Source organism: Bacillus sp. FSL M7-0558 (genome assembly GCF_038003245.1).
Classification (GTDB): domain Bacteria; phylum Bacillota; class Bacilli; order Bacillales; family Bacillaceae; genus Bacillus; species Bacillus pumilus.
This window is the reverse complement of the sequence record NZ_JBBOOU010000001.1, coordinates 2416831-2532173: the sequence shown is the minus strand read 5'-3', so window position 1 is coordinate 2532173 and position 115343 is coordinate 2416831. Positions and strand designations below refer to the sequence as shown.

Sequence of the window (115343 nt, the reverse complement as noted above, 5' to 3'; positions counted from 1 at the left end):
GGACGTCAAAAGCGTATCCGTTAAGGTAAACGGCAAGGCTGAGCTTGTGAACGAAAAAGGAGCAGAGCTGACAAAGCCGGTTTCAAGACCAGAACAAGTGAATACAGGTAGTTTTTAACGGCACACATTGATATAATGGAGAAAAAGAGGCATGCATATTCGCTGCCTCTTTTTTATTCCAAGCGATTAGAACGAGCCGAGGTTGTCAAAGTTAGTAGGAGAACCCCGCTGGCATCCGCGCGGAATGTATTTTGTAACGGAGGTAAATCATGAGATTAGATGAAAGACACTATGACGAATTAAGAAAAATTGAAATAGAGGCAGGCTACATTACGCATCCAGAAGGCTCTGTCTTAATCTCAGCGGGCAATACGAAGGTGATTTGTAACGCATCCATCGAAGACCGCGTACCTCCTTTTTTAAGAGGGCAAGGAAAAGGCTGGATTACAGCAGAATATAGCATGCTTCCAAGAGCAACCGCTCAAAGAACCATTAGAGAATCATCTAAAGGAAAAGTGACAGGACGTACAATGGAAATTCAGCGATTAATTGGACGAGCACTCCGTGCAGTCGTTGATTTAGAAAAACTTGGCGAACGCACGATTTGGATTGACTGTGATGTCATTCAAGCAGACGGGGGCACACGCACAGCATCTATTACCGGTGCTTTTGTCGCCATGACGCTTGCGATTCAAAAGCTTCGAGCAGAAGGTGTCATCAAACAAAACCCGATCACTGATTATTTAGCGGCGATATCCGTCGGAATTGATTCTCAGCAAGGTCTTCTGTTAGATTTAAATTATGAAGAAGATTCTTCAGCTGAAGTAGATATGAATGTCATCATGACAGGCGCTGGACGCTTTGTTGAACTTCAAGGCACAGGCGAAGAAGCGACATTCTCAAGAGAACAGCTAAACGGACTGCTTGATTTAGCCGAAAAGGGCATCAAAGAATTAATCGAAAAGCAAAAAGCAGTGACAGGAGAAGTCATCGTAAAGAGAAGGGTTTGATCAGGATGAAAACAGCCATCATTGCAACGCACAATGCGGGTAAAGCGAAAGAATTCAAAGCCATTCTTGAGCCAAAAGGATTCACGGTCAAAACACTAGCAGACATCGGCTTTACTGAAGAGATTGAAGAAACAGGACAAACCTTCGAAGAAAATGCCATTATCAAAGCCGAGGCGATTCAAGCCAAAGCAGGTGAAATGGTCATTGCAGACGATTCCGGTTTGTCGATTGACTATCTTGGCGGAAAACCTGGCGTATATTCAGCGAGATACGCTGGTGAACATAAAAACGATGCTGAGAATGTAGAAAAAGTGCTGAGCGAGCTTCAAGGCATTGAAAAAGAAGACCGTACAGCTAGATTCAGATGTGCCCTTGCTGTCAGCATACCGGGTAAAGAAACAAAGACGGTAGAAGGATCAGTAGAAGGTTTCATCGCAGAGGAACCAATCGGCGAAAACGGCTTCGGATACGACCCAATTTTCATCGTCAAAGACAAAGATCAGACGATGGCCGAGTTATCACCAGAGGAGAAAAACAAGATTAGCCATCGAGCGGTCGCGCTTCAAAAGCTTTCATCACTGCTAGACGCAAATGAATAAGGGGGAATGAAGCCATGAAGATACTCATCATTAGTGACAGTCATGGACTCACAGACGAACTTCAAACCATTGCCAAACGGCATGCGGCTGAAGTCGACATGATGATTCACTGCGGAGATTCAGAACTCGAAACGAACCACCCAGCTCTCGAAGGATACAAGGTCGTCAAAGGAAATTGTGACTTTATGGGCGATTTTGAAGAAGAGCTCCTGCTTTCACTTGATGGAGGCGGAAAACTATTTCTCACTCACGGACATCTGCATGGCATCAAACAATCCTTGCTTCAAGTCTACTACCGTGCAGAAGAGCTAGGCGCAGACATCATCTGCTTTGGCCACTCGCACATCCCAGGCAGTGAGCTGCTAAGAGGAAAACTGCTCATTAACCCAGGCAGCGTGCACCTGCCAAGAGTGCGTAAAGAGCGCAGCTACGCTATACTGACACTAGATGGAAGCGAAGCGAACGTACAGTTTTTCACAGACGAAGGTCAAGCCATACAAGACCTCGAAAACACTGTCACATTGGAAGGTATTTCATAAGGGTGCAGCATTTGCCCCTTATGAAAAAACTTTCGAAAAACCGTTGACTTTAAAGAACAATAGTAATATAATAAATCTTGTCGGTGAGGTACTCACCAAAAAAACACTACATAACAACATGTCCCAGTAGCTCAGCTGGATAGAGCAACGCCCTTCTAAGGCGTCGGTCGGGAGTTCGAATCTCTCCTGGGACGTACTAATGTAAAAGCTTGAAATCCTTGATATGAAAGGATTTCAGGCTTTTTTGTTTCTTGGAATATAAGTTCGTTTATCGCTTCAAATTAGGGTTTTGGGAGCGGGTTGGGGGCGAATTTGTTTTTAAGTATTTCCGTCCTATTTTTGTATCAAAGAAGCTATCAAGATGGGTGGCTGATTTCTGATTAGCTTCTTCAATGACTATGAACGTAAATGGCTCAAAATCAAAAATGTATAAATTGAAAATGGGCTTATATGTAGGGTTGCTACTAAATATATTGAGGTAAAGCAAAAACAAACGAAAAGCCCTTCCAATTTGGAGGGGCCTTCCTTTGTTAATTATCACTGTCCAATTCCCATAATTTTTGACCGTCTGCTAAATATACTGCATTTGGTGTATCTTTATAAAGTGAAATTTCAATTAAGGAACTTTTTTCTTGCTTTAACCAATCGTATATATCACAGTCGTTATTAGCGGGGGGCGATAAGATGTTATTAACTTGAAATGCGACTGCGTCATACTCTGTATAATTGACATCATCATCTTCCAATCCGTTATCTGTTTCATAAAGTGTGTCAGATTCCCCAATAACTTTTAAACCGTTTTTCCATTCTAAAATCAAATCGTTATTTTTATATTTTCGTAATGCTGAAATTAATGGATCATATCCCATTCGAATCCTCCTTAATTTATGGTTTTAAAGGCTCTGATGGTACTATATGAGCGCCGTTTTTGCTGTAGTGTATTAAGCCTCTAAGTCTCCACATACTTACCGGTATCTTTATCATAGTATTTTCCAATCACTTGGCCAAAGTCTACTCTTTCTTTGTGCTCACCTATTTTTGTACCTTTCCCAGCGAACTTATCTAGCAATTCTTGTGCTGTTTTATTATCTCCATTGAAAATGCTTTTATTTGGACGGCCATTCGCAACTTCTTGCTTATAGTTAGGTGCATCAGGAATATGTTTCTCTTGAGCTCCTGGTTTTACCTTTGCAGGGAAACCATTTACTTCACGATACGGACCTTTTGGTACGGAGTGTTTGCCGAAGGAAGGTGTTTTAACAATCTTCTTGGCTACTTTCTCTCCTTTCATTATTTTAAATACGTATTTTCCAACTTTAGCGATTTTAGCTCATGGTATCATGTACAAGCTTGATACTAGACGGTCCATGTCAGCGACTTTGTCACCTGTTACAGGGTCTCTCCCTGTGATGACTCGAATGGCATCATTTATTCCTGTAAATTCAACCGCTGTATTTAAGATGTTTGAGGTTTGTTTCAAGTCGGAAATCTTTGTGATGCTTTCAATATTCACTTTGTTTTGATCCGATATTCGTAACCGATACAGCATTCCATCTCGAATAACTTCAACTGTTTTGGCATTTGCGAAGTCAATCTTTTCATTTGTATTATATACTTTTCTATTTACGATCACGGCGTTTTGATTGATTTTATTAGATGGTTTCTTCTTCACAACCGTATCCACATTCGATCGCTCTTTTTCATTCAGCTTCTTGAGCATGATCATCATTGGGTTTTCTTTAGGGTTGTCTATTTTTTCATTCAATCCGTTGATGGTGCTCTTGATTTTTTCTTCTGTTCCATCTTTGAAAATAGAGCCCTTTTGATAACTGGTCATCTCAATTTTCGGGCCAGTGAACATCGTACTTAAAGTGTCTATGTATTGCTTCATTGTGTGAAGGGAACTTTTTGTTTCATTTAGTGCACTTGTTTGTTCTCTGTCAAAAACATGAAGTAGTCCAATGGTTTTGGACGTCTCAAGCCATGCTTTTTGATAGCTTTGTTGGAAAGTAGATTCGTTTACATGAGGCAAATGCACAATATGGTTTACTCTGCAAATGGCTTGATTCACATCTGATACGATATCAGAAATGGCCCGTTCGGCTTTTTTTAACCCTTGGTCAAGCTCGTGTTCAATGAATGATTGAGAGATAAAACCATTCGGGTTTGATTCAAAAGCATGAAGTGCCTGTTTTGTCTTTTTTAGCGCACCACTGTATTCTTCAATGATGATCTGAAAGAATTGCAAAAAGGGAATGTGACACTCCAAATAAAAAGCTTTTATCGCTTGTCCAGCTTCTCCCTTTAATGCGTCATCCAAGGAGATGATTTGATTGATTTGTTTTTCTAGGGACTTAACATTATGTGATTGCTGCTTCAACTTGTTCAGCGTTTGGTCAATTCCATTCTTCAACTCAAAGACCTCAAGGGTTTTCATACCATTCTCCTTTAATTTCTCTACTCATTTACTTCCCTCTTTTTAATTCTAGTTGTTTTGCTTTAATGTAGAACTTTGAGAGTGTTCACATAAAGAAAGGGAGCTGCATAGACGACAGCTTCCTAGATGAAGAGTTCAACTATTCTTTTTTCTGTAGTCTTTCACTAAGCTTGAAACCACTAAACCCATAACACTAAAAGCCACAATATAAAATAAAACATTTGTTACAGGTGTATCAATTTTCCCTAAGACCATCACAAGGGCGATAATAGCGCCGGGTAAAGTAATTAATAACATTTTGGATGGTTTGCTTTGCTGTGTCACTGAATGACCTCCTGATTGATCCATTATCTAGATATTTTAGTTAATTTTAGCATATAGAGATTATATCAACAATATAAGGGAGGGAAGCAACCCTCTTATAGAGCGAAACAAAGGAAACCCACTTCTGCTTGTGGTCGAAATCAATCTAGACTTGCGTATATCTGATTTTGTGGAAATTATTTCAATAGAACCTTTTGTGTAATAAAATGTATATGATATACAAAGGGGTGATATGGCGGTGAAGCATTTTTTAACGGCAATCGTAGTGGCTATCATTGTGGGGATCATTGTTTATGCTGCAGATGATCGTTTAAGTATGTTTCCGTTGATGCTGATTTTAGCGGTTACGATCTATATCGTAAGCAGGATTAGCGAAACATTTATTAAGAGATATTCAAAATAAAATAGTTAATAACACAGCCCCTCCATTGGAAGGGCGTTTTTTAATGAACCTTCCATTTATTTTTAACTAATGAAAAAGACATCGCAAAGGGATAAATGTTCAAAAGAGGAGAATATTCATTTTCCAACTAAAAAAATTAAAGTGTATAGTAGAAGGAGAACCCTTTCATAGAACTGTTTGGAGAAAAGTTATGAGGATACAAGAAGCTGGTTAGTCACGCGCTTTCAGGAGAAAGTTGATTTAGCGATCTTTTCTACTCGTTTTGGTGATGGCGTATACCCAACCTTTTGGGGGATGGACGAGAATGGAGATGAAACTTGTCTCGTTACAGATTTTTTATTGACGGAATAAATGGGGAAAAAGCACATAATCCCAAACGCCCTAGAAAAACAATGAAAGGAATGGTCACTTGTACAACATCAATCCAACAAACCTACTATATGAAAATGGAGAGAAATCAAGCAGCTCAGAAGGTGATCAATTATTCGCCAAACAGTTAGGCCATATCGAGATCACTAGCGGTCATATCGTTGCATGTGATCCTTTTGTTTCTGAAGGAGACCAATCGTTTACGAGGAAGGTTGCTCTAGGAAAATATCCTATTCTACTTATAGTTAAGCGGTTGCAAAGCGGTGACGAACGCGTTGCCTATGCAATGATCAAGTTCACAAACGAGCAAGCAACAGAATGGGAGCTTGCCACAAGAGCAGGGCAAGAACTCAATCAATTGAAAGAAGACGAGTTCTTCGGCTACGGTGTAAATACGGGAATGGGTTGTTTCATGGATGCGGAAGCAGCACGATATTTACAAGCTTATGAGGATAAACGGTATAAAGAGGACAATGATTTCTATCTTTATGAAGAATTTGCAGAAGCGCTTGAGCAAAACTACAAGCACACATGGGACTGGCTCGTCGCCCGTTTTCATGACAAAGTGGACATTGCCATGTTTACAACAGGCTTCGGCGACGGGATGTATCCAAGCTTTTGGGGGCTAGATCAAAACGGAGAGCCCGCTTGCCTTGTGACGGATTTTTTAATAATGGACTGAGAAGAAACCCATGAATCATGGGTTTTTTTGATGGAGATATAGAAAAATATGAGTAACGCCTGCAATTAATTAACATAAATATGAAATAATTCTAATGCGGAAGTCTAATTTTAGAAATTTATAGGCGCATTGGGGAGACGGTAAGTAAATAAATATATATAAGTAACAAAAACATGGAAAAAATAAATAACTATCCGATATTTGTTATGTAAACAAATTGAAGGAGTGTGTTTATCTTGAAAAAATGGTTTTTTATTTTCATTTTATTAATTTCTGCATTAATTTATCCATTACAATCAATAAAAGCAGAAAAGGCAGATATTCTTGAATGGGAAAAACGAGCAGAATTGCCAGCTGCAAGAGTAGGAGCTGTAAGCGAAGTATATGATGGGAAAATCTATGTAATAGGTGGAATAGGTTCAGGTAAAGCCAATTCTAATACTACTTATGTATATGATCCGAAGTTAGATAAATGGTCAGAAAAAGCTAGTATGAAAACAGGCCGTATGGGTGCTGCTAGTGTTATTGTAGGGGATCATATATATGTAATGGGTGGGAGAACAGATCAAGGGTTTTCAAATAGCGTAGAAGTTTATAACATCAAAATGGATAAATGGGAAGAGGCAGAAGACCTCCCATTTGAATTGAAAATATCTGCTTTCGATTTATACGCAGGTGCTATAGATAATAAAATCTATGTTTTGGGTTATAATAAACCGTTAAAGCACGAGAATTACAGCAGTAACACGTATAGTTACGATATAAAAACAAAAGAATGGACAAAGAAGAAAAAATTTGAAAAAGACGCTCCTGCTGGAAATGCTGTAGTTATAAAAAATAAACTCTATGTTTTATCTGGACAAGCAACGTTTGAATATGATCCATCAATAGATCAGTGGACAAGTGTAGGGTCTGGGGGAATTGGGCGTTATTATAGTGCATTCAATTTTGAAGATTATATTATAAGAACAGGTGGAGTTTCTAAAGTTACACTCTATGATAAGCAAACTAAGACATCAAGAACTGTCCCTAATTCTTCTGCTCCTTATCGTATGGGGCATGTATCCGCCATTATTGATGATACACTTTATGTAATTGGAGGTATTCCACAGAGTAATGATGCTCCTAACTACGCTAGGGACGATTTCAAATCTAATTTATCTATTTCATTAAAAAGTCTTAAAAACAGTGACACTACAGCTCCTCCAGGTGACAAAGACCCGGATCCAGCAACACCACCAAAAGACGGTGCAACCGATGAAGACGGAGATGCTCTCCTCATCATCACTATGGTCAATGGTTTGCAAAAAGAGTATGACCTCTCCATGAAAGAGGTCAACGCCTTCCTATCCTGGTACAAAAAGCGTGATGCCGGGGAAGGACCAGGGTTTTATGAGATTGACGAGCATGACAACAATAAAGGTCCCTTTGAAAGTAAAAAGGATTATGTGGTGTTCAAAAATATTCTCATGTTCGAAGTCAATAAATATAAGAAGTAATTAAAATCAAAGCCAGCTAGGTAAACTAGGTGGCTTTTGTGTTTATTCGACAGCTTTCAGCAATTTTAAGGCAAATTTAAGCTCGGATTTTATTTCAAATGTATTAAATCTTTGTTACAATGAGACAGCTTTGCTCAAAAGAGACGTTCCAAGGTTCGACATCTTTTTCATGATTTCTTAAAATTTTTATGTTTTGATATGAAACTCTTTTAATGATTCATGCGTCTCTATAAGTGTCAAAAGAAAAGAGGTTATCAATATGCTATTCAAAAAGCTATCAGAAAATAAGTCTGTAAAATGGATAGGATATACGAGCTTTTACTTACTTATTTTGCTATTATTGTTCTTTATTTACGGATTCCACACAGCTAATACGGGATCATTCATTTACAACGATTTTTAATTGGAGATTAAACTATGAAACTATTACACACGATTCAAGAATACCAACAAACGAAACCAACACAGCCAGCATTTGTTTCTCAACATGCTTCGATCACATATGATGAGCTTTGGCATCTATCAGACCAAATGGCTGGTGCGATCGATGCAGTCGCTACAGATAGTGCACCTGTCATTGTATACGGTCATATGGAGCCAGAGATGCTCATTTCTTTCTTAGGCAGTGTGAAATCAGGTAGACCATACATTCCGGTCGACATCTCAATCCCTGCCGAGCGTATCGTCTCAATTATTGAAAGCTCAAAAGCCAGTCTGTTGATTTGTGCAAATGAGCTGAATGTACTAGATGTAGAAGAACACATTGAAGTGAAAAGTGCGGCATCTCTTTTAGCTCTTGAAAAAGAAGCACCACCATCCTCGCAGTGGGTTCAACAGGATGATGTTTTTTACATCATTTATACGTCTGGCAGTACCGGAAAACCGAAAGGCGTTCAGGTAACAGCCAATAATTTAGAAAGCTTTACAGAGTGGATGTGCCGTGACTTCCCAATTGGCGAGGGACGCATGTTCTTAAATCAAGCACCATTTTCTTTTGACTTATCAGTGATGGATTTGTATCCAGCGCTTCAATCAGGCGGCACGCTTTACTGTTTAGTAAAAGATCTAGTGAATAAGCCGAAGGATATGTTTGCAGCACTTGGTCAATCTGACGTTGAAGTGTGGACATCAACACCTTCCTTTGTGCAAATGTGCTTAATGGACCCTTCCTTTACAGGGGAGCTTTTACCAGAGTTGAAAGTTTTCTTGTTCTGCGGAGAGGCACTTCCTGTAACTGTAGCAAGTGCACTCCTTGAGCGTTTTCCAAAAGCGCAGGTCTTTAATACGTATGGTCCGACTGAAGCAACTGTTGCGATCACATCGATTGAAGTCACGCAGGCCATTCTTGATCAGCACGATTCTTTACCAGTCGGCTATGCCAAACCGGATACAGATATCGTCATTTTAGATGAAGAAGGCAATGCACTTCCTGATGGTGAAAAAGGGGAAATTATCATCGTGGGGCCAAGCGTCACGAGAGGCTACTTAGGTGAACAAGCCTTAACAGATAAAGTGTTCTTTGAATACGAAGGGCGCCCTGCTTACCGTACAGGTGACGCAGGTGTGACGCAGGATGGTTTGATTACATGCCACGGCCGTCTGGACTATCAAATTAAGCTGCATGGATACCGAATGGAGCTTGAAGAAATTGAATATCATGTGAGCGAGACAACGTATGTCAATGCTTGTGTGATTGTGCCGTTCCAGCCAAACGGTCATGTGGAGTATTTGATTGCAGCCATTGTCCCAGCAGCGCATTCATTTGAAAAAGAATATCAGCTGACAAGTGCGATTAAGAAAGAAATGGCGGATTCACTGCCAGCGTACATGATTCCAAGAAAGTTTGTCTATCTTGAGCAGCTATACATGACGCCAAACGGGAAGGTTGACCGTAAAAGAATCGCGAAAGAGGTTCTTCTATGATTCCGTTTAGTTCATTCTTTTTCTTCATTCTAATTGGTGTTCTTCTTTTGCCGACGATCATTCTTGGTCTTCGCGGCAAAAGAATGCAGGGCTACAACATGTTTGCAACGGTTGTGGCACTCGCCCTTATTTTCTCTAAGGATGCACATGGCGCGCTGCTACTCTTCTTGTTTACAGTGTGGCAAGTCTTGATCATCCGCCTGTACCTTTCGTACCGGTTGAAAGCGAATCAAGCGTCTGTTTTCTATATGGCAGTGGTGGCATCGATTTTGCCGCTTGTGCTATCAAAGGTTTTACCGTTCTTTTTAACTCATCAGCCGCATCAACCGCCGCCAATGAACTGGCTGAGCTTTTTAGGGATCTCGTACTTAACATTTAAAGGTGTTCAGTTAATTATCGAGACAAGAGACGGCTTGATTAAGAAGAAAATGCCGATTCATCGTTTGGTCTATTTCATTGTCTTTTTCCCGACGATTTCATCAGGTCCGATTGATCGTTACCGCCGGTTTGAAAAGGATATGGATACGCCGCCTGAAAAGGAAGCGTACAGTGATCTTCTATACGCCGGTATTCATAAAATTTTTATCGGCTTCTTATACAAGTTCATTATTGGTTATCTGATTCACACGTATATTCTCATGAATATTCATCACATTAGCAGCAGTCACTTTGTTCAACAGTTAACATATATGTATGCGTACAGTATGTATTTGTTCTTTGACTTTGCTGGTTATACAGCATTTGCTGTTGGTGTGAGTTATATGATGGGCATTAAATCACCAGAAAACTTTAACAAACCGTTTATCAGCCGGAACATTAAAGACTTCTGGAATCGCTGGCACATGTCCCTGTCCTTCTGGTTCAGAGACTACGTGTTTATGAGATTTGTGTTCTTTATGACAAAAAAGAAGTGGATCAAGAACCGTATGGCTGTATCAAATATTGGGTACTTTGTCCTCTTTCTATTGATGGGTGCTTGGCATGGTCTAGCCCTTCAATATATTATTTACGGACTATATCACGCAGTTGTGATGTCCGGTTACAATTTATTCGAGAAATGGAATAAAAAACACAAGTGGTGGCCGGATAATAAGGTCACAATGGTTGTGTCGATCATTATTACATTCCATGTGATTTGTTTCGGATTTTATATTTTTTCAGGAAAACCATTTCATCATTAATGATTAAGGGAGTAGAAAATTATGGAATTTAAAAATCAAGTATACGGTATTATTGCAGAGGTTTGTCAGGATGACGTTGTGAAAGAAAATCCAGAGATTGCAATTTTTGACGAAGGTCTTCTAGATTCATTTGGTACAGTAGAACTGCTTATGGCAATCGAAAGTCAACTTGGAATTACTGTTCCGATTACAGAGTTCGATCGTGATGTGTGGGATACACCGAATCACATTGCTGAGCAGCTGGCAGAGATGAAGTAATGAAAAAGCGTTTTTTTGGGCCGCTTATTTTAGCGGCTGTTCTATTCATTGGTGTTCTTCTTGTACCAAATGCATGGCTCTCACATCTGATCCCAAAAGACAAATTACAAAAGTCAGCCACAGAATTAGATCCGGGGATGTTCCAAGGGCTTTATTTACAAGACGAAATGCTAAAAGATCCAACTTATTTGCCGATCTATGGATCTTCTGAACTATCACGTTTTGATCCATATCACCCTTCGAATTTCTTTCATGAGAATCCTCAAGGGTTTACACCTTACCTTATTGGAAAAGGTGGATCGCAATCATTAATTCATGCGATGAACTTTGCAGCGCATATGGATGAATTAAAAGGGAAGAAGCTTGTATTTATCGTGTCCCCGCAGTGGTTTGTAAAATGGGGATCTGACGAAAATCACTTTGCACCGAACTATTCAGCGCTTCAAGCACTGAATCTCGCTTATAATAAAGAAATTGATCCAGCTGTGAAAAAAGAACTGATCAAGAGAATCATGACGTTTAAAGCAGTAAAGAACGACATGGTCATCACAGAGCTTTTTAAAGCAGAGCTTTCTGGGAACAAATTCGCTTATGGCGCGATTTCTCCTATTGCAAAAATGTATTATGGCATGCTTCAAAAGAAAGACATGTACTATACAATTGGATCGGGACATGAACGTAAGCTTCAACCGTCTCCATCAGTCAAAGGAAAAACATGGACTGAGCTTGAAAAAGAAGCAAGTGTCTTAGGTGCGGAAAAAGCAGGGAACAACCCGTTTTATATTAATCAAAAACTGTTTGACCGCAAGCTGAAACCGATCATGAAAAAGATGAAAGATTCCCGTGTAGGTCATTCTTATGCGGAATCACCAGAATACAAAGATTTTCAAATCATGCTGGATATTTTAAAACAGGCAGGGGCAAAGCCTTTGTTTGTGACGATTCCTGTTAACGGAAAATGGTATGATTATACCGGTTTTCCGAAAGAGGGACGTACAGAGTATTATGAGAAAATCAATCGTCAAATACGCGATAACGGGTATGAAGTCGCAGATTTGACTAAGCATGAGTACGATCCTTATTTCTTTAAAGATACGATTCATGTGTCTTATAAAGGATGGGTGTACATCGATAAGGCAATCGAAAAGTTTTACAAAGAGCAGTAGAATGCAGCAGCTTTCTGCTGCTTTTTGTTTGTCGAATTGGCGAATATCTTGTATAACGAAGGGAAAAGGTCTATGCTGTAAATGGAGGCGATATGATGAATCGTTCTGAGAAAAAAGAACTATTGAAGCGTTCAAAGAAGCATTTTAATGATCATGCCTTTTGGGAAAAGTTAAAAAAGACGGCACAAAAAGCCGGTGTCTCTCTTGTCTATGCTGTGCTATTACTTTACTATACATTGCAAAAACCTGAAGTACCTGTCAAAGCAAAAACCCTTATTATTGGGGCACTCGGATACTTTATCCTTCCAATTGACCTCATTCCCGATACATTGATTGGTGTAGGCTATACAGATGATTTAGGAGCGATCACATTTGCTCTGATTCAAGTAGCGGTCTACATTGATGATGATGTGAAAGGAAAAGCGCAGGACAGGCTGTCAAAATGGTTCGGTGAAAAAACCGATACGTCTCTGATTGATCAAAAGCTTGAAGATGGCGGGATGCCGTCTACACGCTGAAAAGAAGACAAAGGGCTAAAATCAAGATCATTTTAGCCCTTTGTCAACAATATGAAGCCTCCACAGTTGGAGGCTTTTTTTCATTATCCTAAAAATTTCACGCAAACTGGATGAGGGACTGAGATGTCTGATTGTAAGACAGTGAGTCGTCCTGTTTCTTTGTCGCGTTTGTATAACACTAGGTTGCTAGACTCTTGGTTTGAACCGACGAGGAATTCTTCAGTTGGATCAAGCACAAAGTCTCTAGGCCAGTTTCCTTCAGAAGAAGCAATCTCGACAAGACTTAATTGGCCGTCAGCGTCTGCTTTAAAAATCGCAATGCTGTCATGTCCGCGATTTCCTGCATAAACAAATTGGCCGTCTGAAGAGACGTGAATGGCACTGCCTTGATTGTTCTCTGTAAAGTCGCTTGGAATGGTTGCGATCGTTTGAATCTCTTCGAAATGACCATCTTCAAAGTAACGAAGCACAATCACCTCTGAGCTTAGCTCTGTCATCACATATGCCACAGGTTTCGTTGGATGGAATGTAATATGGCGAGGCCCTGTGCCTGGTTTTGTTTCAAATGTATGAGCAAGCTCGAGTTTGCCGTTTTCTTTCTTATACGTATAAATGCCATCTGTCCCAAGGTCAACAGCCACTGCAAATTGTTCATCTGGTGTCAGACCCATAAAGTGAGTGTGCGGTTTTTCCTGACGATCTTCGTTAGGGCCAGTTCCTTCATGCTGCGCCTGTGACAGCGTGCGAATCACTGAGCCATTTTCAGCATCGATTTCATACATCTCTGCTGTTCCTTTATGATAGTTTGCTGTAAAAGCTGTTTTTGTTTGACTGTCCACGCTGACGTGACAAGGAGAAGCGCCTTCGGCAAGTTCTTGGTTGATGAAACGAAGTGTGCCGGTTTCAGCATCGATTTGATAAGCAGCCACGCCGCCCTGTGATCCTTCTTTCACAACAGCATACACAAATTTTTGAGAATCTGAGACGGTTAAATATGTAGGATTTTCAAGTTCAGCAGCCACTTCTACTTGTTCGATCTGCTGCTTGTCCGTATTTAATGTAAAAGTATAAATGCCTTTACTGTCTCCCTTTGTATACGTTCCGATATAACCTCTGATGTTAGCCATGTATTGCCCTCCTTCTATAAGATGCTCTCATTCTATCATAAATTCATAGGAAAACGCTTTAGAAAGGCATACCGAAAGAAAATCAAAAGCGCTGGAATCTACCAGTCTTCATTCAAAACAATGTGAAAAAATATGACAAACGTTTTCTCAAATGAAAAGCGTTCAGGTAAAGTAAATCAATTGAAGAAAAAATACAAAAAATTTTAAGTTTTTTTCATTCCTTGTCTAGCAAAGGTGTAAGCGTATACATTTAATTTTGATTAGTCTAAATTGTCTAATAATTTTAAAAATGCTGTTGACACTGTATGGAAAGCGGCGTAAGATGGGTTCAACAAAAGCTAAACAAACACGCAGAGCAAGCGTGAGGCGCTTTAATATAAAGTGTCTGAAAATTCAACTACTTTTTGTTTGAAAGAGAGGGTGCTCACTGAAAATGGAAGACCAAAAGGAACAGTGGATCTTTTTAAACGATGAACTCGTGAAAAAAGAGGATGCGAAAATTTCAGTTTATGATCATGGCTTCTTATACGGTGACGGTGTGTTCGAAGGGATACGCGTGTATAACGGAAATATCTTTCGAATGAAAGAACATTTAGACCGCCTGTATGATTCCGCCAGATCGATTATGCTGAACATTCCATATTCACTTGAGGAACTCACGGAAAAAATGATTCATACAGTTGAAAGGAACGGACTGAAGGATGCCTATATCCGTCTTGTTGTCTCAAGAGGAGCTGGTGATCTTGGTTTAGATCCAAACAACTGCGGGAGAGCCAACACAGTGATCATTGTAGAGCCGCTGGCCATCTTTCCAAAGCACCTATATGAAACAGGTATTGATATTGTGACGGTACCGACGAGGCGAAATCGTCCAGATGTACTGAGTCCAAAAGTGAAATCATTAAATTATTTGAATAACATCCTTGTCCGAATCGAAGCCCATATGGCCGGTGTGAGTGAAGCACTGATGCTGAACGATCAAGGGTACGTGGCAGAAGGTTCTGCAGACAATGTGTTTATTTATAAAAAAGGTAAGCTCTATACACCGCCAGGTTATATCGGCGCTCTTGAAGGCATCACAAGAAATGCCATCATGGAGATTGCAGAAGACTTAGGCTATGAAGTGAAAGAAGAACCATTCACAAGGCACGATGTGTATACAGCAGAAGAAGTTTTTCTAACTGGAACCGCAGCCGAAGTGATTGCCGTTGTAAAGGTTGACGGCCGTACAATCGGTGAAGGGAAACCTGGGGTTCACACAAACAAACTTCTTGAACAATTCCGCAAGCGAGTCGTTGAAGAAGGAGAAAAAGTCGTTTTTACAGATGAAAACATTCACGCAAGCTAAATAGATATCGATAAACGTTGAAGAGGACTAGTAGTTTTAGAGTCAGTATCTACAGAGAGCCGGTGGTAGCTGGAAACCGGTGTTACTTTCTAAAGTGAACTCACCTCTGAGTGTCTGCTTGAAATGATAGTAGGGCAGACCGAGTGACATTGCTCACTCGTTACCAAAATGGATGAAAGATGTCCATGAGACGGCAGCAAATGTTGCCGTGAACAAGGGTGGTACCGCGAAAAACAAAGCTTTTTCGCCCCTTTGACCTAGTGAAAAGTAGTGTCATTGTGGGGTGAGAAGGCTTTTTTATATGGTTAAAATCTCGATCTTGAATAGAAAAGGGTGAAAAAACTTGACTGAAGCAAGACAAAGAGGAGGAAATCAAATGGGGACAAATGTACAAGTGGAGACGGAAACATCTAAAGCACCACAAATGATGAACGGTGCACTCATGCTAATTGAGGCACTCAAAAGAGAAAAAGTAGAAGTCATTTTCGGATATCCAGGCGGAGCGGTTTTACCGATCTACGATAAAATTTATGATTCTGGTTTATTTCATGTCCTGCCAAGGCATGAGCAGGGAGCGATTCATGCGGCAGAAGGATACGCTAGAGTATCTGGTAAACCGGGTGTTGTCATTGCTACATCAGGACCAGGAGCGACAAACCTAGTCACAGGAATTGCAGATGCGATGATTGATTCACTTCCTCTTGTCGTCTTCACAGGACAGGTGGCAACCTCAGTTATTGGTTCAGACGCTTTCCAGGAAGCAGACGTGCTCGGCATCACAATGCCTATCACAAAGCACAGCTATCAGGTGAGAAATCCAGAGGAATTACCGGGTGTCATTAAAGAAGCATTCCACATCGCAACGACAGGGAGACCTGGCCCAGTCTTGATTGATATTCCAAAAGATGTGGCAGGCATTGAAGGAACGTTTGAATACGATCAGCCAATCGATTTACCTGGTTATCAGCCAAAAGTAGAGCCAAACTATTTGCAAATTCGCAAATTAGTAGAAGCTGTCAGTAGAGCGAAGAAACCGGTCATTCTAGCAGGAGCTGGCGTTCTTCATGGCAAAGCATCTGAAGAGTTAAGGCAGTATGTAGAGCAGCAGCAAATTCCAGTCGCTCATACACTGCTAGGACTTGGCGGCTTCCCGGCAAAGCATCCTCTTTTCCTAGGGATGGCTGGTATGCATGGCACATATGCAGCGAACATGGCTCTTCATCAATGTGATTTGCTCATTTCAATTGGTGCGAGATTCGATGACAGGGTAACTGGCAATCTCAATCACTTTGCGAAACATGCGAAGGTCGCTCATATTGACATCGACCCAGCGGAAATCGGCAAGAACATTCATACCCATATCCCGGTTGTTGGAGACAGTAAGCTAGTCCTTGAAGAGCTGATTAAGCAAGACGGGAAGCAAGGAGATGCTGACGAATGGAAAAACCAATTAGATCAGTGGAAGGAAGAATATCCACTCTGGTACGTCGAAAACGAAGCTGAAGGCTTTAAGCCTCAAAAGCTGATTGAATACATTCATCAATTTACAAAAGGTGAAGCCATTGTCGCAACTGATGTGGGACAGCATCAAATGTGGGCAGCACAGTTCTATCCATTTGAAAATGCAGATAAGTGGGTAACATCTGGAGGCCTTGGCACAATGGGCTTCGGATTACCAGCAGCCATCGGCGCTCAGCTAGCTGATCAAGAGGCAACCGTTGTAGCGATTTTAGGAGACGGAGGTTTCCAAATGACCTTGCAAGAACTTGCCGTTATCCGTGAGCTGAACCTTCCAGTGAAAGTGATTGTTCTAAATAATCACAGCCTTGGAATGGTAAGACAATGGCAAGAAATTTTCTACGAAGAACGCTACTCATATTCTAAATTTTCAGAGCAGCCAGACTTCGTTAAATTATCTGAAGCTTATGGCATTAAAGGAATCAGAATCTCAACAGACGAAGAGGCGAAAGAAAAGCTTGAAGAAGCGCTAACCTCTAGAGAGCCTGTTTTCATCGATGTCAATGTAGCGAGAGATGAAAAAGTATTCCCGATGGTAGCACCGGGGAAAGGACTTCATGAGATGGTGGGGGTGAAACCTTGAAAAGAATTATTGTGTTGACTGTATTAAATCGATCAGGTGTACTGAACCGAATCACTGGCCTTTTTACTAAACGACATTACAACATTGAAAGCATTACGGTCGGCCATTCTGAGATTCAAGATGTATCACGCATCACGTTCGTCGTCCATGTAGACCAAGAGAAAGACATCGAACAGCTAACAAAACAGCTGAACAAACAAATTGATGTTCTCAAAGTAACAGACATTACAAACCAATCAATCGTCCAGCGAGAGCTGGCTTTGATAAAAGTCGTTTCTGCACCAGCATCTAGAATGGAGATCACAGGGGTCATTGAACCATTTAGAGCTTCTATTGTAGATGTGAGCAGAGAGAGTGTCGTCATTCAGGTGACAGGTGAGTCTTCAAAAATTGAAGCACTCATTGAATTACTTAAGCCATACGGCATTAAAGAAGTCGCCAGAACTGGCACCACGGCCTTTGCGAGAGATAATCAGCAAAAGCCGCAACAAAATAAAACAATTTCAATTGTCTAAACAAAAGGAGAGAGTCAAATGGTAAAAGTATATTATAACGGTGATATTCAAGAAAACGTATTAAATGGTCAAAAGGTTGCCATCATTGGATATGGATCACAAGGTCATGCACATGCATTGAACTTAAAAGAAAGCGGCGTAGATGTCATCGTCGGCGTGAGAAAAGGCGGATCTTATACAAAAGCACAAGAAGACGGCCATCAAGTATTCACAGTAAAAGAAGCGGCAGCACAAGCAGACATCGTCATGGTACTACTTCCAGATGAGCAGCAAAAGAAAGTATATGACGAAGAAATCAAAGATCAATTAGAAGCAGGCAACTCACTTGTATTCGCACACGGATTCAACGTTCATTTCCATCAAATCGTTCCTCCAAGTGACGTAGATGTGTATCTTGTGGCTCCAAAAGGTCCAGGACATCTTGTGAGAAGAACATATGAGCAAGGCGCTGGTGTACCTGCACTATTTGCCATCTATCAAGATGTATCTGGTCAAGCGAAAGATAAAGCACTTGCTTATGCAAAAGCAATTGGTGGAGCAAGAGCGGGCGTTCTTGAAACAACATTTAAAGAAGAAACGGAAACGGATCTATTCGGTGAGCAAGCAGTCCTTTGCGGGGGTCTTACTTCACTAGTGAAAGCAGGATTTGAAACATTAACAGAAGCAGGTTATCAGCCAGAGCTTGCATACTTCGAGTGTCTACATGAACTGAAACTGATCGTTGACCTTATGTACGAAGAAGGATTAGAAGGCATGAGATATTCAATCTCTGATACAGCACAATGGGGTGACTTCGTATCAGGACCACGCGTTGTGGATGCAAACGTAAAAGAATCGATGAAAGCCGTCTTGACTGATATCCAAAACGGAACATTTGCAAAAGAATGGATTGTTGAAAACCAAGTGAATCGTCCACGTTTCAATGCGATCAATGCTAATGAAAATGAGCACCAAATTGAAATCGTTGGAAGAAAGCTTCGTGAAATGATGCCTTTCGTCAAACAAGGAAAGAAAAAGGAAGCGGTGAGCGTCGGTGCGGAAAATTAATTTTTTTGACACAACACTTCGAGATGGAGAGCAATCACCAGGAGTGAACTTAAATGCACAAGAAAAGCTAATCATTGCAAAGCAGCTTGAGCGCCTTGGGGTTAATATCATTGAAGCGGGTTTTCCCGCTTCATCCCGAGGGGATTTCTTAGGCGTACAAGAAATTGCTAGAACGATCAAAAACTGTTCAGTTGCTGGTCTTGCGAGATGTGTAAAAGGTGATATTGATGCTGCATGGGAAGCGTTAAAAGATGGAGTGGAACCAAGAATTCATATCTTTATCGCTACTTCTGATATTCACTTGGAGCATAAACTAAAGAAAACACGTGAAGAGGTCGTAGAACAGGCTGTCTCCATGGTGAAATACGCGAAGGAACGTTTTCCAGTTGTCCAGTGGTCAGCAGAAGATGCATGTCGTACAGATCTTGCTTTCTTAGCAGAAATTGTAGAGAAGGTCATTGACGCTGGAGCGAGTGTCATTAACTTGCCAGATACAGTTGGATACTTAGCGCCAAAAGAGTATGGCAATATCTTTAAATATATGAAGGAACATGTTCCAAATATCGACCGTGTCAACTTGTCTGCTCACTGTCATGATGATCTAGGGATGGCTGTAGCAAACTCACTTGCAGCCATTGAAAATGGAGCAAATCAAATTGAAACGGCTGTTAACGGAATTGGAGAACGTGCAGGAAATGCTGCTCTAGAAGAAATTGCAGTCGCTCTTCATATTCGAAAAGACTTCTACCAGGTCGAATCAACGATTCAATTGAATGAAATTAAGCGTACAAGTGATGTAGTGAGCAAATACTCAGGCATGATTGTACCGCGCAATAAAGCTGTCGTTGGTAACAACGCTTTTGCACATGAATCAGGTATTCACCAAGACGGTTTCCTCAAAGAAAAAACAACCTATGAAATCATTTCTCCAGAGCTTGTCGGTGTGACAACAGACGTACTTGTCCTTGGGAAACACTCCGGAAGACACGCGTTTAAAGACCGCATGAAAACGTTAGGTTTTAAACTAACAGAAGAAGAAATCAATAAGTTCTTCGAAACCTTCAAGAATTTGACGGAGAAGAAAAAAGAAATCACAGATGATGATTTGATTTCTATTATATTGGAAGAAAAAGTAGCAGACCGAAAAATTGGCTACGAATTTGAAAGTCTTCAAGTGCATTATGGAACAGAACAGATGCCGACAGCAACGGTCTCTCTGAAAAATCAAGAAACGCAAGAAGTTATTCAAGAAGCAGCTACAGGTGCAGGCAGTGTAGAAGCTGTGTACAACACACTGGAGCGCTGTATGGAGGAAAGAATTCATTTGCTAGACTACCGTATTCAATCAAATGGAAAAGGCAGAGATGCACTAGCGGAAGTATATGTGAATGTTTCAATAGAAGGAAAAGAAACAGCTGGACGCGGTGTAGCGCAAGATGTGCTGGAAGCATCGGCGAAAGCCTACGTCAATGCAGTAAACAGGCATTTAATCTTTAAATCAAATCTCATTGAAATTGAGAAACATCACGCGATCTCATAGGAAAGGAGGTAGGTCCTCATGAAAAAGAAAATTGCACTTTTGCCCGGCGATGGAATCGGACCGGAAGTTGTGACATCAGCGGTCGCTGTCCTCAAAGAGACAGCGGCTCAATTTAGGCACGAATTCGAATTCGAAACGGCGCTCATTGGTGGTATCGCAATAGATGAAAAAAACAATCCGCTCCCAAAAGAAACGGTTGATGTCTGCAAGAGCGCGGATGCGATTTTATTAGGAGCAGTCGGCGGACCAAAATGGGATCAAAACCCACCAGAGCTTCGTCCGGAAAAAGGCTTGCTCGCCATTCGTAAACAATTGGACTTATTTGCTAATATTCGTCCTGTCAAAGTGTTCGATAGCTTAAGCGAGGCGTCACCGTTAAAACAGGATCACATTAACGGAGTCGATTTTGTCATCGTTCGTGAATTAACAGGTGGTCTCTATTTTGGTGAACCAAGCGAGCGCTATACAGATGAAGAAGGAAAAGAAGCTGCGGTTGATACGCTTCTTTATACAAAGGAAGAGATTGTCCGTGTACTAAAAGAAGCATTCGACATGGCGTTAACGAGACGGAAAAAAGTAACGTCTGTGGATAAAGCGAATGTTCTGGCTTCTAGTAAACTATGGCGGGATGCGGTAGAAGAAGTGGCTTCTCAATATCCAGACGTTGAATTTGAGCACATGCTCGTTGATAATGCCGCCATGCAGCTGATTTATAAGCCTGCACAATTTGATGTCATTGTGACAGAGAATATGTTTGGTGACATCTTAAGTGACGAGGCTTCAATGATTACTGGATCACTCGGTATGCTGCCATCTGCTAGTCTATCAAGCACCGGCCTTCATTTATATGAGCCGATTCATGGATCAGCACCCGATATTGCGGGGCAAAACGTCGCAAACCCTCTGGCAACTATTTTGTCGGCAGCAAGCTTGCTTAGAACATCCTTTGCATTAGAAGATGAAGCGGCTGCCATAGAAGAAGCTGTGGAGGCTGTTCTTGCCTCTGGCAAAAGAACAAAGGATTTATCTGCAAAAGAGGGAACGTATCAAACAACTGAAGACATCACTCATGCAGTTGTAGACGCACTCAAGCAGCGCGCGAAAACAATTGTATAAATAGAATCTTGTGGAATTAGGTAGAGGGAGGAAAAGGGTTATGCCTCGAACAATCATCGAAAAAATATGGGATCAGCACGTTGTCAAAAGCGGCGAGGGGAAACCAGACCTTTTATATATTGATCTGCACTTGGTGCATGAAGTGACATCGCCTCAAGCGTTTGAAGGATTAAGACAAAAAGGGCGCAAGGTGAGAAGACCTCAAAATACGTTTGCGACGATGGATCACAACATCCCGACTGTGAATCGATTTGTGATCAAAGATGAGGTTGCTAAAAAACAAGTGAGTGCTCTAGAGCGCAACTGTGCTGAATTTGGTGTCCGTCTAGCTGACCTTCACAGTGTAGACCAAGGAATCGTCCATGTCGTTGGACCAGAGCTTGGTTTGACACTTCCGGGAAAAACAATCGTTTGCGGAGATAGTCATACATCCACTCATGGCGCATTTGGCGCACTTGCTTTTGGCATCGGTACAAGTGAGGTTGAACATGTACTATCCACACAAACACTTTGGCAGCAGCGTCCGAAAACATTAGAAATTAGAGTAGACGGAAAGCTGCAAAAAGGGGTAACGGCCAAAGATGTCATTTTAGCAGTCATTGGTGCGCATGGCGTGAAGTTCGGCTCAGGTTATGTCATTGAATACACTGGGGAAGTATTCAGAAACATGACGATGGATGAACGTATGACCGTTTGTAATATGTCGATTGAAGCAGGCGCAAGAGCAGGGTTGATTGCACCTGATGAAGTCACCTTTGAATATTGCCGTGGCCGCAAATATGCACCGCAGGGAGAAGACTTCGAAGCAGCGATTAAAGAATGGGAAGAACTTAAAACAGACCCGGGTGCAACCTATGATAAAACGATTGTTTTAGATGGGAATGAGATTTCACCAATGGTCACATGGGGAATTAACCCAGGAATGGTACTGCCTGTAGATGCATCCATCCCAGGACCTGAAGATTTTGCGCAAGAGGATGACCAAAAAGAAGCGATTCGTGCGTACGAATACATGGGGGTTCATCCGCATCAGCGTATTGAAGATATTACGATTGAGCATGTGTTTATTGGCTCATGTACGAACTCAAGAATGACTGATTTACGCCAAGCAGCTTCTATGATAGAAGGACAAAAGGTAGCTGATCATGTCAGAGCGATTGTCGTGCCTGGCTCTCAAAGCGTCAAATTGCAAGCAGAAGAAGAAGGTCTTCATGAAATCTTCCTTGAAGCAGGATTTGAATGGAGAGAATCTGGCTGCAGTATGTGTCTAAGCATGAATAACGATGTGGTACCAGAAGGCGAACGCTGCGCATCCACATCAAACCGTAACTTTGAGGGTCGTCAAGGAAAAGGTGCGAGAACGCATCTTGTCAGCCCGGCAATGGCCGCAATGGCTGCAATACATGGCCGATTTGTCGATGTCAGGAAGTTTAATCAAGAGAAAACAGTCGTGTAAGGAGTTGTCATAGATGGAGCCTTTAGTCACACACAAAGGAAAAGCCGCTGTGCTTAACCGTATCAACGTAGATACAGATCAAATTATTCCGAAGCAATTTTTGAAAAGAATTGAACGAACAGGATATGGCCGGTTTGCCTTTTTCGACTGGCGGTATTTAGCCGATGGCAGCCCAAATCCTGATTTCGAACTGAATCAGCCGATTTATGAAGGTTCATCCATTTTGATCGCAGGAGAAAACTTTGGCTGCGGATCATCAAGGGAACATGCTCCTTGGGCACTTGATGATTATGGTTTCAAAATTGTCATCGCACCATCATTCGCAGATATTTTTCACCAAAACTGTTTTAAAAATGGGATGCTTCCGATTCGTCTTGATTATGATGTGTGGAAAACATTCGCTGCGTCATATGAGAACAAAGGGTATGAGATGACGGTTGATCTTGAAAAACAGCAAATAGAAGATCACGAAGGGAATATCACTCCTTTTGATGTGGATTCTCACTGGAGAGAAATGCTCCTGAATGGCTATGATGAGATCTCATTAACTTTACTACTAGAAGATGACATTCAAGCATTTGAAGATAAGCGCAGCAGCTGGCTGCGTGCGTAAACAACAAGAAGCCGTCCGCCCGAGGTGTGACGGCTTCTTTTTTGCATGAAAACCTCTCGTTACTTGTGTTTACTAACCTTCGTTGGTAAACTGATAAAAAATATGCGCCCGAAAGGAACGTAAGCATGAAACATGACAAGAAGAAAGATAATGTCATTTTGTTTCCTGGTCTGAAAGAAAGACTGATTGAAAAAGGAATGGCAGCATTAAAAGATAAACAGTATCAAGAGGCACTTCACTTGTTTTCAGAAGCAAAATCTTATGATGACGATGAAGAATCCGATATTCATCTCGGTATGGCGATTTGTTTTCTGGAGCTGGGCGAGCTGCAGGATGCAAAGCGTGTGTGTGAAAAGATGCTGCATGAAGGATATGGTCATTACTTCACCGTGCTTCAAGTGTATATGACAATCTTAATTCAGCTGAAAGAATATGAAGAAGTGAAGCAGACAATTGAAGCAGTACTTGAGGAAAACCACCTTCCAGCAGAAAGCGCGGAGCATTTTTACAAGCTGCTCGAATTTAGTAGAAAAATGATCGAATCGCCTGAACAGATTTTAGATGAAGATGAAGAGGACGGCAGTGAAATCAATATAGATGATCTGCTCGAGCGTCCAGAGGAGCAGGTGCAGTTCATCCATTCGCTGAAAGACCGAAACATCACGCCGCACATGGGTCTATTAAATACGATCCTACAAAAGCCTGATGGAAACCCTTTGGTCAAATCATTGATTCTGCAGCTTCTGTCAGATCATGATGTGGCAAAGCCGGTTCATGTGACGAAGTTCGGTGATTCTTTAACGCTTGTTCCTTCTGAGGCTGTTAAACCAGAGCAAATGCCGCTGCTTCAGCAAGTCCTTCGAAAGCTCGATGACACACTCGGCAACGAGAACCCAACCCTTTACCAAGGCGTGGAAGAGTTATGGCGCCGGCACTTATTTGTACTATATCCATTTCTTCCTAAATACACAGATCCGAATCTTTGGGCAGCAGCACTTCATAAAGTCGGCTATGAAATGCATGGGATCGAGATTGACCTCGAAGAATTGCATCTATTGTATGAATTTGATGAACGAGAGCTGAGAGAAGCTTGCACAATGCTGAAAGATATTGAAGAAATTTCTTATTTGTAATTTGTCGATTTAGTTGAAAGACGGACTTGTTATGTTATAATATAATGGTTGTATTTGTGCATATATCGTGCAGTTGTCGATTCCAATGGTTGAAAGACGATATGTATAATCAAGTCAAATGTTGTATACATAATACCGCTTCTTTAGCGGCGTGCGTGGTTTTTAATTGGACGAAGTCTTTATGATGCTTTAGAATGTAACAACGCACAATCTGAATAGATTTTTGGAGGGAAACACACATGTCAGTAAAATGGGAAAAACAAGAAGGTAACGAAGGCATCTTAACGGTAGAAGTTGATGCTGAAACATTTAACAAAGCACTTGATGATGCGTTTAAGAAAGTTGTTAAGCAAGTATCGATCCCTGGATTCCGTAAAGGGAAAGTACCACGTGGTCTTTTCGAACAGCGTTTTGGTGTAGAATCTCTTTATCAAGATGCATTAGATATTCTTCTTCCAGTTGAGTATCCAAAAGCAATCGACGAAGCTGGTATCGAGCCAGTTGACCGCCCTGAAATCGATGTTGAGAAAATCGAAAAAGGCGAAAGCTTAATCTTCACTGCAAAAGTAACAGTGAAGCCTGAAGTGAAACTTGGTGACTACAAAGGTCTTAACGTAGAAAAAGACGACGCTACTGTCACTGATGAAGATGTACAAGAAGAGTTAAAAGGCATGCAAAACCGTCAAGCTGAGCTTGTTGTCAAAGAAGAAGGCGCAATCGAAAACGGCGATACAGTTGTTCTTGATTTCGAAGGATTCGTTGATGGAGAAGCATTCGAAGGCGGAAAAGCTGAGAACTACTCTCTTGAAGTAGGTTCTAATTCATTCATCCCTGGTTTTGAAGAGCAGTTAGTTGGTCTTGAAACTGGAGCTGAAAAAGACGTAGAAGTCACTTTCCCAGAAGAATACCATGCTGAAGACCTTGCAGGTAAACCAGCTGTATTCAAAGTGAAAATTCACGAAATCAAAGCAAAAGAACTTCCAGCACTTGACGATGAGTTCGCGAAAGATGTTGATGAAGAAGTAGAAACTCTTGCTGAACTAACTGAAAAAACAAAGAAACGTCTTGAAGAAGCGAAAGAAAACGAAGCAGAAGGTAAACTTCGTGAAGAGCTAGTTGAGAAAGCTTCTGAAAATGCGGAAGTTGACATCCCACAAGCGATGGTTGACACAGAGCTAGACCGTATGATGAAAGAATTCGAACAACGCCTTCAAATGCAAGGAATGAACCTTGAGCTTTACTTCCAATTCTCAGGACAAGATGAAAATGCGCTGAAAGAGCAAATGAAAGAAGATGCTGCTAAACGCGTAAAATCTAACCTAACACTTGAAGCAATTGCTGCTGCAGAAAACGTACAAGTGTCTGATGAAGAAGTAGAAGAAGAGCTTTCAAAAATGGCTGAAGCATACAACATGCCAATTGAAAATATTAAACAAGCGATCGGATCTACTGACGCAATGAAAGAAGATCTAAAAGTTCGTAAAGCAATTGATTTTCTTGTAGAAAACCGTTAATATGGTGCATAATAATAAAACAGGGCGCGAGTGACTCGTGCCTTGTTTTGTACAATTTTTGACTTATCATCGCTTCTTTTGGAAACGATAGTGTAAGTCGCATCTTTCTGTTATACATATCTCGATGTGCAGTGTTAGAAACACATCATTACCGTCTTTTAGGAAAGTATGGTAAAATGCATACATACTGGACCCAGAAAGGTAGCTGACTGTTAGCTACAGGCAAGTGAAGAAGAATAAGGGGTGAAAGAATGTTTAAATTCAACGAGGAAAAAGGTCAATTAAAATGCTCGTTTTGCGGAAAAACGCAAGATCAAGTGCGTAAACTGGTCGCAGGACCTGGCGTATATATATGTGATGAATGTATCGAGCTTTGCACGGAAATAGTTGAAGAAGAGCTCGGCACTGAGGAAGAAGTTGAATTCAAGGATGTTCCGAAGCCTCATGAAATTCGGGAGATTCTTGATGAATATGTCATCGGCCAAGAAAATGCGAAGAAATCCTTAGCTGTAGCGGTTTATAATCACTACAAACGGATCAATTCCAACAGCAAGATTGATGATGTTGAGCTTTCGAAAAGTAATATCTCTATGATTGGGCCAACAGGAAGCGGTAAAACATTACTTGCTCAAACGCTTGCTCGTATTTTAAATGTGCCATTTGCGATTGCAGATGCAACATCTTTAACTGAAGCAGGTTATGTTGGTGAAGACGTAGAGAATATTTTACTAAAGCTGATCCAAGCAGCCGATTATGATGTAGAAAAAGCAGAAAAAGGTATTATCTACATCGATGAAATCGATAAAGTAGCAAGAAAATCAGAAAACCCTTCTATCACTCGTGATGTATCTGGGGAAGGTGTTCAGCAAGCACTATTGAAAATTCTTGAAGGAACTGTCGCTAGTGTACCGCCTCAAGGTGGACGTAAGCATCCTCATCAAGAATTCATTCAAATCGATACAACAAATATCCTCTTTATTTGTGGTGGAGCCTTTGACGGCATTGAGCAAATCATCAAACGCCGCTTAGGTCAAAAAGTCATTGGATTCGGTGCGGAAAATAAAATCGAAGATCTTGAAAAAGAAGTTCTTTTATCAAAAGTACTCCCAGAAGACTTGCTTCGCTTCGGTTTAATCCCAGAATTCATCGGCCGCTTGCCGGTTATTGCAAGCCTAGAGCCGTTAGATGAAAAAGCACTTGTAGAGATCTTGACGAAGCCTAAAAATGCACTCGTTAAGCAGTATACAAAAATGCTTGAGCTTGATGATGTAGAGCTAGAATTTGAAGAAGATGCTCTTAGCGAAATTGCGAAAAAAGCAATTGAGCGTAAAACAGGAGCTCGTGGTCTACGTTCAATCATTGAAGGCATCATGCTTGATGTGATGTTTGACCTTCCATCACGTGATGATATTGAAAAATGTGTCATCACTGGTGCAACAGTTGCTGATGGCGTGTCGCCGCGTCTTGTGTTAAAGGACGGCACAGTCGTTAATAAAGATACGAAAACATCTGCATAAGAGTAGTCTCACTCCTGAATCCTTTTGATTCAGGAGTTTTTTATTTATCGTGGAAGTTGTGTTTATTCCGTCCAGCTCTAGGAAATACTAGCAGACAGAAACCAATACATACGATAGATGAAGGAGGGAGCACCGATTGAGCTGGACAGGAATCGTTTTATTCATACAACTGTTCTTTGGTATCGTCATCGGGCTGTACTTTTGGAACTTACTGCGAAATCAGCGCACACAAAAGGTGACGATAGACAAAGAGTCAAAGAAAGAAATGGAGGCACTCAGAAAGATGCGGTCAATCAAGCTGAGTGAACCTTTATCAGAGAGAGTCCGGCCAAAGGGGTTTCAGGATATTGTAGGGCAGGAAGACGGCATTCGTGCACTAAAAGCGGCACTATGCGGGCCGAACCCACAGCATGTCATCGTCTACGGACCACCGGGAGTCGGTAAAACAGCCGCTGCCCGTCTTGTGATGGAAGAAGCGAAGCGTCACGCTGATTCTCCTTTTAAAAAAGATGCGGTCTTTGTAGAGCTCGATGCCACAACCGCGAGATTCGATGAACGAGGCATTGCAGATCCGCTTATTGGTTCCGTGCATGACCCAATTTACCAAGGGGCTGGAGCAATGGGGCAAGCAGGCATTCCGCAGCCAAAACAAGGAGCCGTCACACATGCTCATGGCGGGGTTCTGTTTATCGATGAAATTGGCGAACTGCATCCGATCCAAATGAACAAAATGCTCAAAGTGCTGGAAGATCGGAAAGTCTTTTTAGACAGTGCCTACTACAGTGAAGAAAATACCCAAATCCCGAATCACATTCATGATATTTTCCAAAATGGACTTCCGGCCGATTTTCGATTGATAGGTGCCACGACAAGAACACCTGACGAAATTCCACCAGCGATCCGGTCAAGATGTCTCGAAATTTTCTTTAAAGACCTTGACCAGCATGAACTGAAAATCGTCGCTGCCAAGGCTGTGCAAAAAATTCAAAAGGAATTAAGTGATGAAGGGCTGAACCTGTTAACCTCCTATGTGAAAAATGGACGTGAAGCCGTCAACATGGTGCAGATTGCCGCTGGCATGGCGGTCACGGAAAATCGAAAAGACATCACGATCGAAGATGTAGAATGGGTTATTCATTCGAGCCAGCTGACACCAAGATATGAACAAAAAGTACCGGAAAAGCCAAAAGTGGGGGTAGTCAATGGACTGGCTGTTTATGGACCAAACAGCGGTGCCCTGCTTGAGATTGAAGTGAACATCTGTAAGGCGCTTGAAAAAGGCAGTATCAATATTACAGGGATTGCAGAAGAAGAAAGCATTGGCAATCAATCGAAATCCATTAGACGAAAAAGTATGGCCAAAGGGTCAGTTGAAAATGTATTAACGGTACTTCGAAATTTAGGCATTCGGACAAATGAATATGACATCCATATTAATTTTCCAGGCGGTGCCCCTATTGATGGGCCGTCTGCTGGGATTGCCATGGCGACCGCAATCTTCTCAGCCATACATCAAATCCCGATTGATCATCTGACAGCCATGACGGGTGAAATCGGATTGCAAGGTCAGGTGAAGCCGATCGGTGGTGTGATACCGAAGATAAAGGCAGCGAAGCAGGCTGGTGCCACAACCGTCATTATTCCTTATGACAACCAGCAGTCGATCTTAAAAGAGATTGAAGGGGTCACCATTGTGCCTGTGAAGCACTTCCAAGAAGTGCTGGATCAGTGTTTGGTTAACCCGCCAGACGAGAAGAAAGATGGACTAGAAGAAGAAATGAAAAGAAAATCTGTTTAATCCCCATCACATATGGGGATTTTTTAGTGAAATAGATCTTTTTTTCTTTTTCAAGATAAAAAGAAAGGGTATACTACGGTAAGATCAACATTTCTCAAGTCTTTTACATTGTACAAGACTGAAACAGGTATATTATAATGATTCATACTAGTGACGGAGGTGTCAATCAACATGGCAGATGAAATCAAAAAGAATGTTCCGCTCCTTCCATTGCGAGGTTTGCTTGTTTATCCAACAATGGTCTTGCATTTGGACGTTGGACGCGAAAAGTCTGTTCAAGCATTAGAACAGGCGATGATGAACGATCATATGATTTTTCTAGCTACACAGCGGGAAATTTCAATAGATGAACCAGGTGAAGAGGAAATTTTCAAAGTCGGCACCTACACAAAAATTAAACAAATGCTGAAGCTGCCAAATGGAACGATTCGTGTACTCGTTGAAGGCCTAAATCGAGCGCAGATCGAATCATATGTCGAGCTGGAGGACTATACGTCCGTCGACATTAAAGAATTGACAGAAGAAGAATTAAAGGACGCAGAAGCAGAAGCCCTCATGCGTACATTGTTAGATCACTTTGATCAATACATAAAAATTTCAAAAAAAATCTCAGCTGAAACATATGCAACAGTGACGGACATTGAAGAACCGGGGAGAATGGCAGATATCGTTGCTTCTCACCTGCCGCTTAAATTAAAGGACAAACAAGAAGTACTGGAAACAGTAGATGTCAAAAAACGGCTGAATCGGGTCATCAGCTTAATTCACAATGAAAAAGAAGTGCTCGAGATTGAAAAGAAAATCGGGCAGCGCGTGAAACGTTCAATGGAACGAACGCAAAAAGAATATTATTTACGTGAACAAATGAAAGCCATTCAAAAAGAGCTTGGAGACAAAGAAGGGAAAACGGGCGAAGTCAGTTCTTTAATGTCTAAAATCGAAGAGTCGAGCATGCCGGATTCTGTTCGTGAAACGGCGCTAAAAGAATTGAATCGTTATGAAAAAATTCCTTCAAGCTCTGCTGAGAGCTCTGTGATTCGAAATTATATTGATTGGCTGATCGGCCTCCCGTGGGGCATCTATACAGAAGATCGTCTCGATTTAAAGCTTGCAAGTGAAATTTTAGATGATGAGCATCACGGGCTGGAAAAGGTCAAAGAACGGGTGCTTGAATATCTTGCTGTACAGAAGCTGACCAATTCATTAAAAGGACCGATTCTTTGCTTAGCAGGACCTCCTGGCGTAGGGAAAACGTCACTTGCCAAATCGATTGCCAAATCACTTGACCGAAAGTTTATCCGTATCTCCCTTGGCGGTGTGCGTGATGAGTCTGAGATTCGTGGACATAGAAGAACGTATGTAGGTGCGATGCCAGGCCGTATCATTCGCGGAATGAGCAAGGCAGGAACGATGAATCCGGTCTTCCTTTTAGATGAAATTGATAAAATGTCCTCTGATTTTAGAGGCGATCCATCTTCTGCGATGCTCGAAGTCTTAGATCCAGAGCAAAATCATAACTTCAGCGATCACTATATTGAAGAAACATTTGATTTGTCTCAGGTGCTATTTATTGCCACTGCCAACAATTTAGCAACCATTCCAGGTCCACTTCGTGATAGAATGGAGATTATCACGATTGCAGGGTATACAGAGGTTGAAAAAGCAGAAATTGTGAAAGATCACCTTCTGCCGAAGCAGCTAAAGGAGCACGGATTAAAGAAAGGGAACTTGCAGCTCCGTGAAGCAGCGATTTATGATACGATTCGCTATTACACAAGAGAAGCGGGTGTTCGTGGATTAGAGCGTCAGCTTGCGGCGATATGCCGTAAAGCGGCAAGAGCGATTGTGGCTGAAGACCGCAAACGCATCACGGTGACAGAAAAGAACTTATCTGAATTTCTCGGAAAAAGACTTTACCGTTATGGTCAGGCTGAAACGACAGACCAAGTGGGAGTTGTCACAGGACTTGCGTATACCACTGTTGGCGGAGACACCTTGTCAATTGAGGTATCACTTTCTCCGGGTAAAGGCAAGCTGTTGTTAACAGGTAAGCTTGGTGATGTCATGAGAGAATCTGCACAGGCGGCATTCAGTTATATTCGTTCGAAAGCAGATGAACTGAACATTGATCCTAATTTTAATGAAAAGCATGATATTCATATCCATGTTCCAGAGGGTGCGGTTCCAAAGGACGGGCCATCAGCTGGTATCACCATTGCGACGGCTCTTGTATCAGCCCTCACAGGACGACCTGTGTCAAAAGAGGTTGGTATGACAGGAGAGATCACGTTAAGAGGAAGAGTGCTTCCAATTGGCGGACTAAAAGAAAAAGCATTAGGCGCACATCGTGCAGGACTGAAAACCATTATTCTTCCAAAGGACAATGAGAAGGATATTGATGATATTCCTGAAAGTGTGAGAGAAGGACTAACCTTTATTCCGGTCTCGCATTTAGATGAGGTGCTTGAGAAAGCGTTGGTAGGAGAGGGAAGATGAAAGTAACAAAATCAGATATCGTCATTAGTGCGGTAAAACCAGAGCAGTACCCGAGCGGGGGACTGCCTGAAATCGCTCTTGCTGGACGATCAAATGTTGGGAAGTCCTCGTTCATCAACTCATTGATTAATCGTAAAAATTTAGCACGTACGTCTTCTAAACCAGGTAAGACTCAAACGCTTAATTTCTACATTATTAATGATATGCTCCATTTTGTGGACGTTCCAGGTTACGGCTTTGCTAAAGTATCAAAGACAGAGCGTGAAGCCTGGGGTAGAATGATCGAAACGTATATTACAATGCGTGAAGAATTAAAAGCAGTTGTCCAAATTGTGGACCTGCGTCATAAGCCATCAGTAGATGATGTGAACATGTATGAATTCCTGAAATATTACGGCGTTCCTGTGATCGTCATCGCAACAAAGGCGGACAAAATTCCAAAAGGCAAATGGGAAAAACATGCGAAAGTTGTCAAACAGACACTCGACATTGCCCCATCAGATGAACTAGTCCTATTCTCTTCTGAAACAAAAAAGGGAAAAGACGAAGCCTGGAATGCCATCCTTGCGAAGATTAATAACTAAAAAAAGGCATCTGTCATGAGCAGATGCCTTTTTATTGTATAAGTTATTTCCTTTTTAAAAATAATAAGAGGAGACTGACAGCAATCAGTACATAAGGCCAGTACAATTCAAAACCGGAAGTAGGGATCGAAAGGGAACTTAGCTGCTTTGTAATTTGCTGAAAGAAATAAAGGAACAGACCTAGTGCAATAAGAACAACACTTTCAATACGATATTCTTTTTTCTGAGATGATTTCACAAAAAGAGCAAGTCCAACGATGAATACGATCATCGTAAATGTGTCTGGCCAGTAGTCCAATTTCGGCTGAAGAATAAAGTGTAGCGAAAGGCCCGTCATCAGCATACCGATAAACACATGAGCGCGTTCTTGCTCCTTCTTTCCTTGATATAAGAAAGCAAGGCCAAAAAGCAGTACGAGTGTATACCATTTCTCTTGATCCTTCCAAATGTCAAATTGACCTCCTGAGAGAATGGCATATAGCGCTACAGCCAGCAAAGTGAGCGGTAGCAAAATGGATTTCTTCTTCAAAGATGTCACCTTCTTTTAAGCAGATCATTTGTCCGCACGCGCCAAATCTGGTAAATTGCTTGAAGTGATGATATGGCATAATGGGTGTCGAACATTTTTCTACTATATCACAACATTTTTGAAATCTGTTCACAATTTTCATCCAGTTAAAAATGAATATATGTTATAATCACTATAAATAATAAATTCTATATTGTAATTATTATAAATTAGACAGGGCGTTGGGGGTGCAAGCTGAAGTTATGCATATTCTTGTTGTGGGTTTAGATTATAAAACAGCCCCTGTTGAGATACGGGAACAGCTGAGCTTTGAACCGAGCGAGCTCGGAACAGCGATGTCCAAGCTTAAAGAAGAAAAAAGCATTCTAGAGAATATCGTCATCTCAACATGTAATCGAACAGAGATCTACGCAGTGGTAGATCAGCTTCATACTGGACGGTTTTATATAAAAAGATTTTTAGCTGATTGGTTCGGTTTAGAAAAGGAAGATGTCTCGCCGTATTTGAAGTTCTATGAAAATGATGGAGCGGTCGAGCATTTATTCCGTGTGGCCTGTGGACTTGATTCCATGGTGATTGGCGAAACACAAATACTTGGTCAAGTGCGCTCTAGCTTTAAAGTAGCTCAAGAGGAGAAGACCATTGGTACCGTTTTCAATTATTTATTCAAACAGGCGGTCACCGTTGCAAAACGGTCTCATGCGGAAACAGACATTGCGTCTAATGCCGTGTCTGTCAGCTATGCTGCTGTCGAGCTTGCGAAAAAAATCTTTGGACGTCTTTCTGATAAACATGTCCTGATTCTTGGTGCGGGTAAAATGGGCGAACTAGCGGCTCAAAACCTTCAAGGTCAAGGGATTGGTCAAGTAACGGTTATCAATCGAACGTATGAGAAAGCAAAAGAATTGGCGGGCCGTTTTTCAGGAGAGCCTAAAAGCTTAAACCAATTGGAAAAAACATTATCCGAAGCGGACATTTTAATTAGTTCCACTGGTGCGAAACAATTTGTCATTACAAAAGAAATGGTCGAAAGTGCGAATAAAAAGCGGAAAGGCAGACCTCTATTTATGGTGGATATTGCTGTGCCCCGTGATTTAGATCCAGCCATTTCTGAAGTAGAAGGTGCTTTTTTGTATGACATTGATGATCTTGAGGGCATCGTGGCAGCTAACTTAAAAGAGCGTCGTGCGGTGGCTGAGCAGGTTGAGCTTCTCATTGAAGCAGAAATTGTGGAATTTAAGCAATGGCTGAATACGCTTGGTGTGGTTCCTGTCATTTCTGCACTTAGAGAAAAGGCGCTGACGATTCAAGCGGATACGATGCAGAGTATTGAGCGAAAGCTTCCGAATCTCACACATCGTGAAATGAAGCTATTAAATAAACATACGAAAAGCATTATCAATCAAATGCTGAAAGATCCTATCTTAAAGGCAAAAGAAATTGCCGCGGAGCCGAATGCAGAGGAAAAACTTTTACTCTTCAAAGAAATCTTTGATTTACAGGTTGAAGATGAAGAGCAAAGGGCGGAGCCGATGCAGGTGGAGCAAGGGTCATTTCAGCTGTTTAAACCAAATATGGCACAAGGCCTTGCTACAGTTGCCAGTGAGTGATTAAGCGATGATGGAATCCATTGTAGCGAGACTAGGCGAAGCGACGACCTTGATCTATGCACTAAGTGTCTTGTTCTATTTCATAGATTTTCTTCAACACAACCGGAAGGCTGGAAAAATGGCTTTCTGGTTGCTTTCTATTGTCTGGCTGCTGCAAACAGTCTACATGTTCTATATTATGATGGAAACAGACCGATTCCCTGTGTTGAATGTAGCAGAGGGGTTATATTTTTATACGTGGGTGCTTGTGACACTTTCACTTGTTCTCACAAAAGTACTGCGTGTTGAATTTATCGTCTTTTTTACAAATGTCATCGGTTTTTCCTTGATGGCGATTCACACCTTTACACCATCGGATCTCCACTCAGCAGAACTAACGGGGAAGCTGACGAGTGAATTGCTAGTGATCCATATTACGATGGCGATTTTATCATACGGTGCCTTTTCACTTTCATTTGCTTTCTCTCTTCTCTATCTCTTTCAATATCGTTTGCTGAAAAAGAAAAAATGGGGAAAATGGCTTCTAAGAATTGAAGATTTATCGAAGCTTGATCATATGGCATACGTATTAAACATTATTGGCGTGCCGATGCTCTTACTTAGTTTGATTCTTGGCATCATTTGGGCATATATTTCGTATGATACGTTGTACTGGACAGATACAAAGGTGCTTGGTTCGTTTATTATGCTGTTTTTATATGGTGTTTACTTATATATCAGATTGGTGAGAAATATGCAGGGCAAAGTCGTGGCACTGTGGAATGTCGGTTCATTCCTTGTGCTGATGATCAATTATTTTCTGCTTGGTAGCTTATCAACCTTTCATTGGTTTCAATAAATAATGATGAGTCTTAAGGGCATTGTCGGGAGGAAGACGAATTGCGTACAATTAAAGTAGGTTCTAGAAGAAGTAAGCTTGCAATTACACAAACAAAATGGGTCATTCAAAAGCTGTCTGAACTAAACCCTTCTTATTCTTTTGAAATAAAAGAGATTGTGACAAAGGGTGATCAAATTTTAGATGTGACCTTATCAAAGGTTGGCGGAAAAGGACTGTTTGTCAAAGAAATTGAACAGGCGATGCTGAATCACGACATCGATATGGCAGTTCACAGTATGAAGGATATGCCGGCTGCTCTTCCTGAAGGATTAGTCATTGGCTGTATTCCTGAGCGTGAAGATGTAAGGGACGCTCTTATATCGAAGGATCATCTGCGTCTTCATGAGCTGCCGAAAAGTGCTATTGTGGGAACGAGCAGCTTACGGCGAAGTGCCCAGCTTCTTCAGGAAAGACCAGATCTGAACATTAAATGGATTCGAGGAAACATTGATACACGATTGGAAAAGCTGAAAAATGAAGAATATGATGCCATTATTCTAGCGGCTGCCGGTCTGTCCAGAATGGGCTGGAGCAAAGAGGTCGTGTCTGAATTTTTATCTCCTGAGACTTGTCTGCCCGCAGTTGGCCAAGGCGCTTTGTCAATTGAGTGCCGCGGAGATGATGAAGAGCTATTGCAGCTCCTCACTCAATTTACGAATGAATACACAAAGAAAACGGTTCTCGCTGAACGAGCCTTCCTCAAACAAATGGATGGCAGCTGTCAGGTACCGATCGCTGGCTATGCAACGATAAATGAGCGCGATGAAATTGAACTGACGGGTCTTGTGGCATCTGCTGACGGACACACGATTATTCGAGAAACTGTATCAGGCTATGACCCTGAGGCAATTGGAACAGCATGTGCGAAGCAGATGGCTGATAAGGGAGCAAAGGATTTAATCGACAAGGTGAAAAAGGATCTGTCCTCCCAATGACCATAGGCCAATCGCTTCACGGACAGACGGTGCTTGTCACTCGAAATGAACGTCAAGCGGGTGTGTTTCAGCAGAAGATTGAAGAGCTGAACGGCCATGCTGTTTTAACCTCTCTTATTCGGTTTGAGCCTACGCTCACAAATGAAAAAGCGCAGGCCTTTTTAAAGGACTTAGAAAATAGCCAATGGCTTGTTTTCACGAGTGTAAATGGGGCGTCTTTTTTTCTGAGCTACATAGAAGACCATCATTTACATAAGAGTTTATCCCATTTGAAAGTGGCTGCGGTAGGTGAGAAAACCTCTGCCTATCTTGAGCAGCACGGCTTGAAGGTGGATGTCGTACCAGAACGATTCATAGCGGAAGAGCTCGCAGATGCGCTGCTTGACCATGTGCGTCCGGGAGAGCGTGTGTTTGTAGCAAAAGGACACCTGTCTCGAGATGTCGTGAAGAAAACGCTTGTTCCACTTGGCATAGAAGTAAAGGAATGGATTTTATATGAAACGGTCAAGGATGAGGAAGGAATTGCCGCTCTCAAAACGGCAATGACGAAGCAATCATTTGATTTTATTACATTTACGAGTTCATCCACTGTCCATTCATTTATGCATGCCATGGAGGCAGATGCAGCGAAGCTAGCTGCTTCTGACACCTGTTTTGTGACGATCGGTCCTCTGACAAAAGAGGCGCTGCTTCAATACGGGATTTCTTCTGAAACCCCAGATACTTATACGATAGACGGAATGCTTGAATTGATGTGCCGTTTATCTGAAAGGAAGTTGAACCAATGATGAAATTTAACAGACACCGCAGACTGCGGACAAGTGCAGGAATGAGAGAATTAGTCAGAGAAACCTTTTTAAGACCATCTGATTTCATTTATCCGATCTTTTTTGTAGAGGGAGAAAATGTCCGAAAAGAAGTCCCTTCAATGCCGGGTGTTTATCACATTTCAGTGGACCTTGTAAAAGAAGAAGTCCAAGAGCTTGTCGATCTAGGCATCAAATCAATTATTGTATTTGGTGTTCCAGATCATAAAGACCATGTGGGCAGTGAGGCGTATCACGATCATGGCATTGTTCAAAGAGCAACGCTTGAGATCAAAAAGCATTTCCCAGAGCTTGTGGTCATTGCAGACACTTGCTTATGCCAATATACAGATCACGGACACTGCGGAATCGTTGAAGATGGAGAAATTTTAAATGATGAATCTCTTCAGCTATTAGCGAAAACTGCTGTTAGCCAAGCGCGCGCAGGTGCAGATATCATTGCTCCTTCTAATATGATGGATGGATTTGTTATTGCCATTCGTGAGGCGCTTGATGAAGCTGGCTTTATTCATGTACCTGTCATGTCATATGCTGTGAAATATGCAAGTGCGTTTTACGGTCCGTTTCGTGACGCGGCGCATAGCACACCGCAGTTTGGAGATCGTAAAACATACCAAATGGACCCTGCAAACCGTTTAGAGGCACTAAGAGAAGCGCAATCTGACGTAGAAGAGGGAGCTGACTTCCTCATTGTGAAACCATCTCTTTCTTATTTAGACATTATGCGTGATGTGAAAAATGAATTTACACTCCCTATTGTTGCTTACAATGTGAGCGGAGAATATGCAATGGTCAAAGCCGCTGCTCAAAATGGGTGGATTTCTGAAAAAGAGCTTGTTCTTGAAATGCTGACAAGCATGAAACGTGCAGGAGCAGAACTCATCATTACGTATCATGCAAAAGATGCAGCAAAATGGCTCTCAGAATAAAGAACGGATAGACAGGAGGACGTTGAAATGGGACGTAGCTATGAAAAATCAAAGCAAGCATTTGAAGAAGCGCAGCATTTAATGCCTGGTGGTGTCAACAGCCCTGTACGTGCATTTAAATCAGTGAACACAGATCCGATTTTTATGGAACGAGGCAAAGGCGCCAAAATCTATGATATTGATGGAAATGAATACATCGATTATGTCTTATCGTGGGGACCGCTTATTTTAGGTCATACGAATGACCGTGTGGTTGAAAGCATTCAGCGAGTGGCAGAAAAGGGGACAAGCTTTGGTGCTTCGACATTAGTTGAAAATGAATTAGCTAAGCTTGTATCAGAGCGGGTTCCTTCTATCGAAGTCATTCGTATGGTCAGCTCTGGTACAGAGGCAACCATGAGTGCACTTCGTCTGGCTCGAGGCTTTACAGGCAGAAATAAAATTGTGAAATTTGAAGGCTGCTATCATGGCCACGGTGATTCTTTGCTCATTAAAGCAGGTTCAGGTGTCGCAACGCTAGGGCTTCCAGATAGCCCAGGGGTACCTGAAGGAACTGCAAGCAACACGATCACAGTGCCCTACAATGATTTAGAAAGCATTCAAGTTGCCTTTCAGGAATTTGGAGACGATATTGCAGGTGTCATTGTCGAGCCGGTTGCAGGAAATATGGGGGTTGTCCCTCCGCAAGACGGTTTCTTACAAGGGCTGAGAGACATCACAGAGCAATACGGAGCTTTACTCATTTTTGATGAGGTCATGACCGGCTTTCGTGTGGATTATCACTGCGCGCAAGGCTACTTTGGCATCACACCTGATCTGACGTGTCTTGGTAAAGTGATCGGAGGCGGTCTTCCGGTCGGCGCTTATGGCGGAAGAGCGGATATTATGAGACAAATTGCGCCAAGCGGTCCAATTTATCAAGCAGGAACGTTATCTGGTAACCCACTTGCGATGACAGCAGGCTTAGAAACCTTAAAACAGCTGACACCTGAGTCTTATGAAGAGTTTAGACGAAAAGGAGACCGGCTGGAAGAAGGCATTTCAAATGCGGCGAAAGCACATGGAATTCCATTAACGTTTAACCGTGCGGGTTCGATGATTGGATTCTTCTTTACAAATGAAGAAGTGGTTAATTATGACAAAGCCAAAACAGCTGATCTCGCTTTATTTGCTGAATTTTACAAGGAAATGGCCGACCACGGCATCTTCCTTCCCCCTTCTCAATTCGAAGGACTATTCCTGTCAACAGCTCACACAGATGAAGACATCGAATATACGATTGAGACAGTGGAAAAAGTATTTCAAAAACTACGTCGATAAACGAAAGCCGATATGGAGACATATCGGCTTTTTTGTGTTGCTGAAAACCAATCATATTTTCACTGCCCCTCACATACATCTGTATTGACATCTAATTTTATTTTGAAGGATTAGATGAAAGGAGGACACCGACTTGTCTCAAAACAATCGATTACAGTTTTCAGTAGAAGAATCCATCTATTTCAAAAGCGGACAGGAAGTCAGTGAGCTGCTGTCTATTTCTCTCGATCCTGACATTCTCGTTCAAGAAGTGAATGATTATGTTTCGATTAGAGGTTCACTCGAGCTAACAGGAGAATACAACATAAATCAAGAGGAGCTATTGGGTGAATTGAGTTCCTATGCATCATACAGAGAAGCTGATGAGGTGAAGGTCAGAGAAGACGGGACGGCGGAGCTTCTGCATCAATTCCCAGTCGATATCACGATTCCTAAAAACAAAATCAGTCATTTAAATGATGTGTTTGTGTTTATTGATGCGTTTGATTACCAGCTGACAGAAAATCGTTTGCTCACCATTCAAGCTGATCTGGCGATTGAGGGTCTATTAGACGAGGAAATGCCCCAAGCGCCTGTAGAGGATCCGTATGAATTTGTTCATCGTTCTGAAGAAGAATATGGCGACGTGACCTACGATTATCAGCTGCAGCCAGAAGATGAAGAGCAAGAAGAGCTACAAAACTATGAACGTGAGATTGATGAGGATCAGGCTGTATTACAGCATGACACGCGCGCCGAAGAAGAAAAGCAGGAAGAAGAAATTGAGATAGAGCTGGTGAGTAGGGAAGAAGAAACCGAAGAACTGGAAGAATCGGAGAGCCAAGAAGAAGTGGCGCTTGGTTATCGCTCCTTACCAGAAGCTCAGGTGCAAGAACCACCATTTTTTGAACCGCCTAAGCTCTTAGAAGAAGAGAAACGGGAGGATACATTCTTTGAGGTGGAAGTGAGAAAAGATCCCGAAGCAGCTGAAGAGCTGGAAGAAACGGTTCAGCCGTATCCAGTATTTGAATCACCGGCTTATCACGTGGAAGAGGAGCAAGAGGCGCAGGATGACACGTACCAGCTCGGACGGTTATATGAACGAGAAGCGCCAAAAGTATATGAGTCAGCTCAAGAAGAAGAGGCGTTTGAAGAAGATGTGAGAGAAACGTCTGGCAGTGAAAACTCTCTTTATTTAACAAAGCTGTTTGCTAAGCAGGAGGAGGAAGATTTTTCTCGCATGAAAATATGTATAGTTCAGCAAGAAGATACGGTCGATCGTATTTGTGAGCGATATCAGTTGAATGTGCAGCAGCTTCTTCGCACAAACTCATTATCGGTGGATGCGGAGCTTGAAGAAGGGCAGATTCTTTATATTCCTGAATATCAAAAAAGCAATGCCTAACAAGAGATGACCGATCGAGAAAATGTGGTGAGTGAACGTGGATGAGATCCAATCTGTCCTATACGAATACGGGCTTGAGGCGGAATACGTTGAACCTGTCAGTCCTGCTGTCGTCAAAGTATATACAAAGCAGGGCGTATTTGCCTTAAAGCGAGTAAAAGCCAACAGGCATATGCAGTTTACAGAGCAAATGCTTGAACTAGAATCAAAGGGCTATCGCTCTTTTGTGCCGATTTATCGGACGAAGAGCGGTTCTTTTTTCTCAAGTCATCGTGAAAGCCAGTACGCATACTATCTCATGCCTTGGCTGACGAATGAAAAGAGAGAAGAGCAGGACGATAAACATGAATATTTATTTCAAGAGATTGCAAGACTTCATAAGCGGACTGAAGTGATGATGGATATCACAGAGCAAGAGATCGAAGCGCACTACACACAAATCAAGACCAAATGGGAAACAGAGAAAGACATGTATGAACGATTCATAGAGCGGGCAGAGCAAACTTGGTATATGTCGCCATTTGAACTGGCTGCTGCGATGTATTTTTCAGAGGCGATGTCTGCCAGCGAATTTGCCCTTGAACGACTAGAAGATTGGCATGAAGAAATGAAAGATAAAGAAACAACTCGTGTTGTGTTAAATCATGGGCAGCTGTCGATTCATCACTTTTTGTATAATGATGTGGGTACAGGACATTTCACCAATTTTGAGCGGTCTAAAAAAGCCGCCCCCATTTATGACCTTCTGACCTTTTACTATCGGACATTCAAAACCTATCCCACGTCTTGTCCTGAATGCACTTCCTTGTTTTATACGTACCAAAAAGGAAATCCTCTTCGGGAGGAAGAGCTTCATTTGTTTCTTAGTTACCTTGCTTATCCGCAAGGTCTGTTTGATACAGTTAAAACCTATGAAGCAGGCGGGCAGGATGAGATGGAAAGCTGTCAACAGCTGTTAAGAGCGTATTGGCAGATGAAAAATTCAGAGCCGACCGTCATGAAGATTCACGAGATTGAGCAGGCTAGACGGCTTGAAGAAGAACAAAGTGCCTCGTCATCAGCGGAATGACGAGGTTATTTTGTGTGTACATAAGCGCGAGTCTTTAAAACCAATCAAGGTGAAAGGCGCAGGCGAGAAAAATGAGAATACCTAGGATGAGGACGTCAAATGTTGTGGGGAAAATGATCGTACGAAACCCTTGAAATATCGCAATCGGGAGAACGACTTGGGAGGCCACTGCCCGAATTTGTCTCAGCCAGGGGGGAAGTGTGTAAGGATTGATCTTTTTCAAAGCAAACGCCCTCCTTCTTCATTTTGTTATTATCATATGAGCAAAGAGGAAAAGGGTGCTTGCCCAATTTGTATAAAGAAGAAGAAAAGCGGAAAAGATGATTGACGAAAACAAAAGGCATTTAGTAATATAAATAAAAGATGAGTATGTGCTGATGAACGTGATATATCGTAAGCGTGGATCAGGAAGAGTACAAGCAAGACCCTAAAGAGAGGGAGACCATGAGCTGAAAGGTTTCCTAGGATGCACTTGTTTGGAAGGTCGCCTGTGAGCTTAATTTCTTGAATGAACAAGTAGAGAAATTCGGGAGAACCCCGTTATCCTTTAGAGTGTATGGGACACGTCTATGTGTTCCATGAAAAAAGGTGGTACCGCGAAAAAGCTTTTTCGTCCTTTTATAAGGATGAAAAGGCTTTTTTATGTTTCATCAGCCGAAAAAATGTGGAGGTTACATAAATGGAAACAAATAATCAAGAAATGCCAACAAAGTACGACCCAAATGCGATTGAAAAAGACCGCTATACGTACTGGCTTGAAGGAAAATTCTTTGAAGCACAAAATGACAAAACGAAAGATCCATATACAGTCGTCATTCCTCCACCAAACGTGACAGGAAAACTGCACCTTGGGCATGCGTGGGATTCTACACTTCAAGACATCGTGACACGTATGAAGCGGATGCAGGGCTATGACGTTCTATGGCTTCCAGGAATGGATCATGCCGGTATTGCGACCCAAGCAAAGGTTGAGGCAAAGCTTCGCGAAGAAGGCGTAAGCCGTTATGACCTTGGCCGGGAGAAATTTGTGGAAGAAACGTGGAAATGGAAAGAAGAATATGCGGACTTTATTCGCAGTCAGTGGGCGAAAATGGGGCTTGGTCTTGATTACTCACGTGAACGTTTTACATTAGATGAAGGTCTGAATAAAGCGGTACGCCAAGTGTTTGTTCAATTGTATGAAAAAGGGCTGATCTATCGCGGAGAGTACATCATTAACTGGGATCCAGCGACGAAAACGGCACTTTCTGATATTGAAGTCATTTATAAAGATGTTCAAGGCGCGTTTTATCACTTAAGATACCCACTTTCAGATGGCACGGGTTCAATTGAAATTGCGACGACAAGACCTGAAACAATGCTCGGAGATACAGCCGTTGCCGTGCATCCTGATGACGAACGTTATCAGCATTTAATTGGAAAAACAGTGGTCTTGCCAATTACAGGACGCGAGATTCCAATCGTTGCTGATGACTATGTCGATATAGAGTTTGGCTCAGGAGCTGTGAAAATTACACCTGCTCATGACCCGAATGACTTTGAGCTTGGAAACCGCCATGACCTAGAGCGTATTCTTGTCATGAATGAAGATGGCACAATGAATGCAAATGCACTGCAATACAAAGGAATGGACCGCTTTGAATGCCGTAAACAGCTTGTAAAAGACTTGCAAGAAGAGGGTATTTTGTTCAAAATTGAGGACCATATGCATTCAGTTGGTCATAGTGAGAGAAGCGGAGCTGTCGTTGAACCTTATTTATCTACTCAATGGTTTGTAAAAATGCAGCCGTTGGCAGACGAAGCCATTAACCTTCAAAATGGGGACGACCAAGTTCAATTTGTTCCAGACCGCTTTGAAAAGACGTATTTACACTGGATGGAAAATATCCGTGACTGGTGTATTTCTCGTCAGCTATGGTGGGGACACCGCATTCCAGCTTGGTATCATAAAGAAACGAAAGAAGTATACGTTGGACTGGAAGCACCAGAAGATATAGAAAACTGGGAACAGGATAACGATGTGCTTGATACATGGTTTAGTTCAGCGCTTTGGCCTTTCTCGACAATGGGCTGGCCGGATGCAGATAGTGAAGACTTCAAGCGCTACTATCCAACAAACCTGCTTGTTACAGGCTATGACATCATTTTCTTCTGGGTCTCTCGCATGATCTTCCAAGGTCTTGAATTCACAGGAGAAAAACCGTTCAAAGACGTTCTGATTCATGGGCTGATCCGTGACGAACAAGGACGTAAAATGAGTAAGTCGCTAGGTAACGGAATTGATCCAATGGAGGTCATCGACAAGTACGGTGCAGATTCATTAAGATATTTCTTAGCAACTGGAAGCTCACCAGGTCAGGATCTTCGCTTTAGCTTTGAAAAGGTTGAATCCACTTGGAACTTTGCGAACAAAATTTGGAACGCATCACGTTTTGCTTTAATGAACATGGATGGCTTAACGTATGATGAGCTTGATTTGACTGGAGAAAAATCAGTCGCTGACCAATGGATTTTAACCCGCTTAAATGAAACGATTGAAAGTGTCACACAGCTAGCTGACAAGTATGAATTCGGTGAAGTGGGCAGACATTTATACAACTTCATTTGGGATGATTTCTGTGATTGGTACATTGAGATGGCGAAGCTTCCGCTTTATGGAGAAGATGAAGCAGCGAAGAAAACGACTCGTTCGATCCTTGCGTACGTATTAGATCAGACGATGAGACTTCTTCATCCGTTCATGCCATTCTTAACAGAAGAAATCTGGCAGCATCTTCCGCACGAAGGTGAATCGATTACTGTAGCGGCTTGGCCTGAGGTGAAGCCAGAGCTTTCAAACGAACAAGCGTCTGCTGATATGAAGCTGCTTGTGGAACTCATCCGTTCTGTTCGTAACATCCGCAGTGAAGTGAATACGCCAATGAGCAAACAGGTGGAGCTTTACATTAAAGCTTCTACATCTGATGTGCAGGAACGCTTAGAGAAAAACCGTTCATATATTGAGCGTTTTACGAACCCAAGTGTACTTGAAATTGGCACAGATGTCCCAGCTAGTGATAAAGCGATGACGGCTGTTATTTCTGGAGCAGAGCTCATTCTGCCGCTTGAAGGCTTAATCAACTTAGATGAGGAAATCGCTCGTCTGCAAAAAGAGCTTGATAAGTTGACAAAAGAAGTAGAGCGCGTCCAGAAAAAGCTTGGCAACGAAGGCTTTATGAAAAAAGCGCCTGAAAGTGTCGTAGAAGAAGAGCGTGCGAAAGAACGTGACTATGTCGCAAAACGCGAAGCTGTTCAAAAGCGTATTGAAGAGCTGAAAGCATAAGGTTGAAAAGACGGCTCCTAACAAAATGGAGTCGTCTTTTTTGAAAATTTCGGATGAAATGAGAGATGACATTGTTTACAACCTATCATGAAGCCATTGAGTGGATTCACAGTAGACTGGCCTTTGGTGTAAAACCGGGTCTTGAAAGAATGAAGTGGCTGATGAACAAACTAAGCCATCCGGAACAACGCATAAAAGCGGTACATGTTGCAGGTACAAATGGAAAAGGTTCAACGATTGCGTTTACTCGTTCCGTTTTACAGGCAGCAGGCTATTCAGTCGGCACCTTCACCTCCCCGTTTATTTTAACGTTCAATGAACGAATCAGCGTGAACGGAGCACCTATACAGGATGAAGAATGGCTGAGTTTGGTGAATAAAATCAAGCCTTTTGTTGATGAGTTAGATCAAACAGAGCTTGGCGCAGCAACAGAGTTTGAAATCATTACCGCATGTACATTTGCTTATTTTGCCGATGTGCAGCAAGTAGACTTTGTCCTATTAGAGACAGGGCTTGGCGGAAGACTTGATTCAACAAATGTTGCCGTACCTATCTTAACAGCGATTACATCGATTGGTCATGATCATATGGCGATTCTAGGTGATACACTTGAACAAATTGCATCTGAAAAAGCGGGCATTATCAAAGAGGGTATTCCGATGATCACCGCAGTTCATCAACCGGAAGCACTTGCGGTCATTCAAAATATCGCAAAAGAAAAGAAGACGGAATGCATTTCATTACAGGATACTTGTACCTTCAGTCATCAGCAGCCAACAGAAACAGGAGAACGATTTACGTTAAGCACATCAAAAAGGCAGTATCCGCAGCTTGAAACAGGGTTAATCGGAACGCATCAACAGCAAAATGCTTCCCTTGCTGTTCTACTCATTGAATGGCTGGAGCAAGAAGGCTATATTAGCGTGACAGAAGAGCAGGTATATGAAGGTATTCGGCATGCAGTTTGGGCTGGAAGATTTGAAAAAGTCAAAGGCCATCCACCAGTTTATTTAGACGGCGCTCATAATGAAGAAGGGATCGACCGTTTAATTGAAACGGTACAAGCTCATTTTTCTAGTAAACAAGTGCATGTCTGTTTTAGTGCTTTAAAAGATAAGCCGTACAAGCAAATGATTCAAAAACTTGAAGCCATTAGTTCCTCTATCCATTTTGTTTCATTTGATTTTCCAAGAGCTGAATCAGCGGAAAAGCTTTATGCATGCAGTCAGTTAGAGGCAACATCGTATGACGATGACCCTCGTACAGTGCTTGAGTTCATTCAGAAAAAAAGTGATGATCCTTCAGCGGTGATCCTTGTGACAGGCTCTCTTTATTTTATTTCAGATATACGAAATCGTATGATTGGGTAACGAAAAGACGCAAATGGCTTTGATGCCTCCTGCGTCTTTTTCTTTTTATATGTAGAAGAGGGGAAAAATCATATTTTCACTAGATGCTTTGGTGGATAGGGTCATGGTAAAATCCGGTCTATCTTATTACCGGAAGGAGCACCACGTATGATTGAGATTTTTCTGTTTCTTGCAGGCATCACGATGGGATCGTTCTTACATCTCGCTGGCGAAAGGCTGCCAGTGAAGCGGTCTATTCTCTTCCCTCGCTCTCACTGCACAGCCTGTAAACAGCCGCTATCCCTGCATGAGATGATCCCGCTCGTTTCTTATGCTGTATGGAAGGGGTCTTGTAAACATTGCGGCATTCGGCTGTCTTGGCTTTATCCAACGATTGAAATGCTGTCAGGCGGTCTTTTTTTGCTCATTTATAGGATCGCTGGTTTTTCGTTTGAAAGTCTTTTCCTTGTGATTCTTTGTAGTTTATTCGTGATTGCTGTCGTGAGTGATTTTCTCTATATGAGGGTGCCGAACGAGCTGTTTCTCTTCTTTTTCCCTCTTTTCGTCATATACCGCACGTTGGAACCGCTTCTTATCTGGTGGGAAGGGGCGGCTTCTCTGATTTTTTGCATTCTTTTGTTTTCTAGTTTAGATTATTTTAAGCCGAATAGTCTGGGCGGAGCTGATATGAAGCTGTTCAGTGTGCTTGCGTTTTGCTTTGGCTTCAAGCCGTTCCTTCTCATGCTTTTTCTCTCATGTATCGCTGGAATGGTTTATGCAAAGGTCTTTTCCTTTCGAGTAAACGAGCCATTCCCTTTTGTTCCTTCGATCGCTATTTCTTTTTTGCTGTATCTCTGTGGTGCTCCTGTCTTGTTTCTATTTGGATAGTCGAAGGGGTGAAAAAATTGGCGAACACTTTTTTGTCCTGCCGACAAAAGTCTTGTTCTTTTTTTTTACTGCTATGGTAAAGTGTGAAACAGAAAGAAGGACGGGTTAAATTCGCACTGATTCATTGGACAGAAAGGTCTTTCTTACAAACATGTCAGAAAGCGGGGAATGACAGTGAAAAAAAGGCAGGCAAAAAAACAAGGGCTAAAGGTCAATATTAATGGCAAGGAAGAAATGGTGCATGAAGATGATCATCAGCCGCCAAAACAGCAAGAGGATCAAGTGACGTTTTCGAATTGGGAGGAAAAGAGACATTCGGAACAGGAGACAGCGGCTTCTCAGGAAGATTCGTCTAAACCGAAAGAAGAGGATTTCCAGTGGGATGATGCTGCTGATCATATTTATCATTCTGATCCAAAAGTCGTCACACCTTATCAAAAGAAAAAAAGCTCCTTTGATCAGAAGTTCGGTAAAAATCGTGGTCCCTTCAAGAGAGTGATGACAACGATTGTGTTTGCGGTCGTTCTTGGGACAGGCCTTGGGGTGTTTGCGCTTAGTTTAAGTCAAGATGGTACATCAAATCCTTCAGGTGGAGATATCAGTGTCTCGGCATCTGGTTCTGCAAATCAATCATCGATGAAAGCTGGCGGGGATGCGCCGAATGCAGGTACTACAGATGAATCAAAAGAGAACAAAGATGAAAAAAGTGCCTCTGGCAGTTTATCAACCTTTGTTGTACAGGCTGGGAAATTCTCTTCTGAAAAAGGAGCAGATGACTTAGTTGGCAGTTTAAAAGATGCAGGATATGCTGGGAAAAAGGTTTCCATGGATGATGGATATTATGTCATTGCCGGTCTTGCGACAGAGCAGGGGATGACAAGCGCTGTAGGGAAGAAATTGATTGATCAGCACTTTGAGGCGTGGGGAGGAAAGGAGCTCTCATTTCAAGTGCCGGATGAGCTGACTAGTTTAATAGAAAAGGCATCTGTATTATCATCCAAAGTGATTGCAGGCGATGAAGTGGATCAAAAGGAAGTCACGCAGCTAATTTCTGAGCTTGAAAGTGCCAAAACAGAGGATGCACCGGCTAAAAGCAGTTTGCTAAAAGCTGTGCAGCTCTTAAATGACCCAACTGCTGAAAATGGATGGAAATCTCAGCAGGCATTGCTTGATCAATTAAATACGTAAAATCATTTTTTAAGAAACGAAACTAGTCAAAAAATGACTAGTTTTTTTCTTTTGCATCCAACATAATGATGAAGGTACATGAAAAATGAATTTTCGTAAATTGTCGGTAAGATGTACATTTGCTAGGATGAATGGGTATCTTACTTCTTAGGCTAAACCCTGAAAGGATGAACAAACATGAACCAATTGATTCTCGCATCGCAATCACCTAGAAGAAAAGAATTGCTTGATCTAGCAGGGTTTTCTTATGACATTCAAGCAAGTCATTTAAAAGAAGAAATAAATCGAAACCTTTCCCCTGCTGAGAACGTCCAATGGTTGGCAGAACAAAAAGCAAATGATATTCAAAGATTAAATCCCAAAGCTGTGGTCATTGGTGCAGATACAATTGTTGCAATTGACGGCAAATGTCTTGGGAAACCAAAAGATAAGAAAGAAGCGGCTTTTATGCTTCAATTATTATCAGGAAAGACACATCAAGTCTTGACGGGTGTCACGGTTCAGTCAGAGAATAGAAAAGAAACATTTTATGAACAGACAGAAGTGACATTTTGGACGCTTACTCAAAATGAAATAGACCGCTATATCGATACGGGCGAACCCCTTGATAAAGCGGGAAGCTATGGCATTCAAGGGAAAGGCGCACTGTTTGTTCAAAAAATAGATGGTGATTATTTTTCCGTTGTCGGTCTACCTATTGCGAAAACAGTCAGAGTGCTTGAAACCTTTGGAATCACCCCTTTTTGAAGACAGGAAGGAATTCTAAAAGGAGTGGTCATCCTGAACGATTTCCCTATGCTGCTAAAGCATCTCCCTCATGATGAAAAACCGAGAGAACGATTTATCAAATACGGGCCCAGCAGTTTGTCAAATCATGAACTTGTTGCGATCCTTCTAAGAACAGGCACGAAAAAAGAATCAGTTCTCCAAATTTCCGCAAGACTTCTGCAAACATTTGGCGGTCTTCGCTCTGTAAAAGAAGCCTCAATTGAAGAAATGTCGAAGATTAGAGGAGTTGGAAAGGCGAAGGCGATTTCTCTTTTAGCTGCTTTAGAACTCGGCACTAGATTACACCATCAAACGACGGATAACCGCTATGTGATCCGCACACCAGAAGACGGAGCGAACTTTGTGATGGAAGATATGAGATTTTTGACACAGGAAAATTTCGTTTGTCTTTATCTCAATACAAAAAATCAAGTTCTTCATAAACATACCGTGTTTATTGGAAGCCTGAATTCATCGATCGTTCACCCGCGTGAAATTTTCAAAGAAGCCTTTAAACGATCGGCCGCTTCATTTATATGTGTGCATAACCATCCATCTGGAGATCCGACGCCCAGCAGGGAAGATATTGAAGTTACACAGCGACTTTTTGAATGTGGAAAGCTGATTGGAATACAGCTGCTTGATCATCTGGTCATAGGTGATCAAAAATTTGTGAGTTTGAAGGAAAAAGGGTATTTGTAACACTTTTTTTTTCAATGTTTTACGATATAATAGAGTTTATGAGTTTTTCCCTAAAGGGAATTTTGGTTTAAGAAAGGAAGATACATACATATGTTTGGAATTGGTACAAAAGACCTTGGAATAGATCTTGGAACAGCGAACACGCTTGTTTTTATTAAAGGAAAAGGCATTGTTGTAAGAGAACCTTCGGTCGTAGCTTTGGAAACTGATACGAAGTCTATAGTGGCGGTTGGAAATGACGCGAGAAACATGATTGGCCGTACACCTGGTAATATTGTGGCACTTCGCCCAATGAAAGACGGAGTCATTGCAGATTACGAGACGACAGCAACAATGATGAAATATTACATTAATCAAGCATTAAAAGGCAAAGGGCTTTTTGCTCGTAAACCTTACGTGATGGTATGTGTACCATCTGGTATTACAGCTGTAGAAGAGCGTGCAGTTATTGATGCAACAAGACAAGCTGGTGCACGTGACGCATACCCGATTGAAGAGCCATTTGCTGCGGCGATCGGTGCTAACCTGCCTGTATGGGAGCCAACAGGAAGTATGGTTGTTGACATTGGCGGCGGTACAACAGAGGTAGCCATTATTTCTCTTGGCGGTATTGTGACATCACAATCAATCCGCGTGGCAGGAGATGAAATGGATGATGCGATCAGCAGCTACATCCGTAAAACGTATAACCTGATGATCGGTGATCGTACGTCAGAAGCTATTAAAATGGAAATTGGTTCTGCGCAGCCTGATGTGCATGATGAAATGGATATTCGGGGCCGTGACCTTTTAACTGGTCTGCCAAAAACAATCTCGATTACAGCAGATGAGATTGCAAAAGCGCTTCGTGATACAGTGGAAACAATTGTTGATGCGGTGAAAATGACACTTGAAAAAACTCCGCCTGAGCTGGCAGCAGATATTATGGACCGTGGAATCGTCTTAACTGGCGGCGGTGCATTGCTTCGTAATCTTGACAAAGTTATTAGTGATGAAACGAAGATGCCAGTTATTATTGCTGAAGATCCGCTTGACTGTGTGGCGATCGGGACAGGAAAAGCACTAGAGCATATTCATTTGTTCAAAGGAAAATCAAAAGATAATCGATAATCGGGCGTAAATAAAGAGGTGTAAGACATGCCGCAGTTTTTTATGAATAAAAGATTAATGTTGCTCCTTGTCTGTGTCATCGTACTGGTGGCCATGATTGGTTTTTCAGTGAAAAGCGGCAGAGGTGCTTCATGGCCGGAAAAATTAGTGGGGGATACGACAGGCTTTTTTCAAGGTGTCTTTCATAAACCATCACAATTTATTGCCGGTATTTATGGGAATGTACAAGATTTAAAGAACACATACGATGAAAACGAACGTCTTCGAAAAAAACTTGATGGACAAACCCAATATGAGGCGAAACTACAAGAACTAGAAGATGAAAACAAAAAGCTACGCAAGCAGCTCGGTTATGTGAACTCTATTCGTGATTATACGCCAATTCTATCAACGGTTATCGCGAGAAACCCGTCCCTTTGGGATAGCTTTATCATGATTGATAAAGGGAAAAAACAAGGCGTTGACAAAGATATGGCGGTCACAAATGAGAGTGGTGCGTTAATTGGGAAAATTGAAAGTGATAAGCTCAACAATTTTACTTCGACTGTAAGGTTGCTAAGCTCTACTGACCAAAATAATAGAATTTCAACGAAAATTTTTGCGAAAAAGGGCAAAGAAGAACTCAACGGAATTATTAACGGCTATGACAGTAAGAAAAAAATGCTGACAATGAATATTCTGAAATCTGATGCAGATGGAGATGTCAAAAAAGGAGATCTTGTTGAAACATCTGGAGCAGGGGGCGTATTCCCTCAAGGCTTGACGATTGGTAAGGTGAGTGAAATCGAGCCAGATCATTACGGCCTGACAAAAATCATTTATGTAGAACCAGCGGCTGAACTTAACAATTTAGACCGTGTGATTGTGGTGAATCGCAGCTCAAGTACGGCAGATGCATCTGAATTGACGAAGGAGGAAGGCTCGTGAGACGTGTCCTTCTTGCTTTCGTCATGTTGTTTATCTTCGTATTTGACAGTATTTTTGTCGATCTAGTGAAGCTCCCATTTGTTTCAGACAATCAAATTTTAGCTCCTCATTTCATCTTACTCGCACTTGTATTTATGACGGCGTTTGTGAATCAAAAATATGGTGTGATTTTCGGTTTTATCTTTGGACTTTTATATGATATTTCGTATACAGGCATACTTGGTGTTCATATGTTTGGCTTTGGAGCGCTCTGCTATTTGCTAGCGAAAGCCTTTAAAGTTTTGCAAACGAATATGTTAGTGGTCGTCTTTCTGTCGATTATTGCTGTTTCCGTGATGGAGTTTTATGTGTACGGCGTTCAAGCGACAATTCAACCAGGGATTATGCCGTTTAATACGTATGTCATCGAACGCTTTATTCCAACAATTCTTTTAAATACTGCTGCGTCTCTCATACTTGTTGTGCCGCTTAGGCTCTTTTTCATCAACATGAAACAAGGACTGATCGACGAATAAAAGCAGGAGTTTGTCCAAATACGGCGAAATGAGTATGTTGTTGAGGTGAGCATCTTGAAAACTCAAAAACAGCAATATGTGACAATAAAAGGTACAAAAAACGGATTAACATTACAGTTAAATGATGACTGTTCGTTTGATGACCTTCTTTCTGGCTTGCGAGAGGTTCTTTTACTTGAGCAATATACAGATGGAAGAGAAGGTCATAAGGTTAATGTGCATATTAAGCTTGGTTTTCGGTATTTAACAGAGGATCAGGAAATGCGTTTGACTGAAGCAGTCTCTGAAAATGAACATCTCGTCATTCACTCTATTGAAAGTGACGTCATGTCAACTGAAGAGGCGAGACGATTAAAAGCAGAGGCTGACATTACCTCTGTAGCGAAAATTGTGCGCTCTGGACAGGTGCTGTATGTCGAAGGAGATCTTTTATTAATAGGAGATGTCAATCCTGGCGGAACGATTCGTGCAGGGGGAAATATTTTTGTGCTCGGTGCTTTAAAAGGCGTGGCACATGCTGGATGTAATGGGAATAAACAAGCTGTCATTGCGGCATCTCGTATGATTCCAACACAGCTTCGCATCGCACAAGTGTTTAACCGTGCACCAGATCAAAAAGAAGATGGAAATGAAATGGAATGTGCTTATTTAGATATAGATGGCAACATGATCATTGAACGCCTGCAGCAATTGGCTCATATAAGACCTAATCTGACAAGGCTTGAGGGAGGAATGTGAAATTGGGCGAGGCTATTGTGATTACCTCAGGAAAAGGCGGCGTTGGCAAAACAACAACATCTGCAAACTTAGGCACAGCACTAGCAATTCAAGGGAAAAAGGTGTGTCTAGTTGATACCGATATTGGCCTTCGGAATTTAGATGTCGTGATGGGGCTTGAGAACCGCATTATTTATGATCTAGTCGATGTAGTAGAAGGAAGATGTAAAATTCACCAAGCGCTTGTAAAAGATAAGCGTTTCGAGGATCTTTTGTATCTTTTACCCGCTGCTCAAACAAGCGATAAAACGGCTGTAGAACCAGAGCAGATCAAAGAATTAATTCAATCATTGAAACAAGACTTTGATTATGTCGTCATTGATTGCCCTGCTGGAATTGAGCAAGGCTTTAAAAATGCTGTATCTGGTGCAGATAAGGCAATTGTCGTGACGACGCCTGAGATCTCAGCTGTAAGAGATGCCGACCGTATCATCGGCTTGTTAGAACAAGAAGATATCGAACCACCTCGTTTGATTGTCAACCGTATTCGTACACACATGGCGAAAAGTGGCGATTCAATGGATGTGGATGAAGTTGTCCATCACTTATCGATTGATCTTCTTGGCATTGTCGCTGATGATGATGACGTGATTAAGGCTTCAAACAATGGTGAACCGATTGTCATGGATGCTAAAAATAAAGTCTCGATTGCGTATCGTAATATCGCCCGCCGCGTACTAGGCGAATCTGTTCCGCTTCAATCATTTGAAGATGAAAACAAAGGAATGTTTGCTAAGCTGAAAGCATTTTTTGGTGTAAGAGCTTAATAAGCATTCAGGTAAGATGAGACCGATTCGATCAGAATCGGTCTTTTTGTTGCATATCAGATGAGGTCACCACATAAAATGTACAAACTGTTTGTATGTAAAGGGTGATCTCATGAAAAGAGTGGACGAGTACCGAAAGAAAATCGCGCAGCGCCGCAAAACGAAGCAGTTAGCTGCTCCATCTAAGAAGACGACTTTTAAGAAAAAAGAGGATATCCCTCCATGGGTCATGCTGACAGAGGAAGAAAAGCATTCAGGGTCGTCTTCCTTTGAATCGTCGTCTCATCAGCCGAAGAAATATCAGCATCCGCTATTTAATCCCAATGCCTTTGTGCTGAAATGTTTATTATCTGCGTCTCTTGTGTTATTTGCAGCCATTTCATTTAAAGGTCAGGCAGGGCCGTTTCAGCAGCTGAAGCCAATCATTACGCAGACCTTTGAGCAAGATTTTCAATTTGCTGCTGCCAATCGCTGGTTTGAGAAAACAGTTGGAAACCCCCTTGCCTTTTTAACAGACAAAAAGGAAGACCAAAAAGATGTACAAGCGAACCAAGAACTGGCCGTACCTGCTTCTGGAAAAGTACAGGAATCCTTTACGCAAAACGGAGCAGGTGTCAAAATCGAAACAGCGGCTGAAGCGATTGACAGTATGAAGGAAGGCTATGTAGTAGAAGTGAAAAAGAAAAGTGACACAGGGCTGACAGTGGTCGTGCAGCATGCGGATAACAGCTATAGCTGGTACGGTCAATTAAAGGAAGCCAATGTGGCCTTATACGATTTTGTCGACAAGGGTGAGAAAATTGGCCAGATCTCACTTGATGATCAAGGAAAGGGCACATATTACTTTGCCATTAAGCAAAATGAACAGTTTATCGATCCTATTCAGGTGATGACCTTTGAATAGATGGCTGGTCATGCTGACGAAAATTCACATTCATCCGCTGCTGTGGATTGTGATGGCGTTTGCGATCCTCTCTGGTCAAATCAAGCCGCTGCTTTGTCTGCTCATTATCGTCTTTGTCCATGAGCTTGGACATGCAGCGGCTGCTTGCTATTATCATTGGCGCATTCGGCGGATTTTTCTACTCCCGTTTGGCGGAGCGGTAGAAGTAGAAGAGCATGGGAACCGCCCGCTAAAGGAAGAGCTGGCGGTCATTTTATGCGGGCCACTCCAGCATGTACCGCTCCAGCTAATGGCGTGGTTTTTCATGGAAGCTTCTCTTATTTCACACGACATTTTTACGATGTTCACTTTTTATAATATGGCGATTTTCCTTGTGAATCTTTTGCCGATTTGGCCGCTAGATGGCGGGAAATTATTCTTTTTGCTCTTATCAGCATATTACCCTTTCCAACGTGCACATGCCCTTGCCATAAAAGGCTCCCTTGTTTTTTTTAGTCTGTTGACAGGCGGATTACTTTTGTTTGCGCCGCTTCAATTCAACGGCTGGGTGCTGCTCACCTTTTTAGCCTATTCACTCGTGATGGAGTACCGGCAGCGGCATTATGTCAGGGTTCGTTTTTTACTAGAACGTTATTACGGTAAAAAAGAGCAAAAGGTAGAAAAGCTGATTCCGCTGAGAGCGAGCGCTGAGGAAAAAGTATATGAAGTCATGGCGCGATTCCAAAGAGGCTGTAAGCATCCGATTATTATTGAAAGAGATGGCGTGAAAATGAGCCAGCTTGACGAAAATGAACTGCTTCATGCGTATTTTTCAGATCGAAGAACCACCTCCTCAATGGAAGAGCTTCTTTTGCCGTACTAGTGATGAAAATACATTGACATTCTGCGTCTAATTTGATATATTTTTTAATGTTATGGATATGTAGCACCCGTGCTACAACCGCGCGAAGCAGGTGTAAAGAGCCTAAGGCCCCCTGTATTCGGCGAGTCTGAGTTTATTAGGAGGTGCAGAGATGTACGCAATTATCGAAACTGGTGGTAAACAAGTAAAAGTTGAAGAAGGTCAAACTGTTTATGTTGAAAAACTAGCTGCTGAAGCAGGTGAAACAGTAACTTTTGAAAACGTATTGTTTGTCGGCGGAGACACTGTCAAAGTGGGTAACCCTTCAGTTGCTGGAGCAACAGTAACGGCTAAAGTTGAAAAACAAGGTCGCGGTAAGAAAATTACTGTGTTCAAGTACAAACCGAAGAAAAACAACCACAAGAAACAAGGTCATCGTCAACCTTACACTAAAGTTGTTATCGAAAAAATCAACGCTTAAGGCGTGTGAGTGATATGATCAAAGCAACCATTACTCGGTCGGCAGCAGATGAAAGCATTACGTCTTTTCAGATGACTGGACATGCCGAGTTTGCTGAAAAAGGTCAGGATCTCGTTTGTGCAGGAGTATCTGCTGTTGTTTTCGGTTCAGTCAATTCAATTATTGCACTGACAGGATTGGACCCTCTGCTTGATATTGGCGAGGAAGGCGGCTATTTCTCTTTTGAATTGCCGGCTGATACAGATCCAGTATCCTTTGAAAAAGCCCAGCTGCTTTTAGAAAGCATGGTCGTTTCCTTAGAAACAATCGAACGAGATTATCACGATTATGTGAGAATATCTACAAAAAAATAGGAGGTGAACTTCATGCTTAGATTAGATCTTCAATTTTTCGCATCTAAAAAAGGGGTAGGTTCTACAAAGAACGGACGTGACTCTGAGTCTAAACGTTTAGGCGCTAAACGTGCTGATGGTCAATTCGTAACTGGTGGTTCTATCCTTTATCGTCAACGTGGAACGAAAATCTATCCAGGTGAAAACGTTGGACGCGGAGGCGACGACACTCTTTTCGCTAAAATCGACGGAACAGTTAAATTCGAACGTTTCGGTCGTGACCGTAAAAAAGTGAGCGTATATCCTGCGGCACAATAATTGCTAAAAACTCCGGTCATTGACTGGAGTTTTTTTCACTTTTTACAAGTAGTATCGAAGATGAAAAAGAGATGCACTCCATCAATATCAAAGAACGTTTGCTGACTTTGCCTCATTTTCTCCTATAGATTAGAAAAAACAACCTTTCCTCACATAACTAGTGTTTTTCTATGCTGTCTTCTCTGTTATAATTCAGGGAGACATATTGATGATAAGACTCCTAAAAGAGAGACCAAACGATTGGGAGTGCGATAATGGAAGAGATATCAAGTAAACAAAACGAAAAATTAACTCACGTTGCATTAACAAATGAATTGATCTATCTGCTCAGTCGTTCAAGACATGACTGGATGAATAAATTGCAGCTGATCAAGGGCAACTTGACATTAGAAAAATATGACCGTGTGTTTGAAATTATAGAAGAAATGGTCATTGAAGCACAGCATGAATCCAAACTCTCAAATTTAAAAATTCCCCAATTGGCCTATTACTTTCTAACATTTAATTGGGAGTCGCATTTTATCACCTTAGAATACGAAGTGCTTGGTGAAACCCGAGACTTATCAGCATATGAATCGCAGCTGCTAACGGTATCACAGGAGTTGTTTTCGATATTCGATCAATCAGTTTGCCAGAAAACTGAAAATCATTTAACGGTCACGTTCCAAACAGATCATGAAGAGAATGATGTGATCTTATATTTTGATTTCAAAGGAAAATTAACAAGTTTGGATGCGTTAAATGCGTTTCATGACGCAAACTATCCATGTATGAGTGTAGTTCAATTTCATGTGACAAGTCATGAGTCCATGATCGAGCTTTGTTTGAGGCAAGAATGAGATATGTGATGCAGAGAAACGGAGGAAGTTATGTTTGTAGATCAGGTTAAAGTGTATGTTAAAGGCGGTGACGGCGGAAACGGTATGGTGGCGTTTCGTCGTGAAAAATATGTGCCAAAAGGCGGACCGGCTGGCGGCGATGGTGGAAATGGTGCAGATGTTGTATTTGAAGTAGACGAAGGACTCAGAACATTGATGGACTTTCGTTATAAGCGCCATTTTAAGGCGGATCGCGGCGAGCACGGAATGAGTAAAAACCAGCACGGCCGAAATGCGGAAGAAATGGTTGTCAAAGTTCCGCCCGGTACGGTTGTGACGGATGCAGAGACAGAACAAGTACTCGCAGACTTAACAGAGCATGGACAGCGGGCAGTCATTGCAAAAGGCGGACGAGGCGGACGTGGAAATTCACGTTTCGCAACACCGGCAAACCCTGCACCACAGCTTTCTGAAAATGGCGAACCAGGTAAAGAGCGTGACGTCATCTTAGAATTAAAAGTACTTGCAGATGTTGGACTTGTTGGTTTCCCAAGTGTCGGGAAGTCGACACTGCTTTCAATTGTCTCTTCTGCGAAACCGAAAATTGCAGATTATCATTTCACAACGCTTGTGCCGAACCTAGGAGTTGTCGAAACAGATGATAACCGAAGCTTCGTCATGGCGGATCTGCCAGGACTGATCGAAGGCGCGCACGAAGGTGTTGGCTTAGGTCATCAATTTTTACGCCACATTGAGCGGACACGCGTCATTGTCCATGTCATTGATATGTCAGCACTTGAAGGACGTGATCCGTACGAAGATTATGTGACGATTAATGAAGAGCTTGAGCAATACAATATGAGATTGACTGAGCGTCCACAAATCATTGTAGCGAACAAAATGGACATGCCAGATGCTGCTGACAATCTAGCGGCATTTAAAGAAAAATTAACGGATGACTATAAAGTGTTCCCAATTAGTGCGATCACAAGAGAAGGGCTTCGTGAGCTTTTATTTGAAATCGCCAATCAGCTTGAAACAACACCGGAATTCCCGCTTTATAATGAAGAGGAACTGTCTGATAACCGCGTAATGTACAGGTTTGATGAGGGAGATGCACCATTTGAGATCACAAGAGATCCTGACGGTACATTTGTCATAACGGGTAAAGCACTTGAGCGACTGTTTAAGATGACAGATTTCTCAAGAGATGAGTCCGTGAAACGATTCTCTAGACAATTGCGCGGAATGGGTGTCGATGATGCCTTGCGTGAGCGTGGTGCACAAGACGGCGACATCATTCGTCTGCTTGAATTTGAATTTGAATTTATTGATTGATCAAAAGGAGGGTCCAGTCCATGGGCTCTCCCGTTTTTAAAAGGGGAGAAAACAGGTGAAAGAAGAAACGTTCTATTTAGTAAGAGAGGATGTCCTTCCAGATGCGATGCGAAAAACGCTTGAAGTCAAAAAGCTTCTCGATCGCAAAAAAGCGGATTCAGTTGCCGATGCTGTACAACATGCGGATTTAAGCCGCAGTGCTTTTTATAAATACAGAGATGCTGTTTTTCCATTTTATACGATGGTGAAAGAGCAGATCATCACATTGTTTTTCCACCTTGAGGATCGGTCTGGGGCTCTGTCAAGACTGCTGCAAATTGTGGCTGACTCTGGCTGTAATGTGTTATCCATTCACCAAACGATTCCGCTGCAAGGAAGAGCGAATGTCACCCTATCCATTAGCACGGCTGGTATGGCAGATGATATCAATACAGTCATGAATCAATTAAGAAAACTTGAATTTGTCGAAAAAGTTGAAATTCTAGGTTCTGGGGCGTAAAAGGAGAGATCATAGCAGATGAAGCAATTAACTGTAGGTTATTTTGGACCAGAGGCAACATTTACTCATTTGGCCGTATGCTCTTGCTTTCCAGCAGATGCAATGCAGCGTGCCTATGCAACGATTCCGCAATGTATGGATGCTGTGTCAAAAGGCGAAGTCGATTTGGCGGTCGTTCCACTTGAAAATGCACTCGAAGGATCTGTGAACTTAACGATTGATTATTTAATTCATGAAGAAGCGCTGTCCATTGTTGGTGAAATGACAGCACCGATTCGGCAGCATTTGCTTGTCCACCCATCAAGAGCGGAAAGCTGGGAGACATTAGATGTGATCCAATCACATCCGCACGCGATTGCCCAGTGTCATCAATTTCTGAAAAAGCAGTACCCAGATATTCCGCATCGTCCAGTTGAATCAACAGGTTATGCAGCGAAATATATCAGTGAGCATCCGGATGAGGCTGCTGGGGCCATTGCGAATGAAATTGCCGCACAAACGTATGGTTTAACAATTGCAAAAAAAGACATTCATGATTATCCGCACAATCATACACGCTTTGTTATTTTACATAAAGATCCTAAAGCATCGTTCCCAATGAATGCAGGGTTCTCATCGAAGCCAAAAACGACCATTGTCGTCAGTCTGCCAAAGGATGACCAATCAGGTGCATTGCACCGCGTGTTATCTGCCTTTTCTTGGCGAAATCTCAACTTGTCAAAAATTGAATCTCGTCCAACAAAAACTGGTCTTGGACACTATTTATTTATTATAGATATAGAAAAAGAAATGGATGATGTCCTTGTCCCTGGTGCGATTCAGGAATTAGAAGCAATTGGCTGTGAAGTCAAATTGCTCGGCAGCTACCAAACATATGAACTAACGAATGAAAAATAGTGTCCCTTATAGGACACTATTTTTTTAGTCTTTAATTAAAAAGCCAGCATCATCGAGCGCTTGGATGGCTTGGTCAAGATGCTTTTGACTGTAAGAAGTGAGTGTATGTAAATGCACACCGTCTGTTAGTTCTGACAAGTAGGAGGCGCCCGTGTTAGAAATATGATGAACGAAATCAGCTACTTGCTTGCGAGTGCTGACGCGAATCGAGGCCGTTAGTTCACCGTAAACAGGGTGCTCTATAATCACATCTTTTACCGTCACCCCAAAATCTACAATTAAGGTCAGTTCCTCTTCTGTACGAACAGGATCATGCTTGCAGGCGATGATTTGTTCAATTTCTCTTTCTGGCGCATGCTGAGATGCCATATACACATAGCCTTGACTTGTGGCAATAATGGGTTCGTTTTTTGCTTTCAATAGTGAGATATCTTGTACAATGACTTGTCGAGAGACAGCCGCCTTTTTAGCCAAAAAGCTCCCGGTGAGCGGTGAATCTGTTTCTTTCAGCCACTCTAAAATGGCGTTTCTTCTCTCTTCGCCAATGAGTTTCCTCTCTTGCTCCACGTCTTATGCTCCTTTCTTCTCCTTTTGCAATTGTTCAAATGTATGCAAAAGCTGATCGATGTCCTCTTTTGACGACTTCGATCCAAATGATAGTCGAATGAATTGAAGAGCATCACGGTCTGATACGTGCAATGCCTTCACAGCCGGGGAAGGATGATGATAACCAGAAGCACATGCGCTTCCAGTCGATATACAAATCCCATGCCGGTTACATGCTAACATTACATATTGTCCTTCAAACCCTTCAAAAAAACAACCAATAATATGAGGCAGCATAAGGCGATTGCCATTGTTCTGAAGTGTACGAACAGGAAGCTGTCTCATTTTCAGCTGCTGAAGAAAATAATCACGAAGCTGCTCATTTTGCCGTTTTTGCTCATCTAGCTTAAGCATTAATTGTTCGCTCGCAGCAGCAAAAGCACCGATGCATGGAACGTTCACTGTTCCAGGGCGGAAGCCATTTTCCTGAACTGCACCTGAATATAAAGGCTTCCAAGGAACGTGAGCGCCCATATAGACAGCACCAGCGCCCTTAGGTGCATACACTTTATGGCTAGAGATGGATACGGCATCAACCCCAAGCTCCTTGATGGACACACGAACCTTTCCGAATGTTTGCACGGCATCTGTATGAAAAAGAATGTGCCTTTCTTTTAAAATGGTTGCTAATTCAGCGAGCGGCTGGATAATCCCTGTTTCTGAATTAGCATGCTGGATAGATACTAATCCTGTTTCAGGCAATAATGCATCTTTGAGAATGTCCTGAGTGATGATCCCATCTTGATTCGGTTCAATGATCGTAACCTTCGCGCCAAGACGCTCTAAGCTCTTAACCGCATGATGAACAGAAGGATGCTCTACAGAAGTTGTGATGACATGCTGCCTGTCTGCTGGCAGACCATTTGCCATCGATTGAATCGCAAGAAGATTGGATTCCGTTCCGCCGCTTGTAAAGTAGATGCCCTCTGGTTCGCCCTCAAGAATGGCAGCGATTGATTGTCTGCTGTAAGTCAGTATGTCATTTGCTCTTCCGCCTGCATCATGTAGACTGCTTGCATTCCCGTAGCAATCTTTACTTAGCTGATGAAAAACATGCAGTGCCTCCTCCGAAACAGGTGTAGTAGCTGCGTAATCTAAATAAACCAATCCATCCATCTCCTATGAGAAAATTTTTTCTTGTATTTATTGTAGTGTTGTGTAATGATATGTGTCAAGACAGGTGTAAATGACAGGAGGGGCGATGGTGTCATCAATCAAAAAAATCATTGTGGTGGGATCAGGCATTGCAGCGCTTTCCTTTGCAAAAACCATTTCAGCAAGCTGCGAAGTCATCATGATGACAAAAAAACAATTTTCCTCTAGTAATTCCATGCTTGCACAAGGAGGAATCGCTGCTGCCTTTTCAGCACAGGATTCTGTTCATCAGCATGTACAAGACACATTAGCCGCCGGCTGTGATCACAATGATGAAAGGGCGGTACAAGAGATCGTACGTCTTGGAAAGCATATGGTGGAGCAGCTCGTAGAAGAAGGCTGTCCATTTGATCAAACGGAGACGGGCGTGCCGCAATTAGGTAAAGAGGGGGCGCATACGACTCATCGCATTTTGCATGCAGGAGGAGACCAAACAGGTAAAACCCTCGTGCAGTATTTAAAAAATCAGCTTGGCTCACATATTCATTTATATGAAAATTCCCATGTCGTTGATCTGCTCGTTCACGAAGGAACCTGCATAGGAGTGGTCTGGAAAGATGAGAAAGATCGCGTACATACCATGACCGCAGATGCCGTTGTTTTATCCACGGGCGGCTGCGGCTCCCTATATGAAACAAACACAAATGACCCTTCTGTAACAGGAGACGGACTGATGATGGCTTATCGAGCCGGAGCACAATTAGCTGATCTCGAATTTGTTCAATTCCATCCCACCCTCTTGACGATCGCTGGAAAAGCAGTCGGTCTCGTTTCAGAGGCAGTCCGAGGAGAGGGAGCCTATTTAGAAGATGAAACACGCAGGAGGATCATGAAAGGCATTCACCCACAAGCTGATTTAGCGCCTAGAGATATTGTCGCTAGAGCTATTTTTCATGAACAGCAATTAGGTCATGATCTGTATCTCAATATCAGCGAAATTCCACATTTCTCAGTTCGTTTTCCAGCCATTGCTGCAATGTGTGAGCGTGCAGGTGTCGATATAGCAAGCGGCAGGCTCCCAGTTTCCCCTGGTATGCATTTTTTAATGGGCGGAATCTGCGTGAATGAATATGGAGAAACGACGGTTCCATCTCTTTTTGCTATCGGAGAAGCGGCCTGTACAGGCTTACACGGAGCGAACCGATTGGCGAGTAATTCTCTCTTGGAAGGTCTCGTTTTAGGAAACAAAGCGGCACGGAGAATTGAACAAGTACCTAAACAGAAAAAAACAATCCCCTCTTTCTCAATTCAAGAAATATGGTCCGTGCCAGAGATTTCAGAGAATCAGTTGAGACAATGGATGACGACATATGCCGCAATTGTAAGAGACGAAAAAGGGCTAAAGACCTTACTGCAAACATTACAGCAAGTCCCTTATCAGCAAATGAATGTGAAGGATATCACAAGTGAACAGATCGAATTAAGCAATCAATGGGCATTAGCGATTTGCCTTGTGAAGTCTGCATTACTTCGTACAGAAAGTAGAGGTGGTCATTATCGATTGGATTATCCAAATCGGAATGATGCATTATGGCGGGGCGTGCAAATTGTCCATGAAAAAGGCCACATTCACATGATGAAAAATGAAAGGATCGGTGTCAAATGGAACGTTTACAGTTAAAACAAATGCTGACTCATTTTTTCACAGAAGATATTGGTTTTGGAGATGTATCAGCTGATGGCATTTTTGGAGAAAAGAAAGGAACAGCCTATATCATCGCAAAACAATCGGGTGTATTGGCAGGTTCTCAAGTCATTGACATAGGGTACCGCCTGCTGAATGAACAGATTCAGACTGAGTTGTTCTTTGAAGAAGGTGATTGGATTCATTCAGGGGCAGTGCTGGCGAAAATAAAGGGACCAGTCAGCGACTTATTAAAAGGAGAACGGGTCATTTTAAATGTCTTGCAGCGCATGACAGGTATCGCCACTTTAACACATGAAGCAGTGCAGCGATTAGCGGACCCGTCGATTACGATTTGTGATACGAGAAAAACGACGCCCGGCTTGCGTATGTTAGAGAAATACGCTGTGAAGACAGGTGGGGGAAAGAATCATCGCTTCGGCTTATCAGATGGGGTGATGATTAAAGATAATCATATTGCCGCATGCGGATCTATTCGTGAAGCAGTAGAGAAGGCAAGAGCATATGCCGGTCATATGGTGAAAATTGAAGTGGAAATTGAATCAGAAACGCAGCTAAAGGAAGCCATTGATGCAAAAGCCGATGTCATCATGTTTGACAACTGCTCTCCAGACGAAGTCAAACGTTTTAAACAAATGACGCCTGAGACAATTTTGACAGAGGCTTCAGGAGGCATCACGCTAGAGACATTGCCAAGTTACAGAGGGACAGGTGTCGACCTTATTTCACTTGGTTTTCTGACACATTCTGCTCCAGCATTTGATTTTAGTATGAATATGGAATTCAGTCATAAAGGGGGAACAACTCATGTCACTGCTTGATGTACTTGCGAATCAACATGCAGCCATGATGCCAGAAGAATATAAACACCGATCAGTTGATGATATGAAGCAGCGTGTGTTAGACATTAAACGAGCCTTTGGATCAAAGCTTTTTATACCAGGGCATCATTATCAAAAGGATGAAGTCATCCAATTCGCAGATGCAACAGGGGATTCATTGCAGCTCGCACAAATAGCCGCGGACAACAAGGAAGCGGAGTACATTGTGTTCTGCGGTGTTCACTTCATGGCTGAAACGGCAGATATGCTGTCAAACAAGAATCAAAAGGTTCTATTGCCAGATATGAGAGCAGGCTGTTCAATGGCAGATATGGCAAACATGAAACAAACGGATAGAGCATGGGAGCAGCTCACTAATCTGTTTGGGGAGACAATTCTTCCACTTACGTATGTCAACTCAACAGCTGATATTAAAGCATTTGTCGGAAAGCATGGCGGGGCCACTGTGACATCATCAAACGCTAAAAAAGTGCTGGAGTGGGCGCTCACACAAAAAGAGCGCATTCTGTTTCTCCCTGATCAGCATTTAGGGCGTAATACGGCCTTTGATTTAGGCATTTCACTTGAAGAAATGGCTGTCTGGGATCAAATAGAAGAAAGGCTCATCACCGATCAGCCTCTTTCCCGCATCAAGATGATTTTATGGAAAGGCCATTGCTCTGTCCATGAGAAATTTACGGTGCGGAATATTGAAGAAACAAGAAAAAGAGACCGTGACATTCAAATTCTTGTCCATCCAGAGTGCACGCATGAAGTCGTCACGGCGTCTGATCTTGCCGGTTCAACGAAATTTATTATTGATACGATCAAGGAAGCAGCAGCAGGAAGCAAGTGGGCGATTGGAACAGAGATGAATTTGGTCAAGCGAATCATAGATCAGCATCCAGATAAACAAATCGAATCCCTCAATCCGGATATGTGTCCATGTTTGACGATGAATCGGATCGATCTCCCTCATTTGTTATGGTCACTAGAAAGCATAGAGAAAGGTGATCCGGTCGGTTTGATTCAAGTCAATGAAGACACGACAAAAGACGCTTTACTTGCACTGAATAAAATGCTCGCCATTAAATAATGAATCAGCCCCTCCTATCAGAAAACAAGTTTTTATCATATCGGCTTGTAAATAGGCATAAATTTATGGTGAAACATATTGTACTTCTGACATAACCGTTACGTTCACGTTTTGCATAGGAGGGGAAAACGTTGAAAATTCATATTGTGCAAAAAGGAGACTCCCTTTGGAAAATTTCAAAGAAATACGGAGTCGACTTTCAAGAATTGAAAAAACTAAATTCACAGCTCAGTAACCCAGATTTGATCATGCCGGGTATGAAGATCAAGATTCCATCTAGTGGTGTTCCTGTAAAAACAGATCATCAGAAAGCAAAAGAAATGCCAAAGCCGAAAGAACATCCGTATGTGAAAGAAAAGCCAAAAGATGTCGTGCAAGTGCAAGATACGAAGCCGAAAGAAAAGCCAAACGAACCTGTACCTTATGTACCGCCAGTGCCAAAGATCGAGCAGCCAGCTTTTCCACAAGTCGATGTGAACTATTATCAGACCAATCTCTACCAGCCATTCACGCCTCCTCCCAAAAAAGAACATCATGAGAAAAAAGATCACGTTCATGAAAAGAAAGATCATGTTCATGACAAAAAGGATCATAAAGATCATGTTCATTATGAGAATAAGGAGCATAAAGACAACAAGGACCATTTCCATCATGAAAATAAAGGTCATTTAAAAGATGAAGTGGCAAAGGGGTATGATCCGTTTATTCATATTCCGCATCAAAAGGAGGAGGGAAAAGATATGGAGCACAGCAATTACCCAAACCTTCCTAATTTCCCGCAAATGCCGAATGTAGGAGGCGCAGCGGTAGGGGGAATGGCTGAGAATAAGGAACATCATCACCATCACCAGCATCATGACGCATATGATCCTTATTATGGTCATGGTCATTACATGCCGGCAATGTATCCATATCCGCAGCAAATGGTGCCAGCATCGCCAATTTTACCAGGGTCAGGTCTTTGCTATCCTGTCCAGCCATATTATCACCATCACATGATGCCATATCCATACCCAGCGCAGCCGTATTATCCTGCGTATCAAGCGCCAGCTTATTACGGAGAACATTATGAACATCATGCAAACGATGGTCATCACTGGCACCACCATATGCATCCAAATGCCAATGCCAACGCCAATGTCAATGCGAACGTGAATCAAGGCTTTTATCCAAATGTTTCAAATGAAGCTTATGGCAAGGAAGACTGCGGATGTGATGATGGCATGAAGCAGCATCAGCCGTGGCCAGGACATTACCCGAATCCTGTACCTTATGGCCAAATGGGGGCTTATCCAGCTCAGCCTTATATGCAGCCATATCCAGGTCAATCTGTTTTTGCAAGACCAGAGGAAGACGAAGAAGAGTAATAACAGAAGGAGCGATCTCAATCGTTCCTTTCAGCGTGTAGACAAACCCTCGCATTCTTTGTCAGGGCTGTGCTCCGGTGCTCACGAATGTCAAATTCGCTCCGCTCCTGTGCTCACCCTTCCTAGACTGCAAAGGTTTTCTATCACGCTGAAAAGAAGAAAAAGGGCTAAAATATAGATCATTTTAGCAAACTGGAGGGAACGATCTCAATCGTTCCTTTTTTTGTTTATAACTGACAGCTTGATTTTTCCCAAAACTGTACATGCTAAAACAGAGCCTGTTTCGCGCTCATGAGATTGAATTTGTACAGGGGGTTTTTCGTTTGAGACAAAAATGGCAAAAAACGATCGCATTAGTGCTTCTTCCTATTGGGTTAACGGCATGTGGTACAAATGACAATGCAGGTGTAGATACACGTCATAATCAATCAGGTCAGCCAGTCGGATATCATTCGAATAACCGTGCGGATGACAATAACCAAGATCATCAAGGGCCAGTTTCTGAACTCATGGAGGGAATGAACGGTGGGAATACAACGAATGTTGATTATCGCACCCGCCCTCAAGCAGATGATCGAACGCCTCTCGCAGGTGGTGATGGACGCTACAGTCATGGAGATATGAACTATCATAACCAAATGTCGTTCTCTGGCTACGATAAACAAGAGAATGTGCAGCGTTCAAGAAAAATTGCCAATCGCGTCAATAAAATGAACCACGTTGCAGACTCACAGGTGATGGTAACAGATGAAAATGTGTATATTGCCATTAAATCAGATGGACGTCTGACGTCAGAGGGCGTATCACAAGTGGAAGAAGCAGCGACTCGTTATGCGGATGGAAGAGCTGTCCAAGTCATTAAAGACGAGGGAGCTTTCACACGCTTTAGAGATATGAGAAGAACACAATTTGAAACAGGTCAAACAGGCATGACTCGATAAGTAAAAAAGGCTAAAGTTCCTCAAGAACTTTAGCCTTTTCTTAAAAATAAACCTTAATGCCTATATAGAATTCGTAAAAGAAATAACAGCCAAATCCAAGTAATAAAATACCAGCAATAATGGATGTCCATTTGATCATCGTTCGATTCATCACTTTTCTTGTTAAGGATACAAGGGTGAGAAGACTGATGTCATGAAGGAGAATCCCTGCCAAAATACCGCCTGATGCCAGCATAAATTCAGATGAATCTGTTTTTGTATATGCATCTGCCAGTACAGCTCCGAATACAGAAACCCAGAACACAAGGTTTCCAGGAGACACCGCGACAAGCAAGCCGTTTCTGTACGTCTTTGCGAAAGATTTATTGACTTTTTCGCCAGCTAAATGGATGTCTTGATCCGCATGTTTAATGGAATCGTATGCGAGCATCATTAAGAAGATAGCTCCGATCAGCCAGAGCGGGATTTGGACAAATGGCAGTGATAAAAACTGAGCAAATCCAGCATACAAAGCCAAGATTAGTAAGAGATCAATGGTCATGCCGCCTGCTCCTACAGTTAAACCATGAAAGAAGCCGTTTTTTAATCCTTGTTTTGTCATTTCAACCGTGATCGCTCCAACTGGTAGAGCAATTGAGAATCCTATGACGATAAATGTGAGAAATGTTTGCAATCGACTAGAACTTCCTTTAAAAAAATCTGTATAAAAATTCTCCGTTTAGATTAATTATACATAATAGGAGAAAAGGATCAATGATTATTTCAGATTTTATCTAAATGTTTGAGGAGGATGATGTATATAAAGGTGTATATCAAGCTGGCTTTATCTCTTTTGTAGTGAAAAGGAACTATTTTCCTAAAACTTCTTTTTTTCATGGCATCTCTATGCTACACTGTTGTGGAAATGAATAAATGTGACTAGGGGTGCCCGCGGCTGGGCTGAGAGAGAAGTGTATGCTTCTTAACCCTTTGGACCTGATCTGGCTCGTACCAGCGTGGGGAAGTTGAAGATGATACATGTGTCTTATAAATGAGATTCATGTTTATTTCTAACGACGAAACCAGGTTCTGTTCATAGAGCCTGGTTTTTTTGCTGGTGCTGATTCCATCCTGTCCGGTGACAAGAAGAGAAGGAGAGAACAGCAAATGAAAGAAAAGAAAAATACCCTAACAACTCAATCGTTATTATCAAGCTTTGATGGCAGCCGAAAGGTGTATGAGAAAGGGTCAAGACCTGACATTTTAGTGCCAAAAAGAGAGATTGCCCTCTCACAAACGGTGACGCAGGCAGGAAACATTCAAAATGAACCGATTCGTGTGTACGATACGAGTGGACCTTACACCGATGAGCGTGCCCATATCGATGTTACAAAGGGGCTTCATCGTCTGAGAGCGGCATGGATCGAAGAAAGAGGGGATACAGAAAGCTATGAAGGACGTCATGTAAAACCTGAAGATAACGGATATCGCTCCAAAGAGAAATCGTCACATCAGCATGTTCTTACTGATTTTCATCATGAGCCGCTTCGCGCAAAACAAGGTACCTGTGTGACGCAAATGCATTATGCAAAAAAAGGTATTGTGACGCCTGAAATGGAGTTCATCGCGTTAAGAGAAGGGTTAAGTCCTGAGTTCGTGAGAGAGGAAGTAGCCAGCGGAAGAGCCGTCATTCCAGCGAATATTAACCATCCTGAAAGTGAACCGATGATTATCGGAAGGCATTTTCATGTCAAAATCAATGCGAACATTGGCAATTCAGCTGTGACATCATCCATTGATGAAGAAGTTGAAAAAATGACTTGGGCAATCAGATGGGGTGCAGACACTATGATGGATCTGTCTACAGGAAAGGACATTCATACAACGAGAGAATGGATCATACGCAATTGCCCAGTCCCAGTAGGCACCGTTCCCATTTATCAGGCGCTTGAAAAAGTGAATGGCGTGGCAGAAGATTTGACGTGGGACGTGTACAGAGACACGTTAATTGAACAAGCAGAGCAAGGAGTAGACTACTTCACGATACATGCGGGCGTGCGGTTAAGGTATATTCCGCTGACAGTCGATCGGGTAACCGGAATTGTTTCAAGAGGCGGTGCCATTATGGCAAGATGGTGTCTTGCTCATCATCAAGAGAATTTCCTTTATACCCACTTCGAAGATATTTGTGAGATTATGAAAACGTATGATATTGCCTTTTCACTTGGAGATGGGCTTAGACCAGGATCAATAGCTGATGCCAATGATGAAGCGCAGTTTGCAGAGCTGGAAACGTTAGGTGAATTGACAGAGATCGCTTGGAAACATGATGTTCAGGTGATGATTGAAGGACCTGGGCATGTTCCAATGGATAAAATCAAAGAGAATGTAGACAAACAAATGGAGATTTGCAAAGAGGCACCATTTTATACATTAGGACCTCTTACAACAGATATTGCACCGGGATATGATCATATTACATCTGCCATCGGCGCAGCTATGATCGGCTGGTATGGAACAGCGATGCTATGCTATGTAACGCCAAAAGAGCATTTAGGGCTGCCGAACAAAGAAGATGTAAGAGAAGGTGTGATCGCCTATAAAATTGCTGCACATGCTGCTGATCTAGCAAAAGGACATCCTGCTGCTCAAAAGCGCGATGATGCTTTATCGAAAGCAAGGTTTGAATTTAGATGGCGGGACCAATTCAACCTGTCACTTGATCCAGAAAGAGCGATGGCGTTCCATGATGAAACATTGCCTGCCGAAGGCGCTAAGACTGCCCATTTTTGCTCAATGTGCGGACCGAAGTTTTGCAGCATGAAAATTTCCCATGATATTCGCAATCAATCAGAAGAAGTAAAAAAAGAGATGGAGAAGAAGGCGAAGGAGTTTATCAGCCAAGGAAGTCAAATATATTCATCCTAAAAAAGAACCTCGCACGCATGTTGTGCGGGGTTTTATCAGATCGCGGATAAGGCTTTTCTTAAGAGGTGGAAAAATGCCTTTAATGCAACCCCTATCATGTCCAGACTCGGAATGAGGGCATCTGTTAAATGAAACACGACTGTTTGTCTTTCAGGAGATGTTCGTTTCTTTTTCCGTTTCATAAAGAAAACCTCCTTTTTAAAATACTATACTTCTTTGCAAAGAAGAGGGATAGAGATATTGTTTGAATTTAAACAAAATTTAAACTTCTTGTGTTTGAAAGGAAAGAAGGAGGGGAAACGAGTTGAGTAGAGAATGAATGAAAAGAGCCGATCTATTTGGCCAGCTAACAAGAGAGAGTGGAAGGTGATCTTATGATGAAAGTATTTAAGGTAACATTTCATATGAACAATGGGGAAGTGCTTGATTTCGAGCTAAAACGTCCAGCTACCTATGATGTGTATAAGAAAATTGAAGAAGCCAATCATTGGTTTAAGCTGAATAATGAAATCATTAACTTATTAAATGTGAATAGCATCCATGTTGAAACAGATTGACACAGAAAAGCCGCTCAGTGAGAGCGGCTTTCATTATGCAGAGAAATCATTCCGATTATTAAGCTGACCGCGAGACAGCCAGTTCTTTTTATACAAATAAGCAATCACTTCAAGCCAAAGACGCGGTGCTTTTTTCGGGAAGAAAGGTTTTTGATAATAAGCGTAAGCGGCTTTTAAGTCATCCCATTGGTGGCATGCTTTTGTTTGTGTGAAACGGGCAACGTCGATGACCCTGACCTGTCCTTCCTTCGTTAAGATCAGATTCCTTAGGTGGATATCAGAAGGGTTCAATCCTTTCTCGCGTGCTTCTTCTAGCGCATCATCGACTTGTTCAATCATTTGTTTTTTAATAGGAATCCCCTTTGTGAGGCATTCATAGAATGTATATCCTTTAATATATTCCATTAAAATATACTGATCCCCAGATTCATAAATCTCAGGGTAGTAAGACGAACCAGAAAGTTTTTCATAAATGGCGGCTTCCTTGCGGGCAATATGCTGATAAGAAGGGAAAAAGACTTTTAACGCCATTTTCTTGCCGTTTTTTTTGTATGAAAAGACATAGGCACTTCTTCCTTTGCCGCACAGCTCAAGCTCTGCCGGTTTAAAGGCAAGCTTATGAAGACGTTTATCCTCATGATACTGAATCGATTCGGCTAATCTTTTGACTTCTGACATTGACTTCACCTTCTTTGGTTTCAGTTTATGCGGCTGAAAAACGAATGATGAAAAAACCGAGCATTCGATAAAGCAATGGATTGTATAAAACATACCATTTACGAATGAAGGATACAACGAAAGACTCTTCCCATATATTCATGTCATCGATTTGGTTAATGTTTAGAAAAATGGGTCAAACTACATATGTCATGCATCGATCTCATGTTTTAAAGAGGTGTAAATAGTGAAAGTGAAGATGAAATGTTTCGTTACAGGACTTATCATGACAAGTGTGCTTTTTTTCGCTACGGATATGGAAGGAAAAGAACACTTGCAAATGCAGTCAAACTCGATCACCGTACAGCTTGAAAAAGTTTATCTAGACGGAGATGTGAGTATTGAAAGACACCGGGCATCATTAGAAGACAAAGACACATTCTGGTCGCAGTATAAAGGCTGGACGCTAGTAGAGCAGAAAGAGGATTTTGCGCTTTTTAGAAAGCAAATTGATGATATCTCTCCATTAAGTAAAGCAAATGGATATATCGGATTATCAGAGGACGGTGTGATTTCTACGTTTCATGGAAGGCCTGACGGCTGGGCGGAGCCCATTCATCTCTTTTTTCAAATTGATACGTCCCGTTTAGAAAGTCATGTGGAGGAGCAGCTTGAGCAAGGCATTCCTTTTCGAACAAAGGATGAATTTGAGCATGTGCTTGAAGTCATGAAGCCTTACCGAAATGAAATATCGTTTTAAAGCGTATAACAGCTTGCTGGTGTGAAGGCCGCAAGCTGTTTTTCGTAGTGTCATCGTAAAAATGCATTGAGCGAACGTATGTTAACTTTTATTGCGGTTTTCTTCTCGATTTATGTTACAATGAAGAACAGTCAAAGAGGTGAAAACGGTGATAGAGTTTGTAAAAGGGACCATTGATTATGTGTGCCCGCAATATGTTGTCATAGAAAACGGCGGAGTGGGATATCAAGTCTATAGCCCAAACCCGTTTATCTATCAAATCAATAAACAAGAAACGATTTATACGTATCATTACATAAAGGAAGACGCTTTTTCGTTATATGGATTTCAAACACGAGAAGAAAAAGCGCTGTTCACAAAACTGTTAAATGTCACAGGGATTGGGCCGAAGGGGGCTCTAGCGATTCTTGCTTCAGGAGATCCTGGCGCTGTCATTTCAGCGATAGAACGTGAAGATGAAGCGTTCCTGATTAAATTCCCTGGTGTTGGCAAAAAGACAGCTCGCCAAATCATTCTCGACCTAAAAGGAAAGCTAGCTGATGTTGTGCCTGAAATGATTGGCAATCTATTTAATCACGAGGACCATATTCAGGTCGAAACGCAGCAAACGGCATTAGACGAAGCGCTTGAAGCCTTAAGTGTTCTCGGATACGGTGATCGCGAAATTAAAAAGGTTCTTCCATTGTTAAAAGAAGAAAAGAATCTCACAACCGATCAATATGTGAAAAAAGCTTTACAAAAAATGTTGAAATAGGGTGATGTCTCATGGATGAACGGCTCGTCTCAACTGAAGCAGACAACCATGAATCAGCCATTGAGCAAAGTCTGCGGCCACAGACACTTAGCCAATATATCGGTCAGCAAAAAGTAAAGGATAACCTCAGCGTGTTTATTGAAGCTGCCCGTATGAGGCAGGAAACGCTCGATCACGTCCTTTTATACGGACCGCCCGGACTCGGGAAAACAACGCTTGCGTCGATTATTGCCAATGAAATGAATGTTCAGCTGCGGACGACATCTGGACCAGCGATTGAACGTCCTGGTGATTTGGCGGCGATTTTAACGTCTCTTGAGCCAGGTGATGTGCTGTTTATAGATGAAATTCATCGCTTACAGCGCTCAATTGAGGAAGTGCTTTATCCGGCGATGGAGGATTTTTGTTTAGATATCGTCATTGGCAAAGGAGATACAGCGCGCTCTGTACGGCTTGATTTACCGCCATTTACACTTGTAGGTGCTACGACCCGCGTCGGGCTTTTAACAGCGCCGCTTCGTGACAGGTTTGGGGTACATGCAAGATTGGAATACTATGAGCAAAGAGATTTGGCTCACATTGTTTCAAGAACAGCCGAGCTGTTCGAGATTGGGATCGATCTTCGCTCAGCCGAAGAGATCGCAAGACGTTCCCGCGGTACGCCGAGGGTTGCCAATCGTCTGCTCAGAAGAGTAAGAGATTTTGCGCAGGTGCTTGGGAATCACGCGATTACCGAGGACATTGCGGAAGATGCCCTTGAGCGCCTTCAAGTCGATAAGCTTGGTCTTGATCATATCGATCACAAGCTGCTTTTAAGTATGATCGAAAAATTTAGAGGCGGACCTGTTGGGCTTGATACGATCTCAGCGACAATTGGAGAAGAATCACATACGATTGAAGATGTGTACGAACCGTATTTACTGCAAATTGGTTTCCTGCAAAGAACACCAAGAGGACGGGTCGTCACAAGAGAAGCGTATGAACATTTTCAAATGGAGGTTCCGATTCGTGACTGAATTCCCTAAAATATTGATGATTTTAGGTGGTGTCCTTTTTGCCGCAGGATTAGTATTTCAATTGGTTGGTAAGCTGCCAGGTGATATTTTTGTGAAAAAAGGAAATGTGACGTTCTTTTTCCCTGTAATCACATGCATTGTCATTAGCATCGTGCTCACGATATTACTGAATATCTTTGGACGGATGAAATAACGTTAACTAGTTAACTACAGAATAGGTGAAGGAAATGAAGTTAGAACTATTTGATTTTGATTTACCAGAAAGATTGATTGCACAAGTACCGCTTGAAAAACGAGACGCATCAAGACTGATGGTCTTAAATAAACAAACGGGTGCAATCAAACACGATACATTCTCACAAATCACCGATTATTTTCAAACGGGTGATTGTCTCGTTTTAAATAATACGCGCGTTCTGCCGGCACGTTTGTTTGGAATGAAAGAGGATACAGGTGCAAAAGTTGAACTTCTTCTCTTAAAACAAGAGGAAGGCGACAAATGGGAGACACTTGTAAAGCCAGCCAAACGGGTGAAAAAAGGAACAGTGATCACATTTGGTGATGGAAGGCTTCAAGCGGTATGTACAGAAGAATTAGATCATGGCGGCAGAAAAGTTGAGTTTCAGTATACCGGCATTTTTTATGAAGTACTTGAATCCCTTGGTGAAATGCCGCTGCCTCCTTATATTAAAGAGCAGCTTGACGATCGTGAACGCTATCAAACGGTGTATTCGAAAGAGGTCGGCTCCGCTGCTGCTCCAACTGCTGGTCTTCACTTTACAAACGAGCTGCTGGATGCGCTGAAAGAAAAGGGTGTGCACATCGCATTCATTACACTGCACGTGGGGCTTGGTACTTTTCGTCCGGTCAGTGCAGATCGTATTGAAGAACACGAAATGCACGCGGAATTTTACGAAATGAATGAAGAAACAGCGGCAGAGCTTAATCGCGTTCGCAAAGAAGGCGGGCGGATTATTTCAGTGGGGACAACGTCAACGAGAACGCTAGAAACCATTGCAAGTGCGCATGACGGTGAATTCAAAGCGTCAAGCGGCTGGACGTCAATCTTTATTTACCCCGGCTACACATTCAAGGCAATTGATGGCATGATCACGAATTTCCATCTGCCAAAATCCTCGTTAATCATGCTTGTCAGCGCATTAGCTGGACGAGAGCATGTCCTAAAAGCGTACAATGAGGCTGTAAAAGAGGAATACCGATTCTTCAGCTTTGGCGATGCCATGCTGATTCAATAACATCATACAACAAAGACAGGAGGGCTCATTTTTGTCGCAATTACCGATACGTTATGAGTTCATTAAATCATGCAAACAAACAGGTGCACGACTAGGACGTGTTCATACACCGCACGGCTCCTTTGACACACCTGTATTTATGCCGGTAGGTACACTGGCTACAGTCAAAACGATGGCGCCTGAAGAACTAAAGGCAATGGAAGCAGGCATCATCTTAAGCAATACGTACCACCTATGGCTCCGTCCGGGTCATGACATTGTGAAAGAAGCAGGCGGCCTGCATAAATTTATGAACTGGGATCGAGCGATTTTGACCGACTCAGGCGGATTCCAAGTCTTCTCTTTGAGTGAATTTAGAAAAATTGAAGAAGAAGGCGTCCACTTCCGTAATCACTTAAATGGAGATAAGTTGTTCCTTTCTCCTGAGAAGGCCATGGACATTCAAAATGCGCTTGGCTCTGATATTATGATGGCATTTGATGAATGCCCGCCATATCCAGCAGAATACGATTACATGAAACGTTCTGTAGAGCGGACAAGCAGATGGGCAGAACGCTGTCTAGAAGCACATCAGCGTCCAGAGGATCAAGGGCTGTTTGGAATCATCCAAGGCGGAGAATACGAAGAGCTTCGTAAACAAAGTGCAAAAGATCTCGTGTCACTTGATTTCCCAGGCTACGCCATCGGAGGCTTATCTGTTGGGGAACCAAAAGATGTGATGAACCGTGTACTCGAGTTCACAACGCCATTGTTACCAGCAGACAAGCCAAGGTACTTAATGGGTGTCGGCTCACCAGATTCCTTAATTGACGGCGCCATTCGCGGTGTAGATATGTTTGACTGCGTGCTGCCAACACGAATTGCTAGAAACGGTACGTTGATGACAAGCGAAGGACGTCTAGTTGTGAAAAATGCAAAATATGAGCGTGATTTCAGACCAATCGATGAAAATTGTGACTGCTACACATGTAAAAACTACACACGCGCTTATATTAGACATTTGATCAAAACAAATGAAACGTTCGGAATTCGATTAACAACTTATCATAATCTTCATTTTCTGTTAAAATTAATGGAGCAAGTGAGAGAAGCTATCCGTGAGGATCGTTTAGGTGATTTTAAAGAAGAGTTTTTTGAGCGTTACGGCTTTAACGAACCGAATGCGAAAAACTTTTAACGCATAAACGAAAAGGCTTTACAATGCTTTAGAAAGGGGTGAAATAGAATGGATGGTGGTATGGGTTCAATCATTATGATTGTTGTCATGTTTGCTGTGCTTTACTTCTTATTAATCCGTCCACAGCAAAAGCAACAAAAAGCTGTGCGTCAGATGCAGCAATCTTTATCAAAAGGCGATAAAATCGTCACAATCGGTGGTTTACACGGTGAAATCGACTACATTGATGAATCAAAAGTGGTCATCAAAACAAGCGAAAACAACCGTTTAACTTTCGATCGTCGTGCTATTAGAGAATTAGCTGACAAAGGCTAATCCTCCGATACATAGCCATAAAAAAAAGAGCGATATAGATCCGCTCTTTTTTTATTTGCCTCGAAGATTGACGCCAATCATTCCACCGAGCATACAAATCCCTAGAAATGCCCCATGATAGATGAACTGCTCTGGTGAAAAGGTTTCTCCAAACCCTAAATATTGAAACAAAAATACAGTGAGGGAAAAGATCAGCGAAGTAATCGCACCAATGAACCAGCCGCGCTCCTTTGCCTTTCCTCCAGAAATGATCCCCCCTAATAAAAGTGCCACAAAGGACAAAATCATAATCATCCATTTAAACGATGATTCCTGCATACTTGTGAAGGTAAGCATGAGCGATACAAGTAAGCTTGTGACAATCATGACGATAAAAATGGCCATTAAGCCGGATAAAATCCCTTTTCCGATTTGTTTCGTTTCCTGCATGTGATTCGTCTCCTCTCCAATTGACCGAAGCTTGTCTTTTACTAAAATGTATTCACATAGAAGAAAAAATAGACATGTTTCTCACGATAAAAACAGAGGCTTTCTTTTCTACATAAATAAAGGGTTTTGACACAAGCTATGGTGGAGAAGGAGGGTTTACATCACATGCAGGACATCTTGATTATCTCCATGAGAACAATCATTTTATATTTTCTTATTTGGTTTATTTTTCGGTTAATGGGCAAGAGAGAAATTGGCGAATTGAGTATTTTAGATCTTGTCATTTTTATGATGATCGCAGAAATTGCGGTTCTCGCTATAGAAGAAGTCGAGGATCACATGTTACATACGGTATGGCCGATCCTGCTGTTAACCTTCATTCAAATCACACTTGCCTATCTCTCATTGAAATTCCAAGGTGTCCGGCGCTTTCTTGACGGCAAACCGGTCCTGCTCATCATTAATGGGAAAATTGACGAGGGTGCGATGAGAAAACAGCGATACAATTTTGATGACCTGCTCATTCAATTAAGAGAAAACAACATCGATAGCATTCAGGATGTGTCTTACGCCATTTTAGAGCCATCCGGAAAGCTTGCGGTTGTCGAAAAAGAAAACAAGCACACACACGGAGCGCTTGAGCTGCCACTTATTGCTGATGGCGTTGTACAGCACGATCATTTGAAGCAAATTAATCAAAATGAACAGTGGCTGAAAGATGAGCTTGCCAAAAGAGGCTATCATGAAATTGATCAGATTTCCTACTGCAGCTTTAATCAAAAGACATTTTATATTGATTTGAAAGATGAAGTGATCAAGAAGAAATGAGCTAAAGCAGTTTCCCTATAAACGGGATACGGCGAAGCTCTTCACGCTTCACTAGCCCTAGACAGATTAATAGAATGACATACATTACGCACGTAACAAAGATCAGCATCACAAGCTCAATCGGGGCAGAAAAGAGCCCGTTTACTTGAGATTTCAGCCAAAGGCTCACGGCCCCAGTGCCGATGATCACAAGAACGCATATCCCATATTCCTTCATTGGTAAATGAATAGGCAGTACTTTACCAACAGTTGCCGCATGAAGCAGCGTGACAAGGACGATGCCGATTAATATTGCAAGTGCTGCCCCCATAATGCCAAAGCCCGGCTGTGAAGCAAGAACAAAGATCATTCCTGTTTTCACAACAGCACCTATCAGACTATTCGTCATCGCCGCACCAGCTAAATTGAGTGCTTGCAAGACGGCTTGAAGCGGCCCTTGAAAATAATATAGAAGAAAAAATGGTGCCATGAATTTTACATAAATAGCCGCATGCGATGAACCATACATAAAGAGCGTTAAATCTTCTGCGTAAACGAAAAGAATAATACAGGAAATACCTCCGCTGAGTAGACAAAGACGCATCGCCTGCTTCAGCCTGTATTCGACCGTTTTGCGTCTGTTCTGCTCCATTCCTTCACTGATTGCTGGGACCAGTGCAGTGGAGAGAGAATACGTAATAAAGCTAGGCAGTGTCAAAAGGGTCAGCGCAAGACCAGTCAATTCCCCGTATTGTCTTGTCGCCTCGACGGCCGCATATCCAGCAATGGCAAGACTTTGCGCGACAACTATCGGCTCTAAAAACCATGAAATATTCCCGATAAAACGGCTGCCTGTTGTTGGCAGGGCAATACTCATCAGCTGCTTAAACGTGTCCTTACCGTCATGAATCGCCTTAAAAAATCGTTTTCGAATACGAATGGTCTTTTTATAACGAAAGGCAATCAGTAAATAAGCAAGTGAAATCATCTCTCCAATAACAGATGAAATCATCGCACCTGCTGCCGCATATTCAATCCCATAAGGAAGGAAAGCCGTTGTACATACTGCCACTAGAGAAATTCTTGCAACCTGTTCCAGTACTTGAGATATGGCAAGCGGGCTCATTTGCTGTCTGCCTTGAAAATACCCTCTTAGCACACTGGAAATGGCGATGACTGGGACAACGGGCGTAATGGCAAGCAGTGGATAGACCGTTCTAGGATCTGTCAGCATATTTTCTGCCATGATGGGTGCAAACCATAAAAAGAGCGGCGTGAATATCAGGCTGAGAGTCCCTGTTATCGCAAGAGACATGACAAGAATTCGTTTTGTTTTCTGTTTGTCACCCCGGGCTTCTGCTTCTGCGACAAGCTTGCTAATAGCGACAGGCAGTCCGAATTGTGTCAGCGTCACAGCGAGAAAAAAAGTAGGAGCAGCCATCATATAAAGCCCGACTCCTTCTTCGCCAATGAACCTTGCAATGACAATTCGATTGACAAAACCCAATATTCTCGTGATAAAACCTGCTAAAATTAAAATAATCGTGCCCTTTAAAAACGTTTGCTTCGTCAAATCAAAGATCACCTGCCTTCTCAAACGACATAGAATCATATACAATAAGATATGCGTGTATATCGTCCAAGCATGACAAGTCTCTCGATAAAAACTGAAAAGGGGGAGCGTCCCATTGACACAACATCCGGCTGCAATTTACAAAGACCATTTAAAGCCTTTTCTGTTCAGTAAGCTTGAAGAATTCATCGTTTTGGGCTATAAAGATGTAGATTTAGAGGAATTATGGTCATACTTAGAGAATAAGAAGTGGAAGAAAAAACAAGAGTATCCGATTCATGAAATGGTTGCAGATATTTTATCTGTGAAAATTGGCGAATTTATGAACTATGCAACCGTTCAGTCGTTTAAAACGTCTGCTTTTTTGGACAGTGAAGATGGCAAGAATATGCTAGATGAACTGTTGAAATAAGCCATCTTAATGGATTCAGGTGTTTAAGGAGGAAATACATAATGAAAAAAGGGCGCATTCTTGCGTTTTTCTTAGTGGTTCTGTTAATCGGAACTGGCGTAGGCTTACTAACAAAGCCTGTTGCGAAAGATATGACGCTAGGGCTGGATTTACAGGGTGGATTTGAGGTCCTGTATGATGTACATCCAGTGAAAAAAGAGGATAAAATCACAAATAGTGTCCTCGTCAGTACAGTGGAGGCTTTAAACCGAAGAGCCAATGTGCTAGGTGTAAGTGAGCCGAACATCTCGATTGAAGGCAACAATCGTATCCGTGTGCAGCTTGCGGGAGTAAAAGATCAAAACAGAGCTAGGGAGATTCTTTCCACTGAAGCACAGCTATCCTTCAGAGATACGAATGATAAAGAACTTCTTAACGGGGCTGACCTGGTCGAAAACAGTGCAAAACAAACATTCAGTCAAACGAATGAGCCAATTGTGACGGTTAAACTAAAGGATGCGAAAAAATTTGGTGACGTCACAAGAAAAGTAGCGGCGATGGCGCCGAATAACCAGCTTGTCATTTGGCTTGATTACCACAAAGGAGATTCCTTCAAAAAAGAAGTCTCAAAATCAAACCATAAGTATGTCTCTGCGCCGAATGTGAATCAAGAAATTAACAGCAGTGACGTGCAAATTGAAGGGAAATTTACTGTCCAAGAGGCAAAGGACCTTGCAAGTATTTTAAATGCCGGGGCATTGCCAGTGAAATTAACAGAAAAATATTCAACATCTGTGAGTGCACAGTTTGGTGAACAAGCACTGGACGAAACAGTGTTCGCAGGAATTGTAGGAATCGCATTTATCTTCTTATTCATGCTGCTTTATTACCGATTACCTGGTCTTATCGCTGTCATCACACTTTCAGCTTATATTTACATTACGCTTCAAGTGTTTGATTGGATGGGTGCAGTCATGACGCTGCCTGGAATTGCGGCATTGATTCTAGGGGTAGGGATGGCTGTTGATGCCAACATTATTACTTATGAGCGGATCAAAGAAGAGCTCAAGCTCGGCAAATCAGTCCGTTCTGCTTTCAGATCAGGGAACCGCCGATCATTTGCAACCATCTTTGATGCAAACTTAACAAGTATTATTGCCGGCGGCGTGCTGTTCTTCTTCGGGACAAGCTCGGTAAAAGGATTTGCAACGATGCTCATCCTATCGATTTTAACTAGCTTTATCACAGCTGTCTTCCTATCAAGATTCCTTCTTGGTCTTCTTGTTGAAAGCCGCTATCTTGACCGGAGAAAAGGCTGGTTTGGTGTTCGTCAAAAAGACATTATGAACATTCATGAAACAACAGAAACCACCGAGCCAAAAACACCGTTTGATAAGTGGGATTTCGTCAGCAAACGTAAAGGATTTATGATTTTCTCAGCTACTATCACCATTGCGGGAATCATCGTTCTTTCCATCTTCAAGCTGAATGCGGGAATTGACTTTACAAGTGGAACTAGAATTGATATCCAAAGTGATCACAAGCTGTCAACTGAACAAGTCGAGCAAGACTTTAAAAAGCTGGACCTTGAGACAGACAGTGTCGTGTTATCGGGTCAAAAAGAAAATCAGGCAGCAGCGAGATTTGTCGGTGTGCCGAACAAAGAAAAGATTGCTGAAGTGAAAGATTACTTCAAAGATAAATACGGAACGGAGCCGAACGTAAGTACAGTGTCTCCGACTGTTGGGAAAGAACTTGCCCGAAATGCATTATATGCTGTCATCATTGCTTCAATCGGGATCATTTTATATGTCTCCGTTCGATTTGAATATAAAATGGCCATTGCAGCGATTATTTCACTGCTGTATGACGCGTTCTTTATCGTGGCCTTCTTTAGTATTACGCGTTTAGAGGTGGATGTCACCTTCATTGCGGCGATCCTCACAGTCATCGGATATTCGATCAACGACACGATCGTCACCTTTGACAGGGTTCGTGAACAAATGAAGAAGCGCAAACCAAAAACCATTGAAGATCTATCGTACATTGTGAACTTAAGTTTACAGCAAACCTTTACGCGATCTGTCAACACGGTATTAACCGTACTTGTCGTTGTAATCGCACTGCTTATCTTTGGATCAGCGTCAATTACGAACTTCTCCATCGCCTTACTTGTCGGTCTGTTAACAGGGGTGTACTCATCTCTATATATCGCAGCGCAAATTTGGCTCATGTGGAAGGGCCGTGAGATGAAAAAACCGGCGAAGATTGATACTGAGCAAGATATTTAATTGAGTGAGACTGCCTGAATGGCAGTCTTTTTTCTTTAGTTTTTCCGAAAATAAGACGATTCGAAAAAACATTTCTGGTATCATTGATCTTGAAATGGTCTTTTGCTATAATGACATACGTTTAGACAAGTATAGAAAGCAAGTGTCCGTTTGAGGCATTTGGCTTTGGAGGGGCTGTTATGAAGGTTCGGGAAACTGAACTGCCAGGTACCGGTCACAAAGCCGAAATGATCACAAGAAATAATGAGAAGCTTGCCATCATTACACACGATGACGGCAGGAGAGAAATGTATCATTTTCAAGAGGACGATCACGAAGAATCTATTTCTGATATCTTGCTAAACGATGAAGAAGCAAGACAAATTGCAGCAATCTTAGGCGGCATGGTATATAAGCCGAAAGCGCTTGAAACTGTAGAAGTAGCCATTGATAAACTGATGATTGAATGGTTTAAGATTGAAAAGAATGCACCAGCTGTTCAGCAAACAATCGGTGACCTGAGTGTCCGCCAATATGATCAAGTAACAGTCATCGCTATCGTGAGAAAATCATATGAGAAAATGTTAAATCCAAAACCTGAAACGGTCATTGAAGAAGGGGATACCCTTGTTATTTCTGGAGAAAGACAAGAAATAAAGAATCTCATTTTAAAAAAACTCAGCAGCTAATTCATGCCCATGCTGTTAGATTTTGAATTCCGCGCTTTTCTTTCTGTGTTTAAAAAGGACTATGAAAAGGGAAGAATAAAAGAAAAAGCTTGGGGGATATGTAGATGAACAAACAACAATGGACCATCATACTCGCATTTATTTTCGTGTTAATTGTCTCAGTATTTGCCGTAATCAATGTGCGGCCGGTGCAAGTTGACTACTTATTTGGATCGGCTGAATGGCCGCTGATCCTTGTCATTATTGGTTCTGTGCTCATGGGCGGACTCATTGTGGCTTTTGCAGGGATTTTCCAAATTATGAAACTAAAACGTGAACTAAAGGCATTAAAAGCTGAGCGTGCAGCCGCACCTGCACCTGCTGTTTCGAATAAAAAGATCGACAAAGACGTTCAAAAGAAACCGAATGTGACGCCTTTAAAAGAACAGCCAGCATCATTTAACCGGAAGGAAAAATAATCTTCCAGCACAATTTCATAAAATAAAAATTGAAACCCCTCAGGCCACTCTAGTATAATAGTGTGGTTGAGGGGTGAATTTATGTTATTATCCAAAATGCGCTGGGAATATGAACATCCAAGCGAAGAAAAAGTGAAATCACTCTCTGAAAATCTGAATATTTCAGCGCTGACTGCATCGCTTCTTGTAAAAAGAGGACTTGAAGAAGTAGAAGAAGCGAGGTCTTTTTTATTTGATCAAAAAGCCGAATTTCATGATCCATTTCTATTAAAAGGAATGAAAGAGGCAGTAGAGCGCATCAACAAAGCGATCGAAGAGCAGGAATCGATTGTGATCTTCGGAGACTATGATGCGGATGGTGTGACAAGTACGTCTGTGCTTTTACATACATTAAAAGAGTTGTCTGCGAAAGTAGACTTTTATATTCCAGATCGATTTAAAGAAGGCTATGGGCCTAATGAACAGGCTTTCCGATATATCAAAGAGCAAGGCGCATCGCTTGTCATCACCGTCGATACAGGTATTGCAGCTGTAAATGAAGCACGTATTGCAAAAGAAATAGGGTTAGACCTGATCATTACAGATCACCATGAACCAAGTGAGGAGCTGCCTGAGGCACTTGCGATTGTTCATCCTAAGCAGCCAGGCTGTGAGTATCCCTTTAAAGAACTTGCCGGTGTAGGCGTAGCATTTAAAGTGGCGCATGCACTTCTTGGAAAGCTGCCAACTCAGCTGTTAGATCTTGCGGCAATTGGGACAATAGCGGATCTTGTGCCGCTTCATGATGAGAATAGATGGCTCGCTAAAAAAGGGCTTATGCAGCTTATGCAGTCGAATAGACCAGGGCTGAAGGCGTTATTGAAAGAAGCAGGTGCTACTCTTGAAGAAGCAAATGAGGAAACGGTCGGCTTTCAAATTGCGCCAAGGCTGAATGCTGTAGGACGAATTGAACAGGCCGATCCAGCTGTTCATCTTCTCATGACAGAGGATAAGGATGAAGCAGAAGAACTCGCTCGTTTTGTACAAGAACTGAATAAAGAACGTCAAAAAATTGTGAGTACGATCACAGAAGAAGCCATTCAAATGGTGGAAGAGACAGGTGATGACCAGTCTGCAATCGTTGTAGCGAAAGCTGGCTGGAATCCGGGTGTTGTCGGAATTGTTGCCTCTAAATTGACGGATAAATTTTCTCGTCCGGCGATTGTGCTTGGAATAGATGAAGAGACGCAAATGGCAAAAGGATCAGCGCGGAGTATTCCTGGCTTCGATCTATTTTTCCATTTAAGCAAATGCCGTGACATTCTGCCGCATTTCGGCGGGCACCCGATGGCTGCGGGTATGACACTTCGGGCGGATGATGTTCCTTTACTAAGGGAAAGATTAAATCAATATGCGAATGAAACGTTGACAGAAGAAGATTTTATTCCGATTCAGCGGGTTGATGCTGTATGCAAGGTAGACGAATTGACGGTTGAAGCAATTGAAGAAGTGGGGATGCTGTCACCATTTGGCATGCAGAATCCAAAGCCGTTCATCATGATTGAAGATGTGAGACTTGAAGAAATCCGAACAATTGGAGCAAATCAGAATCATATTAAAATGTCTCTGAAAGACGAAGACCAGCTGCTTGACTGTGTCGGTTTTCATCAAGGTCAATTAAAAGAAGAAGTTGTCACAGGTAGCCGCATTTCCGTCATTGGTGAAATGTCCATCAATGAATGGAATAACCGGAAGAAACCACAGCTCATGCTAAAAGATGCCCGAGTAGATGAGTGGCAGCTGTTTGATTTGCGCGGCAAAAAAGATTGGGAAAAGACAATCTCCACGCTTGACCCAGAAAAATATGTGGTGGTCTGTTTTGACGAAGAAACAAAACAGGAAGTCAAAATCCCGATTCATCATGTCCATGCAGAAAATGTTTCAACATTCGATGTAGAAGGCAAGTATGTTGTCTTTGCAGATGTTCCAGCAGATGAACACTTACTAAGGCAGCTGTTAGAAAACCAAAAGCCAGCTAGAGTTTATACGGTTTTCCAAAGAAAAGAAGATCATTTCATGTCCTCTTTCCCTAGCCGTGATCAATTCAAATGGTTTTATGGATTCTTGTTAAAGCGAGGAAGTTTCCCTCTCAAGGAGCAAGGAATGGAGCTTGCGAAACATAGAGGCTGGACAAAAGATACAATGATTTTTATGACAAAGGTGTTTTTTGAACTCGGTTTTGTTAAAATAGAGAATGGTGTGCTGTCAATAGTACGTGATGCCCCTAAAAAAGATTTAACGGCATCAGCATCCTATACAGCAAAACAACGATTGATGGAACTCGATCAAACACTAACATATTCCTCAGCCAAAGAGCTGAAGGAATGGCTGAATAGCATGATGAGCGAAGTCTCACCTGTGCTTTGACGTACGAGGAGGAAAAGGAAAAGATGGATTTAAAACAATATGTGACAGTTGTACCTGACTACCCAAAGGAAGGTGTACAATTTAAAGATATTACAACGTTAATGGATAAAGGCGAAGTGTACCGTTATGCAACGGATCAAATCGTTGAATACGCGAAGGAAAGAGACATTGATCTCATTGTTGGACCTGAAGCGCGTGGATTCATTATTGGCTGCCCTGTAGCTTACGCACTTGGTGTAGGTTTTGCACCGGTTCGTAAAGAAGGAAAGCTTCCTCGTGAAGTCGTTAAAGTCGAATACGGCTTAGAATATGGGAAAGATGTATTAACGATTCATAAAGATGCGATTCGTCCTGGTCAACGTGTATTGATTACAGATGACTTACTTGCGACTGGTGGAACAATTGAAGCGTCCATCAAGCTTGTAGAGGAATTGGGCGGCGTTGTGGCAGGAATTGCATTCTTGATTGAGCTGACGTATCTGGACGGCAGAAAGAAGCTTGACGGTTACGATATCTTGACGTTAATGCAATACTAATGGAGTTTTACGAAAAAAGCACTCGGTAAGAAGGGTGCTTTTTTCCTATCAAAAATCTTTTAGCGGACTTCTTCTCTTTACATCTATCGAATTTTTCTTGATAATAAACTACAATACAGTTTTCATTTAAAAAGGTGATTCCATGGCGAACGAACAAGTTTTAACGGCGCAGCAGGTCATTGACAAGGCAAGAGAATACCTGTCCGCTGAACATATTCAATTTATAGAGCGAGCATATGAATATGCTGAAAATGCACATAAGGAGCAATACCGGAAGTCTGGTGAGCCTTATATTATCCATCCAATTCAAGTGGCGGGGATTCTTGTTGACCTTGAAATGGACCCATCGACCATTGCAGGAGGTTTCCTGCACGATGTTGTCGAGGATACAGATGTGACATTACAGGATTTAAAAGAGCATTTTAACGAAGAAGTTGCGATGCTTGTTGATGGTGTAACAAAGCTCGGGAAGATTAAATATAAATCACAAGAAGAACAGCAGGCCGAAAACCATCGAAAAATGTTTGTGGCAATGGCGCAGGATATACGCGTCATCTTGATTAAACTGGCAGACCGTCTGCACAATATGAGAACGCTCAAACACCTTCCTCAGGAAAAGCAGCGTAGAATTTCAAATGAAACCCTTGAAATCTTTGCACCGCTTGCGCACAGATTAGGGATTTCAAAGATTAAGTGGGAGCTTGAAGATACAGCGCTCCGTTACTTAAATCCGCAGCAATATTACCGGATCGTGAATCTCATGAAGCGTAAACGAGCGGAACGTGAGGAATACTTGGACGAGGTTGTCAATGAAGTAAAAGATCGGGTGTCAGAGGTAAACATCAAGGCTGAATTTTCCGGAAGACCAAAGCATATTTATAGTATTTATCGCAAAATGGTCCTGCAAAATAAGCAGTTTAATGAAATTTATGATCTGCTGGCCGTTCGTATTTTGGTTGACAGCATTAAAGACTGCTATGCTGTGCTCGGGATTATCCATACATGCTGGAAGCCGATGCCAGGCAGGTTTAAGGATTATATTGCAATGCCAAAGCCGAACATGTACCAATCGCTTCATACGACAGTGATTGGGCCAAAAGGTGACCCGCTTGAAGTTCAAATCCGAACAGTGGAAATGCATGAAATTGCAGAGTACGGAATTGCTGCGCACTGGGCATACAAAGAAGGAAAAGAGTCAGCAGAATCAACGGAGGAAGCTGTCTTCCAGAAGAAGCTCTCTTGGTTTAGAGAAATCCTTGAATTCCAAAATGAATCGACAGATGCAGAAGAATTTATGGAATCGTTAAAAATCGATCTCTTCTCTGATATGGTGTTTGTCTTTACACCAAAAGGAGACGTCATTGAACTGCCATCGGGTTCCGTGCCGATTGACTTCTCTTACCGGATTCACTCGGAAATTGGGAACAAAACGATCGGTGCGAAGGTCAACGGAAAGATGGTCACGCTCGATCATAAATTGAAAACAGGTGACATTATTGAAATTCTGACATCAAAGCACAGCTATGGACCAAGTCAGGATTGGGTCAAACTTGCCCAAACCTCCCAAGCCAAGCACAAGATCAGACAGTTTTTCAAAAAACAGCGCCGTGAAGAAAATGTCGAAAAAGGCCGAGAACTCGTGGAGAAAGAAATCAAAAACCTTGAGTTTGATGTCAAAGACATCCTGACAGCTGAAAACCTGCAAAAAGTGGCTGACAAATTTAATTTCTCAAACGAAGAGGACATGTATGCAGCGGTTGGTTATAACGGAATTACTGCACTCCAAGTCGCCAATCGTTTAACTGAAAAAGAAAGAAAACAAAGAGATCAAGAAGAACAAGAAAAAACAGTTCAAGAAGTGACTGTAGAGCCAAAGACGTATCACGGGAAGAAACGAGAAGCAGGTGTAAGAGTCAAAGGGATAGATAACCTGCTTGTCCGCTTATCTAAGTGCTGTAATCCTGTTCCAGGTGATAGCATTGTTGGTTTTATTACGAAAGGCCGAGGCGTATCTGTTCACCGTGATGACTGTCCGAACGTGAAGACAGGAGAAGCGCAGGAACGGTTAATCCCGGTTGAGTGGGAGCATGAACAGCCTGCTCGAAACCGTAAAGAATACAATGTGGAAATTGAAATATTAGGATATGACAGACGCGGCTTACTCAATGAGGTGCTTCAAGCAGTCAACGAAACCAAAACGAACATCTCGTCGGTTTCTGGTAAGTCTGATCGTAACAAAGTGGCGACGATCCATATGGCGATCTTTATCCAAAATATTAACCATTTGCACAAAGTGGTAGAACGCATTAAACAAATCAAAGACATTTACTCTGTTCGCCGATTCATGAATTAGAAAGGAAGTATATCGTCTATGAGGCTTGTTGTGCAGCGTGTGACAAGTGCATCTGTGAAGGTAGAAGAAGAGATCACAGGTGCCATCAATGAAGGATATATGGTACTCGTTGGTGTCACACACGAAGATACAGAAGAAGATGTGCATTATTTAGCTGATAAGCTTGCACATTTACGTATTTTTGAGGATGAAAACGGGAAAATGAATCATTCGTTATTGGATGTAAAAGGAAGCGTGCTGTCTGTGTCTCAGTTTACCCTTTATGGTGATACGAGAAAGGGCAGAAGGCCAAATTTTATGAAAGCAGCCAAGCCAGATGCGGCGAACGCCCTTTACGAATGTTTCAATAAAGCCCTTAGAGAAAAAGGCATTCATGTAGAAACTGGCCGTTTTGGCGCGATGATGGATGTGTCATTGACCAATTCAGGACCCGTCACCATCTGGATGGATAGCAAAGAATAGATTTACTTTAGACTGTAGATAAACTCATGCAGGAGTTTGTTTAGAGTCTTTTTCTTTTGCGACCAAACAAAAAAGAGGCGCAGTGGCCTCTTTTTTCTAGCGGAAATATTGTTTTAATCCTTCTGTCATTCCTTCTGTGACTCGTTCTTGGTAAGAGGCGCTATAAATGATGGCTTCCTCTTGAGGATTGCTTAAATAGCCGAGTTCATATAAAAGAGAAGGACGTTTGTTTTCTCTTAACACAAAATAATCTCCGAATTTGACACCCTTATCAGGGATTTGAGAGCGTTTAGCGACTTCTGTATGAACGTTTGTCGCTAATTGCTGGTCTTTTGCTGCTTGATAATAATATGCCGTACTTCCTCTGACACTTGGGTCCATAAAACTATCATAATGAAGACTAATAAATGCATCTGCATTTCTGTAATGAGATGTCGCGACCCTCGATTGAAGGCTGATAAAAGTATCTTCACTTCTAGTTAAATAAACATTTGCTCCAGAAGCCCTTAATTTGCCTGCCAGTAAATTAGCGGTTTTGATGGTAATGTTCTTCTCAAACGCACCATCTGCGCCAATCGTACCGCTGTCTTTTCCGCCATGACCTGGATCAAGAACAATCGTTTTTCCTTTTAAAGAACCAGTTCCTGACGATGAATCCTGCTGTGGTCTTGGTGCCTCGCTGCTATTTTTATTCGTTTGAACGACCCAGCTTGCCACATAACCAGTTCCGCCGTTTGATAATGTCACCTCGTACCAGTCACCTTGCGTGCGAACAATTTGATAGGCAGCACCTTTTGTGGCTCTTTCTGCAATCTGAGCAGAGGTAGAAGCACTTTTTCGAATGTTGGTGCCATCGTAAACAATGTACGCTTTCTTTTGGGAAGCCGATGAAGATGAGTTCTTTTCACCCTCCGAACTCGCTCCATTGCTTGTGACGATGTAATAGCTTGCTGCCCAGCCTTTCACGCCTTTTGCCTCAATTTCATACCAGCCGTTCTGCTCGCGCAAAATGGTGATCTGTGTGTTGCGGGCAAGTGAAGCGACGACTTGTGCATTTGGTGCCGCCGATTGCCTTACATTCAAGCTCGATACGCCAACTGTGCCTGTCTGTTTAGAGCGAGAGGACTCGCCAGCGTTTGATTGAGAAGCTTTTTGGCCGCCTGACACATAATCAGAGTGAACCCAGCCTACTGCTTGTTTATACGAAATTTTTGTCCATTCGCCGCTTGTCTGCAGCTTTTTAGCCGAAGCGCCTTGCGGGAAAGTTCCGACGACTTGATAGGAAGTCCCTGGGCCCGTCCGTATGCGAAGATCAGAGGCTGTCGATGTAATGGAACTGCTCTCTGCTGAGCTTTGATTTTGTGTCTTCGGCTTAGCAGACTTTTGGCTGCCAGATGATGTTGTAATCAGCCATGAGACGACCCAGCCTTTTTGACCGTTCGATAGCCCGATCTGCACCCATTCTCCTTGTTTCGTGAGAATGGGATAGCTTTCTCCGCGCTTCACAACAGCTGCGATTCCATAGCTTAAACCAGGACCCGTTCTCACATTGATTTCATCTGTAGCGACCACAGCTTGATCTGTTTGTGCTGTAGCATGTGCCATAGGCAAAGTACTTGCGATAAGAACAAAACAGGTAAGAAGCATCATCATTTGATTGTGTTTTTTTAGATTCAAAACGGTGTTTTCCCCTCCCTTATAAAACCGATGAATGTAAATTCGTTATGTAATGGACTAATTCCTTGCAGTTTCCCTAATAAAATTGAATCAATCTGTTTATACTAAATAAAAACGTGATAAAAGGATGTACAAACATGAGATTAAGCAGAAAATTAGGACGAGTGCAATATAATGGACATCGTGATATCGATCGCTGGCAGCACGACGAAATGGATCAACCAGGCTTCCTTGAAGAAACCGCATCTGAATACGGATGTACGTCAAAAGAAGAGCTGGAAAAGAAAAAGAGGCACGGCAAGGGTTGACAGAGTGGCAGCACCGACCTTATTATAATATAAATCAACACACTTGAAAATTTAAAATGTGGAACTGATGATAGAGAATAGTAGGGTAAATTGCGTGAGCAGAGAGGAATCGCCTTAGGCTGAAAGCGAATCCGCATGGCATTTATCACGAAAGAACACTCTGTAGGTTTCCTGCTGAACGCTCTAAAAATGAGTCAATAGGCGGAGAACGTGAATCTGCGTTAAGGATTTGAGCGGGAACATGGCTAGATCATGTTCCAACTAGGGTGGCACCACGGGTATAACTCTCGTCCCTACTATACACATAGTAGAGGCGGGGGTTTTTTATATGTCCACATAAAAAAATGAATGATGGTCGTAGGAGGACGAAAAATGAGTTTTAATATTCCAAGAGGCACACAGGATATTTTACCTGGAGAGTCAGAACGCTGGCAGTATGTTGAACAAATTGCAAGAGATACATGTGCGGCCTTTCAATACAAAGAAATCCGCACACCGATTTTTGAGCATACAGAGCTGTTTGCACGGGGAGTAGGCGAATCAACCGATATCGTTCAAAAAGAGATGTATACATTTGAAGATAAAAAGGGACGCAGCATCACCCTTCGTCCAGAGGGAACGGCATCAACCGTACGTTCTTATGTTGAAAATAAATTATTTGCACAGCCGGCGCAGCCAACAAAGCTGTATTACATCGGACCAATGTTCCGCTATGAACGTCCGCAAACGGGAAGATATCGTCAATTTTATCAGTTTGGGATTGAAGCGATCGGTTCAAAGGACCCAGCCATTGATGCAGAAGTTATTTCCCTTGCGATGAGTGTTTATGAGAAAGCAGGTCTTTCAAACTTAAAGCTCGTCATTAACAGCCTTGGTGACAAAGAGAGCCGTGCAGACTACCGCAAGGCACTTGTTGAGCACTTTGAGCCAAGAATCGATGAATTCTGTCATGACTGTCAAACCCGTTTACATCAAAATCCGCTGCGAATTCTTGATTGCAAAAAGGATCGTGACCACGAATTGATGGCAACGGCTCCATCCATTCAAGATTACTTAAATGATGAATCACGGTCTTATTTTGAAAAGGTCAAACAATACTTAACAGATATAGGCGTTGAATATGTCGTCGATCCGAACTTAGTGCGCGGCCTTGATTACTACAATCACACGGCATTTGAGATCATGAGTAATGCTGAAGGCTTTGGTGCGATTACCACATTAGCCGGCGGAGGCCGATATGATGGACTTGTTGAAGGAATTGGCGGTCCTGAATCACCAGGAATCGGTTTTGCTATGAGTATTGAGCGCTTCCTATCAGCAATCGATGCTGAAGGGATTGATCTTCCATTGCAAGATGGCATTGATCTATACATTGCTGCACTCGGTGATGATGCGAAAGATTACGCTGTTTCTTTATTAAATCGTCTAAGAAAAGAAGGCATTTCAAGTGAAATGGACTATACAGGGAAGAAATTAAAAGGACAATTTAAAGCGGCTGATCGATTAAAAGCCAAGTTTATTGCTGTCCTTGGTGAAGATGAGCTGGCGCAGCACATTGTGAATGTAAAAGATACGACAACGGGTGAACAAATTGAAGTGAAGCTTGATGAGCTGATTCAAATGATGAAGGCCCACAAGAAGGCGTAAAGAAGGAGTGGAATGTTTGTGTTTGGTAGAACTTTTTATTGTGGAGAAGTAACAGAAGACCAAATCGGTCAAACCGTTGTATTAAAAGGATGGGTTCAAAAAAGACGTGACCTTGGCGGATTAATCTTTATTGATCTGCGTGACCGTACAGGAATTGTACAAGCTGTCTTCAATCCAGACCTTTCAAAAGAGGCACTTGAGACAGCAGAATCGATTCGTAATGAATATGTCCTTGATATTAAAGGAACGGTTGTCGCAAGAGAAGAAGCAACAATTAATTCAAATCTAAAAACAGGGAAAATTGAAATACAAGTCGAAACGGTCAGCGTGTTAAATGAAGCGAAGACCCCTCCTTTTGTGATTTCAGATCAAGCGGACGAGGTATCAGAAGATGTGCGCCTTAAATACCGTTACTTAGACCTTCGCCGTCCTGCTATGTTTGAAACGATGAAAATGCGACACGAGGTCACAAGAGCATTCCGCCATTTCTTAGATGACAACGGCTTTCTAGATATTGAAACACCGATTTTAACAAAAAGTACGCCAGAGGGTGCACGTGACTATCTTGTTCCAAGCCGTGTACACGAAGGAGAGTTCTATGCCTTGCCTCAGTCCCCGCAATTATTTAAACAATTGCTGATGGTCTCAGGAATGGATCGTTACTATCAAATTGCCCGCTGCTTTAGGGATGAAGACTTGCGTGCTGACCGTCAGCCGGAATTCACACAAGTCGATATCGAAATGTCCTTTATGAGTCAAGAGGACATTATGACGCTTGCTGAAGAGATGATGGCAAAGGTGATGAAAGATGTCAAAGGCGTAGAGCTGACATTGCCATTACCTCGTATGACTTATGATGAAGCGATGAATTCTTATGGTTCTGATAAACCAGATACACGTTTTGAGATGAAGCTTGTCAACATTTCAGACACGGTAAAAGACTCTGATTTCAAAGTCTTTAGCGGAGCTGTAAAAAATGGTGGAGCTGTGAAAGCCATCAATGTCAAAGGGGCTGCAGCGAATTACTCAAGAAAAGACATTGATGCCCTTGGTGCATTTGCTGCGAACTACGGTGCAAAAGGTCTAGCTTGGCTTAAAGCAGAAGGCACAGAATTAAAAGGGCCGATTGCTAAATTCTTTGACGAAGCAAAGCAAGCAGAATTAAAAGAGCAGCTTCAAGTCGAAGAAGGCGACCTTTTACTCTTTGTTGCAGATAAGACGTCTGTTGTCCATGACGCACTTGGTGCCCTTCGCTTAAAACTCGGCAAAGAGCTTGAACTCATCGATGAGTCTGTATTCAACTTCTTATGGGTCGTTGATTGGCCGCTGCTTGAAAAAGATGAAGAAGAAGGACGCTTCTATGCTGCCCATCATCCTTTCACAATGCCAGTACGCGACGATCTTGAATTAATTGAGACAAGCCCAGAGGACATGAAGGCACAGGCATACGATCTTGTCCTGAATGGCTATGAGCTTGGCGGAGGTTCGATTCGTATTTTCGAAAAGGACATTCAAGAAAAAATGTTTAGCTTACTTGGGTTTTCAAAAGAAGAGGCTTATGAACAATTCGGCTTCCTTCTAGATGCTTTTGAGCACGGTGTTCCTCCGCACGGCGGAATTGCGCTTGGTCTTGACCGCTTAGTGATGCTGCTTGCCGGCCGCTCTAACCTAAGAGACACGATTGCATTCCCGAAAACGGCAAGTGCGAGCTGCGTGCTAACAGATGCTCCAGGTCATGTGAGCGAAGCGCAGCTGGATGAGTTAAGTTTAGCCATTAAAACAAAAGCAAAACAGTAAAATAGACGCATGGATATAGGCATGTAAACGCTTGAAAAAGCGGCATGCCTATGATATGCTTTCTTCAATCAATAAATAAAGTCCTGATACGTACGGTGGTTACCTAGTTTTGACCGAACATTTTTTTATACGGGAGCTTGCCTTTCCTTTCTGCATAAATGCCTCTTTAGAGGACTTATAAAGTCAGGAAGAAAGCACCCACCTGCATGGTGCGGGGTTCAAAACGAAGGAAAAGCTGGCGGCGTTGTCGGGACTTTTTTGTGTTTTTTTCTTTTTCAGAAGGATGACGAAGAAGGTTGAATATGATATGATTCTTTCGATTCATTTTAAATAAAGGTGGAGTGAGGCACTTGTTACATCAGTTTTCAAGAAACGAGCTTGCCATTGGCAAGGAAGGCTTAGATATATTAAAAAACAGTACAGTTGCAGTGCTTGGTGTGGGCGGCGTTGGTTCATTTGCAGTTGAGGCACTCGCTCGTTCAGGCGTTGGCCGTATTGTTCTTGTTGATAAAGATGATATTGATATTACAAATGTAAATCGTCAGCTGCCAGCATTGCTTTCAACAGTTGGTCAGCCAAAGGTTGACTTAATGCAGGCGAGAATCGCTGATATTAATCCAGAATGTGAAGTTGTTGCACTCAAGATGTTTTATACAGAGGAAACATATGAGCAATTTTTTGAATATCCACTTGATTATGTCATCGATGCGTCAGATACGATTCACTATAAAATTCATTTAATGAAAGAGTGTCTGAAACGCAATGTGAACATCATTTCGAGTATGGGAGCTGCAAACAAAACAGATCCGACCCGCTTCAAAATTGATGACATTTCAAAAACACATACCGACCCAATTGCAAAAGTCGTGAGAACGCGTCTACGCAAAGAAGGGATTCGTAAAGGAATTGAAGTCATTTTCTCTGATGAAAGTCCGATTGTCATCCGCGAAGATGTCAGAAAAGAAGTTGGAAATGATGAAGCGAAGATTCGCAAGGCACAAATGCCGCCATCATCCAACGCATTCGTCCCATCTGTTGCAGGACTGATCATGGGTGGTCATGTCATTATGCAGCTTTTAAAAGATATTCCAATTACACGTGTGAAGGATAAATAAACAGCCCACCTGCTAATTAGGCAGGGGGCTTTTTTTATTTTTGGCGTTTTAAATTCTCATATACCTGTTTTAGTGCGCCTTCAAATTTACCTGTTTGCTTTGGTTCATAGTATTGCTTGTTTTTCAGCGGATCAGGTAAGTATTGCTGCTTCACCCAGCCGTTTTCATAATCGTGTGGGTATAAGTAATCGACGCCTCTGCCAAGTGCTGTGGCTCCTTTGTAGTGAGCATCCTTTAAATGAACAGGGATTTCACCAATTTTCCCTGAACGAATGTCACCAAGTGCCGCATCGATCGCCTTATATGCTGAGTTGGACTTAGGAGAAAGACACAGTTCAATGACTGCGTTAGCCAGCGGAATTCGTGCTTCCGGGAAGCCGACTCTTTCTGCTGTTTGAACAGCGCTTAACACACGAGGGCCTGCCTGCGGACTAGCTAAGCCAATATCTTCGTAAGCCATCACGAGTAATCTCCTTGAAATGCTTTCGAGGTCCCCTGCTTCAATCAGTCTGGCAAGGTAATGCAGCGCCGCATCTGCGTCAGAGCCTCTAATGGATTTTTGAAAAGCCGAGAGGACATCGTAATGAGCATCACCATTCTTATCATGTGAGAAGCTCTTTTTTTGTAAACATTCTTCTGCTGCGGCAAGAGTGATCATAATATGCCCAGCATCATCTGCTTTTGTCGATAAAACAGCTAGTTCTAACGCATTTAAAGCAGAGCGTACGTCCCCGCCGCATCCATTGGCAAAATGATTCATCGCTTCATCGTCCACTGTCACCTCATAACCGCCAAGTCCGCGATGTTCATCCTGTAACGCTCTTGTTAATGCAGCCTTGATTTGCTCTGTTTCAAGCGGTTTTAGCTCAAATATTTGTGTCCGGCTTCGGATGGCAGGGTTGATCGCATGATAGGGGTTAGCTGTCGTTGCGCCAATTAAAATGATCATGCCATTTTCTAAATAAGGAAGAAGAAAATCCTGCTTTCCTTTATCAAGCCTGTGAACCTCGTCTAAAATGAGGATGACCTGGCCGCTCATTTTCGCTTCAGCGGCGACAGCTTCCATATCCTTTTTGTTATGAATGACCGCATTCAACGTCCGAAACGCAATGCTTGTACTGCCAGCGATCGCCGTCGCAATCGATGTTTTCCCGATGCCCGGCGGTCCGTATAAAATCATCGAGGATAAATGTTTTGCCTCGACCATTCGTCTAATAATTTGACCTTCTCCAACGAGATGCTCCTGCCCAATGATGTCTTCAATATGACTTGGGCGCATCCGGTACGCTAAAGGTTTCATGATTATCTCTCCTAAAGCAATGTCTTGTTTGTATAGAGTACCGAAATTTCTTCAAATAGAAAAGGGATGCGTCCTCTTATAGCGCTCAGAACCGGCAAATGAAAGTTGGCTAAAAGTATGATATAATTGCTTTTGGTCTATATAAGCGTATATGAAATCAGAAAAATAATTGATGACATAGAAATAGAAAACGCAGAGGTGTTTAACTTGAAAATTTCTACTAAAGGCAGATATGGTCTGACGATCATGATCGAATTAGCCAAAAAACATGGCGAAGGCCCTACATCATTAAAATCAATCGCTCAAAACAATAATTTGTCTGAGCATTATTTAGAGCAGCTTGTATCACCACTTCGGAATGCCCGTCTTGTGAAAAGTATTCGCGGTGCATACGGCGGCTATGTTCTTGCACATGAACCAAACGAGATCACAGCCGGTGATATTATTCGTGTATTAGAAGGACCGATTAGTCCTGTCGAAGTCATTGAAAACGAAGAACCAGCAAAGCGTGCACTTTGGATTCGAATTCGTGATGCAGTAAAAGACGTACTGGACAATACAACTCTTGAAGACTTGGCAAGCTATAAAGATGACGAGGATCAAGAGGCGTATATGTTCTATATTTAGATCAGAGGTGTACCGGGAATGGAACGTATCTATTTAGATCATGCAGCCACAACGCCGATGGATCAGCGTATTGTGGACAAGATGATGCCTTACTTTACAGAGATATTTGGCAATCCCTCTAGCATTCATTCATATGGGCGCGAGGCAAGAAAGTGGCTCGATGAAGCAAGAGAAGTGATTGCAGGAGAATTACACTGTAAACCACAGGAGATCATCCTCACAAGTGGAGGAACAGAGGCGGACAACCTGGCGATTACAGGTGTGGCCATGGCAAGACAGCATGAAGGAAAACATATCATCACAGCAAAAACAGAGCATCATGCGGTGCTGCACACATGTGAACGCCTAGAGAAGCTAGGATTTGACGTGACATATTTAGATGTGGATGAAACTGGATTGATTCATCTTGAACAACTAAAACAAGCACTAAGAGGTGATACGATTCTTGTGACCATCATGTACGGCAATAATGAAACAGGTGTGATTCAGCCAATCAAAGACATTGGTGAGCTTTTACACAATCACACTGCTCATTTTCATACAGACGCCGTGCAGGCGTTTGGAACAATGCCAATCGATGTAGCAGACCTTCATATTGATCTCTTATCTGCTTCTGGCCATAAGCTAAATGGTCCAATGGGAACGGGCTTTTTATATGTAAACGAAGGCGTGAAACTTTCTCCGCAAATTTTCGGAGGAGAACAAGAAAGAAAACGCCGTGCTGGCACTGAAAATGTGGCAGGGATCGTCGGACTTGCAGAAGCTGTTCAATTAACGAAGCAAAATAGAAGAGAAAAAGCCATGCATTATGGTAAGCTCAAAGAAATCATGCTACAAGTATTCGAAGAGGAATCACTCGATTTCTCTATCAATGGGCACCCGGAAGAGACATTGCCGCACATTTTAAATGTTCATTTCCCGGGCGTTTCTATTGAATCGTTACTTGTGAATTTAGATATGGAAGGAATTGCTGTTTCAAGTGGGTCTGCATGTACGGCTGGATCCGTCCTTCCTTCACACGTGTTAAGCGCCATGTATGGCGAAGAAGCAGACAAGCTGACGTCCTCAGTCAGAATAAGCTTCGGTCTTGGGAATGAAGAGGATCATGTGAAGCAGGCGGCGCGCAAGATAGTAGCTGTTGTCAAACGCTTAGCCAAATAAACGTTCCTCTTTTGTTCGTGTGTGAAAAATGAAACAGCCAGGCACCTGAAGAACGAAACGCACATGCTGTTTCATTGAAAATGGAGTTGATGAAGATGACAAAAAGACCAGAAGACACAAGAGTTGTGGTCGGTATGTCCGGAGGAGTCGATTCATCAGTTGCTGCTCTTATGTTAAAGGAGCAAGGCTATGATGTAATCGGCATATTTATGAAAAACTGGGATGACACAGATGAAAATGGTGTATGTACAGCAACGGAGGACTATGAGGATGTCATCCGCGTATGTAACCAAATTGGAATCCCTTATTATGCAGTGAATTTCGAGAAGCAATATTGGGACAAAGTGTTTCAATATTTCCTTGATGAATATAAAGCGGGCAGAACGCCAAACCCAGATGTCATGTGCAACAAAGAAATTAAGTTCAAAGCGTTCCTTGAGCACGCATTGTCACTCGGTGCGGATTATTTAGCAACAGGTCACTATGCGCGCGTCGACAGAACTGGCGATGAAGTCAAAATGCTAAGAGGTCTTGATGCCAACAAAGACCAAACGTATTTCTTAAATCAGCTGACTCAGGAACAGCTTGATAAAGTCATGTTTCCAATCGGTGATCTAGAGAAAAAAAGGGTTCGTGAATTGGCAAAAGAAGCAGAGCTCGCAACAGCAACGAAAAAAGATTCAACGGGTATTTGCTTTATTGGAGAAAGAAACTTTAAAACGTTCCTTAGTCAATATTTGCCTGCACAGCCTGGCGCGATGCAGACGATGGATGGAGAAGTCAAAGGGGAGCACGATGGACTGATGTATTACACGATCGGTCAGCGCCAAGGTCTTGGCATTGGAGGCAGCGGTGATCCTTGGTTTGTCGTTGGAAAAGACTTGGAACAAAATATCCTGTTTGTCGAACAAGGTTTCCACAATCCACTTTTATATTCTGAAAGCATTTCAGCCGTCAATATTAGCTGGACTCGTCCTCATATTGTCGGTGAAAACGGTGAATTAATCTGCACGGCTAAATTCAGATACCGTCAAGAAGATCACCATGTGAAGGTGAAAATGACAGGTGAGCAAGAAGCGATGGTCATCTTTGATGAACCTGTTCGTGCTGTCACACCAGGACAAGCGGTTGTCTTTTATGATGGCGACGAATGTCTCGGTGGCGGAACAATTGACGATGTCTTTAAGGACGGCCAAAAGCTGTCGTATGTTTAACATGTTTTCAAAACCTCAACGTCGCTGTTGAGGTTTTTTAATGAAAGGATGAGAGAGCGAATGAATCATAACGAAATCGGAATAGAAGCCTTAAATCAAGGGAACATCGAAAAAGCAGCAGAAGCTTTTACGAAAGCCATTGAAGAAAGCCCGAAAGACCCGGTTCCATATATTAACTTTGCGAACTTGCTTTCAAGCATCAATGAATTTGAACGTGCGTTAAACTTCTTTCAAAAAGCAATAGAACTTGATCACGCCGCAGCTGCAGCCTATTACGGGGCAGGAAATGTCTACACATTAAAAGAAGACTTTATGAAAGCAAAAGACTATTTTGAACAAGCACTTCAAGCTGGGATGGAAAATAGTGATTTATTTTATATGCTGGGGCAAACGCTCATCAAATTAGAGCAGCCGAAGCTTGCGATGCCTTATCTTCAGCGTGCCATCGAACTGAATGAAGATGATAATGAAGCAAGGTTCCAATTTGGCATGTGCTTAGCCAATGAACAATTGCTGGAAGAAGCGGTGACGACCTTTACCGAGGTGATCGCGCGTGATCCGCAGCATGCAGATGCCTTTTATAATTTAGGGGTTGCGTATGCATACTTAGAGAAAAAAGACGAAGCACTTGAGATGCTAGGAAAAGCGATTGACGTACAGCCAGACCATATGCTGGCACTACATGCGCAAAAGCTAATTCAAGAGGCAGAATAGACGGAAGGAGGGAAGACCTGTGCAGGAACATCCAGATCAAATGAAGCTTGAGGACGAACCATTTTTAAAGGGGACAGTTCAAGCCGTTATTTTCCATAATGAAAGTAATTTATACTCGGTGTTAAAGGTGAAAGTCATTGAAACATCGGAAAACTTAGAGGAAAAAACAGCATCTGTCACAGGCTACTTCCCAGCACTTCATGAGGAAGAAACTTACACCTTCTATGGCAAAGTCACAAGCCACCCGAAATTTGGTGAACAGTTTCAGGCGACTCATTTTCAAAAGGAAGTACCGACAACAAAGCAAGGAATCATTCATTATCTCTCAAGTGATTTATTTGAAGGGATAGGGAAAAAGACGGCGGAAGAAATTGTGGGGCAGCTTGGCAGTCAGACGCTTCATAAAATTATGCGTGACCCAGCTGTTTTGTATGACGTTCCGCGCTTATCAAAAAAGAAGGCAGATAAGCTGGCCGCAGCGCTCCAGGAGCATCAAGGATTGGAACAAATCATGATCAGCCTGAATCAATATGGCTTTGGTCCACAGCTCAGCATGAAGATATATCAAGTGTACGAGAGTGAGACGCTGCAGAAGATTGAAGAAAACCCTTATCAGCTCGTCAAGGATGTCGAAGGAATCGGATTTATTAAGGCGGATGAACTTGGCGCTAGAACCGGTATCTCAGGAAATGACCCAGAGCGAATCCGTGCAGCCTTGCTTTATACAGTGGAGACAGCCAGCCTTCAGGACGGTCATACGTACATACAAACAAAGGATTTGATCGTCGAAACCCGAAAACTGCTCAATCAGACAGGCAATGAGTACAAAGTGACGGAAATGGACGTCGCCAATCAGATCATTGCACTTGGCGAAGGGAAAGAGATGATCATTGAAGATGAGCGCTGCTATCATCCGTCCTTATTTTATGCCGAGCAAAGTGTCGCCAAACGGATACAAAAAATCGTCTCCCAAACGGAATATGCAGACCAATTCCCTGAATCAGAATTCCTTCTAGCCCTTGGTGAGCTAGAGGAACGGCTGGGCGTCCAGTATGCACCGACACAAAAAGAAGCGATTCAAAAGGCGCTCATGTCCCCAATGCTGCTTTTAACAGGCGGACCTGGGACTGGGAAGACAACAGTCATTAAAGGGATTGTTGAGCTTTACAGCGATCTTCACGGTGTATCTCTTGATCCGAGTGATTACAAAAAAGATGAATCCTTTCCATTTGTGCTTGCGGCGCCAACTGGACGAGCAGCTAAACGAATGACAGAATCAACAGGGCTTCCAGCTGTGACGATTCACCGGCTGCTTGGTTGGAATGGGTCAGAGGGATTCTCGCATGATGAAGAACAGCCGATTGAAGGAAAGCTTGTCATTATTGATGAATCAAGTATGCTAGATATTTGGCTTGCGAATCACTTGTTTAAGGCCATTCCTGACCATATCCAAGTGATCATGGTGGGAGATGAACATCAGCTTCCGTCTGTCGGACCAGGCCAAGTGTTAAGAGATTTGCTTGCATCACAAGCCGTACCAGCTGTTACCCTCACAGATATTTACCGGCAGGCAGACGGCTCCAGCATTGTTGAACTTGCACATGATATGAAAAATGGCGTCCTGCCAAAGGATATTACCGCACGTTCAAAAGACCGATCCTTCATAAAATGCTCAGCTGATCAAATGAAAGAAGTCATTGAGAAAGTCGTCAGCAATGCTGCTCAAAAAGGCTATTCAGCTAAAGACATTCAGGTGCTTGCGCCCATGTATAAAGGAAAAGCAGGCATTAATGAGCTCAATAAAATGCTGCAGCATATTTTGAATCCTAAAAAACCAAAGGGCAGAGAAATCCCGTTTGGTGATGTGGTGTACCGGACCGGTGATAAAGTGCTTCAGCTTGTGAATCAGCCGGAGAACAATATTTTTAACGGTGATATTGGAGAAATTGTCTCGATTTTTTATGCGAAAGAAAACACGGAAAAAGAAGATATGGCTGTGATCTCCTTTGATGGGAATGAAATCACTTTTACTAAAAAGGATTTTCATCAATTTACACATGCCTATTGCTGCTCCATCCATAAATCACAAGGTAGTGAATTTCCCATTGTTGTACTGCCAGTCGTGAGAAGCTACTACAGAATGCTTCGGCGAAATCTGCTGTACACAGCCATTACACGAAGTAAAAAGTTTTTAATCCTGTGCGGCGAGGAATCAGCACTGGAGTGGGGCGTGAAAAACAATGAGGATTCGCTCAGACAAACGTCCTTAACGATGCGGCTCGTGCAAACAGGAGAGGTCATGGATGCGGAGCTTGCAGCTCTTCAAAAAGAACTGCCGTTTAGCGTGCATGATGCAAATATTGGTATGGAGGGAATCACTCCATTTGATTTTATGAATGAATAAAAGGCTTCCAGATGGAAGCCTTTTTAGCATGAAAAGAAATTCACATATTTCGTTCATGGAAGCCATTTCTTCGTATGAGTCTTGAAGCAAACGCACACGATAAGACTGTTCCGCAAAAGGTGGTTGAGCACATTTTGAGAACATGTCGAGAGCTTGAAGGAATGTCAATCTATACAGGTGAAACGTCTCATTCACTTGGTTCGATAAAAGATATTTGCTTATTAGCCGGAGGCAGCTGCGGAGGATATGTGTTAGATGGGAAAAAGAAAGACTGTGCACTCGTTCCATTCTCGGCTGGGGATCAGCTGACAGACAAAGGCTTATATGTGAACTGCCAGGAGGGAGTAGGCATGGATTCCTCCGCCCCATCCCTCTTATTTTCTAAATTAAAAAAGAAAATGATGCAGTCGCCTGACGGTGAAAATTTAGGCATTTTGGAAGATGTATACTTTTGCACAAATTCGGGCACAATCGTAGCATATGAACTCTCGGACGGCTTCTTTACAGAGCTATCAGGGATTCGAAAACAGCTTCAGGCTGCCGGAACCTTGATCAACGTTCAAAAGGAAGCACTTGTTCTAAACCGAACGTAAAGAGGTGCTGATTATGCTCATTTGCCCAAATTGCAAATGTAAAGACATCGGAAAAATTGGGGTCAATCAATATTATTGCTGGGGCTGTTTTATTGAATTGACGCTGTCAAAAGGCAAAATATCTACACACCAAGTGGAAGAAGACGGAACACTAAGCAGCTTAGATGATCTGTTTAGTGATGATGAACGTTCAATTCAACTATAAGTGTTAAGGGGGAATTTCGAATGGGCAAAATGACTTCTTCACTATTAACGCTTGGTGCAGGTGCACTCGCATATCACTTTGCAAGCCGATATGATATGCCATCAAAGCGGGATATGAAAAAGCTAAGAAAACGCGTTATGAGAATGATGTAAGCAAATAATTGTTGGCAAAGGGCTAAAATGACCTTCATTTTAGCCCTTTGTTTTCATTTTCAGCGTGATAGAAAACCTTTGCAGAGCGAATTTGACATTCGTGAGCACTGGAGCGCAGACCTGACACCGAATGCGAGGGTTTGCCTACACGCTGAGACATCCGCCAAAAGCGGATGTCCTTTTTTATGCCTGCCTATATTCTAATCGGCGCGCGAGTAATGATAAGCTGAAATTGACGACAAAATACATCATCGCTGCTAATAGGAAAATGGGCAGTAAGTAAGATTGGCTCTGACCGTTTAATATTTGAGCGTGATGCAATAGCTCTGGAAGGGCAATGACAACAGCTAGTGACGTATCTTTTAAAAGAGAGATGAACTGACTAACAATTGGCGGTACCATACGGCGTAAAGCCTGCGGCATAATAATCATTTTTAACGTTTGGATATAGGTTAAACCAGAAGACCTAGCTGCTTCGATCTGCCCCTTATCAATTGATTTTAAACCGCTTCGAATAATTTCTGACAGCATCGCTGATTCAAATACGGTTAAAGCTGCAATAGCCGAGGCTGTAATGCTCAGCTTAATGCCGATTTCGGGCAGTGCAAAATAAGTGAAAAAGATGATCAATAAGAGCGGCAGGTTTCGAATGGTTTCGACGACGACTGCAAGTATCTTTGATAAAACCGGAATCTGAGCGAACCGCAATGTGCCAATGACTAATCCAATGAGAAAGCTCAAAATGATGGAGATAAAAGCCACTTTTAAGGTGACAGCAAATCCTTCAAGTAAAAAGGCGAGATGATCAGGCTGGTAGGCACCTAGAAAATCCATGATGTTTCCTCCTTTCTAGTGGCTTCTTGCTAATCTTTTTTCTAAATAACCAACGCCTAAACTGAGCGGAATCGTTAATAATAGATAGAACATGGCAACAAAGATGTAGACATCAAATGTCACAAATGTTCTAGAAGCGATGAGGTCTCCTTGATACATGAGATCAAACCCTGCAATGACACCTAAAATAGAGGAGTTTTTGACAAGATTAATAAATTGATTCCCAAGAGGGGGAATGACAATTTTAATCGCTTGCGGCAGAATGATATACCGCATCGTCCCGCCATAGGATAGACCTGAAGCACGCGCTGCTTCCATTTGTCCAAGCGGTACAGCTTGTATCCCTGCGCGAATGGCTTCAGCAATAAAGGCAGAGGTATAAATGGCAAGGGCAATTGTGCCAGCGGTGAAGCCATCTGCTACAATGCCAAGCACGGGTAATCCAAAGAAGAAGACAAATGTAATCAATAATAACGGAATATTCCGAACAAACTCCACGTAAGCCGTTCCTAACCAGTTGAGCGGCCTAAGTGGCGCAATTCTCATAATGGCAATGAGTGTACCGATCAAAAAGCTTCCAATCAAAGCAATGACACTTGCACCAATGGTATATTTAAAGCCTTCTATATAAAGCTGAAAATTTTCAATAAGAATGGAAAACCGTAGCAATCAGTTCACTTCCTTCCTGATCAACAGGTGAGCCAATGAGCGGCTCACCCTGAGAGAATCATTCTTCACACGTCAAACGGTCATTCTTTGATCCATTTTTGATGAATCTTGTCATACTCTCCATTGTCTTTTAAGGTTTTTAGGGCTTTATTGATCGCAGCTGTTAATTTCTGATCACCTTTTTTCACAGCAATACCATAAGGCTCATCTGTAAAGGTGCCGCCGACGACTTCGTAATTTGAATCCTCATCTGCCATACCAAATAAGATCGCATTATCGGTTGTCAGCACTTGCCCTTGGTTTGATTTTAAAGCTGTAAAAGCCTCCTGATAGTTCTCAAATTCTAATACAGACGCTTCAGGTGCTTTTTCGCGGATATTTTGAGAAGAAGTAGATCCTTTCACTGCAAGCACTTTCGTCCCTTTTTTAAGATCATCAATCGATTGAATGTCGCTTCCTTTTTTCACAAGCAATGATTGTCCTGCTTCAAAGTAAACATCTGAGAAATTGACTTCTTTTTTACGCTCTTCGGTAATCGTCATAGTTGCGACGATCGCATGAATATCTCCTTTTTGCAGTAGAGGAATTCTCGTTTTTGATGTCACTTCTTTGAATTCTGCTTTTCCTTCATCGCCGAGCATTTCCTTTGCGATGGCTTTTGCAATATCGATATCAAACCCTTCGATATCTCCGTTGCTAGGATTTTTTAGACCGAAGAGACGTGTATCATTCTTGACCCCGAATATGATTTTTTTGTCTTTTTGAATGGCTTCTAAAGAGCTTCCTTTTTTTGCATCAGTCGAGCCTTTTTCAGCAGATCCGCAAGCAGCCAATGCAGCAATACAGCAAGTCATAAAGAGTAGTAGGCCAAAGCGTTTCATTTTTTTCATCAAATCATTCCCCCTAGTGATTTAAAATACGGCTTAAAAAGAGCTGAGCGCGTTTCTCACGCGGTTTCTCATAAAATGCAGCCGGTGTTGACTCTTCAAGAACTCTGCCTTCATCAATAAAGACAATACGGTCGGCGACCTCTCTGGCAAATCCCATCTCATGTGTGACGACAACCATGGTCATTCCTTCTCGGGCGAGCTGCTTCATCACATCTAGTACCTCTCCGATCATCTCTGGGTCAAGAGCCGATGTCGGTTCGTCGAACAGCATGACCTCTGGCTTCATCGCAAGCCCTCTTGCAATCGCAACACGCTGCTGCTGTCCGCCTGAGAGTCTTGAAGGGTAGGCGTCAGCTTTATCAGGAATGCCAACTTTATGTAAATAAAATTCGGCTGTTTCCCTCGCTTCTTCCTTGCTCACCTTTTTCACCTTCATTGGGGCAAGCATAATGTTTTCAAGCACCGTCTTATGCGGGTAGAGGTGAAAATGCTGAAACACCATCCCAATATTTTGCCTGACAAGATTGATGTTGGTCTTCGGATGCTGAACAGGCACTTCGTTGACGAGTACCTTTCCCTCATCAATGCTTTCAAGACGATTGATGCATCTGAGCATCGTGCTTTTACCTGATCCTGAAGGACCGATGATCACGACAACCTCACCTTTTTGAATATGTAGGTTAATGTTCTTAAGTACATGGAACTGGCCATAATGCTTGTTGACTTCTTCGAATGTGATCATGAAGAACCTCCTCTTGTACATGATGGAATATTCAGTGTAGACATTTTAGTGACTTTGGATGGAGCTGTATGTTTCATGTGTATTCATTTTTAACAAAGTTAGGACAAATTTTATTTACATGGATAATTACAGAAGATGGATAAACAATAAGAAAAGAGGTGAAAAAGGTGAAGAAACGTCCGGTCCAATTTCTGATATATGCTGCAGGGGTCCTGCTTGTCCTTGCATCCTTGCTCATTTTACTGCAGCTCGACGAGTTATGGATGCCTATTTTTTTGTTGTTAAAGGCGGTTCTAATTCCGCTGCTCATTGCCATTTTTATTTCTTATCTGCTTTATCCGATAGTGGAAAAATTGCACGCGGGGGGCTTGCCAAGGACTGTTAGTCTCTTATTGATTTATGTACTGTTTTTTGGCGGGATTGGGCTTGCGGTTTATAAAGGAGCGCCTGTCATGATCAAGCAGTTAAATGAGCTGTCAGAACAAATTCCTGTACTTGCGGAAACGTATAATGGCGCTTTATCACATATTCATCATCATACAAGCCATTGGCCCGACGGACTTCACGACCGCTTGGATCGCTTAATTGTTCAATCGGAGACATATGCAGCTAACGGCGCGGAGCGAATGATTCTTAGCTGTAAAGTATTACTTGATTACGCATTAGTTGCAGCGCTCATTCCTTTTCTTGTTTTTTATATGGTGAAGGACATGAATACGATGAAGCGGGCTGCATGGTATTTGACGCCGCCATCATTTCGGAAGAGGGGACATGCGTTTGTGAAGGCAGTTGATGAATCGCTTGGTAATTATATTAGAGGGCAGCTGCTTGTCTGTTCATTAATTGGAGGTGCAGCAGCCATTGTGCTTTGGCTGTTTCATATCCCGTATCCGCTTGTCCTAGGTATGCTGATTGGCGCAACGAATGTCATTCCGTATTTTGGACCGATTATCGGTGCGGTTCCCGCTGTCTTTATTGCGTTTACCATCTCGGTTAAATCGGTTATGATTGTGCTGATTACAGTAGCGGTGCTGCAATTTTTAGAAAGCAACGTCCTTAGCCCGATCATCGTAGGAAGAAGTCTTCATATGCATCCTGTCGTCATTATGCTTGTCTTGCTAGCAGGAGGAGAGTTATTTGGTTTAATAGGCATGATTTTAGCCGTACCAACTGCCGCTATCATCAGAGTGATCATTGTGCAATATATCCTCATGAGACGAAGCGTTTATTGACAAGAGAAGCCGAGTTGTCTATAATAATTTCGATTCATACTACATACTGAATTCAATGACGGACCCGAGTACGTTAAAAAGCTGTTGCAGAGAGAGGCTTTATTTTGCTGAGAAAAGCCTTATCAGACCTTTAACGGAAGCTAGTCCCGAGTGCAGATAAACACTGCCGCTCTCTTCCGGCGTTATCGGATGTGAAGGTGATAGACGGAATAGGTCTATAATCAGGGTGGTACCGCGAGAGCATCTCGTCCCTGTGTAAGTCGTTTTGTGCTTGCATAGGGCGGGATGTTTTTTCGTTTGTGTGGAGATTGATGAATGATAAGGGAGGATTTTTTGAATGAAAACTTTAACTTCAGCTCAAGTACGCCAAATGTTTTTAGACTTTTTTAAAGAAAAAGGACATGCTGTAGAACCGAGTGCATCACTCGTACCGCATGATGATCCGACACTTTTGTGGATCAACAGCGGCGTGGCAACATTAAAGAAATACTTTGATGGCCGCGTCGTACCTGAAAATCCGCGTATTTGCAACGCGCAAAAATCGATTCGTACAAATGATATTGAAAACGTAGGAAAAACGGCACGCCATCATACGTTCTTTGAAATGCTCGGCAACTTCTCTATTGGTGATTATTTTAAAGAAGAAGCGATCGAATGGGCGTGGGAATTCCTCACAAGTGACGAGTGGATTGGTTTTGACCCGAATTTGTTATCTGTCACTGTCCATCCAGAGGACGAAGAAGCGTATGTTCTATGGAGAGATAAAATCGGTGTACCTGAAGAACGTATTATTCGCCTTGAAGGCAACTTCTGGGATATTGGCGAGGGCCCAAGTGGACCGAATACAGAAATTTTCTATGACCGTGGTGAATCGTACGGTGACGACATGAACGATCCAGAATTATATCCTGGTGGAGAAAATGAGCGTTATCTAGAAGTGTGGAACCTAGTGTTCTCTGAATTTAACCATAATCCAGATGGGTCATACACGCCGCTGCCGAAGAAAAACATTGATACAGGGATGGGTCTTGAACGAATGGTATCTGTCATTCAAAACGTGCCAACGAATTTTGATACAGATCTATTCATGCCAATTATTCGTGCAGTTGAGACCATTTCTGGAGAAAGCTATGGCGAGACAAATGAAAAGGATACAGCATTCAAAGTCATTGCGGACCACATCCGAACGGTTGCCTTTGCTGTAAGTGATGGAGCGCTTCCTTCCAATGAAGGCCGCGGGTATGTGTTAAGACGTTTGCTTCGCCGTGCAGTGCGTTATGCAAAAACCATTCACATCCATCGCCCGTTTATGTTTGACCTAGTTCCAGTTGTGGCGGAAATCATGAAGGATTTCTACCCAGATGTACAAGCGAAAGAAGAATTTATTGCGAAAGTCATCAAGAATGAAGAAGAACGCTTCCATGAAACACTGAACGAAGGCTTAGCTATTTTGTCAGAAGTCATCAAAAAAGAAAGAGACAAAGGCAGCACGCAGATTTCAGGTGAAGATGTATTTAAGCTGTATGACACGTATGGATTCCCTGTCGAGCTCACAGAAGAATACGCAGAAGATGAGAACATGACAGTGGATCGAGAAGGCTTTCAGGCTGAGATGGAGAAGCAGCGTGAACGTGCTAGAAATGCGAGACAAGATGTCGGCAGTATGCAGGTTCAAGGTGGCGCTTTAGGAGATATTAAAGTAGAAAGCACATTTGTTGGCTACGAAAATCTAACGGCAGATGCCCATATTGTCGAATTGCTTCAAAATGGTGAAATTGTTACAGAAGCACATGAAGGCGATATAGTACAAATTTTGTTAGATGAAACACCTTTCTATGCGGAAAGCGGCGGACAAGTGGCTGATAAAGGGACATTGAAAAGCGCTGAAGTGAACATTGACATCAAAGATGTGAAAAAGGCGCCAAATGGTCAGCATGTTCATGAAGGAGTAGTCGTAAGCGGTACAGCCAAAAAAGGACTTGAAGTCACTGCGGAAGTGGAATCAGCTCTTCGAAAAGGCATTGTGAAAAACCATACAGCGACACATCTTTTGCATCAGGCGCTAAAAGACGTTTTGGGCAGCCACGTGAACCAGGCAGGATCATTGGTGAATGAAAATAGACTTCGCTTTGACTTCTCTCACTTTGGACAAGTCACAAAAGAAGAATTGTCACAGATTGAAAAAATCGTGAACGAAAAGATCTGGGAAGGCATCTCTGTTGCTATTGACCTGAAGCCGATTGCTGAAGCAAAAGAAATGGGTGCAATGGCGCTCTTTGGCGAGAAGTATGGTGATATTGTCCGAGTTGTCCAAGTAGGCGATTACAGCATCGAGCTATGCGGCGGCTGTCATGTGCAAAATACTGCGGAAATCGGGTTGTTTAAAATTGCATCTGAATCGGGTATTGGTGCTGGAACACGCCGGATTGAGGCGGTGACTGGTAAAGGGGCATACGAAGAATTAAATGACCAGCTGGCGATTTTAGAGCAGGCAGCGAGTGAGCTGAAGTCAAATACGAAGGATGTACCAAAACGTATCGCTTCATTGCAAGCAGATTTAAAAGAGGTTCAAAGAGAAAACGAATCTCTTCTTGCAAAATTAAGCCAGGCTGAAGCAGGCTCTATTTTAGAAAAAGTGACAGAAATCGGCGGAGTAAAAGTGTTAACTGAAAAAGTAAACGCGAAAGACATGAACCATTTAAGAACAATGGTTGATGACTTAAAAGCCAAATTAGGCTCAGCTGTCATTGTGCTCGGAGCCGTTCAAAACGGAAAAGTAAACATTTCAGCAGGAGTGACAAAAGACGTCATCGAAAAAGGTCTGCATGCAGGGAAACTTGTGAAACAGGCAGCTGAAATCTGCGGCGGAGGCGGAGGCGGACGCCCAGACATGGCACAAGCAGGCGGAAAACAACCGGAAAAGCTAGAAGAAGCACTGGCAATTGTCGAAGAATCTGTCAAATCCGTTTTATAATCAGGCGATGTAGTGTAGAATAATGGTATTAGATGAGCGGTTAGAAAAAAGCTTGCTAGTAGAATGTTGGAAGAGAGGTGCAAGAAGCAGTGAGTTCATTTGATAAGACAATGAAGTTTAACTTCTCTGATGATTCAGCTGAAACCAATGTGAATGAAGTGCTCATTAAAGTACATGACGCACTCCAAGAAAAAGGATACAACCCGATCAATCAAATTGTCGGATACTTGCTGTCAGGCGACCCTGCTTATATTCCAAGACATCAGGATGCTCGCAACCTAATTCGTAAACTAGAACGAGACGAATTAATTGAGGAATTGGTTAAATCGTACTTAGAGACACATAAAGAGGCGTAAAACATGAGAATTTTAGGCTTAGATTTAGGCACGAAAACCCTTGGTGTTGCGATCAGTGATGAAATGGGCTGGACAGCGCAAGGGATTGAAACAATTAAAATTGATGAAGCAGGCGGAGACTTCGGTCTCAGCCGCCTGTCCGAAATCGTCTCGCAATATGGAACGGATAAAATTGTACTTGGTTTTCCAAAAAATATGAACGGTACGGTCGGTCCTAGAGGCGAAGCCAGCCAATCATTTGCGAAAGTGTTAGAAAACACGTACAATGTTCCTGTTGTGCTTTGGGACGAGCGCCTGTCGACAATGGCAGCGGAAAAAATGCTCATCTCTGCAGATGTGAGCAGACAAAAGCGTAAAAAAGTCATTGATAAAATGGCGGCTGTTATGATCCTGCAAGGGTACTTAGACAGCTTAAATTAAAATGAGGTGAATCAAATGGAACACGGAGAAAAGCAAATTACAATCGTTGATGATAATGGAAATGAACAGCTTTGCGAAGTACTATTTACTTTTGAAAGCGACCATTTTAACAAATCATATGTTCTTTACTACCCAATTTCTGAGCAAGACAATGAAGAAATTGAAATTCATGCATCAAGCTTCACGCCGAACGAAAACGGTGAAGATGGCGAGCTAGAGCCTATTGAAACGGATGAAGAGTGGGACATGATTGAAGAAACGTTAAATACGTTCTTAGATCAAGAAGAAGACGAAGAATAGAACGAATAAAAGGCCTGTGAACGGATCTTAGTGATCTTTCTTCACAGGTCTTTTTTTACGATCAATATGTTAACTTTATTTTATTTTTTGTTGACATAATAAGTCGTACCTTTTACTCTATTTTTAACAATGAATTGAGTGAGGGGTATGAATATTGAAAATCCAAGACATGATGCAAATGGCGCTAATGACTGCGGTTATCGGGATGTTAGGATTGATCCCGCCGATTTTACTTACGTTTACACCTGTACCCATCACATTGCAAACGGCAGGTCTTTTGCTTGCTGGGGGTCTGTTAAAGCCAAAACATGCACTGATCAGTTTACTTCTGTTTCTTTTGGTTGTGGCAGCAGGCGCACCTCTTTTGTCAGGTGGGAGAGGCGGAATAGGGGTCTTTTTTGGTCCAAGCGGTGGATTTTTACTTGCCTATCCAGTAGCTGCCCTCATGATTAGTTTGTGGATCAACCGACTAAAAAAAGTGACCGCTCTGCGTCTTTTTATGATCTATGCGGTATGCAGTATCGGAATTTTGTATGTATGCGGCATTCCTTTTCAAGCGATGATGATGGATATCAAGGTCACTCAGGCAGCTCTTCTTAGTCTGATTTATATTCCAGGTGATTTCATCAAAGCGGGCATATGTGCCGTTCTCACGGTGAAAATCATTTCGGCCATGTCATATCGAAAAAGGGATGTGCGTAAAGGGAGGCGTGCAGTTTGAATAGAATAACGGAATGCTATGCATCACATGCAGAAATGAACCCAGATCATATCGCCATCATTGATGGACAAGAAAGGATCACTTATCAAGATTGGTATGAGCGTGTCCGGCTATCAGCGCAATGGTTACAACAAACGGCTCATGAGCAAAAAAGAGTCGCTTTTTTATTATCAAATGGTGCTTCTTTTCTCCAAATATTTGCTGGCGCTGCTTATGCAGGGTGGACAGCTATCCCGCTTGATCCGAGATGGAGCCATGAAGAATGTGTAGAAAAGCTTTTGTTAAGTGAGGCAGCTCTCGTCATTATCGAGGATCGATATTTAAATAGATTTGAAAAGTACAGCGAAGACATGCAGGTTCTTTCTTTATCTGAATGGAAGGAAAAAATGAGCCTCATCACACAAGGTCCATTTAACAAATGCGACAGCGAGATCGACCCTATCTTTTATATGGGATTTACGTCAGGATCAACGGGTTCGCCTAAGGCCTTTATCAGGCGTCAGCAGTCATGGATCGAAAGCTTTCGAACGACAGCCGGTACATTTGGAATCACTCATCAAGATCATGTTCTGATAGCAGGTACACTCTTATCCTCTCACTTTTTATATGGTGCCATCAGTACATTATACTTTGGCGGCACAGTGACGCTTTTAGAAAAATTTACGCCAGTGAAAGCGAAAAAAACCTTACAGACAGGAGACATTACTGTGATGTATACTGTCCCGACAATGACAGAATCGTTGCTGGAAATAGACGCTTTTGCGAGAGACAATTCGCTTCTTGTCATATCATCTGGAGCAGATTGGGGCATTCCTTCAAAGAAACAACTCGTGACCAACTATCCGCATGT

116 protein-coding genes, 1 tRNA gene, 1 other RNA gene, 1 pseudogene, 1 riboswitch and 5 other annotated features (2 of these 125 only partly in view) are annotated in these 115343 nt (G+C 42.3%); of the genes and pseudogenes, 100 read left to right on the top strand and 19 right to left on the bottom strand.

Features of this window, described 5'->3' with window-relative positions; genetic code table 11:
- From MHB79_RS12805 to MHB79_RS12785, 5 genes are all read left to right on the top strand, one after another.
- Positions 1 to 118, top strand: partial view of a GerMN domain-containing protein gene (locus MHB79_RS12805; protein ID WP_212046196.1) — the final stretch only. The gene continues 944 nt to the left of window position 1, outside the view; 118 of the gene's 1062 nt are visible here — the last part of the coding sequence; its start codon lies off the left edge, out of view; it ends in the stop codon at positions 116 to 118.
- 151 nt (positions 119 to 269) lie between these two features.
- Positions 270 to 1010, top strand: coding sequence for a ribonuclease PH (gene rph / locus MHB79_RS12800; RefSeq protein WP_340989908.1), 741 nt, complete (start codon positions 270 to 272; stop codon positions 1008 to 1010).
- Positions 1007 to 1609 (top strand): XTP/dITP diphosphatase, encoded by a 603-nt coding sequence (locus tag MHB79_RS12795; RefSeq protein ID WP_181185471.1) that lies wholly within the window; start codon positions 1007 to 1009, stop codon positions 1607 to 1609. Before rph ends, MHB79_RS12795 begins: the two co-directional genes overlap by 4 nt.
- A gap of 14 nt (positions 1610 to 1623) precedes the next feature.
- A complete protein-coding gene (locus MHB79_RS12790) occupies positions 1624 to 2148 on the top strand; it encodes a YfcE family phosphodiesterase (RefSeq protein WP_137054886.1) in 525 nt (174 codons plus the stop codon).
- Positions 2149 to 2268: 120 nt separating this feature from the next.
- Positions 2269 to 2342 (top strand) — tRNA-Arg (locus tag MHB79_RS12785).
- A gap of 336 nt (positions 2343 to 2678) precedes the next feature.
- On the opposite strand, the gene MHB79_RS12780 is transcribed toward MHB79_RS12785, so the two are convergent.
- The 3 genes and pseudogenes from MHB79_RS12780 to MHB79_RS12770 form a co-directional block, all read right to left on the bottom strand.
- Complete coding sequence (locus MHB79_RS12780; protein ID WP_050943626.1) at positions 2679 to 3017, bottom strand: hypothetical protein; 339 nt, start codon at positions 3015 to 3017, stop codon at positions 2679 to 2681.
- 16 nt (positions 3018 to 3033) lie between these two features.
- Positions 3034 to 4585: pseudogene (locus MHB79_RS12775) on the bottom strand (T7SS effector LXG polymorphic toxin).
- 135 nt (positions 4586 to 4720) lie between these two features.
- The gene (locus MHB79_RS12770) at positions 4721 to 4909 is read right to left on the bottom strand and encodes a hypothetical protein (protein ID WP_212046193.1); all 189 of its coding nucleotides are present in this window, start codon (positions 4907 to 4909) and stop codon (positions 4721 to 4723) included.
- Positions 4910 to 5147: 238 nt separating this feature from the next.
- Here MHB79_RS12770 and MHB79_RS12765 point away from each other — a divergent pair, with 238 nt between their 5' ends.
- From MHB79_RS12765 to MHB79_RS12725, 10 genes are all read left to right on the top strand, one after another.
- A complete protein-coding gene (locus MHB79_RS12765; protein ID WP_212046223.1) occupies positions 5148 to 5312 on the top strand; it encodes a hypothetical protein in 165 nt (54 codons plus the stop codon).
- Between the two features lie 177 nt (positions 5313 to 5489).
- The gene (locus MHB79_RS19040; protein WP_371475059.1) at positions 5490 to 5663 is read left to right on the top strand and encodes a DUF4241 domain-containing protein; all 174 of its coding nucleotides are present in this window, start codon (positions 5490 to 5492) and stop codon (positions 5661 to 5663) included.
- A gap of 58 nt (positions 5664 to 5721) precedes the next feature.
- Positions 5722 to 6363, top strand: coding sequence for a DUF4241 domain-containing protein (locus MHB79_RS12760; RefSeq protein ID WP_340989906.1), 642 nt, complete (start codon positions 5722 to 5724; stop codon positions 6361 to 6363).
- Between the two features lie 236 nt (positions 6364 to 6599).
- A complete protein-coding gene (locus MHB79_RS12755; RefSeq protein WP_321999447.1) occupies positions 6600 to 7862 on the top strand; it encodes a Kelch repeat-containing protein in 1263 nt (420 codons plus the stop codon).
- Positions 7863 to 8115: 253 nt separating this feature from the next.
- Positions 8116 to 8265: a teichoic acid D-Ala incorporation-associated protein DltX gene (locus tag MHB79_RS12750; RefSeq protein ID WP_024427820.1), complete on the top strand. Its 150-nt coding sequence runs from the start codon at positions 8116 to 8118 to the stop codon at positions 8263 to 8265.
- Between the two features lie 14 nt (positions 8266 to 8279).
- Positions 8280 to 9785: a D-alanine--poly(phosphoribitol) ligase subunit DltA gene (gene dltA, locus MHB79_RS12745; RefSeq protein WP_340989903.1), complete on the top strand. Its 1506-nt coding sequence runs from the start codon at positions 8280 to 8282 to the stop codon at positions 9783 to 9785.
- On the top strand, positions 9782 to 10966 hold the full coding sequence (gene dltB, locus MHB79_RS12740) for a D-alanyl-lipoteichoic acid biosynthesis protein DltB (RefSeq protein ID WP_050943632.1): 1185 nt from the start codon (positions 9782 to 9784) through the stop codon (positions 10964 to 10966). Before dltA ends, dltB begins: the two co-directional genes overlap by 4 nt.
- 21 nt (positions 10967 to 10987) lie before the next feature.
- Entirely contained in the window at positions 10988 to 11224 is a 237-nt protein-coding gene (dltC, locus tag MHB79_RS12735) for a D-alanine--poly(phosphoribitol) ligase subunit 2 (protein WP_003216498.1), read from the top strand.
- The gene (dltD, locus tag MHB79_RS12730) at positions 11224 to 12390 is read left to right on the top strand and encodes a D-alanyl-lipoteichoic acid biosynthesis protein DltD (protein WP_226803795.1); all 1167 of its coding nucleotides are present in this window, start codon (positions 11224 to 11226) and stop codon (positions 12388 to 12390) included. Before dltC ends, dltD begins: the two co-directional genes overlap by 1 nt.
- Before the next feature lie 95 nt (positions 12391 to 12485).
- Positions 12486 to 12908, top strand: a complete 423-nt coding sequence (locus MHB79_RS12725; RefSeq protein ID WP_034620597.1) for a YkvA family protein — start codon at positions 12486 to 12488, stop codon at positions 12906 to 12908.
- Between the two features lie 83 nt (positions 12909 to 12991).
- On the opposite strand, the gene MHB79_RS12720 is transcribed toward MHB79_RS12725, so the two are convergent.
- Positions 12992 to 14035, bottom strand: a complete 1044-nt coding sequence (locus MHB79_RS12720; protein WP_003216692.1) for a lactonase family protein — start codon at positions 14033 to 14035, stop codon at positions 12992 to 12994.
- A gap of 433 nt (positions 14036 to 14468) precedes the next feature.
- Between MHB79_RS12720 and ilvE the strand changes: the two genes are divergently transcribed.
- The 14 genes from ilvE to yihA all read left to right on the top strand — a co-directional run bounded on the left by ilvE (position 14469) and on the right by yihA (position 32813).
- Positions 14469 to 15383: a branched-chain-amino-acid transaminase gene (gene ilvE, locus MHB79_RS12715; RefSeq protein WP_003216381.1), complete on the top strand. Its 915-nt coding sequence runs from the start codon at positions 14469 to 14471 to the stop codon at positions 15381 to 15383.
- A gap of 8 nt (positions 15384 to 15391) precedes the next feature.
- Positions 15392 to 15638, top strand: a binding site (T-box leader).
- Positions 15639 to 15759: 121 nt separating this feature from the next.
- Positions 15760 to 17484 (top strand): acetolactate synthase large subunit, encoded by a 1725-nt coding sequence (gene ilvB, locus MHB79_RS12710; RefSeq protein ID WP_340989901.1) that lies wholly within the window; start codon positions 15760 to 15762, stop codon positions 17482 to 17484.
- Positions 17481 to 17999, top strand: coding sequence for an acetolactate synthase small subunit (gene ilvN, locus MHB79_RS12705; protein ID WP_003216637.1), 519 nt, complete (start codon positions 17481 to 17483; stop codon positions 17997 to 17999). The genes ilvB and ilvN overlap by 4 nt, the downstream gene beginning before the upstream one ends.
- 18 nt (positions 18000 to 18017) lie before the next feature.
- The gene (ilvC, locus tag MHB79_RS12700; protein ID WP_003216490.1) at positions 18018 to 19046 is read left to right on the top strand and encodes a ketol-acid reductoisomerase; all 1029 of its coding nucleotides are present in this window, start codon (positions 18018 to 18020) and stop codon (positions 19044 to 19046) included.
- Positions 19033 to 20586 (top strand): 2-isopropylmalate synthase, encoded by a 1554-nt coding sequence (locus MHB79_RS12695; protein ID WP_050943635.1) that lies wholly within the window; start codon positions 19033 to 19035, stop codon positions 20584 to 20586. Before ilvC ends, MHB79_RS12695 begins: the two co-directional genes overlap by 14 nt.
- 18 nt (positions 20587 to 20604) lie before the next feature.
- Positions 20605 to 21702: a 3-isopropylmalate dehydrogenase gene (gene leuB / locus MHB79_RS12690; protein ID WP_003216515.1), complete on the top strand. Its 1098-nt coding sequence runs from the start codon at positions 20605 to 20607 to the stop codon at positions 21700 to 21702.
- 40 nt (positions 21703 to 21742) lie between these two features.
- Positions 21743 to 23158 carry a 3-isopropylmalate dehydratase large subunit gene (gene leuC / locus MHB79_RS12685; protein WP_050943637.1) on the top strand — a complete coding sequence of 472 codons (1416 nt, stop codon included), beginning with the start codon at positions 21743 to 21745 and terminating at the stop codon, positions 23156 to 23158.
- Positions 23159 to 23171: 13 nt separating this feature from the next.
- Positions 23172 to 23771, top strand: coding sequence for a 3-isopropylmalate dehydratase small subunit (gene leuD, locus MHB79_RS12680; protein ID WP_340866406.1), 600 nt, complete (start codon positions 23172 to 23174; stop codon positions 23769 to 23771).
- Between the two features lie 125 nt (positions 23772 to 23896).
- Entirely contained in the window at positions 23897 to 24904 is a 1008-nt protein-coding gene (gene ddcA, locus MHB79_RS12675; RefSeq protein ID WP_050943638.1) for a DNA damage checkpoint antagonist DdcA, read from the top strand.
- A gap of 239 nt (positions 24905 to 25143) precedes the next feature.
- On the top strand, positions 25144 to 26418 hold the full coding sequence (gene tig / locus MHB79_RS12670; protein ID WP_226803790.1) for a trigger factor: 1275 nt from the start codon (positions 25144 to 25146) through the stop codon (positions 26416 to 26418).
- Positions 26419 to 26669: 251 nt separating this feature from the next.
- On the top strand, positions 26670 to 27935 hold the full coding sequence (clpX, locus tag MHB79_RS12665; RefSeq protein WP_003216176.1) for an ATP-dependent protease ATP-binding subunit ClpX: 1266 nt from the start codon (positions 26670 to 26672) through the stop codon (positions 27933 to 27935).
- Positions 27936 to 28071: 136 nt separating this feature from the next.
- Positions 28072 to 29733 (top strand): ATP-dependent protease LonB, encoded by a 1662-nt coding sequence (gene lonB / locus MHB79_RS12660; RefSeq protein WP_003216675.1) that lies wholly within the window; start codon positions 28072 to 28074, stop codon positions 29731 to 29733.
- Positions 29734 to 29904: 171 nt separating this feature from the next.
- Positions 29905 to 32229: an endopeptidase La gene (gene lon / locus MHB79_RS12655; RefSeq protein WP_003216539.1), complete on the top strand. Its 2325-nt coding sequence runs from the start codon at positions 29905 to 29907 to the stop codon at positions 32227 to 32229.
- The gene (gene yihA, locus MHB79_RS12650) at positions 32226 to 32813 is read left to right on the top strand and encodes a ribosome biogenesis GTP-binding protein YihA/YsxC (RefSeq protein ID WP_003216344.1); all 588 of its coding nucleotides are present in this window, start codon (positions 32226 to 32228) and stop codon (positions 32811 to 32813) included. Before lon ends, yihA begins: the two co-directional genes overlap by 4 nt.
- 43 nt (positions 32814 to 32856) lie before the next feature.
- On the opposite strand, the gene MHB79_RS12645 is transcribed toward yihA, so the two are convergent.
- Positions 32857 to 33342, bottom strand: coding sequence for a hypothetical protein (locus tag MHB79_RS12645; RefSeq protein ID WP_340989899.1), 486 nt, complete (start codon positions 33340 to 33342; stop codon positions 32857 to 32859).
- Between the two features lie 242 nt (positions 33343 to 33584).
- Here MHB79_RS12645 and hemA point away from each other — a divergent pair, with 242 nt between their 5' ends.
- The 8 genes from hemA to ysxE all read left to right on the top strand — a co-directional run bounded on the left by hemA (position 33585) and on the right by ysxE (position 42296).
- Positions 33585 to 34952, top strand: coding sequence for a glutamyl-tRNA reductase (gene hemA, locus MHB79_RS12640; protein ID WP_050943640.1), 1368 nt, complete (start codon positions 33585 to 33587; stop codon positions 34950 to 34952).
- Between the two features lie 7 nt (positions 34953 to 34959).
- Positions 34960 to 35790, top strand: a complete 831-nt coding sequence (locus MHB79_RS12635) for a cytochrome c biogenesis protein (protein ID WP_050943641.1) — start codon at positions 34960 to 34962, stop codon at positions 35788 to 35790.
- A gap of 41 nt (positions 35791 to 35831) precedes the next feature.
- Positions 35832 to 36767 carry a hydroxymethylbilane synthase gene (hemC, locus tag MHB79_RS12630; protein WP_340989897.1) on the top strand — a complete coding sequence of 312 codons (936 nt, stop codon included), beginning with the start codon at positions 35832 to 35834 and terminating at the stop codon, positions 36765 to 36767.
- Entirely contained in the window at positions 36764 to 37555 is a 792-nt protein-coding gene (locus MHB79_RS12625; protein WP_003216187.1) for a uroporphyrinogen-III synthase, read from the top strand. The genes hemC and MHB79_RS12625 overlap by 4 nt, the downstream gene beginning before the upstream one ends.
- Positions 37552 to 38523, top strand: coding sequence for a porphobilinogen synthase (gene hemB, locus MHB79_RS12620; protein WP_050943644.1), 972 nt, complete (start codon positions 37552 to 37554; stop codon positions 38521 to 38523). Before MHB79_RS12625 ends, hemB begins: the two co-directional genes overlap by 4 nt.
- A gap of 27 nt (positions 38524 to 38550) precedes the next feature.
- Positions 38551 to 39843, top strand: a complete 1293-nt coding sequence (hemL, locus tag MHB79_RS12615; RefSeq protein WP_003216796.1) for a glutamate-1-semialdehyde 2,1-aminomutase — start codon at positions 38551 to 38553, stop codon at positions 39841 to 39843.
- A 133-nt stretch (positions 39844 to 39976) separates the two neighbouring features.
- Entirely contained in the window at positions 39977 to 41227 is a 1251-nt protein-coding gene (locus tag MHB79_RS12610) for a LysM peptidoglycan-binding domain-containing protein (RefSeq protein ID WP_226803786.1), read from the top strand.
- 37 nt (positions 41228 to 41264) lie between these two features.
- The gene (ysxE, locus tag MHB79_RS12605; RefSeq protein WP_050943646.1) at positions 41265 to 42296 is read left to right on the top strand and encodes a spore coat protein YsxE; all 1032 of its coding nucleotides are present in this window, start codon (positions 41265 to 41267) and stop codon (positions 42294 to 42296) included.
- Between the two features lie 34 nt (positions 42297 to 42330).
- Here the strand turns inward: ysxE and MHB79_RS12600 are convergent, their stop codons facing one another.
- Entirely contained in the window at positions 42331 to 42519 is a 189-nt protein-coding gene (locus tag MHB79_RS12600; protein ID WP_003216497.1) for a hypothetical protein, read from the bottom strand.
- 168 nt (positions 42520 to 42687) lie between these two features.
- Positions 42688 to 42917, top strand: a binding site (T-box leader).
- A 58-nt stretch (positions 42918 to 42975) separates the two neighbouring features.
- On the opposite strand from MHB79_RS12600, the gene MHB79_RS12595 reads away from it, so the two are divergent.
- From MHB79_RS12595 to pheA, 20 genes are all read left to right on the top strand, one after another.
- Complete coding sequence (locus MHB79_RS12595) at positions 42976 to 45618, top strand: valine--tRNA ligase (protein ID WP_106032649.1); 2643 nt, start codon at positions 42976 to 42978, stop codon at positions 45616 to 45618.
- Between the two features lie 65 nt (positions 45619 to 45683).
- Positions 45684 to 46988 (top strand): bifunctional folylpolyglutamate synthase/dihydrofolate synthase, encoded by a 1305-nt coding sequence (locus MHB79_RS12590; RefSeq protein ID WP_340989892.1) that lies wholly within the window; start codon positions 45684 to 45686, stop codon positions 46986 to 46988.
- A 147-nt stretch (positions 46989 to 47135) separates the two neighbouring features.
- Entirely contained in the window at positions 47136 to 47855 is a 720-nt protein-coding gene (locus tag MHB79_RS12585) for a prepilin peptidase (protein WP_340989891.1), read from the top strand.
- 168 nt (positions 47856 to 48023) lie between these two features.
- Positions 48024 to 49043, top strand: coding sequence for an SPOR domain-containing protein (locus MHB79_RS12580; protein ID WP_212046180.1), 1020 nt, complete (start codon positions 48024 to 48026; stop codon positions 49041 to 49043).
- 177 nt (positions 49044 to 49220) lie between these two features.
- Positions 49221 to 49790 (top strand): Maf family protein, encoded by a 570-nt coding sequence (locus MHB79_RS12575; RefSeq protein ID WP_003216355.1) that lies wholly within the window; start codon positions 49221 to 49223, stop codon positions 49788 to 49790.
- A 48-nt stretch (positions 49791 to 49838) separates the two neighbouring features.
- On the top strand, positions 49839 to 50513 hold the full coding sequence (gene radC / locus MHB79_RS12570; protein ID WP_034620589.1) for a RadC family protein: 675 nt from the start codon (positions 49839 to 49841) through the stop codon (positions 50511 to 50513).
- Between the two features lie 90 nt (positions 50514 to 50603).
- Positions 50604 to 51623, top strand: coding sequence for a rod shape-determining protein (locus MHB79_RS12565; RefSeq protein ID WP_003216532.1), 1020 nt, complete (start codon positions 50604 to 50606; stop codon positions 51621 to 51623).
- Between the two features lie 27 nt (positions 51624 to 51650).
- Positions 51651 to 52550, top strand: a complete 900-nt coding sequence (gene mreC / locus MHB79_RS12560) for a rod shape-determining protein MreC (protein ID WP_050943652.1) — start codon at positions 51651 to 51653, stop codon at positions 52548 to 52550.
- Positions 52547 to 53065 carry a rod shape-determining protein MreD gene (mreD, locus tag MHB79_RS12555; protein WP_034661648.1) on the top strand — a complete coding sequence of 173 codons (519 nt, stop codon included), beginning with the start codon at positions 52547 to 52549 and terminating at the stop codon, positions 53063 to 53065. Before mreC ends, mreD begins: the two co-directional genes overlap by 4 nt.
- A 54-nt stretch (positions 53066 to 53119) precedes the next feature.
- Positions 53120 to 53803, top strand: coding sequence for a septum site-determining protein MinC (minC, locus tag MHB79_RS12550; protein WP_106029075.1), 684 nt, complete (start codon positions 53120 to 53122; stop codon positions 53801 to 53803).
- 2 nt (positions 53804 to 53805) lie between these two features.
- The gene (gene minD, locus MHB79_RS12545; protein WP_003216504.1) at positions 53806 to 54609 is read left to right on the top strand and encodes a septum site-determining protein MinD; all 804 of its coding nucleotides are present in this window, start codon (positions 53806 to 53808) and stop codon (positions 54607 to 54609) included.
- Positions 54610 to 54721: 112 nt separating this feature from the next.
- Positions 54722 to 55513 carry a M23 family metallopeptidase gene (locus tag MHB79_RS12540; protein ID WP_226803782.1) on the top strand — a complete coding sequence of 264 codons (792 nt, stop codon included), beginning with the start codon at positions 54722 to 54724 and terminating at the stop codon, positions 55511 to 55513.
- Positions 55506 to 56375, top strand: coding sequence for a M50 family metallopeptidase (locus MHB79_RS12535; RefSeq protein ID WP_034620586.1), 870 nt, complete (start codon positions 55506 to 55508; stop codon positions 56373 to 56375). Before MHB79_RS12540 ends, MHB79_RS12535 begins: the two co-directional genes overlap by 8 nt.
- A 66-nt stretch (positions 56376 to 56441) precedes the next feature.
- Positions 56442 to 56514: a sequence feature (ribosomal protein L21 leader region), on the top strand.
- A 12-nt stretch (positions 56515 to 56526) separates the two neighbouring features.
- Positions 56527 to 56835 carry a 50S ribosomal protein L21 gene (gene rplU, locus MHB79_RS12530; RefSeq protein WP_003216781.1) on the top strand — a complete coding sequence of 103 codons (309 nt, stop codon included), beginning with the start codon at positions 56527 to 56529 and terminating at the stop codon, positions 56833 to 56835.
- Between the two features lie 14 nt (positions 56836 to 56849).
- Positions 56850 to 57188 (top strand): ribosomal-processing cysteine protease Prp, encoded by a 339-nt coding sequence (locus tag MHB79_RS12525; RefSeq protein ID WP_340989887.1) that lies wholly within the window; start codon positions 56850 to 56852, stop codon positions 57186 to 57188.
- Between the two features lie 12 nt (positions 57189 to 57200).
- Positions 57201 to 57485: a 50S ribosomal protein L27 gene (rpmA, locus tag MHB79_RS12520; RefSeq protein WP_003216586.1), complete on the top strand. Its 285-nt coding sequence runs from the start codon at positions 57201 to 57203 to the stop codon at positions 57483 to 57485.
- 254 nt (positions 57486 to 57739) lie between these two features.
- Entirely contained in the window at positions 57740 to 58324 is a 585-nt protein-coding gene (locus MHB79_RS12515) for a sporulation initiation phosphotransferase B (RefSeq protein WP_003216825.1), read from the top strand.
- A 30-nt stretch (positions 58325 to 58354) separates the two neighbouring features.
- The gene (gene obgE / locus MHB79_RS12510) at positions 58355 to 59641 is read left to right on the top strand and encodes a GTPase ObgE (protein ID WP_003216191.1); all 1287 of its coding nucleotides are present in this window, start codon (positions 58355 to 58357) and stop codon (positions 59639 to 59641) included.
- Positions 59642 to 59696: 55 nt separating this feature from the next.
- Positions 59697 to 60140, top strand: coding sequence for an ACT domain-containing protein (locus MHB79_RS12505; RefSeq protein WP_340989885.1), 444 nt, complete (start codon positions 59697 to 59699; stop codon positions 60138 to 60140).
- 18 nt (positions 60141 to 60158) lie between these two features.
- Positions 60159 to 61037, top strand: coding sequence for a prephenate dehydratase (pheA, locus tag MHB79_RS12500; RefSeq protein ID WP_003216746.1), 879 nt, complete (start codon positions 60159 to 60161; stop codon positions 61035 to 61037).
- A gap of 24 nt (positions 61038 to 61061) precedes the next feature.
- Here the strand turns inward: pheA and MHB79_RS12495 are convergent, their stop codons facing one another.
- Positions 61062 to 61604, bottom strand: coding sequence for a transcription repressor NadR (locus tag MHB79_RS12495; protein ID WP_340989883.1), 543 nt, complete (start codon positions 61602 to 61604; stop codon positions 61062 to 61064).
- A gap of 3 nt (positions 61605 to 61607) precedes the next feature.
- A complete protein-coding gene (locus MHB79_RS12490; RefSeq protein WP_445661254.1) occupies positions 61608 to 62750 on the bottom strand; it encodes an IscS subfamily cysteine desulfurase in 1143 nt (380 codons plus the stop codon).
- A 94-nt stretch (positions 62751 to 62844) separates the two neighbouring features.
- Here MHB79_RS12490 and nadB point away from each other — a divergent pair, with 94 nt between their 5' ends.
- The 5 genes from nadB (at position 62845) to MHB79_RS12465 (ending at position 68668) form a co-directional block, all read left to right on the top strand.
- Complete coding sequence (gene nadB / locus MHB79_RS12485; RefSeq protein ID WP_340866403.1) at positions 62845 to 64419, top strand: L-aspartate oxidase; 1575 nt, start codon at positions 62845 to 62847, stop codon at positions 64417 to 64419.
- Positions 64401 to 65264, top strand: a complete 864-nt coding sequence (nadC, locus tag MHB79_RS12480) for a carboxylating nicotinate-nucleotide diphosphorylase (protein ID WP_003216390.1) — start codon at positions 64401 to 64403, stop codon at positions 65262 to 65264. Before nadB ends, nadC begins: the two co-directional genes overlap by 19 nt.
- Positions 65251 to 66360, top strand: coding sequence for a quinolinate synthase NadA (gene nadA / locus MHB79_RS12475; RefSeq protein WP_340866402.1), 1110 nt, complete (start codon positions 65251 to 65253; stop codon positions 66358 to 66360). The genes nadC and nadA overlap by 14 nt, the downstream gene beginning before the upstream one ends.
- A 131-nt stretch (positions 66361 to 66491) precedes the next feature.
- Positions 66492 to 67727, top strand: a complete 1236-nt coding sequence (gene safA / locus MHB79_RS12470; RefSeq protein ID WP_277551941.1) for a SafA/ExsA family spore coat assembly protein — start codon at positions 66492 to 66494, stop codon at positions 67725 to 67727.
- A gap of 323 nt (positions 67728 to 68050) precedes the next feature.
- Positions 68051 to 68668 carry a YhcN/YlaJ family sporulation lipoprotein gene (locus tag MHB79_RS12465; RefSeq protein ID WP_003216228.1) on the top strand — a complete coding sequence of 206 codons (618 nt, stop codon included), beginning with the start codon at positions 68051 to 68053 and terminating at the stop codon, positions 68666 to 68668.
- 40 nt (positions 68669 to 68708) lie between these two features.
- Here MHB79_RS12465 and MHB79_RS12460 read toward each other — a convergent pair whose 3' ends face one another.
- Entirely contained in the window at positions 68709 to 69341 is a 633-nt protein-coding gene (locus MHB79_RS12460; protein ID WP_226803775.1) for a LysE family transporter, read from the bottom strand.
- Positions 69342 to 69578: 237 nt separating this feature from the next.
- Positions 69579 to 69687, top strand: a riboswitch (TPP riboswitch).
- A gap of 127 nt (positions 69688 to 69814) precedes the next feature.
- Here MHB79_RS12460 and thiC point away from each other — a divergent pair.
- A complete protein-coding gene (gene thiC / locus MHB79_RS12455) occupies positions 69815 to 71575 on the top strand; it encodes a phosphomethylpyrimidine synthase ThiC (RefSeq protein ID WP_340989880.1) in 1761 nt (586 codons plus the stop codon).
- A gap of 35 nt (positions 71576 to 71610) precedes the next feature.
- On the opposite strand, the gene MHB79_RS12450 is transcribed toward thiC, so the two are convergent.
- Positions 71611 to 71757, bottom strand: coding sequence for a hypothetical protein (locus MHB79_RS12450; protein WP_003216600.1), 147 nt, complete (start codon positions 71755 to 71757; stop codon positions 71611 to 71613).
- Between the two features lie 192 nt (positions 71758 to 71949).
- On the opposite strand from MHB79_RS12450, the gene MHB79_RS12445 reads away from it, so the two are divergent.
- Entirely contained in the window at positions 71950 to 72132 is a 183-nt protein-coding gene (locus tag MHB79_RS12445) for a hypothetical protein (RefSeq protein ID WP_003216799.1), read from the top strand.
- A gap of 33 nt (positions 72133 to 72165) precedes the next feature.
- Here the strand turns inward: MHB79_RS12445 and MHB79_RS12440 are convergent, their stop codons facing one another.
- Positions 72166 to 72810, bottom strand: coding sequence for a serine/threonine protein kinase (locus MHB79_RS12440; RefSeq protein ID WP_050943662.1), 645 nt, complete (start codon positions 72808 to 72810; stop codon positions 72166 to 72168).
- 238 nt (positions 72811 to 73048) lie between these two features.
- Between MHB79_RS12440 and MHB79_RS12435 the strand changes: the two genes are divergently transcribed.
- The 7 genes from MHB79_RS12435 to yajC all read left to right on the top strand — a co-directional run bounded on the left by MHB79_RS12435 (position 73049) and on the right by yajC (position 78067).
- Complete coding sequence (locus tag MHB79_RS12435) at positions 73049 to 73549, top strand: intercompartmental signaling factor BofC (RefSeq protein ID WP_340990603.1); 501 nt, start codon at positions 73049 to 73051, stop codon at positions 73547 to 73549.
- Positions 73550 to 73697: 148 nt separating this feature from the next.
- Positions 73698 to 74303, top strand: coding sequence for a Holliday junction branch migration protein RuvA (gene ruvA / locus MHB79_RS12430; protein ID WP_044140019.1), 606 nt, complete (start codon positions 73698 to 73700; stop codon positions 74301 to 74303).
- Between the two features lie 11 nt (positions 74304 to 74314).
- On the top strand, positions 74315 to 75319 hold the full coding sequence (gene ruvB, locus MHB79_RS12425; protein WP_050943663.1) for a Holliday junction branch migration DNA helicase RuvB: 1005 nt from the start codon (positions 74315 to 74317) through the stop codon (positions 75317 to 75319).
- Entirely contained in the window at positions 75312 to 75512 is a 201-nt protein-coding gene (locus tag MHB79_RS12420) for a DUF2905 domain-containing protein (protein WP_012010741.1), read from the top strand. The genes ruvB and MHB79_RS12420 overlap by 8 nt, the downstream gene beginning before the upstream one ends.
- Before the next feature lie 34 nt (positions 75513 to 75546).
- Entirely contained in the window at positions 75547 to 76575 is a 1029-nt protein-coding gene (queA, locus tag MHB79_RS12415; protein WP_106035303.1) for a tRNA preQ1(34) S-adenosylmethionine ribosyltransferase-isomerase QueA, read from the top strand.
- Between the two features lie 31 nt (positions 76576 to 76606).
- Positions 76607 to 77752, top strand: coding sequence for a tRNA guanosine(34) transglycosylase Tgt (gene tgt / locus MHB79_RS12410; RefSeq protein ID WP_003216540.1), 1146 nt, complete (start codon positions 76607 to 76609; stop codon positions 77750 to 77752).
- Positions 77753 to 77800: 48 nt separating this feature from the next.
- On the top strand, positions 77801 to 78067 hold the full coding sequence (gene yajC / locus MHB79_RS12405; RefSeq protein WP_003216659.1) for a preprotein translocase subunit YajC: 267 nt from the start codon (positions 77801 to 77803) through the stop codon (positions 78065 to 78067).
- A 51-nt stretch (positions 78068 to 78118) separates the two neighbouring features.
- Here yajC and MHB79_RS12400 read toward each other — a convergent pair whose 3' ends face one another.
- Positions 78119 to 78496 carry a TIGR04086 family membrane protein gene (locus MHB79_RS12400; RefSeq protein WP_003216839.1) on the bottom strand — a complete coding sequence of 126 codons (378 nt, stop codon included), beginning with the start codon at positions 78494 to 78496 and terminating at the stop codon, positions 78119 to 78121.
- Positions 78497 to 78661: 165 nt separating this feature from the next.
- Here MHB79_RS12400 and MHB79_RS12395 point away from each other — a divergent pair, with 165 nt between their 5' ends.
- Complete coding sequence (locus tag MHB79_RS12395) at positions 78662 to 79324, top strand: DUF421 domain-containing protein (protein WP_003216185.1); 663 nt, start codon at positions 78662 to 78664, stop codon at positions 79322 to 79324.
- A 1-nt stretch (position 79325) separates the two neighbouring features.
- Here MHB79_RS12395 and spoVB read toward each other — a convergent pair whose 3' ends face one another.
- Positions 79326 to 80876, bottom strand: a complete 1551-nt coding sequence (spoVB, locus tag MHB79_RS12390; protein ID WP_340989879.1) for a stage V sporulation protein B — start codon at positions 80874 to 80876, stop codon at positions 79326 to 79328.
- Between the two features lie 115 nt (positions 80877 to 80991).
- Between spoVB and MHB79_RS12385 the strand changes: the two genes are divergently transcribed.
- The 8 genes from MHB79_RS12385 (at position 80992) to dtd (ending at position 90441) form a co-directional block, all read left to right on the top strand.
- A complete protein-coding gene (locus tag MHB79_RS12385) occupies positions 80992 to 81288 on the top strand; it encodes a post-transcriptional regulator (protein WP_003216788.1) in 297 nt (98 codons plus the stop codon).
- A 41-nt stretch (positions 81289 to 81329) separates the two neighbouring features.
- Positions 81330 to 83558, top strand: coding sequence for a protein translocase subunit SecDF (secDF, locus tag MHB79_RS12380; RefSeq protein ID WP_003216337.1), 2229 nt, complete (start codon positions 81330 to 81332; stop codon positions 83556 to 83558).
- Positions 83559 to 83737: 179 nt separating this feature from the next.
- A complete protein-coding gene (locus MHB79_RS12375) occupies positions 83738 to 84226 on the top strand; it encodes a cation:proton antiporter regulatory subunit (protein ID WP_340989878.1) in 489 nt (162 codons plus the stop codon).
- A 104-nt stretch (positions 84227 to 84330) separates the two neighbouring features.
- Complete coding sequence (locus MHB79_RS12370) at positions 84331 to 84684, top strand: LapA family protein (RefSeq protein WP_003216178.1); 354 nt, start codon at positions 84331 to 84333, stop codon at positions 84682 to 84684.
- Positions 84685 to 84765: 81 nt separating this feature from the next.
- Positions 84766 to 87090 carry a single-stranded-DNA-specific exonuclease RecJ gene (gene recJ, locus MHB79_RS12365; RefSeq protein ID WP_340989876.1) on the top strand — a complete coding sequence of 775 codons (2325 nt, stop codon included), beginning with the start codon at positions 84766 to 84768 and terminating at the stop codon, positions 87088 to 87090.
- Between the two features lie 23 nt (positions 87091 to 87113).
- The gene (locus tag MHB79_RS12360; protein ID WP_003216770.1) at positions 87114 to 87626 is read left to right on the top strand and encodes an adenine phosphoribosyltransferase; all 513 of its coding nucleotides are present in this window, start codon (positions 87114 to 87116) and stop codon (positions 87624 to 87626) included.
- A 142-nt stretch (positions 87627 to 87768) separates the two neighbouring features.
- Positions 87769 to 89979, top strand: coding sequence for a RelA/SpoT family protein (locus MHB79_RS12355; protein ID WP_012010732.1), 2211 nt, complete (start codon positions 87769 to 87771; stop codon positions 89977 to 89979).
- Between the two features lie 18 nt (positions 89980 to 89997).
- A complete protein-coding gene (dtd, locus tag MHB79_RS12350) occupies positions 89998 to 90441 on the top strand; it encodes a D-aminoacyl-tRNA deacylase (protein WP_003216527.1) in 444 nt (147 codons plus the stop codon).
- Positions 90442 to 90537: 96 nt separating this feature from the next.
- Here dtd and MHB79_RS12345 read toward each other — a convergent pair whose 3' ends face one another.
- Positions 90538 to 92118 (bottom strand): SH3 domain-containing protein, encoded by a 1581-nt coding sequence (locus tag MHB79_RS12345; RefSeq protein ID WP_251190260.1) that lies wholly within the window; start codon positions 92116 to 92118, stop codon positions 90538 to 90540.
- Between the two features lie 137 nt (positions 92119 to 92255).
- Here MHB79_RS12345 and MHB79_RS12340 point away from each other — a divergent pair, with 137 nt between their 5' ends.
- The 5 genes from MHB79_RS12340 (at position 92256) to MHB79_RS12320 (ending at position 96985) form a co-directional block, all read left to right on the top strand.
- Positions 92256 to 92426: a YrzK family protein gene (locus MHB79_RS12340; protein WP_003216250.1), complete on the top strand. Its 171-nt coding sequence runs from the start codon at positions 92256 to 92258 to the stop codon at positions 92424 to 92426.
- Positions 92427 to 92484: 58 nt separating this feature from the next.
- Positions 92485 to 92724: a binding site (T-box leader), on the top strand.
- A 74-nt stretch (positions 92725 to 92798) separates the two neighbouring features.
- On the top strand, positions 92799 to 94073 hold the full coding sequence (hisS, locus tag MHB79_RS12335; RefSeq protein ID WP_251190261.1) for a histidine--tRNA ligase: 1275 nt from the start codon (positions 92799 to 92801) through the stop codon (positions 94071 to 94073).
- 18 nt (positions 94074 to 94091) lie between these two features.
- Positions 94092 to 95870, top strand: coding sequence for an aspartate--tRNA ligase (gene aspS / locus MHB79_RS12330; RefSeq protein WP_309217027.1), 1779 nt, complete (start codon positions 94092 to 94094; stop codon positions 95868 to 95870).
- Between the two features lie 77 nt (positions 95871 to 95947).
- Positions 95948 to 96128, top strand: a non-coding RNA gene (gene ssrS / locus MHB79_RS12325) — 6S RNA.
- 92 nt (positions 96129 to 96220) lie between these two features.
- Entirely contained in the window at positions 96221 to 96985 is a 765-nt protein-coding gene (locus tag MHB79_RS12320; protein WP_044140034.1) for a tRNA threonylcarbamoyladenosine dehydratase, read from the top strand.
- 34 nt (positions 96986 to 97019) lie between these two features.
- Here MHB79_RS12320 and MHB79_RS12315 read toward each other — a convergent pair whose 3' ends face one another.
- Entirely contained in the window at positions 97020 to 98285 is a 1266-nt protein-coding gene (locus tag MHB79_RS12315; protein ID WP_044139600.1) for a replication-associated recombination protein A, read from the bottom strand.
- Between the two features lie 207 nt (positions 98286 to 98492).
- Here MHB79_RS12315 and cymR point away from each other — a divergent pair, with 207 nt between their 5' ends.
- The 8 genes from cymR (at position 98493) to MHB79_RS12275 (ending at position 105355) form a co-directional block, all read left to right on the top strand.
- A complete protein-coding gene (cymR, locus tag MHB79_RS12310; RefSeq protein WP_034620651.1) occupies positions 98493 to 98912 on the top strand; it encodes a cysteine metabolism transcriptional regulator CymR in 420 nt (139 codons plus the stop codon).
- 18 nt (positions 98913 to 98930) lie between these two features.
- The gene (locus MHB79_RS12305) at positions 98931 to 100073 is read left to right on the top strand and encodes a cysteine desulfurase family protein (protein ID WP_106029090.1); all 1143 of its coding nucleotides are present in this window, start codon (positions 98931 to 98933) and stop codon (positions 100071 to 100073) included.
- Positions 100074 to 100168: 95 nt separating this feature from the next.
- The gene (mnmA, locus tag MHB79_RS12300; protein ID WP_340989872.1) at positions 100169 to 101287 is read left to right on the top strand and encodes a tRNA 2-thiouridine(34) synthase MnmA; all 1119 of its coding nucleotides are present in this window, start codon (positions 100169 to 100171) and stop codon (positions 101285 to 101287) included.
- Positions 101288 to 101347: 60 nt separating this feature from the next.
- The gene (locus tag MHB79_RS12295) at positions 101348 to 102001 is read left to right on the top strand and encodes a tetratricopeptide repeat protein (RefSeq protein ID WP_003216571.1); all 654 of its coding nucleotides are present in this window, start codon (positions 101348 to 101350) and stop codon (positions 101999 to 102001) included.
- Between the two features lie 19 nt (positions 102002 to 102020).
- Complete coding sequence (recD2, locus tag MHB79_RS12290) at positions 102021 to 104405, top strand: SF1B family DNA helicase RecD2 (protein ID WP_340989870.1); 2385 nt, start codon at positions 102021 to 102023, stop codon at positions 104403 to 104405.
- A gap of 134 nt (positions 104406 to 104539) precedes the next feature.
- A complete protein-coding gene (locus MHB79_RS12285) occupies positions 104540 to 104998 on the top strand; it encodes a PRC-barrel domain-containing protein (RefSeq protein WP_340989868.1) in 459 nt (152 codons plus the stop codon).
- A gap of 13 nt (positions 104999 to 105011) precedes the next feature.
- Positions 105012 to 105203, top strand: a complete 192-nt coding sequence (locus MHB79_RS12280) for a hypothetical protein (protein WP_003216308.1) — start codon at positions 105012 to 105014, stop codon at positions 105201 to 105203.
- A 20-nt stretch (positions 105204 to 105223) separates the two neighbouring features.
- Positions 105224 to 105355, top strand: a complete 132-nt coding sequence (locus MHB79_RS12275) for a YrzQ family protein (protein ID WP_003216198.1) — start codon at positions 105224 to 105226, stop codon at positions 105353 to 105355.
- Between the two features lie 183 nt (positions 105356 to 105538).
- Here the strand turns inward: MHB79_RS12275 and MHB79_RS12270 are convergent, their stop codons facing one another.
- From MHB79_RS12270 to MHB79_RS12255, 4 genes are all read right to left on the bottom strand, one after another.
- Positions 105539 to 106189, bottom strand: a complete 651-nt coding sequence (locus tag MHB79_RS12270) for an amino acid ABC transporter permease (RefSeq protein WP_003216394.1) — start codon at positions 106187 to 106189, stop codon at positions 105539 to 105541.
- Between the two features lie 15 nt (positions 106190 to 106204).
- Positions 106205 to 106858, bottom strand: a complete 654-nt coding sequence (locus MHB79_RS12265; protein WP_310426390.1) for an amino acid ABC transporter permease — start codon at positions 106856 to 106858, stop codon at positions 106205 to 106207.
- Between the two features lie 80 nt (positions 106859 to 106938).
- Positions 106939 to 107748, bottom strand: a complete 810-nt coding sequence (locus MHB79_RS12260) for a transporter substrate-binding domain-containing protein (protein WP_050943676.1) — start codon at positions 107746 to 107748, stop codon at positions 106939 to 106941.
- 13 nt (positions 107749 to 107761) lie between these two features.
- Positions 107762 to 108490 carry an amino acid ABC transporter ATP-binding protein gene (locus MHB79_RS12255; RefSeq protein ID WP_335355696.1) on the bottom strand — a complete coding sequence of 243 codons (729 nt, stop codon included), beginning with the start codon at positions 108488 to 108490 and terminating at the stop codon, positions 107762 to 107764.
- A gap of 167 nt (positions 108491 to 108657) precedes the next feature.
- On the opposite strand from MHB79_RS12255, the gene MHB79_RS12250 reads away from it, so the two are divergent.
- The 7 genes from MHB79_RS12250 to MHB79_RS12220 form a co-directional block, all read left to right on the top strand.
- Positions 108658 to 109722 (top strand): AI-2E family transporter, encoded by a 1065-nt coding sequence (locus tag MHB79_RS12250; RefSeq protein WP_340989864.1) that lies wholly within the window; start codon positions 108658 to 108660, stop codon positions 109720 to 109722.
- Between the two features lie 46 nt (positions 109723 to 109768).
- Positions 109769 to 109978: a binding site (T-box leader), on the top strand.
- An 81-nt stretch (positions 109979 to 110059) separates the two neighbouring features.
- Positions 110060 to 112696 carry an alanine--tRNA ligase gene (alaS, locus tag MHB79_RS12245; protein WP_340989862.1) on the top strand — a complete coding sequence of 879 codons (2637 nt, stop codon included), beginning with the start codon at positions 110060 to 110062 and terminating at the stop codon, positions 112694 to 112696.
- 89 nt (positions 112697 to 112785) lie between these two features.
- Complete coding sequence (locus MHB79_RS12240; RefSeq protein ID WP_034620648.1) at positions 112786 to 113052, top strand: IreB family regulatory phosphoprotein; 267 nt, start codon at positions 112786 to 112788, stop codon at positions 113050 to 113052.
- Between the two features lie 3 nt (positions 113053 to 113055).
- Positions 113056 to 113472: a Holliday junction resolvase RuvX gene (gene ruvX / locus MHB79_RS12235; RefSeq protein WP_003216519.1), complete on the top strand. Its 417-nt coding sequence runs from the start codon at positions 113056 to 113058 to the stop codon at positions 113470 to 113472.
- A gap of 15 nt (positions 113473 to 113487) precedes the next feature.
- A complete protein-coding gene (locus MHB79_RS12230; protein ID WP_003216483.1) occupies positions 113488 to 113772 on the top strand; it encodes a DUF1292 domain-containing protein in 285 nt (94 codons plus the stop codon).
- Between the two features lie 154 nt (positions 113773 to 113926).
- The gene (locus tag MHB79_RS12225) at positions 113927 to 114493 is read left to right on the top strand and encodes a biotin transporter BioY (RefSeq protein WP_284906817.1); all 567 of its coding nucleotides are present in this window, start codon (positions 113927 to 113929) and stop codon (positions 114491 to 114493) included.
- Positions 114490 to 115343, top strand: the 5' portion of a protein-coding gene (locus MHB79_RS12220; RefSeq protein ID WP_340866387.1) for an acyl-CoA synthetase. 610 nt of this gene lie beyond the right edge of the window; only the first 854 of its 1464 coding nucleotides appear in the window; it begins with the start codon at positions 114490 to 114492; its stop codon lies off the right edge, out of view. The genes MHB79_RS12225 and MHB79_RS12220 overlap by 4 nt, the downstream gene beginning before the upstream one ends.

Excerpts from the sequence above, each read along its gene's own strand:
- rph (WP_340989908.1), top strand. The coding sequence starts at position 270 with ATGAGATTAGATGAAAGACACTATGACGAATTAAGAAAAATTGAAATA.
- MHB79_RS12790 (WP_137054886.1), top strand. The coding sequence starts at position 1,624 with ATGAAGATACTCATCATTAGTGACAGTCATGGACTCACAGACGAACTT.
- MHB79_RS12780 (WP_050943626.1), bottom strand. The coding sequence starts at position 3,017 with ATGGGATATGATCCATTAATTTCAGCATTACGAAAATATAAAAATAAC.
- dltA (WP_340989903.1), top strand. The coding sequence starts at position 8,280 with ATGAAACTATTACACACGATTCAAGAATACCAACAAACGAAACCAACA.
- dltB (WP_050943632.1), top strand. The coding sequence starts at position 9,782 with ATGATTCCGTTTAGTTCATTCTTTTTCTTCATTCTAATTGGTGTTCTT.
- dltC (WP_003216498.1), top strand. The coding sequence starts at position 10,988 with ATGGAATTTAAAAATCAAGTATACGGTATTATTGCAGAGGTTTGTCAG.
- dltD (WP_226803795.1), top strand. The coding sequence starts at position 11,224 with ATGAAAAAGCGTTTTTTTGGGCCGCTTATTTTAGCGGCTGTTCTATTC.
- MHB79_RS12725 (WP_034620597.1), top strand. The coding sequence starts at position 12,486 with ATGAATCGTTCTGAGAAAAAAGAACTATTGAAGCGTTCAAAGAAGCAT.
- MHB79_RS12720 (WP_003216692.1), bottom strand. The coding sequence starts at position 14,035 with ATGGCTAACATCAGAGGTTATATCGGAACGTATACAAAGGGAGACAGT.
- ilvE (WP_003216381.1), top strand. The coding sequence starts at position 14,469 with ATGGAAGACCAAAAGGAACAGTGGATCTTTTTAAACGATGAACTCGTG.
- ilvB (WP_340989901.1), top strand. The coding sequence starts at position 15,760 with ATGGGGACAAATGTACAAGTGGAGACGGAAACATCTAAAGCACCACAA.
- ilvC (WP_003216490.1), top strand. The coding sequence starts at position 18,018 with ATGGTAAAAGTATATTATAACGGTGATATTCAAGAAAACGTATTAAAT.
- leuB (WP_003216515.1), top strand. The coding sequence starts at position 20,605 with ATGAAAAAGAAAATTGCACTTTTGCCCGGCGATGGAATCGGACCGGAA.
- leuC (WP_050943637.1), top strand. The coding sequence starts at position 21,743 with ATGCCTCGAACAATCATCGAAAAAATATGGGATCAGCACGTTGTCAAA.
- leuD (WP_340866406.1), top strand. The coding sequence starts at position 23,172 with ATGGAGCCTTTAGTCACACACAAAGGAAAAGCCGCTGTGCTTAACCGT.
- ddcA (WP_050943638.1), top strand. The coding sequence starts at position 23,897 with ATGAAACATGACAAGAAGAAAGATAATGTCATTTTGTTTCCTGGTCTG.
- tig (WP_226803790.1), top strand. The coding sequence starts at position 25,144 with ATGTCAGTAAAATGGGAAAAACAAGAAGGTAACGAAGGCATCTTAACG.
- clpX (WP_003216176.1), top strand. The coding sequence starts at position 26,670 with ATGTTTAAATTCAACGAGGAAAAAGGTCAATTAAAATGCTCGTTTTGC.
- lon (WP_003216539.1), top strand. The coding sequence starts at position 29,905 with ATGGCAGATGAAATCAAAAAGAATGTTCCGCTCCTTCCATTGCGAGGT.
- yihA (WP_003216344.1), top strand. The coding sequence starts at position 32,226 with ATGAAAGTAACAAAATCAGATATCGTCATTAGTGCGGTAAAACCAGAG.
- hemA (WP_050943640.1), top strand. The coding sequence starts at position 33,585 with ATGCATATTCTTGTTGTGGGTTTAGATTATAAAACAGCCCCTGTTGAG.
- MHB79_RS12635 (WP_050943641.1), top strand. The coding sequence starts at position 34,960 with ATGATGGAATCCATTGTAGCGAGACTAGGCGAAGCGACGACCTTGATC.
- MHB79_RS12625 (WP_003216187.1), top strand. The coding sequence starts at position 36,764 with ATGACCATAGGCCAATCGCTTCACGGACAGACGGTGCTTGTCACTCGA.
- hemB (WP_050943644.1), top strand. The coding sequence starts at position 37,552 with ATGATGAAATTTAACAGACACCGCAGACTGCGGACAAGTGCAGGAATG.
- hemL (WP_003216796.1), top strand. The coding sequence starts at position 38,551 with ATGGGACGTAGCTATGAAAAATCAAAGCAAGCATTTGAAGAAGCGCAG.
- MHB79_RS12595 (WP_106032649.1), top strand. The coding sequence starts at position 42,976 with ATGGAAACAAATAATCAAGAAATGCCAACAAAGTACGACCCAAATGCG.
- MHB79_RS12590 (WP_340989892.1), top strand. The coding sequence starts at position 45,684 with ATGACATTGTTTACAACCTATCATGAAGCCATTGAGTGGATTCACAGT.
- MHB79_RS12585 (WP_340989891.1), top strand. The coding sequence starts at position 47,136 with ATGATTGAGATTTTTCTGTTTCTTGCAGGCATCACGATGGGATCGTTC.
- MHB79_RS12580 (WP_212046180.1), top strand. The coding sequence starts at position 48,024 with ATGACAGTGAAAAAAAGGCAGGCAAAAAAACAAGGGCTAAAGGTCAAT.
- MHB79_RS12575 (WP_003216355.1), top strand. The coding sequence starts at position 49,221 with ATGAACCAATTGATTCTCGCATCGCAATCACCTAGAAGAAAAGAATTG.
- radC (WP_034620589.1), top strand. The coding sequence starts at position 49,839 with ATGCTGCTAAAGCATCTCCCTCATGATGAAAAACCGAGAGAACGATTT.
- MHB79_RS12565 (WP_003216532.1), top strand. The coding sequence starts at position 50,604 with ATGTTTGGAATTGGTACAAAAGACCTTGGAATAGATCTTGGAACAGCG.
- mreC (WP_050943652.1), top strand. The coding sequence starts at position 51,651 with ATGCCGCAGTTTTTTATGAATAAAAGATTAATGTTGCTCCTTGTCTGT.
- MHB79_RS12540 (WP_226803782.1), top strand. The coding sequence starts at position 54,722 with ATGAAAAGAGTGGACGAGTACCGAAAGAAAATCGCGCAGCGCCGCAAA.
- rplU (WP_003216781.1), top strand. The coding sequence starts at position 56,527 with ATGTACGCAATTATCGAAACTGGTGGTAAACAAGTAAAAGTTGAAGAA.
- MHB79_RS12525 (WP_340989887.1), top strand. The coding sequence starts at position 56,850 with ATGATCAAAGCAACCATTACTCGGTCGGCAGCAGATGAAAGCATTACG.
- rpmA (WP_003216586.1), top strand. The coding sequence starts at position 57,201 with ATGCTTAGATTAGATCTTCAATTTTTCGCATCTAAAAAAGGGGTAGGT.
- MHB79_RS12515 (WP_003216825.1), top strand. The coding sequence starts at position 57,740 with ATGGAAGAGATATCAAGTAAACAAAACGAAAAATTAACTCACGTTGCA.
- obgE (WP_003216191.1), top strand. The coding sequence starts at position 58,355 with ATGTTTGTAGATCAGGTTAAAGTGTATGTTAAAGGCGGTGACGGCGGA.
- pheA (WP_003216746.1), top strand. The coding sequence starts at position 60,159 with ATGAAGCAATTAACTGTAGGTTATTTTGGACCAGAGGCAACATTTACT.
- nadB (WP_340866403.1), top strand. The coding sequence starts at position 62,845 with ATGGTGTCATCAATCAAAAAAATCATTGTGGTGGGATCAGGCATTGCA.
- nadC (WP_003216390.1), top strand. The coding sequence starts at position 64,401 with ATGGAACGTTTACAGTTAAAACAAATGCTGACTCATTTTTTCACAGAA.
- nadA (WP_340866402.1), top strand. The coding sequence starts at position 65,251 with ATGTCACTGCTTGATGTACTTGCGAATCAACATGCAGCCATGATGCCA.
- thiC (WP_340989880.1), top strand. The coding sequence starts at position 69,815 with ATGAAAGAAAAGAAAAATACCCTAACAACTCAATCGTTATTATCAAGC.
- MHB79_RS12450 (WP_003216600.1), bottom strand. The coding sequence starts at position 71,757 with ATGAAACGGAAAAAGAAACGAACATCTCCTGAAAGACAAACAGTCGTG.
- MHB79_RS12445 (WP_003216799.1), top strand. The coding sequence starts at position 71,950 with ATGATGAAAGTATTTAAGGTAACATTTCATATGAACAATGGGGAAGTG.
- MHB79_RS12440 (WP_050943662.1), bottom strand. The coding sequence starts at position 72,810 with ATGTCAGAAGTCAAAAGATTAGCCGAATCGATTCAGTATCATGAGGAT.
- MHB79_RS12435 (WP_340990603.1), top strand. The coding sequence starts at position 73,049 with ATGAAATGTTTCGTTACAGGACTTATCATGACAAGTGTGCTTTTTTTC.
- ruvB (WP_050943663.1), top strand. The coding sequence starts at position 74,315 with ATGGATGAACGGCTCGTCTCAACTGAAGCAGACAACCATGAATCAGCC.
- queA (WP_106035303.1), top strand. The coding sequence starts at position 75,547 with ATGAAGTTAGAACTATTTGATTTTGATTTACCAGAAAGATTGATTGCA.
- yajC (WP_003216659.1), top strand. The coding sequence starts at position 77,801 with ATGGATGGTGGTATGGGTTCAATCATTATGATTGTTGTCATGTTTGCT.
- MHB79_RS12400 (WP_003216839.1), bottom strand. The coding sequence starts at position 78,496 with ATGCAGGAAACGAAACAAATCGGAAAAGGGATTTTATCCGGCTTAATG.
- MHB79_RS12395 (WP_003216185.1), top strand. The coding sequence starts at position 78,662 with ATGCAGGACATCTTGATTATCTCCATGAGAACAATCATTTTATATTTT.
- secDF (WP_003216337.1), top strand. The coding sequence starts at position 81,330 with ATGAAAAAAGGGCGCATTCTTGCGTTTTTCTTAGTGGTTCTGTTAATC.
- MHB79_RS12375 (WP_340989878.1), top strand. The coding sequence starts at position 83,738 with ATGAAGGTTCGGGAAACTGAACTGCCAGGTACCGGTCACAAAGCCGAA.
- MHB79_RS12370 (WP_003216178.1), top strand. The coding sequence starts at position 84,331 with ATGAACAAACAACAATGGACCATCATACTCGCATTTATTTTCGTGTTA.
- recJ (WP_340989876.1), top strand. The coding sequence starts at position 84,766 with ATGTTATTATCCAAAATGCGCTGGGAATATGAACATCCAAGCGAAGAA.
- MHB79_RS12360 (WP_003216770.1), top strand. The coding sequence starts at position 87,114 with ATGGATTTAAAACAATATGTGACAGTTGTACCTGACTACCCAAAGGAA.
- MHB79_RS12355 (WP_012010732.1), top strand. The coding sequence starts at position 87,769 with ATGGCGAACGAACAAGTTTTAACGGCGCAGCAGGTCATTGACAAGGCA.
- dtd (WP_003216527.1), top strand. The coding sequence starts at position 89,998 with ATGAGGCTTGTTGTGCAGCGTGTGACAAGTGCATCTGTGAAGGTAGAA.
- MHB79_RS12340 (WP_003216250.1), top strand. The coding sequence starts at position 92,256 with ATGAGATTAAGCAGAAAATTAGGACGAGTGCAATATAATGGACATCGT.
- hisS (WP_251190261.1), top strand. The coding sequence starts at position 92,799 with ATGAGTTTTAATATTCCAAGAGGCACACAGGATATTTTACCTGGAGAG.
- MHB79_RS12315 (WP_044139600.1), bottom strand. The coding sequence starts at position 98,285 with ATGAAACCTTTAGCGTACCGGATGCGCCCAAGTCATATTGAAGACATC.
- MHB79_RS12305 (WP_106029090.1), top strand. The coding sequence starts at position 98,931 with ATGGAACGTATCTATTTAGATCATGCAGCCACAACGCCGATGGATCAG.
- mnmA (WP_340989872.1), top strand. The coding sequence starts at position 100,169 with ATGACAAAAAGACCAGAAGACACAAGAGTTGTGGTCGGTATGTCCGGA.
- MHB79_RS12295 (WP_003216571.1), top strand. The coding sequence starts at position 101,348 with ATGAATCATAACGAAATCGGAATAGAAGCCTTAAATCAAGGGAACATC.
- MHB79_RS12280 (WP_003216308.1), top strand. The coding sequence starts at position 105,012 with ATGCTCATTTGCCCAAATTGCAAATGTAAAGACATCGGAAAAATTGGG.
- MHB79_RS12275 (WP_003216198.1), top strand. The coding sequence starts at position 105,224 with ATGGGCAAAATGACTTCTTCACTATTAACGCTTGGTGCAGGTGCACTC.
- MHB79_RS12270 (WP_003216394.1), bottom strand. The coding sequence starts at position 106,189 with ATGGATTTTCTAGGTGCCTACCAGCCTGATCATCTCGCCTTTTTACTT.
- MHB79_RS12260 (WP_050943676.1), bottom strand. The coding sequence starts at position 107,748 with ATGAAAAAAATGAAACGCTTTGGCCTACTACTCTTTATGACTTGCTGT.
- MHB79_RS12255 (WP_335355696.1), bottom strand. The coding sequence starts at position 108,490 with ATGATCACATTCGAAGAAGTCAACAAGCATTATGGCCAGTTCCATGTA.
- alaS (WP_340989862.1), top strand. The coding sequence starts at position 110,060 with ATGAAAACTTTAACTTCAGCTCAAGTACGCCAAATGTTTTTAGACTTT.
- ruvX (WP_003216519.1), top strand. The coding sequence starts at position 113,056 with ATGAGAATTTTAGGCTTAGATTTAGGCACGAAAACCCTTGGTGTTGCG.
- MHB79_RS12230 (WP_003216483.1), top strand. The coding sequence starts at position 113,488 with ATGGAACACGGAGAAAAGCAAATTACAATCGTTGATGATAATGGAAAT.